The 97,586-nt window shown below is 63.6% G+C and carries 98 protein-coding genes, 2 tRNA genes and 1 pseudogene; 54 read left to right on the top strand and 47 right to left on the bottom strand.

Features of this window, described 5'->3' with window-relative positions; all coding sequences use genetic code 11:
• Positions 1–57 precede the first annotated feature (57 nt).
• Positions 58–1,122: an MBL fold metallo-hydrolase gene (locus tag KJQ96_RS29465; RefSeq protein ID WP_213289866.1), complete on the bottom strand. Its 1,065-nt coding sequence runs from the start codon at positions 1,120–1,122 to the stop codon at positions 58–60.
• Between the two features lie 505 nt (positions 1,123–1,627).
• On the opposite strand from KJQ96_RS29465, the gene ffh reads away from it, so the two are divergent.
• The 9 genes from ffh (at position 1,628) to KJQ96_RS41810 (ending at position 8,125) form a co-directional block, all read left to right on the top strand.
• The gene (gene ffh / locus KJQ96_RS29460; RefSeq protein ID WP_213289873.1) at positions 1,628–3,178 is read left to right on the top strand and encodes a signal recognition particle protein; all 1,551 of its coding nucleotides are present in this window, start codon (positions 1,628–1,630) and stop codon (positions 3,176–3,178) included.
• Between the two features lie 197 nt (positions 3,179–3,375).
• A complete protein-coding gene (gene rpsP / locus KJQ96_RS29455; protein ID WP_028348470.1) occupies positions 3,376–3,708 on the top strand; it encodes a 30S ribosomal protein S16 in 333 nt (110 codons plus the stop codon).
• 19 nt (positions 3,709–3,727) lie between these two features.
• Positions 3,728–4,252, top strand: coding sequence for a ribosome maturation factor RimM (gene rimM / locus KJQ96_RS29450; protein ID WP_213289865.1), 525 nt, complete (start codon positions 3,728–3,730; stop codon positions 4,250–4,252).
• Between the two features lie 10 nt (positions 4,253–4,262).
• The gene (gene trmD / locus KJQ96_RS29445; RefSeq protein WP_213289864.1) at positions 4,263–4,982 is read left to right on the top strand and encodes a tRNA (guanosine(37)-N1)-methyltransferase TrmD; all 720 of its coding nucleotides are present in this window, start codon (positions 4,263–4,265) and stop codon (positions 4,980–4,982) included.
• Positions 4,983–5,090: 108 nt separating this feature from the next.
• Complete coding sequence (gene rplS / locus KJQ96_RS29440; protein WP_028348467.1) at positions 5,091–5,471, top strand: 50S ribosomal protein L19; 381 nt, start codon at positions 5,091–5,093, stop codon at positions 5,469–5,471.
• A gap of 134 nt (positions 5,472–5,605) precedes the next feature.
• Complete coding sequence (locus KJQ96_RS41460) at positions 5,606–5,740, top strand: hypothetical protein (protein ID WP_256441681.1); 135 nt, start codon at positions 5,606–5,608, stop codon at positions 5,738–5,740.
• Positions 5,741–5,812: 72 nt separating this feature from the next.
• Complete coding sequence (leuC, locus tag KJQ96_RS29435; protein WP_213289863.1) at positions 5,813–7,219, top strand: 3-isopropylmalate dehydratase large subunit; 1,407 nt, start codon at positions 5,813–5,815, stop codon at positions 7,217–7,219.
• Between the two features lie 103 nt (positions 7,220–7,322).
• Positions 7,323–7,523 carry a hypothetical protein gene (locus KJQ96_RS29430; protein WP_213289862.1) on the top strand — a complete coding sequence of 67 codons (201 nt, stop codon included), beginning with the start codon at positions 7,323–7,325 and terminating at the stop codon, positions 7,521–7,523.
• Between the two features lie 236 nt (positions 7,524–7,759).
• The gene (locus KJQ96_RS41810; RefSeq protein WP_213289861.1) at positions 7,760–8,125 is read left to right on the top strand and encodes a hypothetical protein; all 366 of its coding nucleotides are present in this window, start codon (positions 7,760–7,762) and stop codon (positions 8,123–8,125) included.
• Positions 8,126–8,448: 323 nt separating this feature from the next.
• Here KJQ96_RS41810 and KJQ96_RS29420 read toward each other — a convergent pair whose 3' ends face one another.
• The 3 genes from KJQ96_RS29420 to KJQ96_RS29410 form a co-directional block, all read right to left on the bottom strand.
• On the bottom strand, positions 8,449–8,754 hold the full coding sequence (locus KJQ96_RS29420) for a hypothetical protein (RefSeq protein ID WP_213289860.1): 306 nt from the start codon (positions 8,752–8,754) through the stop codon (positions 8,449–8,451).
• A 132-nt stretch (positions 8,755–8,886) separates the two neighbouring features.
• Positions 8,887–9,156: a hypothetical protein gene (locus tag KJQ96_RS29415; RefSeq protein WP_083754616.1), complete on the bottom strand. Its 270-nt coding sequence runs from the start codon at positions 9,154–9,156 to the stop codon at positions 8,887–8,889.
• Positions 9,157–9,445: 289 nt separating this feature from the next.
• Complete coding sequence (locus KJQ96_RS29410) at positions 9,446–9,787, bottom strand: hypothetical protein (RefSeq protein WP_213289859.1); 342 nt, start codon at positions 9,785–9,787, stop codon at positions 9,446–9,448.
• Between the two features lie 108 nt (positions 9,788–9,895).
• Here KJQ96_RS29410 and KJQ96_RS29405 point away from each other — a divergent pair, with 108 nt between their 5' ends.
• The 3 genes from KJQ96_RS29405 to KJQ96_RS29395 all read left to right on the top strand — a co-directional run bounded on the left by KJQ96_RS29405 (position 9,896) and on the right by KJQ96_RS29395 (position 11,856).
• A complete protein-coding gene (locus tag KJQ96_RS29405) occupies positions 9,896–10,294 on the top strand; it encodes a metallopeptidase family protein (RefSeq protein ID WP_213289872.1) in 399 nt (132 codons plus the stop codon).
• A gap of 110 nt (positions 10,295–10,404) precedes the next feature.
• Positions 10,405–11,010, top strand: coding sequence for a 3-isopropylmalate dehydratase small subunit (gene leuD / locus KJQ96_RS29400; RefSeq protein WP_213289858.1), 606 nt, complete (start codon positions 10,405–10,407; stop codon positions 11,008–11,010).
• Positions 11,011–11,067: 57 nt separating this feature from the next.
• Positions 11,068–11,856, top strand: a complete 789-nt coding sequence (locus tag KJQ96_RS29395; RefSeq protein WP_213289857.1) for a capsular polysaccharide synthesis protein — start codon at positions 11,068–11,070, stop codon at positions 11,854–11,856.
• Positions 11,857–12,023: 167 nt separating this feature from the next.
• Here the strand turns inward: KJQ96_RS29395 and KJQ96_RS29390 are convergent, their stop codons facing one another.
• A complete protein-coding gene (locus KJQ96_RS29390; protein ID WP_213289856.1) occupies positions 12,024–12,902 on the bottom strand; it encodes a CoA ester lyase in 879 nt (292 codons plus the stop codon).
• A gap of 102 nt (positions 12,903–13,004) precedes the next feature.
• On the opposite strand from KJQ96_RS29390, the gene KJQ96_RS29385 reads away from it, so the two are divergent.
• Positions 13,005–13,649, top strand: a complete 645-nt coding sequence (locus tag KJQ96_RS29385; RefSeq protein ID WP_213289855.1) for a carbonic anhydrase — start codon at positions 13,005–13,007, stop codon at positions 13,647–13,649.
• 105 nt (positions 13,650–13,754) lie between these two features.
• On the opposite strand, the gene KJQ96_RS29380 is transcribed toward KJQ96_RS29385, so the two are convergent.
• Entirely contained in the window at positions 13,755–14,789 is a 1,035-nt protein-coding gene (locus KJQ96_RS29380; RefSeq protein WP_213289854.1) for an aspartate-semialdehyde dehydrogenase, read from the bottom strand.
• Between the two features lie 190 nt (positions 14,790–14,979).
• On the opposite strand from KJQ96_RS29380, the gene KJQ96_RS29375 reads away from it, so the two are divergent.
• Complete coding sequence (locus KJQ96_RS29375) at positions 14,980–15,711, top strand: hypothetical protein (RefSeq protein ID WP_309142480.1); 732 nt, start codon at positions 14,980–14,982, stop codon at positions 15,709–15,711.
• Between the two features lie 219 nt (positions 15,712–15,930).
• Entirely contained in the window at positions 15,931–16,311 is a 381-nt protein-coding gene (locus tag KJQ96_RS29370; RefSeq protein WP_213289852.1) for a hypothetical protein, read from the top strand.
• Between the two features lie 172 nt (positions 16,312–16,483).
• Here the strand turns inward: KJQ96_RS29370 and leuB are convergent, their stop codons facing one another.
• On the bottom strand, positions 16,484–17,596 hold the full coding sequence (gene leuB, locus KJQ96_RS29365) for a 3-isopropylmalate dehydrogenase (protein ID WP_213289851.1): 1,113 nt from the start codon (positions 17,594–17,596) through the stop codon (positions 16,484–16,486).
• A gap of 254 nt (positions 17,597–17,850) precedes the next feature.
• On the opposite strand from leuB, the gene KJQ96_RS29360 reads away from it, so the two are divergent.
• The 3 genes from KJQ96_RS29360 to KJQ96_RS29350 all read left to right on the top strand — a co-directional run bounded on the left by KJQ96_RS29360 (position 17,851) and on the right by KJQ96_RS29350 (position 22,420).
• Positions 17,851–19,047: a YbfB/YjiJ family MFS transporter gene (locus tag KJQ96_RS29360; protein ID WP_213289850.1), complete on the top strand. Its 1,197-nt coding sequence runs from the start codon at positions 17,851–17,853 to the stop codon at positions 19,045–19,047.
• 274 nt (positions 19,048–19,321) lie between these two features.
• Complete coding sequence (locus tag KJQ96_RS29355) at positions 19,322–20,491, top strand: trans-acting enoyl reductase family protein (RefSeq protein WP_213289849.1); 1,170 nt, start codon at positions 19,322–19,324, stop codon at positions 20,489–20,491.
• Positions 20,492–20,638: 147 nt separating this feature from the next.
• Positions 20,639–22,420 carry a Rieske (2Fe-2S) protein gene (locus KJQ96_RS29350; protein ID WP_249734665.1) on the top strand — a complete coding sequence of 594 codons (1,782 nt, stop codon included), beginning with the start codon at positions 20,639–20,641 and terminating at the stop codon, positions 22,418–22,420.
• A 34-nt stretch (positions 22,421–22,454) separates the two neighbouring features.
• Here KJQ96_RS29350 and KJQ96_RS29345 read toward each other — a convergent pair whose 3' ends face one another.
• The 4 genes from KJQ96_RS29345 to KJQ96_RS29330 form a co-directional block, all read right to left on the bottom strand.
• On the bottom strand, positions 22,455–23,240 hold the full coding sequence (locus KJQ96_RS29345) for a molybdopterin-dependent oxidoreductase (protein ID WP_213289848.1): 786 nt from the start codon (positions 23,238–23,240) through the stop codon (positions 22,455–22,457).
• A 17-nt stretch (positions 23,241–23,257) separates the two neighbouring features.
• Positions 23,258–23,887 carry a cytochrome b/b6 domain-containing protein gene (locus KJQ96_RS29340; protein ID WP_213289847.1) on the bottom strand — a complete coding sequence of 210 codons (630 nt, stop codon included), beginning with the start codon at positions 23,885–23,887 and terminating at the stop codon, positions 23,258–23,260.
• Positions 23,888–24,064: 177 nt separating this feature from the next.
• Positions 24,065–24,619: a fasciclin domain-containing protein gene (locus tag KJQ96_RS29335; protein ID WP_213289846.1), complete on the bottom strand. Its 555-nt coding sequence runs from the start codon at positions 24,617–24,619 to the stop codon at positions 24,065–24,067.
• Positions 24,620–24,953: 334 nt separating this feature from the next.
• The gene (locus KJQ96_RS29330) at positions 24,954–25,715 is read right to left on the bottom strand and encodes an SDR family oxidoreductase (RefSeq protein WP_213289845.1); all 762 of its coding nucleotides are present in this window, start codon (positions 25,713–25,715) and stop codon (positions 24,954–24,956) included.
• A gap of 88 nt (positions 25,716–25,803) precedes the next feature.
• Here KJQ96_RS29330 and KJQ96_RS29325 point away from each other — a divergent pair, with 88 nt between their 5' ends.
• The 12 genes from KJQ96_RS29325 to KJQ96_RS40505 all read left to right on the top strand — a co-directional run bounded on the left by KJQ96_RS29325 (position 25,804) and on the right by KJQ96_RS40505 (position 38,312).
• The gene (locus tag KJQ96_RS29325; protein WP_213289844.1) at positions 25,804–27,333 is read left to right on the top strand and encodes a malonyl-CoA synthase; all 1,530 of its coding nucleotides are present in this window, start codon (positions 25,804–25,806) and stop codon (positions 27,331–27,333) included.
• A gap of 25 nt (positions 27,334–27,358) precedes the next feature.
• A complete protein-coding gene (locus KJQ96_RS29320; RefSeq protein WP_213289843.1) occupies positions 27,359–27,865 on the top strand; it encodes a DUF3658 domain-containing protein in 507 nt (168 codons plus the stop codon).
• 40 nt (positions 27,866–27,905) lie between these two features.
• Positions 27,906–28,055: a hypothetical protein gene (locus tag KJQ96_RS29315; protein ID WP_213289842.1), complete on the top strand. Its 150-nt coding sequence runs from the start codon at positions 27,906–27,908 to the stop codon at positions 28,053–28,055.
• Positions 28,056–28,448: 393 nt separating this feature from the next.
• Positions 28,449–28,847, top strand: a complete 399-nt coding sequence (sdhC, locus tag KJQ96_RS29310; RefSeq protein ID WP_213289841.1) for a succinate dehydrogenase, cytochrome b556 subunit — start codon at positions 28,449–28,451, stop codon at positions 28,845–28,847.
• Positions 28,848–28,861: 14 nt separating this feature from the next.
• The gene (sdhD, locus tag KJQ96_RS29305; RefSeq protein ID WP_213289870.1) at positions 28,862–29,236 is read left to right on the top strand and encodes a succinate dehydrogenase, hydrophobic membrane anchor protein; all 375 of its coding nucleotides are present in this window, start codon (positions 28,862–28,864) and stop codon (positions 29,234–29,236) included.
• Positions 29,237–29,239: 3 nt separating this feature from the next.
• A complete protein-coding gene (gene sdhA / locus KJQ96_RS29300; protein WP_249734663.1) occupies positions 29,240–31,111 on the top strand; it encodes a succinate dehydrogenase flavoprotein subunit in 1,872 nt (623 codons plus the stop codon).
• Between the two features lie 24 nt (positions 31,112–31,135).
• Positions 31,136–31,921, top strand: a complete 786-nt coding sequence (locus KJQ96_RS29295; RefSeq protein WP_213289840.1) for a succinate dehydrogenase iron-sulfur subunit — start codon at positions 31,136–31,138, stop codon at positions 31,919–31,921.
• 152 nt (positions 31,922–32,073) lie between these two features.
• Positions 32,074–34,239 (top strand): hybrid sensor histidine kinase/response regulator, encoded by a 2,166-nt coding sequence (locus KJQ96_RS29290; protein WP_213289839.1) that lies wholly within the window; start codon positions 32,074–32,076, stop codon positions 34,237–34,239.
• Positions 34,240–34,544: 305 nt separating this feature from the next.
• Entirely contained in the window at positions 34,545–36,539 is a 1,995-nt protein-coding gene (locus KJQ96_RS29285; protein ID WP_213289838.1) for an ABC transporter ATP-binding protein/permease, read from the top strand.
• Positions 36,540–36,741: 202 nt separating this feature from the next.
• Complete coding sequence (locus tag KJQ96_RS29280; RefSeq protein ID WP_213289837.1) at positions 36,742–37,569, top strand: FkbM family methyltransferase; 828 nt, start codon at positions 36,742–36,744, stop codon at positions 37,567–37,569.
• Positions 37,570–37,611: 42 nt separating this feature from the next.
• The gene (locus KJQ96_RS29275) at positions 37,612–37,998 is read left to right on the top strand and encodes a VOC family protein (protein WP_213289836.1); all 387 of its coding nucleotides are present in this window, start codon (positions 37,612–37,614) and stop codon (positions 37,996–37,998) included.
• An 83-nt stretch (positions 37,999–38,081) separates the two neighbouring features.
• Positions 38,082–38,312, top strand: coding sequence for a hypothetical protein (locus KJQ96_RS40505; protein WP_082637337.1), 231 nt, complete (start codon positions 38,082–38,084; stop codon positions 38,310–38,312).
• 410 nt (positions 38,313–38,722) lie between these two features.
• On the opposite strand, the gene KJQ96_RS41805 is transcribed toward KJQ96_RS40505, so the two are convergent.
• On the bottom strand, positions 38,723–39,004 hold the full coding sequence (locus KJQ96_RS41805) for a hypothetical protein (protein WP_309142479.1): 282 nt from the start codon (positions 39,002–39,004) through the stop codon (positions 38,723–38,725).
• Positions 39,005–39,093: 89 nt separating this feature from the next.
• Here KJQ96_RS41805 and KJQ96_RS29270 point away from each other — a divergent pair, with 89 nt between their 5' ends.
• Positions 39,094–40,599: an OmpA family protein gene (locus tag KJQ96_RS29270; protein WP_309142478.1), complete on the top strand. Its 1,506-nt coding sequence runs from the start codon at positions 39,094–39,096 to the stop codon at positions 40,597–40,599.
• Between the two features lie 57 nt (positions 40,600–40,656).
• Here KJQ96_RS29270 and KJQ96_RS29265 read toward each other — a convergent pair whose 3' ends face one another.
• Positions 40,657–41,613 (bottom strand): homocysteine S-methyltransferase family protein, encoded by a 957-nt coding sequence (locus KJQ96_RS29265; protein ID WP_213289834.1) that lies wholly within the window; start codon positions 41,611–41,613, stop codon positions 40,657–40,659.
• A 202-nt stretch (positions 41,614–41,815) separates the two neighbouring features.
• On the opposite strand from KJQ96_RS29265, the gene KJQ96_RS29260 reads away from it, so the two are divergent.
• Positions 41,816–42,451, top strand: coding sequence for a TetR/AcrR family transcriptional regulator (locus tag KJQ96_RS29260; RefSeq protein WP_213289833.1), 636 nt, complete (start codon positions 41,816–41,818; stop codon positions 42,449–42,451).
• A gap of 40 nt (positions 42,452–42,491) precedes the next feature.
• Here the strand turns inward: KJQ96_RS29260 and KJQ96_RS29255 are convergent, their stop codons facing one another.
• From KJQ96_RS29255 to KJQ96_RS29225, 7 genes are all read right to left on the bottom strand, one after another.
• A complete protein-coding gene (locus KJQ96_RS29255) occupies positions 42,492–44,246 on the bottom strand; it encodes an alkaline phosphatase (protein ID WP_213289832.1) in 1,755 nt (584 codons plus the stop codon).
• Positions 44,247–44,511: 265 nt separating this feature from the next.
• Positions 44,512–45,849, bottom strand: a complete 1,338-nt coding sequence (gene argG, locus KJQ96_RS29250) for an argininosuccinate synthase (protein ID WP_213289831.1) — start codon at positions 45,847–45,849, stop codon at positions 44,512–44,514.
• A gap of 105 nt (positions 45,850–45,954) precedes the next feature.
• Positions 45,955–46,716 (bottom strand): phosphatase PAP2 family protein, encoded by a 762-nt coding sequence (locus KJQ96_RS29245; RefSeq protein ID WP_213289830.1) that lies wholly within the window; start codon positions 46,714–46,716, stop codon positions 45,955–45,957.
• Positions 46,717–46,795: 79 nt separating this feature from the next.
• The gene (locus KJQ96_RS29240) at positions 46,796–47,287 is read right to left on the bottom strand and encodes a hypothetical protein (RefSeq protein ID WP_213289829.1); all 492 of its coding nucleotides are present in this window, start codon (positions 47,285–47,287) and stop codon (positions 46,796–46,798) included.
• A gap of 29 nt (positions 47,288–47,316) precedes the next feature.
• A complete protein-coding gene (gene rlmN, locus KJQ96_RS29235) occupies positions 47,317–48,516 on the bottom strand; it encodes a 23S rRNA (adenine(2503)-C(2))-methyltransferase RlmN (RefSeq protein WP_213289828.1) in 1,200 nt (399 codons plus the stop codon).
• 168 nt (positions 48,517–48,684) lie between these two features.
• Positions 48,685–49,320 (bottom strand): invasion associated locus B family protein, encoded by a 636-nt coding sequence (locus KJQ96_RS29230; RefSeq protein ID WP_213289827.1) that lies wholly within the window; start codon positions 49,318–49,320, stop codon positions 48,685–48,687.
• Positions 49,321–49,485: 165 nt separating this feature from the next.
• A complete protein-coding gene (locus tag KJQ96_RS29225) occupies positions 49,486–50,325 on the bottom strand; it encodes an SDR family oxidoreductase (protein WP_213289826.1) in 840 nt (279 codons plus the stop codon).
• 112 nt (positions 50,326–50,437) lie between these two features.
• Here KJQ96_RS29225 and KJQ96_RS29220 point away from each other — a divergent pair, with 112 nt between their 5' ends.
• From KJQ96_RS29220 to KJQ96_RS29210, 3 genes are all read left to right on the top strand, one after another.
• Complete coding sequence (locus KJQ96_RS29220) at positions 50,438–51,412, top strand: NADPH:quinone oxidoreductase family protein (protein WP_213289825.1); 975 nt, start codon at positions 50,438–50,440, stop codon at positions 51,410–51,412.
• A 342-nt stretch (positions 51,413–51,754) separates the two neighbouring features.
• Positions 51,755–52,858: a hypothetical protein gene (locus KJQ96_RS29215; RefSeq protein ID WP_213289824.1), complete on the top strand. Its 1,104-nt coding sequence runs from the start codon at positions 51,755–51,757 to the stop codon at positions 52,856–52,858.
• A gap of 44 nt (positions 52,859–52,902) precedes the next feature.
• Positions 52,903–54,066: a TAXI family TRAP transporter solute-binding subunit gene (locus tag KJQ96_RS29210; protein WP_213289823.1), complete on the top strand. Its 1,164-nt coding sequence runs from the start codon at positions 52,903–52,905 to the stop codon at positions 54,064–54,066.
• 106 nt (positions 54,067–54,172) lie between these two features.
• Here KJQ96_RS29210 and KJQ96_RS29205 read toward each other — a convergent pair whose 3' ends face one another.
• Together KJQ96_RS29205 and KJQ96_RS29200 are read right to left on the bottom strand one after the other, a co-directional pair.
• Positions 54,173–54,559: a YkvA family protein gene (locus KJQ96_RS29205; RefSeq protein ID WP_213289822.1), complete on the bottom strand. Its 387-nt coding sequence runs from the start codon at positions 54,557–54,559 to the stop codon at positions 54,173–54,175.
• Positions 54,560–54,664: 105 nt separating this feature from the next.
• Positions 54,665–54,973, bottom strand: a complete 309-nt coding sequence (locus KJQ96_RS29200; protein WP_309142481.1) for a 4a-hydroxytetrahydrobiopterin dehydratase — start codon at positions 54,971–54,973, stop codon at positions 54,665–54,667.
• A 232-nt stretch (positions 54,974–55,205) separates the two neighbouring features.
• On the opposite strand from KJQ96_RS29200, the gene KJQ96_RS29195 reads away from it, so the two are divergent.
• Together KJQ96_RS29195 and KJQ96_RS29190 are read left to right on the top strand one after the other, a co-directional pair.
• The gene (locus tag KJQ96_RS29195) at positions 55,206–56,636 is read left to right on the top strand and encodes a TAXI family TRAP transporter solute-binding subunit (RefSeq protein WP_213289821.1); all 1,431 of its coding nucleotides are present in this window, start codon (positions 55,206–55,208) and stop codon (positions 56,634–56,636) included.
• Between the two features lie 95 nt (positions 56,637–56,731).
• Complete coding sequence (locus KJQ96_RS29190; RefSeq protein WP_213289820.1) at positions 56,732–58,306, top strand: alkaline phosphatase; 1,575 nt, start codon at positions 56,732–56,734, stop codon at positions 58,304–58,306.
• Between the two features lie 22 nt (positions 58,307–58,328).
• On the opposite strand, the gene KJQ96_RS29185 is transcribed toward KJQ96_RS29190, so the two are convergent.
• Positions 58,329–58,709 (bottom strand): response regulator, encoded by a 381-nt coding sequence (locus tag KJQ96_RS29185; RefSeq protein WP_213289819.1) that lies wholly within the window; start codon positions 58,707–58,709, stop codon positions 58,329–58,331.
• Positions 58,710–58,909: 200 nt separating this feature from the next.
• Here KJQ96_RS29185 and KJQ96_RS29180 point away from each other — a divergent pair, with 200 nt between their 5' ends.
• Together KJQ96_RS29180 and typA are read left to right on the top strand one after the other, a co-directional pair.
• Complete coding sequence (locus tag KJQ96_RS29180; protein WP_213289818.1) at positions 58,910–59,665, top strand: Crp/Fnr family transcriptional regulator; 756 nt, start codon at positions 58,910–58,912, stop codon at positions 59,663–59,665.
• Between the two features lie 240 nt (positions 59,666–59,905).
• Entirely contained in the window at positions 59,906–61,732 is a 1,827-nt protein-coding gene (typA, locus tag KJQ96_RS29175; protein ID WP_213289817.1) for a translational GTPase TypA, read from the top strand.
• A gap of 67 nt (positions 61,733–61,799) precedes the next feature.
• Here the strand turns inward: typA and KJQ96_RS29170 are convergent, their stop codons facing one another.
• Complete coding sequence (locus KJQ96_RS29170) at positions 61,800–63,698, bottom strand: hypothetical protein (protein WP_213289816.1); 1,899 nt, start codon at positions 63,696–63,698, stop codon at positions 61,800–61,802.
• A 239-nt stretch (positions 63,699–63,937) separates the two neighbouring features.
• On the opposite strand from KJQ96_RS29170, the gene KJQ96_RS29165 reads away from it, so the two are divergent.
• Positions 63,938–65,197 carry an NAD(P)/FAD-dependent oxidoreductase gene (locus KJQ96_RS29165; protein WP_213289815.1) on the top strand — a complete coding sequence of 420 codons (1,260 nt, stop codon included), beginning with the start codon at positions 63,938–63,940 and terminating at the stop codon, positions 65,195–65,197.
• Between the two features lie 53 nt (positions 65,198–65,250).
• Here the strand turns inward: KJQ96_RS29165 and KJQ96_RS29160 are convergent, their stop codons facing one another.
• From KJQ96_RS29160 to KJQ96_RS29140, 5 genes and pseudogenes are all read right to left on the bottom strand, one after another.
• Positions 65,251–65,658, bottom strand: coding sequence for a thiol-disulfide oxidoreductase DCC family protein (locus KJQ96_RS29160; RefSeq protein ID WP_213289814.1), 408 nt, complete (start codon positions 65,656–65,658; stop codon positions 65,251–65,253).
• A pseudogene (locus KJQ96_RS29155) lies at positions 65,655–66,053 on the bottom strand (DoxX-like family protein); the annotation flags it as partial. The gene KJQ96_RS29160 and the pseudogene KJQ96_RS29155, both read right to left, overlap by 4 nt.
• Positions 65,938–66,201: an NAD-dependent epimerase/dehydratase family protein gene (locus tag KJQ96_RS29150; RefSeq protein ID WP_249734671.1), complete on the bottom strand. Its 264-nt coding sequence runs from the start codon at positions 66,199–66,201 to the stop codon at positions 65,938–65,940. The pseudogene KJQ96_RS29155 and the gene KJQ96_RS29150, both read right to left, overlap by 116 nt.
• A 5-nt stretch (positions 66,202–66,206) precedes the next feature.
• Positions 66,207–66,407, bottom strand: coding sequence for a DUF2269 family protein (locus KJQ96_RS42160; protein WP_375293214.1), 201 nt, complete (start codon positions 66,405–66,407; stop codon positions 66,207–66,209).
• 22 nt (positions 66,408–66,429) lie between these two features.
• Positions 66,430–67,329: a S9 family peptidase gene (locus tag KJQ96_RS29140; RefSeq protein ID WP_213289813.1), complete on the bottom strand. Its 900-nt coding sequence runs from the start codon at positions 67,327–67,329 to the stop codon at positions 66,430–66,432.
• Positions 67,330–67,620: 291 nt separating this feature from the next.
• Here KJQ96_RS29140 and KJQ96_RS29135 point away from each other — a divergent pair, with 291 nt between their 5' ends.
• Together KJQ96_RS29135 and ppa are read left to right on the top strand one after the other, a co-directional pair.
• Complete coding sequence (locus KJQ96_RS29135; RefSeq protein ID WP_057842744.1) at positions 67,621–68,130, top strand: GNAT family N-acetyltransferase; 510 nt, start codon at positions 67,621–67,623, stop codon at positions 68,128–68,130.
• A 98-nt stretch (positions 68,131–68,228) separates the two neighbouring features.
• Positions 68,229–68,759, top strand: coding sequence for an inorganic diphosphatase (gene ppa, locus KJQ96_RS29130; protein WP_213289812.1), 531 nt, complete (start codon positions 68,229–68,231; stop codon positions 68,757–68,759).
• A gap of 255 nt (positions 68,760–69,014) precedes the next feature.
• Here ppa and folD read toward each other — a convergent pair whose 3' ends face one another.
• The 3 genes from folD to KJQ96_RS29115 all read right to left on the bottom strand — a co-directional run bounded on the left by folD (position 69,015) and on the right by KJQ96_RS29115 (position 70,621).
• Complete coding sequence (gene folD / locus KJQ96_RS29125) at positions 69,015–69,899, bottom strand: bifunctional methylenetetrahydrofolate dehydrogenase/methenyltetrahydrofolate cyclohydrolase FolD (protein ID WP_213289811.1); 885 nt, start codon at positions 69,897–69,899, stop codon at positions 69,015–69,017.
• 83 nt (positions 69,900–69,982) lie between these two features.
• A complete protein-coding gene (locus KJQ96_RS29120) occupies positions 69,983–70,300 on the bottom strand; it encodes a DUF167 domain-containing protein (protein ID WP_213289810.1) in 318 nt (105 codons plus the stop codon).
• A gap of 30 nt (positions 70,301–70,330) precedes the next feature.
• A complete protein-coding gene (locus tag KJQ96_RS29115) occupies positions 70,331–70,621 on the bottom strand; it encodes a YggT family protein (RefSeq protein WP_057842713.1) in 291 nt (96 codons plus the stop codon).
• 184 nt (positions 70,622–70,805) lie between these two features.
• Here KJQ96_RS29115 and KJQ96_RS29110 point away from each other — a divergent pair.
• A tRNA-Ala gene (locus KJQ96_RS29110) sits at positions 70,806–70,881 on the top strand.
• Between the two features lie 114 nt (positions 70,882–70,995).
• Here the strand turns inward: KJQ96_RS29110 and KJQ96_RS29105 are convergent.
• From KJQ96_RS29105 to KJQ96_RS29090, 4 genes are all read right to left on the bottom strand, one after another.
• On the bottom strand, positions 70,996–71,808 hold the full coding sequence (locus tag KJQ96_RS29105) for an enoyl-CoA hydratase (RefSeq protein ID WP_213289809.1): 813 nt from the start codon (positions 71,806–71,808) through the stop codon (positions 70,996–70,998).
• Between the two features lie 113 nt (positions 71,809–71,921).
• Positions 71,922–72,722 carry a glutamine amidotransferase gene (locus KJQ96_RS29100; protein WP_213289808.1) on the bottom strand — a complete coding sequence of 267 codons (801 nt, stop codon included), beginning with the start codon at positions 72,720–72,722 and terminating at the stop codon, positions 71,922–71,924.
• A 168-nt stretch (positions 72,723–72,890) separates the two neighbouring features.
• On the bottom strand, positions 72,891–73,670 hold the full coding sequence (locus KJQ96_RS29095; RefSeq protein ID WP_213289807.1) for an SDR family oxidoreductase: 780 nt from the start codon (positions 73,668–73,670) through the stop codon (positions 72,891–72,893).
• A gap of 226 nt (positions 73,671–73,896) precedes the next feature.
• Positions 73,897–74,400 carry a TerB family tellurite resistance protein gene (locus KJQ96_RS29090; protein ID WP_213289806.1) on the bottom strand — a complete coding sequence of 168 codons (504 nt, stop codon included), beginning with the start codon at positions 74,398–74,400 and terminating at the stop codon, positions 73,897–73,899.
• 380 nt (positions 74,401–74,780) lie between these two features.
• On the opposite strand from KJQ96_RS29090, the gene KJQ96_RS29085 reads away from it, so the two are divergent.
• The gene (locus KJQ96_RS29085; RefSeq protein ID WP_213289805.1) at positions 74,781–75,257 is read left to right on the top strand and encodes a hypothetical protein; all 477 of its coding nucleotides are present in this window, start codon (positions 74,781–74,783) and stop codon (positions 75,255–75,257) included.
• Between the two features lie 6 nt (positions 75,258–75,263).
• Here KJQ96_RS29085 and KJQ96_RS29080 read toward each other — a convergent pair whose 3' ends face one another.
• The 3 genes from KJQ96_RS29080 to KJQ96_RS29070 all read right to left on the bottom strand — a co-directional run bounded on the left by KJQ96_RS29080 (position 75,264) and on the right by KJQ96_RS29070 (position 79,691).
• Positions 75,264–76,673: an adenylate/guanylate cyclase domain-containing protein gene (locus KJQ96_RS29080; protein WP_213289804.1), complete on the bottom strand. Its 1,410-nt coding sequence runs from the start codon at positions 76,671–76,673 to the stop codon at positions 75,264–75,266.
• 103 nt (positions 76,674–76,776) lie between these two features.
• Positions 76,777–78,159: a cytochrome P450 gene (locus KJQ96_RS29075; RefSeq protein WP_213289803.1), complete on the bottom strand. Its 1,383-nt coding sequence runs from the start codon at positions 78,157–78,159 to the stop codon at positions 76,777–76,779.
• A gap of 164 nt (positions 78,160–78,323) precedes the next feature.
• Positions 78,324–79,691 carry a hydrolase gene (locus KJQ96_RS29070; protein WP_213289802.1) on the bottom strand — a complete coding sequence of 456 codons (1,368 nt, stop codon included), beginning with the start codon at positions 79,689–79,691 and terminating at the stop codon, positions 78,324–78,326.
• A gap of 149 nt (positions 79,692–79,840) precedes the next feature.
• Between KJQ96_RS29070 and KJQ96_RS29065 the strand changes: the two genes are divergently transcribed.
• The 6 genes from KJQ96_RS29065 to KJQ96_RS29040 all read left to right on the top strand — a co-directional run bounded on the left by KJQ96_RS29065 (position 79,841) and on the right by KJQ96_RS29040 (position 86,579).
• Positions 79,841–81,532: an MFS transporter gene (locus tag KJQ96_RS29065; protein ID WP_213289801.1), complete on the top strand. Its 1,692-nt coding sequence runs from the start codon at positions 79,841–79,843 to the stop codon at positions 81,530–81,532.
• A 244-nt stretch (positions 81,533–81,776) separates the two neighbouring features.
• Positions 81,777–82,898, top strand: a complete 1,122-nt coding sequence (locus KJQ96_RS29060) for a TRAP transporter substrate-binding protein (RefSeq protein WP_213289800.1) — start codon at positions 81,777–81,779, stop codon at positions 82,896–82,898.
• A 112-nt stretch (positions 82,899–83,010) separates the two neighbouring features.
• A complete protein-coding gene (locus KJQ96_RS29055; protein WP_213289799.1) occupies positions 83,011–83,616 on the top strand; it encodes a TRAP transporter small permease subunit in 606 nt (201 codons plus the stop codon).
• Entirely contained in the window at positions 83,613–84,962 is a 1,350-nt protein-coding gene (locus KJQ96_RS29050) for a TRAP transporter large permease subunit (protein ID WP_213289798.1), read from the top strand. Before KJQ96_RS29055 ends, KJQ96_RS29050 begins: the two co-directional genes overlap by 4 nt.
• A 31-nt stretch (positions 84,963–84,993) precedes the next feature.
• The gene (locus KJQ96_RS29045; protein WP_213289797.1) at positions 84,994–86,409 is read left to right on the top strand and encodes an amidase; all 1,416 of its coding nucleotides are present in this window, start codon (positions 84,994–84,996) and stop codon (positions 86,407–86,409) included.
• Positions 86,406–86,579, top strand: a complete 174-nt coding sequence (locus KJQ96_RS29040; RefSeq protein WP_213289796.1) for a hypothetical protein — start codon at positions 86,406–86,408, stop codon at positions 86,577–86,579. Before KJQ96_RS29045 ends, KJQ96_RS29040 begins: the two co-directional genes overlap by 4 nt.
• Before the next feature lie 20 nt (positions 86,580–86,599).
• Here the strand turns inward: KJQ96_RS29040 and KJQ96_RS29035 are convergent, their stop codons facing one another.
• Together KJQ96_RS29035 and KJQ96_RS29030 are read right to left on the bottom strand one after the other, a co-directional pair.
• Positions 86,600–86,827 (bottom strand): hypothetical protein, encoded by a 228-nt coding sequence (locus KJQ96_RS29035; RefSeq protein WP_213289795.1) that lies wholly within the window; start codon positions 86,825–86,827, stop codon positions 86,600–86,602.
• A 211-nt stretch (positions 86,828–87,038) separates the two neighbouring features.
• Positions 87,039–87,317, bottom strand: a complete 279-nt coding sequence (locus tag KJQ96_RS29030) for a hypothetical protein (RefSeq protein ID WP_213289794.1) — start codon at positions 87,315–87,317, stop codon at positions 87,039–87,041.
• Between the two features lie 209 nt (positions 87,318–87,526).
• Here KJQ96_RS29030 and KJQ96_RS29025 point away from each other — a divergent pair, with 209 nt between their 5' ends.
• The gene (locus KJQ96_RS29025) at positions 87,527–88,555 is read left to right on the top strand and encodes a polysaccharide deacetylase family protein (protein ID WP_213289793.1); all 1,029 of its coding nucleotides are present in this window, start codon (positions 87,527–87,529) and stop codon (positions 88,553–88,555) included.
• 75 nt (positions 88,556–88,630) lie between these two features.
• Here KJQ96_RS29025 and KJQ96_RS29020 read toward each other — a convergent pair whose 3' ends face one another.
• From KJQ96_RS29020 to KJQ96_RS28995, 6 genes are all read right to left on the bottom strand, one after another.
• Positions 88,631–89,035, bottom strand: a complete 405-nt coding sequence (locus tag KJQ96_RS29020; RefSeq protein ID WP_213289792.1) for a hypothetical protein — start codon at positions 89,033–89,035, stop codon at positions 88,631–88,633.
• A 115-nt stretch (positions 89,036–89,150) separates the two neighbouring features.
• Positions 89,151–90,677, bottom strand: coding sequence for a hypothetical protein (locus KJQ96_RS29015; RefSeq protein WP_213289791.1), 1,527 nt, complete (start codon positions 90,675–90,677; stop codon positions 89,151–89,153).
• A gap of 155 nt (positions 90,678–90,832) precedes the next feature.
• Positions 90,833–90,905 (bottom strand) — tRNA-Thr (locus KJQ96_RS29010).
• A gap of 95 nt (positions 90,906–91,000) precedes the next feature.
• Entirely contained in the window at positions 91,001–92,779 is a 1,779-nt protein-coding gene (locus KJQ96_RS29005; protein ID WP_213289790.1) for a heme biosynthesis protein HemY, read from the bottom strand.
• An 8-nt stretch (positions 92,780–92,787) separates the two neighbouring features.
• Positions 92,788–94,014, bottom strand: coding sequence for a hypothetical protein (locus tag KJQ96_RS29000; protein ID WP_213289789.1), 1,227 nt, complete (start codon positions 94,012–94,014; stop codon positions 92,788–92,790).
• A 110-nt stretch (positions 94,015–94,124) separates the two neighbouring features.
• A complete protein-coding gene (locus KJQ96_RS28995; protein WP_213289788.1) occupies positions 94,125–94,880 on the bottom strand; it encodes a uroporphyrinogen-III synthase in 756 nt (251 codons plus the stop codon).
• A gap of 144 nt (positions 94,881–95,024) precedes the next feature.
• Between KJQ96_RS28995 and tsaD the strand changes: the two genes are divergently transcribed.
• The 3 genes from tsaD to KJQ96_RS28980 are packed head-to-tail and all read left to right on the top strand — an operon-like array spanning position 95,025 to position 97,496.
• Positions 95,025–96,098: a tRNA (adenosine(37)-N6)-threonylcarbamoyltransferase complex transferase subunit TsaD gene (tsaD, locus tag KJQ96_RS28990; protein WP_213289867.1), complete on the top strand. Its 1,074-nt coding sequence runs from the start codon at positions 95,025–95,027 to the stop codon at positions 96,096–96,098.
• Between the two features lies 1 nt (position 96,099).
• Entirely contained in the window at positions 96,100–97,080 is a 981-nt protein-coding gene (locus KJQ96_RS28985; RefSeq protein WP_213289787.1) for an NAD(P)H-dependent glycerol-3-phosphate dehydrogenase, read from the top strand.
• A 2-nt stretch (positions 97,081–97,082) separates the two neighbouring features.
• Positions 97,083–97,496: an EVE domain-containing protein gene (locus KJQ96_RS28980; protein ID WP_213289786.1), complete on the top strand. Its 414-nt coding sequence runs from the start codon at positions 97,083–97,085 to the stop codon at positions 97,494–97,496.
• The last annotated feature ends 90 nt before the right edge of the window (positions 97,497–97,586 follow it).

Raw genomic sequence — 97,586 nt, 5'->3', positions numbered from 1 at the left:
AGTCAATCCGCCGCACCAGATCTGTGCATGCCCTAGTGCGTTCGCAGGGACGACGGGTTAGATCTCGTAAACCTGACCCGGCTTCAGCGCTGCGAACCGCTCCGGTGGAATCTTCGCTTCCTTCAGCGCGTCGGCCAATGCATTGACCGGCGCGTCGATCGCCTCATCGGTGAGCTGGAACGTGCCGTGATGATGCGCCAGCGCTTCCTTAGCGCCGCAATCGGCCAGCGCTTTCACCGCATCAGCCGGATTCATGTGCTGATCCTTCATGAACCAGCGCGGCTCATAGGCGCCGATCGGTAATATCGCCAGCCGCAGCGGGCCATGCTGCTCGGCCACGCGGCGGAAATGCGTCCCTTCGCCGTAGCCGGAATCGCAAACGATGTAGAGTTTGCCGGCCGGCGTCTCCAGCACAAAACTCGCCCACAGCGCCTTGTTGCGGTCGAACAGGCCGCGCGCCGACCAGTGCCGCGTCGGCACCAGCGTCACCGCGATGCCATTGCCGAGCTCCACGCGATCCTGCCAGTCGAACGCCTCGGCTTTGATCGACGCGTCCGCATCGCGCATGGTGATGTCGTTGCCGAGCGGCGTGATCACGCGCGGCGAAAACTTTTCTGCGAGTTTTGACAGCGTCGCGACGTCGAGATGGTCGTAATGGCCGTGTGAGACCAGCACCACGTCGATCTTGGGCAGCGCGTCGAATGCAATGCCGGGATCGTTGTGCCGGTGCGGCCCGGCCCACGAAACTGGCGAGGCCCGCGGCGACCACACGGGATCGACGAGGATGTTGAGATCCCGCGTCTGGATCAGCCAGGAGACATGGCCGACAAAGGATAGCCGCACCTTGTCGCCGGAAACGCGCGGCGGCGGCGTATCGCTCTGGGCATTCGGCACCCAATCCGGCCAGCTCGCGCGCTTGCGGTCGGTGCCGAACTGCCAGCGCAGCACCTCCGCCAGTGACTTTGGTGGCGCGCCGTCGGGATCGAAGAAGCGCATGCCGTCGAAATGATCGGAGACGGGACCCTCATAGGTTTTCATATTGCTGATCCAGACAGACGGCACGCCGACGGCCGCGGCGGCGCCGGCAAAGAATCCCAGAAGGCGGCGGCGGGTAATTGGCACGGGGCGGGTCAGTAAACGCGGGCGACGATGCACATGGGCGTTATATGGAGGGTGCAGGTTCAACTTGGAACTGCGGCAAAAAGGAAGCTGACGCATCGATCGGCCTCATGTCTAAAAAAGGAAGCTGCGTCAAAGCCTTATGCTACATCCCACGGGCGGTTTGGTCTAGTTTCTCCTTGACTTTCGCCCCTTCCGGGCGTTTAACCCCCCCACTTTCTCGGAAAGACGTTCTTTTCGACCCGCCGCCCGGCCCATGAGACCGGAGGCCAACGCCCGACAGCGCGATGCGCCCTCGGGCGCGAAAGTGTTTGGAATATCGTTTTGGCGTTTTGCGCCGGGACATATCTAGGTCGTCATACCCCGCGAAGGCGGGGTATCCAGTACGCCGCAGCTTCTCGGTCGAAACGAGCTGCTCTGGAATACTGGATCACCCGCCTTCGCGGGTGATGACAGTAGTGAAATGGATCGGCGCGGCGCCCGCAAGGGCAGCAACAGGACAACGGCATTGTTCGACAATCTGTCGGAAAAGCTTGGTGGGATACTCGATCGGCTGACGGGCCGCGGTTCGCTGTCGGAGGCCGACGTCGACGCCGCGATGCGCGAGGTGCGTCGCGCGCTGCTGGAAGCCGACGTTGCGCTTGAGGTGGTCCGAAGCTTCATCGACCGCGTCCGCGAGCAGGCGGTCGGCGCCACCGTCGTCAAGTCGGTCACGCCCGGCCAGATGGTGGTCAAGATCGTCCATGACGAGCTGGTCGCCACCCTTGGCGCTGATGGCCAGACCATCGATCTCAACGCGGTGCCGCCGGTCGCGATCATGATGGTCGGCCTGCAGGGCTCCGGCAAGACCACCACCACCGCAAAACTTGCCCGCCGCATGACCCAGCGCGACAAGCGCAAGGTGCTGATGGCCTCGCTCGACATCTACCGCCCGGCGGCGATGGAGCAACTGGCCGTGCTGGGGCGCGACCTCGACATTCCGACGCTGCCGATCGTGACGGGGCAAAAGCCGGCGCAAATTGCCAAACGCGCACTCGAAGCCGGCAAGCTCGGCGGCTTCGACGTGGTGCTGCTCGACACCGCCGGCCGCACCACGCTCGATGAAGAGATGATGAGCGAGGCGGCCGAGATCAAAGCCACGGCCAATCCGCACGAAGTGCTGCTGGTCGCGGACTCCCTGACCGGCCAGGACGCGGTCAACCTCGCGCGCGCCTTCGATCAGCGCGTCGGCCTCACCGGCATCGTGCTGACGCGCGTTGACGGCGACGGCCGCGGCGGCGCCGCGCTGTCGATGCGCGCGGTCACGGGAAAACCGATCAAGCTGATCGGCACCGGCGAAAAGACCGACGCGCTGGAAGATTTTCACCCCAGCCGCATCGCCGGCCGCATCCTCGGCATGGGCGACGTGGTGTCGCTGGTCGAACGCGCGGCGGCGAATATCGACGCCGAAAAGGCCGCGCGCACCGCCGAGCGGATGCGCAAGGGCCAGTTCGACCTCAACGACATGCGCGAGCAGTTGCTGCAGATGGCGAACATGGGCGGCATCAGCGGCTTGATGGGCATGATGCCGGGCATTGCCAAGATGAAGAACCAGATTGCGGCAGCCGGCATCGACGACAAGATTTTGAAGCGCCAGGTCGCGCTCATCGATTCGATGACGCGGGCTGAGCGCAAGAATCCGGACATTTTGAAAGCCAGCCGCAAGAAGCGTATCGCCGCCGGCGCCGGCCAGAATGTCGAGCAGGTCAACAAGCTCCTGAAGATGCACCGGAACATGGCCGACATGATGAAGGCGATGGGCTCGGGCAAGCGCGGCCCGCTCGCCGGCATCGCGCAGGCGATGGGTTTTGGCGGCGGCATGAAGCCGCCCTCGCCGGAGGAGATGAAGGCGCTGGCGGACAAGATGCAGGGCGGTGCCGGTCCAGGCGGCCTGCCGAATTTGCCGAAGGATCTTCCCACCGGCCTGCGCCAGGGATTGCCGAATCTGCCGGGACTTACCGGGCTGAGCGGCAAGCCGACGCTTCCGGGCCTCGGCGGCTTTCCGGGGAAGAAGAAATGATCTCTCGCCAACACGCGCCGTCATCGTCCGCGAAGGCGGACGATCCAGTACGCCGCGCTACCTCGGTTCAATCGCTAATGCCTACGATTACTGGATGCCCCGCCTTCGCGGGGCATGACGGGCGAGGCAAGCCCCCTCGCAATGACGGGATTCATATCGTTCACATCACTGAGTTTCGTATTTAACAGGAGAACTAAATGTCAGTCGTTATCCGCCTCGCTCGCGCAGGCACCAAAAAGCGTCCGGTCTATCACGTCGTCGTCGCCGATTCGCGCTTTCCCCGCGACGGCCGCTTCATCGAGCGTCTCGGCTATTTCAATCCGCTGCTGCCGAAGGACAATGAATCGCGGCTGAAGCTCGACATGGACAAGGTGAAGTCCTGGCTCGCCAAGGGCGCGCAGCCGTCGGATCGCGTGACGCGCTTCCTGGATGCGGCCGGTGTCGTCAAGCGCGCCGCCCGCAACAACCCGGAAAAGGCCGTGCCGCGCAAGGAGCGCAAGGCCCGCGCCGAAGCCGCCGCGAAGGCGTAAGGCTTAGCGGCGCGCGACGGTGAAAACGCCGATTTGCGTCGCCCGTATCGGCGCCGCGCATGGCGTGCGCGGCGCCGTGAAGCTGTGGACGTTCACCGAGGATCCGCTGGCCGTGAAACACTACGGCCCGCTGACGACCAAAGACGGCGCGCGCCAGTTCGAGGTGACGCATGTCCGCGAGGCCAAAGACCATCTGGTGGCGACGCTGAAGGGCATCGCCACCCGCGAGGACGCCGAGCGGCTCAACGGCCTCGAACTCTATGTCGCCCGCGACAAATTGCCTGAGACCGACGAGGGCGAATATTACCACGCCGACCTGATCGGACTTGCCGCCGTCAATGCCGCGGGCGAGCCGCTCGGCCGCGTCATCGCGATTCACAATTTCGGGGCCGGTGACATTATCGAGATCGCGCCTCCGCAAGGCGCCACTATGCTGCTGCCGTTCACCAACGCAGTCGTGCCGACGGTCGATCTGGCCAATGGCCGCGTGGTGATCGAACTGCCGCAGGAAATCGAAGGCGACGACGCCCCGACGCTTACGTGATGGGTTTTGTATGACCTGGCGCGCCACCGTTCTCACCCTCTTCCCCGAGATGTTTCCCGGGCCGCTCGGCGTCAGCCTCGCGGGCAAGGCGCTGGCGTCCGGCCTGTGGGAGCTGGAGGCGCGCGATATCCGGGCTTCAGCCACCGACAAGCATCGGAGCGTCGACGACACCCCGGCCGGCGGCGGCCCCGGCATGGTGCTGCGGGCCGACGTGCTGGCTGCGGCGATCGACGCCGCGGAGATCTCTCCCGATCGGCCGCGCCTTCTGATGAGCCCACGGGGTCGGCCATTGACCCAGTCCATGGTTGCCGAATTTGCCGCAGGATCCGGGCCCCTGATCGTCTGCGGCCGGTTCGAGGGGGTCGATCAGCGGGTGATCGAGGCGCGGAACCTCGAAGAGGTCTCGGTCGGTGACTACGTACTGTCAGGAGGCGAAATCGCCGCGATGGCCCTGATCGACGCCTGCGTACGGCTGTTGCCGGGGGTGATGGGCAAGCAGACCTCGGGAGTAGACGAAAGCTTTTCCGAGGGATTACTGGAATACCCCCAGTTTACGCGGCCGCAGGAGTTCGAGGGCCGCGGCATCCCCGAAATCCTCATCTCCGGCGATCATGCGAAGGTGGCGGCCTGGCGTAGGGCCGAAGCCGAGGCCCTGACCCGGACGCGGCGGCCGGATCTATGGGCGGCGAGGGGCGGCCAAAAAGGCACAAAAAGCACGACAGACGGGTGACAAGCGCGGCCCGATGCCTTATACGAGCGCCAAATCCGCACACGCGCAGGATAGATGGACGTTTGCGCAGCCCCCGGAAGGCTGGGCGCGCCGCCGATGGAGATTTCAATGAACCTCATTCAACAGCTCGAAAAAGAGCAATTCGAAAAACTGTCGGCGACCAAGTCGATCCCCGAATTCGGCCCCGGCGATACCGTGATCGTCAACGTCAAGGTGGTGGAAGGCGAGCGCACCCGTGTGCAGGCCTACGAAGGCGTCTGCATCGGCCGTTCCGGCGGCGGGCTCAACGAGAGCTTCACCGTCCGCAAGATTTCCTACGGCGAAGGCGTGGAGCGCGTGTTCCCGGTGATGTCGCCGATGATCGACTCGATCAAGGTGGTGCGCCGCGGCAAGGTACGCCGCGCCAAGCTGTATTACCTGCGCAGCCTGCGCGGCAAATCGGCCCGCATCGTCGAGAAGCAGGACCGCGCCGCCGCCGTCGGCGAGTAACTTTTCCCGAAAGGGATGTGACCAAAAGCGCGGGGTTTTGCCCCGCGCTTTTTTGTTGCCTGGTACCTATCTAGGCATCAGCCCTGCCAATCGATTGATTGTGACGCCCACGGGCCATGTGTTAGAAATTCAGAATGGTTCTAGATCGCACCAGCGCCGCCTTCGGCACCGCTCAGCTCGTCGTCATCGACGACCGCTCGCGGCTGCCTGGCCGCTTCTTCGGGCGGTTCACGACGTCGGCCACGTCCGAGCTTACGCGCGCAGCTTGACGCTGCGACGTCTGTTGCTTGCGCTTTTCGCGCTTAACCGCTCACGCAGAATTTCCTTTGGAGCTTACGCTCATGTCCAAACCGACCACGCTGTACGACAAGATCTGGAATGACCATCTGGTGCACGAAGCCGAAGACGGCACCTGTCTGCTCTATATCGACCGCCATCTGGTGCATGAAGTGACTTCGCCGCAGGCGTTCGAAGGCCTGCGCGCGACGGGGCGCAAGGTTCGCGCGCCGGAGAAGACGCTCGCCGTCGTCGACCACAACGTGCCGACGACCGATCGCACAAAGCCCAATCCCGACCCTGAGAGTGCTGAGCAGATCAAGGCGCTGGCGGAGAACGCGAAAGAATTCGGCATCGAATATTACAACGAGTTCGACAAGCGCCAGGGCATCGTGCACGTGATCGGCCCCGAGCAAGGCTTTACCCTGCCCGGCACCACCATCGTCTGCGGTGACAGCCACACCTCCACCCATGGCGCGTTCGGCGCGCTGGCGCACGGCATCGGCACCTCGGAGGTCGAACACGTGCTGGCGACGCAGACGCTGATCCAGAAGAAGGCGAAGAATATGCGCGCGGTGGTCGACGGCAAGTTGCCCGACGGCGTCACCGGCAAGGACATCATCCTCGCGATCATCGGCGAGATCGGTACCGCGGGCGGCACCGGCTACGTGCTGGAATATGCCGGCGATGCGATCCGTGCGCTGACGATGGAAGGCCGCATGACGGTCTGCAACATGTCGATCGAAGGCGGCGCCCGCGCCGGCCTGGTTGCGCCGGACGAAAAGGCGTTCGAGTTCCTCAACGGACGTCCAAAGTCGCCGAAGGGCGCCGATTGGGACGCAGCAATGCGCTATTGGGAAAAGCTACGTTCCGATGAGGGCGCGCATTTCGATCACGAGATCCGGCTGGACGCGGCAAAACTGCCGCCGATCGTGACCTGGGGCACCTCGCCCGAGGACGTGGTGTCGATCTCGGGCTTCGTGCCCGATCCCGACAAGATTGAGGACGAGGCCAAGCGGCTCTCAAAGCACCGTGCGTTGAAGTATATGGGCCTGACGGCGGGAACGAAGATCACCGACATCAAGCTCGATCGCGTCTTCATCGGCTCCTGCACCAACGGCCGCATCGAGGATCTGCGCGCCGCGGCAAAGATCGCCGAAGGCAAGACCGTCAACGCCAACGTCAATGCGATGATCGTGCCGGGTTCCGGCATCGTGAAGGAGCAGGCGGAAGCCGAAGGCCTCGACAAGATCTTCATCAAGGCCGGCTTCGAGTGGCGCGAGCCGGGCTGCTCGATGTGCCTTGCGATGAATCCCGACAAGCTGAGGCCGGAAGAGCGCTGCGCCTCGACCTCGAACCGCAATTTCGAAGGCCGCCAGGGCTTCAAGGGCCGCACCCACCTGGTGTCGCCGGCGATGGCTGCGGCTGCGGCGATCGCTGGGCATTTCGTTGACGTCAGAGAATGGCGATAACGCTTCCTTTGTCTAGATAGCGAGACGTTCCGGAAACGGCCCGTTAACAGGCAAGAGCGCACACTGATCCCTTGCGAAGCGCCTTTGCGAGGGACTTTTGGCCGTGACCGACAAGCCTGCATTTGTCGATATGATCAGCGAGGCGACGCGGCAGGTGCGGCGGCGCACGACGCCGCACATCGTCGACCTGCAGCCTGTCGCCACCAAGGAGGCCTCGCGCCTCAGTCACTGGCCGCCGGAGCACTGGCAGCAGTGGCGGATGGAGAAGCTCACTCCGTGGAAGATAAAGCCTTGGAAGGGCTAGGATTGGCATTGCGCTGATTGGGGTCCAATCCCCGCTCGAAAAACAGGCGCCGAACCGGGCGCCTGCTTCGTTTAAGCCTGATCTTACCAATACCGGTATGCATAATAGCGGTGGCGCCACCACGGACGACAGATCCGGCGCGGCCCGTAATAGGTCAAGATCACCCGGCAGCGGCGCGGATAATAGTAGGCCGGGTAGTAGGCCGGGTAGTAGGCCGGCGCGAGGTAGAAGCGGCTGTGGAAGTGACGCCGGTGGTGGAAGTGCCGATGGTGGAAGTGTGGGCGATGAAACGCGTGACGATGTACGAAGCGGTGTCCGCCGCCATGGAAGACGGGTGCCGGACGAAAGCCGCCACGGTGGATCGCCAACCCACCGCCTCTGAACCCGCCGCCGTGAAAGGCCGCGCCGCCACCGCGGAAGCCGCCGCCATGAAAGGCCGCTCCGCCGCCGCGGAAGCCACCGCCATGGAAACCGCCGCCGCCACCACCGCGAAAGCCGCCGCCGGCGAAACCGCCACCGCCGCCGCCGCGGAAGCCACCGCCGATCATCGGGCCGCGCTGTTGAACCTCGGTCGTCAGTCCGTCGGTTGCATATTTCGCTGACGGCGCCGTGCCGGGGGTCGCTAGCGAAAGCGCCTCGGCGCGCTGTTGTGATGCCGCTGCGAGCGCGAATACTGCCGCAGCCGTAACGCCCAGACGGCGGACTAGGCCGCGTCCAGGATCGGATGTTCTCATGGATTTATCCTCCCTAACCGGCGACGCGCGCTGCTCTGCGGCTGGCTCGCGTCGCGTCCTCTGCGATCGCTCCCAACATGACGTTAGAGACAGACACGTGAACGCGCCATGAATGCACCGACCTCAGCGATGAATGCGCAGGAAAGCGCGTTGAAGCGATTCTTGCGGCTGACAGAAGTTGTGCACGCTTACTACCAGAACGGCCCAAACCCGATGCCGAAGGTGAACGGCGCGGGCGCGTAGTAAGGATACGGCCGATAGTAGACAGGCCGCGCGTAATAGGGCCGGTAGTAATAAGGGCGATAATACGGACGGTAGTACGGACGATAATAGCCATAGTGACGATAGTAGCGCCGTTGCGCGCTCAAATCGGTGGCGCCGGATGTGCCGGCGCTTTGCGCCTTCGCCTGCGGCGCCGCGGCGGCCCCATCAATAGCCGCCGGCCCGGTGACCGCGAGCGCGCCGACGACAAGGGTTGCAGAGATCAAGCTCCTCATGATGGACTCCTCTTGCTGAAGCTGATGTCAGAGATTACGGGCGGCAATCTCGCCAGTTTCAAGGCGACCGCTGAAATCGAAACAGGCCCGCGATGAAGCGGGCCTGTGGGCATCTGCACCAAGCTGCCGCAATCACCAGCGGTGCCAGTGACGATGATGATGGTGGTGATGGCGATGATGGTGGTGGTGCCAGCGATGCCACCGATGATGATGGTGATGGTAGCCGCGATGGTAGCCGTGATGTCGCCAATGCACTTCCGTCGTCGCCAACCTGGCATCCTCCTGAACCGCCGCGGCGGCGCCGGGATTGCTGAGCGACAGCGCATTGGCACGCTCGGCCGGAGCGGCAAACGCCAGCAAGGCACCAACGGCGGCAAGCCCAAAAACCTTCACTACCTGCATATCCAGTCTCCTCGGGTCGTCGGATGCACGTCTGCGCCGAATGGCTTGCATCAACTAACGGCATCGCCGCGACACGTGCACAGACTGAAGCAAGCGACTTGAATGCGGTGTGAATGAGTGCGCCATGAACATGAAGAATGCGCCACGAACATGAACAGATGCTGCTTGCCGCGATCTCGCGCACAGTTTGCGCAGACCGCCGTCAGCAACATCAACAGCGTTTGTCCACAGAGCCCTACTCGGCGGCTGTCAGAAAAATGCTCGACAGAAAAATAGAGAGGGGACGAATCTAGCCCGGCTGCCACCAGCAGTTCATGCGCGGGGTGATCACCGTGCCGCTCGGCCGGTACTCCTGCACGTAATGTGCGGTGCAATCGCGCACGGCGTTCGGCCCAGGGTTGTAGCGCGGATAGACACTCGGAGCCCACGGCTCGCTGCGATAGATCGGCACGCGCCGCAGCGGGCGCCGGCGCTGGGCGGAAACATCCGTGACGATCGGCTGCGGCGCCTGCGCGGTTCGCAGCGCTGATGACGCCGTCTGCGCCTGCGCAGCCGCCACGTCAGGGAGCAAAAGCCCGGCCAAGGCAGCCAATAAGGCAGCCGATATGGCGACCGTCACAATCCGCTTCATTGAAGTCCACCCAAAACTGATCCCCCGGTACGGTCACCGATTGGCGCGTCAAAATCAACTCGCAAAACTAGTATGCGCCTGGGCATAACACACGCTAAATACGACGTGATGTGGACCGAAGCAAAAGCGCCCTCGCTCGCCGAAATGGAAGCCATGGCGCATGAGGTGTTCGACCGCCTGCCCAAGGGATTTCGTACCCTGTGCGAGGGCGTGATCATCCGCGTCGACGATTTTCCGACCGACGAGGTCCTGGACGAGATGCAGGCGCAGAGCGAGTTCGACCTGCTCGGCCTGTTCCAGGGCGTCGGCCTGCCGCAGCAGAGCAACCAGGACATCGCCCGCCTTCCCAACATGATTTGGCTCTACCGCCGCCCGATCCTCGACTACTGGGCCGAGCATGAGGAAACGCTGGGCCATATCGTCCGCCACGTCCTGATCCACGAAATCGGGCACCATTTCGGGTTATCGGACGCCGATATGGAGGCGATCGAGGCCGCCGCAGACTAGGCTGGTTCGCGCCAAAACAGGCGGCCTATGCGCAATTTGGCCTTTTGCCGGAGCCGTATTCGCGATAAATCACCGGCCCGTCCCACCTTTTCAACCGGGAAGTGCGATCGATGGAAAAGTTCACCACACTGGAGGGTGTCGCGGCGCCCTTGAAGATCATCAATGTCGACACCGACATGATCATTCCGAAGCAGTATCTGAAGACCATCAAGCGCACCGGCCTCGGCAAGGGCCTTTTCTCGGAACAGCGCTACAATGATGACGGCAGCGAAAACCCGGACTTCGTCCTCAACCAGCCGGCCTATCGCAACGCCAAAGTGCTGGTCGCCGGCGACAATTTCGGCTGCGGCTCGAGCCGCGAGCACGCGCCGTGGGCGCTGCTCGATTTCGGCATCCGCTGCGTGATCTCGACCTCATTCGGCGACATCTTCTACAACAACTGTTTCAAGAACGGCATTCTGCCGATCCGCGTCTCGCAGGACGACCTCGACAAACTGTTCGACGACGCCGAGCGCGGGGCGAATGCCACGCTGACCATCGATCTTCCCAACCAGGAGATCCGCGGCCCCGACGGCGGCAAGGTGAAGTTCGAGATCGATCCGTTCCGCAAGCACTGCCTGATGAACGGCCTCGACGACATCGGTCTCACCATGGAAAAGAAATCGTCGATCGACGATTACGAGGCCAAGCTTAAGAAAGAGCGCGCCTGGGCCTGATTGTGCTACGAGAGCCCCGGTGAAAATCGGGGCTCTTTTGTTAAGGAGGCGGCGTGGATGCGGCCTGACGTCGTCACCTTCTGGCACGGCCGCCTCGACGGGCTGCGACTGACCTGCCTCAGGTCGCAGGTTACCGCCGGCCACAAGGTCACCGTCTACAGTTTCGATCCACTGCCCGGCCTGCCCGACGGCGTCGGCAATGCTGAGGCCGAAGCGATCCTGCCGCATTCCTTTTCCGAGCGGCTGCGTCCGCCCGAGGCTGATGGAAGCTGGCGCGACTGGACCATTTTGCAGTTCAGCGATTTCTTCCGCATGCGGCTGATGGCAGAAAACGCGGGATTGTGGCTCGACGCCGACGTGCTGCTGCTCAAACCGATCGAGATCGATCCCGCAAAGCCTTACTTCGCGTGGGAGCGCCGGCGTCAGCTCGGCAACTCGGTGTTGTACCTGCCGGCAAACGATCCGATCGTACGGGCGTTCGAAGGCCTGATGGAGCAGGAGGATCTGACGCCGGACTGGCTGGCGCTGCGTCATCGCCTCACCTTCATGCTGCGCCAGTTACGTCGCCGATCGAGCCGTCTCTCCGACATCCGCGTCGCGATCTACGGCCCCGCCGCGCTCACCGCGCTAGCGCGCCGTGCCAACGAATTGCAGCACGCGCTGCCGAAGCAGTCGTTCTATGCGGTGCACGCCGAGCCAAAGCTGTTCTTCGAGCCTTCGGGTTTTTCAGGCCTGCTTGCCGACCCCGAAATCATCGGCCTGCACATCTCGCCCAAAGGCCGCGGCGGTGAAAAGCCGATCCCCGGCAGCCTCTATGCCTGGGCGGCGGAGAGGTTTGGCAGATAAGCGCCAGGCGCGCTCTTCCCTTCTCCCTTGTGGGAGAAGGTGGATCGCTGACGCGCAGCGGCAGCGAGACGGATGAGGGTCTGTCTCCGCGGAGGGAACCCCTCATCCGGCGCTTCGCGCCACCTTCTCCCACAAGGGGAGAAGGGAAGAAACGCCAAGCAAGGATTTCAATGCCCCATCGCCGCGATCGCATCCGCGATCGCAATCGTGCGCCGCGCCATATCGGCGTGCAGCCGTTCCACCATCCGCCCGTCGAGCTGGATTGCCCCCCGCGAGGCGTTTTCCGGCTTTTCGAAAGCCGCAATGATCTTGCGCGCCTGCTCGACCTCCTCGGCCGGCGGCGTGAAGATCGCGTTGCAGGCCTCGATGTGGCTCGGATGGATCAGCGTCTTGCCGTCGAAGCCGAGATCGCGGCCTTGCGCGCATTCGGTCGCAAAACCGTCGATATTGCTGATGTCGCTGTAGGGCCCGTCGAGAATTTCCAGCCCGTGCGCACGCGTCGCCAGGATGCAGTGCGTGATCATCGGAATCATCGTGGCGCGCCCCGGCTGCATGCGGATCCGCGTTTCCCGCGAAATGTCGTTCGGCCCGAACACGAATCCCGCAAGCCTGGTTTCGGAATCCCTCGATGCCGCGGCGAGCTTGTCGGCGTCCAGCACCGCGCGCGCGGTTTCGATCATGGCCCAGACCCGGATCGAGGTGGGCGCGTTGATGTCGCTGAGCCGATTGGCGATCGCGTTGAGATCGTCGACGGTGGAGATCTTGGGAACCAGAATGCCGTCGGGCCGCGCCTTGCCGGCCATGGTGACGTCCTCGACCCACCAGGGCGTATCGAGGCTGTTGACCCGGATCAGCACCTCGCGCTTGCCGAACCCGCCGGCCGCAATCGCTTTGGCGATCTGGTCGCGGGCCATTACCTTGGCGTCCGGGGCCACCGAATCCTCGAGGTCGAGGATGATTCCGTCGACCGGCAGGTTGCGCGCCTTTTCCAGCGCCCGCGCGTTAGATCCCGGCATGAACAACAGGCTGCGGCGCGGACGGATCATGGGCTGGTTTCCTTGGATGACCTCGAGACCTTCGCGATATCATCTCGTGCGTACGCCTGAAAGCCTTGTTCCCGTCATCGGCTTATGGTTAGGCATGGCACTATGACCTCATTCCCGCAACATCTGCTCGATGGCTATCGGGCTTTCACCTCGCAACGGCTGCCGACCGAACAGACGCGCTACCGGGAACTCTCCGAGCGCGGCCAGTCGCCCGCCGTGATGGTGATCGGCTGCTGCGATTCCCGCGTCTCGCCGGAAGTGATTTTCGACGCCGGCCCCGGCGAGCTGTTCGTGGTGCGCAACGTCGCCAACCTGGTGCCGGTCTATCAGCCCGACGGCGGCGCCCATGGCGTCTCCGCGGCGCTGGAATATGCGGTCAACGTGCTGCGCATCAAACACATCGTCGTGCTCGGCCATGCCCAGTGCGGCGGCATTCGCGCCTTCATAGACAAGATCGACCCGCTGTCGCCGGGCGATTTCATCGGTCGCTGGATGGCGATGTTCATCAAGCCGGGCGAGGTGGTCGAACAGCGCGAGCGCGAGACGATGCAGGAGTTTACGATCAGGATCGAGAAAGCCGCGATCTTCCGCTCACTGGAAAATCTGATGACGTTCCCGTTCGTGCGCGCCCGCGTCGAGCGCGGCGAGATGGAATTGCACGGCGCCTATTTCGGCGTCGCCGAGGGTTCGCTGTTCGTGCTCGATCAGAAGGCGAAGGAGTTTCGCAGCGTGAGAGGTGGCGAATAGTCGCGTAGGGTGGGCAAGGCGCAACGCGCCGTGCCCACCATCGGTCCTCGATCACGGAACTAAATGGTGGGCACGCTGCGCTTTGCCCACCCTACGAATTCTCCCTTAAGCCGCCTTCTTCTTCGCGGTGATCAGCTTGCGGTTGATCAGGGATTCGGCGATCTGCACCGCGTTCAGGGCGGCGCCCTTGCGCAGATTGTCGGAGACGCACCACAGTACGAGGCCGTTCTCCACCGTCGCATCCTCGCGGATGCGGCTGATATAGGTGGCGTCCTCGCCGGCCGCTTCGTAGGGCGTGACGTAGCCGCCGGGCTCGTGCTTGTCGATCACGAGGCAACCCGGCGCGTTGCGCAGGATGTTGCGCGCTTCATCGGCCGTGATCGGATTCTCGAATTCGATATTGACGGCCTCCGAATGGCCGACGAACACCGGCACCCGCACGCAGGTGGCGGAAAGCTTGATCTTGGGATCAAGAATCTTCTTGGTCTCCGCCATCATCTTCCATTCTTCCTTGGTGTAGCCGTCCTCCATGAACACGTCGATCTCGGGGATGACGTTGAAGGCGATACGCTTGGGGAATTTCTTGTTGATCAGCTCGTCATTGGTGTAGACGGCCTTGGTCTGCGAGAACAGTTCGTCCATCGCATCCTTGCCGGCGCCGGAGACCGATTGATAGGTCGCGACCACGACCCGCTTGATGGTGGCCTTGTCGTGCAGCGGCTTCAGCGCCACCACGAGCTGCGCGGTCGAGCAGTTTGGGTTGGCGATGATGTTCTTCTTGGCAAAGCCCGCGGCCGCATCGGCGTTCACTTCCGGCACGATCAGCGGCACGTCCGGGTCCATCCGCCAGGCCGACGAATTGTCGATCACGACCGCACCCGCGGCGCCGATCCTGGGCGACCATTCCTTCGACACCGAACCGCCTGCCGACATCAGGCAGATGTCGACGTCGGAGAAATCGTAGTGCTCGAGCGCTTTGACCTTCAGGGTGCGGTCGCCATAGGACACTTCGACGCCGACGCTGCGGCGCGAGGCCAGCACCACGACCTCGTCGGCGGGGAATTTGCGCTCGTCGAGAATGTTGAGCATTTCGCGCCCGACATTGCCGGTCGCACCGACGACAGCGACTTTGTAACCCATCGTTCACTCTCCGAGGAAAAATGCCGCCCCGCCGCGTCAAGCGGAAAGGGAGAAGGCAGCGCTTCTATGCGAGAAACGCCGATATGACAACGTTTGGCGGTTGGCGTTTGGGCGTTTGATGCATTCGTTTCCGGCCGATTCGGCCGATTCCCATCATAGGACGACAATTCACCCGGCGCTGGTAAGCTTCGTGGACGAGGTCTACGGCACGCTGGCACGGCTCTGCGCCTATCTGATGACGCTGGCGCTGATGGCCATTGGCGGTATCGCGCTATGGCAGCATTTGCCCGATATCACCGCGATGGAGGCGGCGCCGAAGGCTTGGAGCCAGGCCGGGGACATGGCTCCGGCGTTCGCCGTAAGCCAGTTCATTTTTCCAGGCAAGATAGAGACTTACGAGGTTTTTCGGCATCCCGAGGGGGGCCGCAAGGACGTGTTCCGCTGGAGCGGGCTCGGCGGCATGCCGGTCGCCGAACTCGAAATCTATCGTCCGGGCGAAGAGATCGATCAGGTCGGCTCGGCGGCCGGCTACCTTGCTGCAAGGATGGACCCGGCAGGGCCGCGCGAGCTGGAGGCCGCCGGGATCATCGACAGCAAGTTCGGCGCCGTGACGCTGTTTCGCCGGGTCGGCGGCACGGAGGCCGCCAGCGCATGCCTCCGATTCTTCAAACGCATCGATGAGCCGAAATTCCGTCTCTCGGGCTGGTCATGCCTGGGCGAGGATGTGCCGGCCCGCCGCGCCGCGATCGGCTGCATGCTGAGCCGCCTGATCCTGCTTTCGGCCGGCAACGACACGAAACTCACGGAATTGTTCGCCCGCCACGAAGTCAGGCGCAGCGATTGCGCGGCGTCAGGCGCCCCGGCGCTGTCTGCCGATTGGGTGATGGACGCCGATAACCCGCGGCTGCGCGGCACCCTCTAGAACCCGCATTGGTGGCGTCAAATTCCGCCGCCCCTCACGATTGTGGCAACAAGCGGCCAAGACACTTGTTTTCATGAAACTTTTTCGCTTCGCATCGCATTATTCCGGCTCGGTGTGGCGCAATTGACCTAGCGACGACGGTCTTGCCACGGCTACAATGCACGCAACCAGATTTGACGATCCGCCGGCCCGTCATGGGCGGACAATGACGAGGATGCAATGACCCGAAAATTCCCTGCTGCGAGCAAGCTCGCGATGTTGCTTGCCGCGGCCGCCCTCGTCGCTATTGGCACGACCTCGGCCGACGCCCAGTCCAGGCAGCAATACGACCGCGACGGCCGCCCCTATTACGGCCCGAACGGCCCCAACCGGTCGTACCAGCAGGGCCCGCGCACCCGCGTCTACGTCACCACGCGCTCCTGGCTCGATGCCGGCACCGAAGTGCTGCCGGGCGATCGCAAGTTCCAGGACTACGCCTTCCCGCCGGATCTGGGATATCCGTCGTTCGGCCGCGAAAACCTCAACCGGCCGATCGACCGCCAGCCGCTCAACCCGCCGTCGGACATGGGCGGCTATCCGCAGCGCTTCCCGCTGTATTGATCTAGATCGAATAACCACGCCGTCGCCCCCTGCGAACGCATTGCGAACGCAGGGGCCCATACGCCGCGGCTTCTCGATTCAGGCACGTTGGCCGACGGCTTTCGCTTCACGACCGAGGGCTGTGGTTATGGGTCCCTGCGTTCGCAGGGACGACACCGAATTTTTTGCGCGCTTACGCGTGCAGCTTCTGCAATTCCTTCAAAATCGCCTCGCCCATCTGCGTTGTTGAGGCTGCCGTCGTGCCCTCGGACTTGATATCCGCCGTACGCAATCCACTCGCCAGCACCGCTGCGATCGCCGCGTCGACCTTGTCGGCCAGCGCGCCCATATCGAAGGAATAGCGCAGCGCCATCCCGAACGACGAAATCATCGCGATCGGATTAGCGAGGCCCTTGCCGGCGATGTCGGGCGCCGAGCCGTGCACCGGCTCGAACAGCGAGCGGCGCTTTTTGGTCTTGGCGTCGACCTCGCCGAGCGAAGCCGAGGGCAGCATGCCGAGCGATCCCGTGAGCATCGCCGCGATATCGGACAGCATGTCGCCGAACAGATTGTCGGTCACGATGACGTCGAACTGTTTTGGCGCCTTCACCAGCATCATGCCGCCGGAATCGGCGAGCTGATGCTCCAGCGTCACGTCGTTATATTCGCGCGCATGGACGGCCGTCATGACCTCGTTCCAGAGCACGCCCGATTTCATGACGTTGCGCTTTTCCATCGACGTCACCTTGTTGCGGCGCTTGCGCGCCAAATCGAAGGCGACGCGGCCGATGCGCTCGATCTCATAGGTGTCGTAGACCTGGGTATCGATGGCGCGCTTCTGGCCGTTGCCGAGATCGGTGATGGTTTTCGGCTCGCCGAAATAGACGCCGCCGGTCAGTTCGCGCACGATCATGATGTCGAGGCCTTCGACCGCCTCGCGCTTCAGGCTGGAAGCATCGGCGAGCGCCGGGTAGCACACGGCGGGACGCAGATTGGCGAACAGGCCGAGATCCTTGCGCAGGCGCAACAAGCCCGCTTCGGGGCGCGCCTCGTAGGGCACGCTGTCCCACTTGGGACCACCGACCGCGCCGAAGATGATGGCATCGGCCGCCTTGGCTTTGTCCATGTCGCCTTCCGAGATCGACACCTTGTGCGCGTCATAGGCGGAGCCGCCGACCAACCCCTGCTCGGTCTCGAATGACGCGATGCCTGCCGCGTTCAGCCAGTCGATCAGGCGCTGCACCTCCCCCATCACTTCGGGGCCGATACCATCGCCAGGGAGAAGCAGCAGTTTATGGGTCGCCATGGAAGATCCTTGCTATGTTCGTCATTCCGGGACGGCGCGATGCGCCGGACCCGGAATCCCGAGATTGGATGCGACGCGATTCCCCGATGCGCAATTGCGCATCTGAGGTTCGCGGCTTTGCCGCGCCCCGGAATGACGGGGCCGGCGGGAGTGCTAGAGCGGCATTGCGCGATTGGCAAGACACCATTGCGGCCGCAGAGCCTGTGCATCCCCCTGCCGGCCTGCCACAATGCCGTTCCGCCGGAGCAAATTCCTTGCACGCCCCCGACCGTCCCGCGAGTTACGCGCATCCCGCACGGCTGATCCTCATTCTGTCGCTGGCGCCGACCGTCGGTCTCGGCATCGGCCGCTTTGCCTATGCGCTGGTGCTGCCTGACATGCGCGACACCCTGGCCTGGAGCTATTCCGCGGCCGGTTTCATGAACACCATCAACGCCGCCGGCTATCTCGCGGGCGCCCTGCTCGCCTCGCGCATGATCCGGCGTTTTGGACTGGCCGCTTCGGTTCGATGGGGCACGCTGGCCTGCGTGCTATCGCTGGCGCTCTGCGCCACCACAGGGAATTTCTACGTCCTGAGTTTTGCGCGGCTTCTGGCGGGCGTTGGCGCCGCGGCCGGATTCGTCGGCGGCGGCGCGCTGGCGGCGACCATTGCGCAGTCGCGCCCCGAGCGGGCGAATTTTCTGCTCAGCCTGTTCTATGCCGGCCCCGGGATCGGCATCCTGGCGTCGGGACTGGTGGCGCCGTTCGTGCTGCAGGGCTTTGGGCCGGGCTCGTGGTGGATGGTCTGGTGGGCGATGACCGTGCTGGCGGTCGTCATGACGATCCCGGTCCTGCTCGCACCGTTTCATGCCGGTGCAGCCCTGACCGAAACGACGGCGGCCAAATTCGCCGTCGCGCCGGTCGTGATCTATCTCGCCGGCTATTTTCTGTTTGGCGCCGGCTACATCGCCTACATGACCTTCATGATCGCCTATATCCGCGACGCGGGTGGTAGCGCCGCGGCGCAGAGCGCGTTCTGGAGCCTGATCGGTGTCAGCGCTTTCATCACGCCCTGGGTATGGCGCCGCGTACTGGCGCTCGACCGCGGCGGCCTCGCCACCACGATCATTCTCGGCGTCAACGCCATTGGCGCGGCGATGCCGATCTTCGGGCACTCGGTGTGGTTGCTCGCCACATCGGCGCTGGTATTCGGCGTCGCGTTCTTCGCCGTGGTCGGCTCCACCACCGCCTTCGTCCGCTTCAACTACCCGCCGCCGGCCTGGCCTACCGCGATTGCTGCGATGACGATTTCATTCGGCGTCGGCCAGACGCTGGGCCCGATCCTGGTCGGCGCGATCACGGATACGCTGGGCAGCCTGTCGTTCGCGCTGAATGTTTCCGCGGCGATGCTGGCGCTGGGCGCGGTGCTGTCGGCGTTTCAGAGGAAGGTAGTGCGGAAATCTCCGCCGTGATGCGTTCTCCATCCACGGGTCGTCCCTGCGAACGCAGGGATCCATAACCACAGGATTTCGTGGTTATACGAGGCTGTTTGCTCCAGCCTTTTCCAATATTCAGATCACGCGGTATGGGTCCCTGCGTTCGCAGGGACGACGGGAGTGTAGCAGTTTGCGGCATAAAGTGACGTCGCCTGATGGTAAGGTGTCTGCTCGGCAGCGGGAACTGTGGTACTCTCCACCAAACGCGATGGGGCGGTAGCTCTCCCGGGTCTCGAGGAGGACCAACGTCGTGAAGCGGGACTTCGACCTCGTCGTCTATGGTGCGACGGGTTACACCGGCCGTCTCATCGCCGAGTATCTGGCGACGTCCTATCGCGGCGACGATGCTCCGTCCTGGGCGATCGCGGGGCGCTCGACCGATAAGCTCCGGAAGGTGCGTGTCGACATCGGCGCACCGGACGATTTGCCGTTCGTCAAGGCGAATGCCGACGAGCCGGCCAGCCTGCGTTCGATGTGCGAGCGTGCGGCCGTGATCATCACAACTGTCGGACCCTATCAGCTCCACGGTCCCGGGCTGGTGGCGGCCTGCGCGGCCACGGGAACGGCCTATGTTGATCTCTGCGGCGAGCCGGTTTGGATGCGGCGCATGATCGACGCCTATCACGAAGAGGCGAAACGGACCGGCTCGCGCATCGTCTTCTCCTGCGGCTTCGATTCCATCCCGTTCGACCTCGGCGTGCTCACGGTGCAGGAGAAGGCGCGCGAGAAATTCGGACGTCCGGCGCGGCGGGTCAAAGCCCGCCTGCGCAGGGTGAAAGGCGGCATGTCTGGCGGCACCGCCGCGAGCGCCCAGGCGACATTGGCCGCCGCCGCGCGCGACCCGGCCCTGATCGGGCTGCTGACCGACCCCTTCGCGTTGACGCCGGGGTTCACCGGGCCGTCTCAGCCGTCGGGCCTCATCCCCGAATACGACCCGCACATGAACGCATGGCTCGTGCCGTTCCCCATGGCGCCGGTCAACACCAAGAACGTGCACCGCACGAATTTCCTGTTGGGTCATCTCTACGGCAGGGATTTCGTCTACGACGAGATGATGGTCGCGCCGGGATTGGGAGAAATCGCCAGCGTGACGACCGAGACGTTCGCCACGGCGTTTTCCTTGTTCAGGACCGGCGGTCTCAAACCCGGCGCGGGCCCCTCCCGGGAACAGCGCGAGAAGGGCTTCTACGACATCCTCTTCCTGGGCGAGCTGCCGGATGGCGGACGGGTCGAGACGGTCGTCAAGGGCGACCGCGATCCCGGCTACGGCTCGACCAGCAAGATGATCGCCGAGAGCGCTCTCTGCCTCGTGCGCGACGTGCAGGGCGAGGGCGGCATCTGGACGCCGGCCGCGCTGATGGGTCCGGCGTTGCGCAAGCGTCTGACGGAGCGCGCCGGCCTCACCTTCAGTGCGCGTTGAGGTAACGCTCAGAACTGCAGCGGCGCGATCCAGTGCGGTTACTTCGCGCAGCTCCAACACCACCGCACCCTCTCGCCTTTGCGCGAGAGGATGCCTATGTTGCGCAGTACCTGCAGCACCCCCGAAGCGACAATGGGAGGTATGCGCATGGACGCGCCGAGCAAGGAATTTGCGCTGGCGGGCAGCCTTGAGGAGCTGAAGCTCAAGGGGCGGCTCGTTGTGCACGGTGACCATCGTCCGATCCTCGTCATTTACGACCGCGGACGTGTCTTCGCGCTCGACAATCGGTGCCCGCACATGGGCTTCCCGCTCGAGCGCGGCAGCGTCGAAGACGGCATCTTGACCTGTCACTGGCACCACGCGCGCTTCGATCTCGAAAGCGGCTGCACCTTCGACCTGTGGGCGGACGACGTGCCGATCTGCCCGGTCGAGGTGCGCAATGGTGACGTCTGGGTGAAGACCACGTTCACGCATGCCGATCTCGCAGCGCACTGGCGTCAGCGGCTTGCGAACGGCCTCGCCCACGACCTTGGTCTGGTCATTGCCAAGGCCATACATGGTCAGCTCGCGGCGGGCGTACCGCAGACCGAAATCGTGCGGGAGGTGGCGCTGTTCGGGGCGCAAAATCGCGACGGCTGGGGCGTCGGTCTTACGATCCTTACGGCACTCGCCAATATCCTGCCTTCGCTGCCGGAGGATGAAGCCTATCTCGCTCTATTCCACGGCGCGCGCCGCGTGGCGGCGGACTGCGACGGCGAGGCGCCGCGGCGGGAACGCTCGCCGCTTGGAAGCCAGCCGGATCCGGCCGCGCTCAAACGTTGGCTACGGCGCTGGACAAACGTTCGCCATCGCGAGGCGGCCGAGCGCACCCTGCTCACGGCGATTGCTGCCGGCCTCTCCCCGGCTGAACTCGCTGATGTTCTGTTCACCGCCGAGACCGAGCGGGCGTTCGCCGACACCGGACACTCGCTCGACTTCATCAACAAGGCGTTCGAGTGCCTCGACCTGATAGGCTGGCAACACGCGGCGGCGCTGCTGCCGACTGTCGTCGGTCAGATGGTAGCGGCCCGTGGCGCTGAGGAGTCGACTGCGTGGCGACAGCCCGTCGACCTTGTTGCGTTGTGTGAGAAATCAACCAGCGAACTCGCGGGCCTGTTCGCTGCCGGACGCGGCTCGCGCGACTGGTCGGGCCACGCCGCACTTGCTCAAGAGCTGCTCGGTGACGATCCGGCCAGGATCGTTGACGCGCTCAAGGAGGCGATCCGCGCCGGTGCCGCTCCTGCCGACCTTGGCCAATCGCTCGCCTACGCGGCAGCGCTCAGGGTGGCCCGCTTCGGCAATGCCAACGAGCACGCCGACTGGGAGACGGCGCATCACGTGTTCACCTACGCCAACGCAGTCCACCAGATGCTGATGCGCATCGGGACTGCCCACATTGACACTCACGCCACGGCCGTGCGCGGCATATTGCACGGAGCGATGGCGCTCTACCTTGCGCGCTATCTCAATGTGCCGCCGGCGCGCATTCCGGGCGACGGTAGCGAGCAACTCGATGATCTGCCCGCGGATCCAGAGACGATCAGCGCCGCCTTGCTCGACGCCTTCGACCGGCAGAGACAGGTCGATCTCGCTGCAAGCCTGGTGGCACGGCATCTCACGCTCGGCCATTCGCCGCAGGCGCTGATCGCTACGCTCGCGCATGCGGTGCTGCGCGAAGATGCAGGCTTCCATGCATATCAGATGCTGGAGGCCGGAGTCCGGCAGTTCGGCACGTGGGGCGATACGAACGAGGGCCGGCACATCCTGATCGCGGTTGCCCGCTATCTGGCCGCCCATTCACCGACAGAACGTGCCTCACTGCAGACAGCCGACATCGCCCGCCGCTTAATGCGGGGTGGCGAGCTGCATCAAGAGGCTGGATCGTCCTGACGTCACGCGCTGAGGACGAAGCGACCAAGCGCGACTAACTTCCGCTAAACGAATTATATCCCTGGTCTTCCCAGAAGCCGCCCTTGTAGTCGTTGGTGACTTCCATCGAGAGCACGTACTTCGGATTCTTGAAGCCGAGCTTGGTCGGCACCCTGATCTTCATCGGGAAACCATAGGCGCGCGGCAGAATCTCGTCGCCGAATTTGAACGTCATCTGGGTCTGCGCATGCAGCGCGCTCGGCATGTCGAGCGGCGAATTGTAGCCGTCTTTGTCGGCGCACTGGAACCAGACATATTTCGCCCGCGTATCCGCGCCGACCAGTTTGAGGAAATCGCGCAACGGCGTGCCGGTCCAGCTTCCGATCGCGCTCCAGCCTTCGACGCAGATGTGACGCGTCACCTGCTTGACCTGCGGCAGTTGATAGAGCTCGTCCAGCGTCCAGGACTTCTTGTTCTCGACGAGACCGCGCACCTCGAGCTTCCACGTCTTGCCGTCGACTTCCGGCGCCTCGTCGAGGTCGTAATAGGCGTTGAACGGGAACGGCTTTGTAATTGCGCTTTCCGGGAACGTCGGCGCCATCGCATTGGGATTGAACATCAATGCCTGCACACCGTCATTGAATTTCGAGACCTGCTTCAGCATCTCCTCGGCCGAGAAGCTGTCCGTCACGTCGCAGCCGGTCAGAAGCGTCAGCGCGCCGAGGCTGGCGCCGCCCGAGATGAAGCGCCGCCGGGTGAGATCCGGCATGGACTTGACGGCGTCTCTGACGAGAAGCGTCTTGTCGACGCCGGGAATCAGAAGCTTGCGCATGCGGCCCATGATCGTTCTCCCTTGAACTAGCGGCCGATGATCATGGCGCGCAGGCTCTTCGGCACCAGGAGGGCGAGCGCAACATGAACCACCATGAAGGCGACAATCGCCGCCATGCAGAAGAAATGGACGTAACGGGCGCCCTCATAGCCGCCGAACAGCGCCGCCAGGTATTTCAATTGCACCGGCTTCCAGAGCGCCAGTCCCGACAACACGATGAGGATGCCGACGACGATGATGCCGGCGTAGAGCAGCTTCTGCACATAATTGTATCTGCTGAGGTCGTCGTGCGACAGCTTGCCGGTCAGCGCAGCTTTCGTATCTGAAATCACACCCTCCGGCGTGATCGGCAGCAGCTTCTTGCGGAAGCGGCCGGTAACAACGCCCATCACCAAGTAGATCAGGCCGTTGACCATCAACAGCCACATCGCGGCGAAATGCCAGAGCAGCCCTCCGGCGAGCCAGCCGCCCAGCGTGATCGAACGGGGGAACGTAAAGCCGAATAATGGCGAGGCGTTATAGATCTGCCATCCCGACATGATCATCAGGACCATCGCAAACGCGTTGGTCCAATGCATCGCCCGCACCCAAGCCGGCTGAATGACCTTTGCCTTGGTTGACGCGGCGTGCTCGTCGCTGACTGTTACGGCCGACATGGCTCATCCCCGCTTGCAATTCGTATCGAATATACGCCTGGAACCTGGTTTCGTTACTGCCATGATTCTATCAGAACGATGCATGGCGCGTATCGACCTTCACGAAAAAGCGAGCCGGGTTGCCCCGGCCCGCCAATCCGCACGCCCCTGTTGGGACAGTCAGCGGCGCGCGGGAGCTCAGGACGCCGGCATCAGCACGGTGTCGACCACATGGATCACGCCGTTCGACTGGTTGACGTTGGTGATCGTGACCGAAGAGGTTCCGCCCTTGGCGTCGACGATCCAGGTCTTGCCGTCCTGCCTCTTGACCGTCAGCTCTTCGCCCTCGGCCGTCTTGAGCTTCTTGCCATCTGTGAGGTCGGACGCGGCGAGCTTGCCGGGCACGACATGGTAGGTGAGGATCTTGGTCAGGGTCGCCTTGTTCTCAGGCTTCACCAGCGTCTCGACGGTGCCGGCCGGCAGCTTGCCGAAGGCGGTGTTGGTCGGCGCGAACACGGTGAACGGGCCCTTGCCTTCCAGCGTCGCGACCAGACCGGCCGCCTTCACGGCGGCGACCAGCGTGGTGTGGTCCTTCGAGTTGACGGCGTTCTGGATGATGTTCTTGGAGGGGAACATCGCCGCACCTCCGACCATCACGGTCTTTTCTTCTGCGCTAACTGGCGCGGTGATGGTGGCGGTGAGAGCCAGCGCGCTGAACACGGCGGCGGACAGAAGTGCAATACGTTTTGACATGGAATCTTCTCCCGAGGATTGCTGTGCCCGGCGGGTATCGCCGGTGATGAAAACAACGACGCTGGTCGATGGACCGGTTGATTTCGTCGTCGTTGGCCCGAGCTACGGGAGGTTTTTGGGCCGGTTTCGGCGAATAATTTATCGTGATGCTTGAAACTTTTGGGGGCGTGATCCGTGCGGTGACGGGGCGCTCTCCCGTCGCCCCTGCGAACGCAGGGGCCCATAACCACAGGCGTGAGCATTGCGAAAGCTGGGGCCACCGCTGGTGCGCAACACAAACATCAGTGGTTATGGGTCCCTGCGTTCGCAGGGACGACAATGGAGAGAGCTCGCTTCAATCCCGATTATGCGGCGTCTGGATGAAGCCGCGATTATGCGTCGGGCTGATCAGGATCTCGTTGACGCAGACCCGCGGCGGTAGGCTGGCGACGAAGGCGATGGTGCGACCGCAATCTTCCGGCTGCAGCATTTTGGCCTGCTCTTCCTCCGATGGCACCACCGGCCGCGATTTCAGGATCGGGGTCGCGACCTCGCCCGGCGACAGGCAGCAGGCGCGCAGGCCATTGACGCATTCGTCCATGTTGAAGGAATGGGTCAGCGCCAGCACCGCATGTTTTGTCGTGGTGTAGGCCGGGCCCGGCATCTTTGACACGTGACGGCCGGCCCAGGACGCGACGTTGATGATGCAGCCGTCCTTCTGTTTTCGCATCGCCGGCAGCACCGCGCGCATGCAGTAGAGCACGCCGTTGAGGTTGATATCGACGACCTTGCCCCAGCCCTCCAGTTCCATGTCGGCCCAGCTTCGCTTGGGCACGTTGATGCCGGCACTGTTGACCAAGAGGTCGATCCGGCCGTGTCGGCTGAGGATCTGGTCCGCCGCCTTGTCGACATCCGCCTTGCTGCTGACATCGAGCGCGATCGCCTCGGCTTTGCCGCCCTTTTGAGTGATATTGGCCACGACCTTGTCGAGGGCATCTTTCCGCCGCCCCGAGACCACCACCGTCCAGCCATCGGCTGCCAGCGCCTCGGCGCCGGCCTCGCCGATCCCGCTGCCACCGCCCGTCACCCAGGCCACGCGTTTCCCGCCATTTGTCATGCAAACTGTCTCCGTTGCTTTTTGAAGGGCGTTCTTGCTATTCCAGCCTGCGAAATTCGCAGGCCAGCGCCCTCTTGGGGAAGTTTGCATGAACACGACTGCCAACGCCAACCTGTTTTCCCGCCTGTTCGACACGCTCGACGATCCGAATCGGCTCGCGATCGAGATGCTCGATGGCACGCGCATCAGCTATGGCGAGCTGATCGCCCGCGCCGGCCAGACGGCGAATGTGCTGGTCTCGCGCGGCGTCAAGCTCGGCGACCGTGTCGCAGCCCAGACTGAGAAATCGGTGCCGGCGCTGGTGCTCTATCTCGCAACCGTACGCGCCGGCGCGGTCTATTTGCCGCTCAACACCGCCTATACGCTGAACGAGCTCGACTACTTCATCTCCGACGCCGAGCCCGCGCTGGTCGTCTGCGATCCGTCCAAGGCCGAGGACATCGGCACTATCGCGGCGAAGGTGAAGGCAAAGGTCGAAACGCTCGGGCCCGACGGCAAGGGGTCACTGACGGACGCCGCCGCCAAGGCCGATGCCGTCTTCGCGACGGTCGCCCGAGGCAATGACGATCTGGCTGCCATTCTCTACACCTCAGGCACCACCGGCCGCTCCAAGGGAGCGATGCTGACGCACGACAATCTGGCCTCGAACTCCTACAGCCTGGTCGACTATTGGCGCTTCACCGACAAGGACGTGCTGATCCACGCGCTGCCGATCTATCACACCCACGGCCTGTTCGTGGCGAGCAACGTGACCCTGTTCGCCCGCGCCTCAATGATCTTCCTGCCGAAATTCGACCCTGAAATGATCATCAAGCTGATGGCGCGCGCCACCGTGCTGATGGGCGTGCCGACCTTCTACACGCGGCTGTTGCAGAGCCCGGCGTTGTCGAAGGAATCGACCAGCCACATGCGGCTGTTCATTTCGGGCTCTGCGCCGCTGCTCGCCGACACCCATCGTGAATGGGCCGCGCGCACCGGCCACGCCGTGCTGGAACGCTACGGCATGACCGAGACCAACATGAACACCTCAAACCCCTACGATGGCGAGCGCGTCCCCGGTGCCGTCGGCCATCCCCTGCCCGGCGTTTCCGTGCGCGTCACCGATCCAGAGACCGGCAAGGAGCTCGCGCGCGACGAGATCGGCATGATCGAGGTGAAAGGGCCCAACGTGTTCAAGGGCTACTGGCGCATGCCCGAGAAGACAAAAGCCGAATTTCGCGACGACGGCTTCTTCATCACCGGCGATCTCGGCAAGATCGACGCCAAGGGATACGTGCACATCCTGGGCCGCGGCAAGGATCTGGTGATTTCAGGCGGCTTCAACGTCTACCCCAAGGAAATCGAGAGCGAGATCGACGCCATGCCGGGCGTGATCGAATCCGCCGTGATCGGCGTGCCGCATGCCGATTTCGGCGAAGGCGTCACCGCGGTGCTGGTCTGCAACAAGGGCGCAGACGTCACCGAGGCGGGCGTGCTGAAAGCGCTCGACGGACGACTTGCCAAATTCAAGATGCCGAAGCGCGTCTTCGTCGTTGACGAATTGCCGCGCAACGCCATGGGCAAGGTGCAGAAGAATATTTTGCGGGATACGTATAAGAGTATCTACACGAAGGGTTAGGCGCGCGGCCGCTCCGGGGGCAGAGATGGATGAAGACCAGGCGGCCGAGATCCTCGATTATTTGCTCACTGCGGCCCGCGAACTTGATGAAGCGAGGGCGGCTGCAAACATTCTCGCCGGCCACGACAAGGACGCCGCCTCCGTCAGGGATCTTGTCATCAAGCTCAACTCGGAGCTACTGCAAGAGATTTTTCAGCGCTTTCCCGATTTGCTTCCGTTTGACGAGTTTCCCGAAATCAACAGCTCGTTGCGTTGGGACCAGGTTCAGCTTCCACCCACTGCATCCGAGGAGCAGGTCGACCAAATCATCCTCTCGGTTATCGTACCTCGCTGGCGGAAGATGGCAGCCATCATCTGGTATGCCGTAAAACAAGGCCATGAACGCGGCCTCGGCGTTACCGACGAAATGTTCGCTGCCCGCATTCAGGTCTTGGTTGAAACTGGTCGCCTCGAACGTCAGGGCGATATCCGCAAATGGCGTCATAGCGAGGTGCGGCTGAAGGCTGAGGGATCCGCGACACGTCTCAACTAGGCCCATCAAGGTCGACAACAACCCGACGAAAAAGCCGTAAATGCGGATCAAAAATCCCTTCGGCGAAATCGTCACCGAGCTTCCAGCTTTCCCGCGCCGGCAAGGCTCGGCGCCGATGCCGAACACGCCGGCCAAGAATCCCGACAGCGCGTTGATAGGTCCGCATATCGGGTCGGCTCTGGCTGAATAGCCCTCGATGCGCTCACCGCCGGCCCCCAAGAATGCACCGGCGTCTTGTAGGGCAAGCAGAGGAGGCCAGGTCGCGGATCAGCCGTCGCCGCTGGCACCGCTGAAGATCAGAACATTTTTCGATTATCTCGTTGAGCCTAACGCCGAACCAATCCATTCGGGCGCACGTCGACCAAAAATGAGATCCTTAGTTCATTTCTTTGGCTGTTCCCACTCCTCCTGGTATACCAACCTGCTGAATCATTCTCATTTCGCAGCCCCGTAGCAGTGAACCGCTGTTCGATCCAAAACGATTTGGCCGTTGCGCGGACTGACTCGACTACGTAAATAGAATTCATCTACCGCGTTCCCCGGTGGGCCGGCCGCGGTCCCACACAACGTAAAAAGCCGCCGAATGACCGCCAGGATCGAACGACCGATATCGCCCCATTTGCAGACCTACCGCGTCACCCTGACGATGGCGCTTTCCGTCATCCACCGCGCCACCGGGATTGCGCTCTATTTCGGTACCCTGCTGCTGGCCTGGTGGCTGATCGCAGCCGCCTCCGGCCCCGGGGCGTATGCCAATGTCCAGGCGTTCACCGGCAGCATCATCGGCAAGCTGATCGTGTTCGGCTACACTTGGGCGCTGCTGCACCATCTGGTCAGCGGTATCCGCTACTTCTTCTGGGACCTCGGCTACGGCTTCAAGGCCAACGAGCGCGAGGCCCTCACCTGGGGCGCGCTGATCGCCGGCATTTCGCTGACCGTCCTGGTCTGGATCATCGCCTACACGGTCGGAGGCGGACGATGAGCCGCCCCTCCTCGATGCGCACGCCGCTCGGCCGCGTCCGCTATCTCGGTTCCTCGCATTCCGGCACCACCGATTTCTGGCGCCAGCGCCTCACGGCGGTGGCGATGACACTGCTGATCGTGCCGGTTATCGTGATCGTGCTGATGCTGATCGGCCGCAATCAGGCCGGCGCAGCACAAATCCTCGGCTCGCTTCCGATCGCCATCATCCTGGTCCTCTTCATCATCGCCAGCGCCTGGCACATGAAGATCGGCATGCAGATCATCATCGAGGACTATGTGCACAACGAGACGGTGAAGCTCGTAAGCGTAATGGCCAATAATTTCTTCTGTATCGCGGTCGCCTTGGCGTCGATCTACGCGATCGTCAAATTGTCATCGGGAGTGTAACCCATGGCTGCTCAAGGTTCGGCTGCTCAAGGTTCACCCGCCGAAGGTAACGGCAAGGCCACCAGGGCCAGTGGCCCGGCCAGCAACGGAAAAGCCTATCCGATCGAGGACCACACCTACGACGTCGTGGTCGTCGGCGCCGGCGGCGCCGGCCTGCGCGCCGTGGTCGGCTGCAGCGAGGCTGGCCTGCGTACCGCCTGTATTACAAAAGTGTTCCCGACACGCTCGCATACGGTCGCGGCCCAAGGCGGCATTTCGGCTTCGCTCGGCAACATGCATCAGGACGACTGGCGCTGGCACATGTACGACACCGTCAAGGGGTCGGACTGGCTCGGCGACCAGGACGCGATCGAATACATGGTGCGCAACGCACCGGAAGCCGTCTACGAGCTGGAGCATTGGGGCGTGCCGTTCTCGCGCACCGAGGACGGCAAGATCTACCAGCGGCCGTTCGGCGGCATGACGATGGACTACGGCAAGGGCCAGGCGCAGCGCACCTGCGCCGCCGCCGACCGCACCGGTCACGCCATGCTGCACACGATGTACGGCCAGGCGCTGCGCCATTCGGCCGAGTTCTATATCGAATTCTTCGCCATCGACCTGATCATGGACGACCAGGGCGTCTGCCGCGGCGTCATCGCGCTCAAGCTCGACGACGGCACGTTGCACCGCTTCCGCGCCCAGACCACGATTCTTGCCACCGGCGGCTACGGCCGCGCCTACGCCTCCTGCACCTCGGCGCATACCTGCACTGGCGACGGCGGCGGCATGGTGCTGCGCGCCGGCCTGCCGTTGCAGGACATGGAGTTTGTCCAGTTCCACCCGACCGGGATTTACGGCGCCGGCTGTCTCGTCACCGAGGGCGCGCGCGGCGAAGGCGGCTATCTCGTCAATTCCGAGGGCGAGCGCTTCATGGAGCGCTATGCGCCATCCGCCAAGGACCTCGCTTCACGCGACGTGGTCTCGCGCTCGATGACCATCGAGATCCGCGAAGGCCGCGGCGTCGGCAAGAAGAAAGACCACATCTACCTGCACCTCGACCATCTCGATCCGAAGGTGCTGCAGGAACGACTGCCCGGCATTTCCGAATCGGCGAAGATCTTCGCCAATGTCGACGTCACCCGTGAGCCGATTCCGATCGTGCCGACGGTGCACTACAACATGGGCGGCATTCCCACCAATTATCACGCCGAAGTCCTGACCAAGAAGGACGGCGACGACAATGCCGTGGTGCCGGGCCTGATGGCGATCGGCGAAGCGGCCTGCGTGTCCGTGCATGGCGCCAACCGACTCGGCTCCAACTCGCTGATCGACCTCGTCGTGTTCGGCCGCGCGGCAGCGCTGCGGCTCGCGGAAAAGCTGACACCCAACGGCAAGCAGCCCGAATTGCCGAAGGATTCCGCCGACATGGCGCTCGGACGGCTCGATCATTACCGCCATGCCTCGGGCGGCACGCCGACCGCGAAGCTGCGGGACAGCATGCAGCATGTGATGCAGAACAATTGCGCGGTGTTCCGCACTGGCGAAATCCTTCACGAAGGCCAGAATCTGATTCACAAGGTGCATGGCGGCATCGGCGACATCGCGACCACCGACCGCTCCCTGGTGTGGAATTCCGACCTGATCGAGACGCTCGAATTCGATAATCTGATCGTGCAGGCGGTGGTTACCATGGATTCGGCGGCGAACCGCACCGAAAGCCGCGGCGCCCACGCGCGCGAGGACTTTGCGGAACGCGACGACAAGAATTGGATGAAGCACACGCTGGCCTGGATCGATCCGAACGGCAAGACCGTGATCGATTACCGCCCGGTGCACGACTACACGATGACGAACGACGTCCAGTACATCCCGCCAAAGGCGCGGGTGTATTGATGACGACAGCGAAGGCTTGCAAGCATGGCTGAATTCACGCTTCCGAAAAATTCGAAGATCACCGGCGGCAAGGCCTGGCCGAAGCCGGCAGGCGCGACCGAGACGCGCGAGTTCCGGGTCTATCGCTGGAATCCGGACGACGGCAAGAACCCGAGCGTCGACACCTATCATGTCGACATCAACGATTGCGGGCCGATGGTGCTCGACGGCCTGATCTGGATCAAGAACAACATCGACCCGACGCTGACCTTCCGCCGCTCCTGCCGCGAAGGCGTCTGCGGCTCCTGTGCCATGAACATCGACGGCCAGAACACGCTGGCCTGCACCAAGTCGATGCACGACGTGGCCGCAGGTGGCGCGGTGAAGGTCAATCCGCTGCCGCATCAGCCGGTCGTGAAGGACCTGGTGCCCGACCTGACCAACTTCTACGCGCAGTATGCCTCGATCGAACCGTGGCTGAAGACCACGACGCCGACGCCGCAGAAGGAATGGAAGCAAAGCCACGAGGACCGTGAAAAGCTCGACGGCCTTTACGAATGCATCCTGTGCGCCTGCTGCTCGACTTCCTGCCCGAGCTACTGGTGGAACAGCGAACGCTTCCTCGGGCCCGCCGCGCTGCTGCAGGCGACGCGCTGGGTGAAGGATTCCCGCGATGAGGCCACCGGCGAACGGCTCGACAACCTCGAAGACCCGTTCCGGTTGTACCGTTGCCACACCATCATGAACTGCGCCAAGTCCTGCCCGAAGGGCCTGAACCCGTCGGAAGCCATCGCCGAGCTCAAGCTGAAGATGGTCGAGCGCCAGATCTAGGCGTGATGCCGTAGCCCGGATACCGCGAACGGCCGGATTTGAATCTATTATGATCAATCCGGCTTGGCCGCCGGAAGCGCGAGTTCCCTTCCCCGCTCCGCTTTATTCCTAGCACGACTTTGCGTTAAGCTCGCCACGAAGCCGGAGCGAGCGTGCAGACCGCGCAACCTAATTCGCTGAGACTGCTGCAATGGATGATGGTCGCCTCATTGGCGCTTCCGTTGGCGCTCTTTGTATTTGCATCTGCTGTCTCCTGGGTCTCGATCCGCGAAACGGCCGACCGTGAAATCGAGCGCACGCTGGACGTCGCGCACGAGCATGCGCTGAAAGTATTCGAGACCATCGACCGCAGCCTGTCGGAGATCGCCGAGATCATCCGCGACCTTCCCGACGCTGACATCGTTGCCCGCGAACAAGCGCTGCATTTGCGGCTGAAGCAGTTGGTCGCTTCGCTACCGCAGGTGAAGTCGGCCTGGATCTTCGACGCCAAGGGCCACGCGCTCGTCAACAGCCTCGTCGTCCCGGCGCCCGAGATCGATTTTTCCGACCGGGACTATTTCAAGGCCCACGTCGCCGGCGATATCGGAACCTATATTGGCGAGGCGCTCGCGCCGCGGCCACCCTATCAGGGCGCCGCATTCTTCGGCGTCGGCAGACGGCGCCCGAGCGAGGACGGCAGCTTCGCAGGTGTGATCCAGACCTCTGTGCTGCCGGAGTATTTCGAAAATTACTACGCGCGGATCGGCCGCGAGCCGGGCAGTTTCTTCGCGGTCGGTCGCGCGGACGGCACCGTGCTGGCTCGCTTTCCGGCCGCAGGCCGCGAGGTCCGTCTCGACCGCAGCGACCCGATCGGAAAGCCGATCGCGGCCGATTCCAAAGCCGATACCAAGGCCGATACCAAGTCCGGCCTCGTCACCGTGACCTCGTCGACCGACGGCATCGAACGGCGCCTCGGATATCAGCGGCTGACCCAATACCCGATCTATGTCAGCGCCGGCCTCGAGACGTCGGTGATCCGGGCACGCTGGCTGTCCACCATGAGCCAGCACCTGATTTTCGGCGCGCCGGCCACCGCGCTGTTGTTTGCCCTGCTAGGGCTGGCCTTGCGACGGACGCGACACCTTTATTTCGAGGCCGAGAAGCGCCGGGTGGCCGAGGAAGCGCTGAAGCACGGTCAGCGGCTGGAGGCGCTGGGCCAGTTGACCGGCGGCGTTGCGCACGACTTCAATAATCTGCTGACGGTGATCCTCGCTTCCGTGGACCTGTTGCGGCGGCCTGACCTGCCGGAAGCGCGGCGGCTGCGCTACATCGATGCGATCTCGGATACGGTGACCCGCGCCGCCAAGCTGACCGGTCAATTGCTCGCCTTCGCGCGGCGGCAGACGTTGAAGCCGGAGGTGTTCGACGTTGGGCGGACCGTGCAGATGCTGAGTGAAATGATCGGCACCCTGATCGGTACGCGCATCGAAATTGTCATCCTTGGGCCGGAAGAGCCGTGCTTCGTCAACGCCGACGCCGGCCAGTTCGAAACCGCCATCATCAACATGGCCGTGAACGCGCGGGACGCGATGGATGGCCGCGGGCGGCTGACGATTGCGGTCGGAATGGCAGCCAGCCTGCCCAACGCCGCCCCGCAGCCGCAACATCCATATGGTTATGTGGCCGTATCCGTCGCCGATACCGGCAGCGGCATTCCGCCGGACCAGTTCGAACGCATTTTCGAACCCTTCTTCACGACCAAGCAGGCCGGCCATGGCACCGGGCTCGGCCTGTCGCAGGTATTCGGCTTCGCCAAGCAATCCGGCGGCGAAGTGGCTGTGGCCAGCGAAGTGGGCAAGGGCAGCATTTTCACCCTGTATCTGCCGCGCACCGCCGGGAGCGTCAAATCGCGACAGATGCCGGCAGCGGATGCCGCGGCGATCGACGGAAGCGGGATCTCGGTGCTCCTGGTCGAGGACAATGCCGAGGTCGGACGCTTCGCCACCGATGCGCTGGCCGAACTCGGCTACGCCACCAGACTTGTCGGCAGCGCCGTGCATGCACTCGAAGAATTGGCGGCCGGCGCCGAGCATTTCGATGCCGTATTCACCGACGTCGTGATGCCCGGCATGACCGGTATTGAACTAGCCCAGGAAGTCCGCCGCCGCCATCCCGACCTGCCGGTGGTGCTGACCAGCGGCTACAGTCACGTGCTGTCGGAGCACGGCAGCTACGGTTTCGAGCTGCTGCAAAAGCCCTACTCGATCGAGCAGCTCTCCCGTGTGCTGCACCGGGTTGGCCGGCGAAAGGTAGAGCAAAGCGCGGAAACGCGGGCGTGATCTAAAGCAATGATGAAATTAGATTTGATCGCGACCAAGAAGAAGGTGCGCTCCCTCTCCCACTTGCGGGGGAGGGCTGGGGTGGGGGTGTCTCCGCGGGCGACACTGCCCGAGTGGAGGGAGCCCCCACCCGGCGCTTCGCGCCGACCCAAGAGCGAGCTTCGCTCGTCTCGACCCCGCAAGCGGGAGAGATGAAGCGCGTGTGCGGCCGTTGCAAGTGCAGACGATTAGCATCGGTGTTTCCAGGTCATTGCGAGCAGACAGAACCAGCGGGAACCATCTGATTTCCCTCGCGTTGTTGGGCCATGGCCGGATCCGACACAAAGTCAAAGCCAACCGCCAAAAAATCCTCGGCAAAGAAACTCCCTGAGTCCGAAGAAAAATCAGAGTTCGTCGACGTCACGGCGGAAGGCGGCGAACGTGTCGAACCGCCGCCGCCGGAGGTCGTCGAGCCCGATCCGGAATTGTCTCCGGAGGAGGCCGAGCAGGCCCGCAAAAATTATCTGCTGACGCGGTTCTGGATCAGCGCGCGCGGCTATTGGGGCAGTGGCGGCGACCGGCTGGCGTGGCTGCTGTCGATCGGGTTGTCGCTCCTGATCGTCGGCCATGTCGCCTTTCAATACGGCATCAATGTCTGGAATCGCGCGATCTTCGACGCCATCGAGAAGCGCGACTCCGCCACCGTGTATTATCTCGCCGCGGTGTTCTTCCCGCTCGCCATCGGCAGCGCGTTGCTCGGCGTGGCCCAGGTGTTTGCCCGCATGGGCATTCAACGGCGCTGGCGTGCCTGGCTCACGAATGCGGTGATCTCGCGCTGGCTAGCCAACGGCCGCTACTATCAACTCAACCTGGTCGGCGGCGATCATCAGAATCCCGAATACCGCATCGCGGAGGATTTGCGGATCGCGACCGATTCGCCGGTGGATTTCGTCGCCGGCGTCACATCAGCATTTCTGTCAGCCGCCACCTTCATCGTGGTGCTCTGGACCATCGGCGGCGCGCTCACGATCACGCTGGCCGGCACGACGGTCACAATCCCCGGCTTCCTCGTGATCGCCGCGATCATCTACGCTGCGATCGCTTCGGGCTCGATCACGGCGATCGGGCGAAGCTTCGTGCAGGTATCCGAAAACAAGAACCAGGCCGAGGCCGAATACCGCTACGTCCTGACCCGCGTGCGCGAGAACGGCGAGAGCATCGCGCTGCTCGGCGGCGAAGAGGAAGAGCGCGACGGCATCAACAAGACCTTTTCAAAAGTGCTGCAGCAATGGGCGCGGCTCGCCGGCCAGCACATGCGCACCACGCTGGTGTCGCAGGGATCGAGCCTCATCGCGCCGGTGGTTCCGATATTATTATGCGCGCCAAAATTTCTCGAGGGCAGCATGACGCTGGGCCAGGTGATGCAGGCGGCATCCGCCTTCACCATCGTGCAAACCGCGTTCGGCTGGCTGGTCGACAATTATCCCCGGCTGGCCGACTGGAACGCCTGCGCGCGCCGCATCGCTTCGCTGATGATGTCGCTCGATGGCCTGGAGCGCGCCGAGCAGGGCGACGGCATCGGCCGCATCCAGCGTGGGATGACGGAAGGCGGCGCCATGCTGAGCCTCAACGATCTCTCGGTGTCGCTCGACGATGGCACCGCCGTGGTCGACGAGACCGAAGTGGTGATCGAACCCGGCGAGCGACTGCTGGTGGCCGGCGAATCCGGCACGGGCAAGAGCACGCTGGTTCGCGCGCTGGCGGGGCTGTGGCCATGGGGCGGCGGCAGCGTCAATTTTCATCCCGATCGCCGGCTCTTCATGCTGCCGCAGAAATCCTACATCCCCACCGGCACGCTGCGCCGCGCGATTACCTATCCCGGCGCCGCCGAGGACTGGCTCACCGAACAGATCTGCGACGCCCTGCACAAGGTCGGCCTCGACCATCTCAAAGAGAAGATCGAGGAAGAGGGACCATGGGACCAGACGTTATCCGGCGGCGAAAAGCAGCGGCTGGCGTTTGCGCGGCTGTTGCTGCACAACCCCGACATCGTGGTGCTGGACGAGGCGACGTCGGCGCTCGACGAAAAGAGCCAGGACAAGATGATGGAGCTCGTCATCAAGGAATTGCCGAACGCCACCATCGTCAGCGTCGCCCATCGCGCCGAGTTGGAGGCGTTCCACAGCCGCAAGATCGTGCTGGAGCGACGCAAGGGCGGCGCCAAGTTGGTCAGTGACGTCGACCTGATTCCACGCAAGGGCAGACAACGCCTGCTCGGCCGTTTCCTGCGCCATCGGAAGGGGACAAAGAATGCGGCGTGAGACGACAAAAGATCCCCGTCGTCCCTGCGAACGCAGGGACCCATAACCACCAGCCTTGATTATGCGGCGAGTATCAACTCCGACCGCCCCAAATCGCGAAGCCGCGGCGTATCGGCCCCTGCTTTCGCAGGGGCGACGGATGTCGTTGGAGTCGCGTGCAAAACCGGCTATGCATGCGCCGCTTCTACCCGAGGACCACCGTTTGACGCCCGATAACGACCCTTCGCCCGCGCCGTTCGGCGCGTTCGCCCCGAATGCCGCACAGGCCGCCATCATCGCGCTGGCCCACCGCTCGCGGCTGAAACGCGGTGCGTTCCGGCCGATGCTGTCGCGGCTGGTGAACCTGTTGCGGACAGGGCCCGTCGACGTGCAATACCAAGGCGCTTCGTTCCGCTTCTATCATCAGGCGAGCGCCACCGAGCGCGGCGCGCTGTTCAATCCCGACTACAATCTCGAAGAACTGAATTTTCTCCGCACGCATGTGCCCGCCGGCGGTGTATTCGTCGATGTCGGCGCCAATGTCGGTACCTATGCGCTTGCGCTGGCGCGCCATGTCGGCGCCGGCGGCAAGGTGATCGCAATCGAACCGCACCCGGTCACTCATGCACGGCTCGCCTTCAACAACGCGGCCTCCGGCTACAGGCAGGTGCGGCTCGTCGCGGCCGCCGCCGGTCCCGCCGATGGCGAGTTGATGATCGAAACCGATGGCGACAATCTCGGCGCCAGCCACATCGTATCAAGCGAGGCCTCCGGCAAGGCGATCAAGGTGCCGTCGCTGCGGCTGCAGCGCATCCTCGAGGAGGCCGGTGTCTCGCGCGTCGACGCGCTCAAGATCGACGTCGAAGGATTTGAGGATCGCGTGCTAACCGGCTTCTTCGCCGAGGCGCCGCAAACGCTGTGGCCGCGCGCGATCGTGATCGAGCATCTGTCGAAGGACGAATGGCAGCAAGACTGCATCGCCGACATGCGCTCGCGGGGTTATCCCGAGACCGGCAAGACCCGCAGCAACACGCTGTTGGCGCGAGGCTGAATTTCCGTTGCAAACCCATCTCTCAAACCGCAGGAGAGCTTGATGATCGACCACATCGGATTTCCGGTTTCGGATTATGAGCGCTCGAAGGCCTTCTATCTGAAAGCCCTGGCGCCGCTCGACTACACCCTGGTGATGGAAGTCAAGCAGGACCGCCCCGGCGAGGAGCCCGCCGCAGGTGTCGGCGCCAATGGCAAGCCCGATTTCTGGATCGGCGGCGAGGGCGGAATGGACAAGCCGCTGCATGTCGCGATCGTGGCGAAGGACCGCGCCACGGTTGATGCCTTCTACGAGGCAGCTATGGCCGCGGGCGGGCGCGACAACGGTCCGCCCGGGATCCGCGCGATCTATCATCCGAACTATTACGGCGCGTTCGTGCTCGATCCGGACGGCCACAACATCGAGGCCGTCTGCCACGCGCCCGAGTAGCCCGGTTCCATTATTGGATCACGTGGGAACTTGGCGCCGCCGTCGCCGTTGTCGTTCCCGGAACTTGTAGTCCGGGAGACGTGATGCCGATCGAACCGCCGGAAGTACCGCCGGCGACACCAGGACAACCGACCGAGCCGCCGCGCGAGGAGCCACCGGGCCGTCCTCGTCCGGAGGTGCCGCCACCGGTACATGAACCGGGCCGGCCACCCCAGCCGCGGGAATTGCCGGGCGAAATGCCAGACGAGCTACCGGTGCGTGGGCCTAATGGCCCGCGAACGCCTAACCCAGCCACCGATCCGGAAACCGAATGAAACAAACTTTGAAAGCACCATCTGAACGCGCAATGAACGAGGGGCCATGCAACCCTTTGCTTTCATGAAATAAAAAGCTACGGGAGATTTGTAAGCCGCCACAATCCGGCCTAATGATTAGCTGCTGATCGACCAACTGATACCTCAATACGGCACTTCCGTTACTGCCAGGCCTTTTCTACTGCCAGGCCTTTTCCGGGGACCAAAGGACATCATGACAAACCTTCGCATCGCGCTGCTTGCCACAACTGCCCTGTCGGTAACGCAGCTAGCGAGCTCCGCATCGCATGCCCAGACCGCTCCGCTTGTCCTGGCGCAAGCCAAGGAAGAGGAAGGCAGACCCAAGGGGCAGCCGCCAAAGGGAGCGCCGGGCGCCCCGCCGCCGGCGGCCGCCCCCACTCGACCGGCGCCTACTCCGCCGCCTCCCGCCGCGGCGTCGCCTCCGCGCCCGACGCCTGCCCCACCGCCGCCGGCGGCTGCCCCACCGCCACGCCAGGCTCCGCCGCCCCCGCCACCGGCGGCTGCACCGCCACCACGTCCAACGCCGGCGCCACCCCCTCCGGCAGCCGCGCCGCCGCGTCCAACACCGCCTCCGCCGCCGCCTCCTGCGGCCGCGCCCGCGCGTCCCACTCCGACACCGCCACCTCCCGCGGCGGCGCCTGCGCGTCCGACCCCACCGCCGCCTCCGCCACCAGCGGCAGCTCCCACCGCGCCGAAGCAGCCGGCGGCGCCGACGCCCACGCCTACGCCGCCTTCCGCTCAGAAGGGGACGCCGTCTCCCGTGCCGCCACCCCCGGCAGCCGGTGCGAGACCTTCGCCGACGCCGGCTCCGGCCGCGTCGCCGCCGACGACTCCACCGCCCGGCGGAACCACAACCGCGCCGCCGGCGCGGCCCGGCGCGCCGCCCACGACGCCACCAGCCGCGGGCACCCCGACCCCGACGACGCCTCCGGCGGCGGGCGCTCCGACGACTGCGCCAGCGACACCGCAGGGACGCCCCGGCGCACCGCCGCCGGCCGCGGGTGCGCCAACGCCGGCGCCAACGCCACCGACGGGTCGTCCCGGCGCGCCGGCTCCCGGCGCCCCCGCTGCAACGGCGCCGGCCGCGACACCCGCGCCGACGGCGCCCCCGGCTGCTGGCACTCCGGCGGCTCCCGGCACCACGACCGCTCCCGCGGCGCCAACCGCCGTGCCCGGTGCCCCGGCCGCCACGCCGCCGGCAGGCCGGGTCCAGAACGCGCCGCCGACGGTCGCGCCGGCATTCCAGCGTGCGCCGCAGGTCACGGCACCACTGCCGGCGCCTCCTCCGACCCAGGAGGGGCTCAGGGCGATCGCCCCGGGCACTCGGGCTACAGGGCCGCAGCGCCTCGACGACTTCCGCGGCCAGCGTCGCGAAGTTCAGGAAGGCGGCCGCACGGTCATCACCGAACCGGGCCGGATCATCGTTCGCGATCCCGGCGGACAGGCCTATGTCCGTCACAACGAGGTCGAGCGCTTCCGCTACGGCGCGCGCGACATCCAGACCCAGACCGTCGGCGGCGAGACCCGCACTGTCGTCATCAGACCCGACGGCACCCAGGTGATCACGGTGATGGGCCGCGATGGCCAATTGCTGCGGCGTATCCGCCGCGACGAGCGCGGCCGCGAGATCATCATCATCGACAACAGCTACCGCGATCCGCGGGCGACCGGCGGCTTCTTCGTCGCGCTGCCGCCGCCGACGATACGCATCCCGTATAACCGCTACATCGTCGATGCCGAGGAGGCGGAGCCGGAGGTGATCTACGACACCTTGATGGCGCCGCCGGTGGAACGGATCGAACGGCGTTATTCACTGGACGAAATCCGTTACAGCCCGACCGTGCGCCAACGCATGCCGAGCATCGACGTCAACACCATCAACTTCGAAACCGGATCGTGGGAAATCCCGTCCGATCAGGCGGCGAAGCTGCAGGTGATCGCCGATGGCCTCAACCGCGCAATCCAGCAAAATCCGCGTGCGGTATTCCTGATCGAGGGCCACACCGACGCGGTCGGAAACGACGTCGACAATCTGTCGCTGTCGGACCGCCGTGCCGAATCCGCCGCCACCCTGCTGACGCAGCAGTTCAACGTGCCGGCGGAAAACCTGACGTCGCAGGGCTATGGCGAGCAGTATCTGAAGGAGCAGATCGACGGGCCGAGCCCGATCAACCGGCGCGTCACCATCCGCAATATCACGCCGCTGCTCAGCGGCGGGCAGGCGTCGCTGCCGCCGCCCCCGCCCGGCACCGCGCCGCCGCGCTGAGCCTGGCGGGCAATCAAGATGAAAATGGCCGGGAACAATCCCGGCCATTTTGTTGCATCACGCGCTGAGGGCCCGCGGTGGCACGCACGCCTCGCAAATGGCGGCGGCGTGCCGGTGATCGGTGCCGCAGCAGCCGCCAAGAATGCGCATCGTCGGAAACGCGTTCCTGAGCGCAACATAACGCCGCCCGAGATCGGCCGGGTCACCCGCATCAAGCGTTTCGGATTCGTCGAGTTCGGCATGGCTTTTTGTCGAGGCGTTGGCCCTGATGCCATGGATACGTTCGGTCCAGGCTTCACCCGCCTTCAACGCGTCTTCGAAATGAGTTGGGTGCGCGCAGTTGATCAGGAAGTATTCGGGCGCACCGTCGGTCTCGCGATCCACGGTCTCGATCGCCTCACGCAATGTTTCTCCTTTCACCAGGCGGCCATTGGTCTCCACCGTGAACGAGATCGCCACCGGAATCGCTTGCGACCGCGCTGCGCGCGCGATGCCGATCGCTTCATTGATGCTGTTAAGGGTATAGGCGGTGACCATGTCAGCGCCGCCTTCGACGAAGGCCGCAATCTGTGCCCGATGATAGGCCTCGGCTTCGTCGGCCTGCATGTTGCCTGCCTTGTAGCCGTCGCCGCGCGGGCCGATGGCGCCGCTGATGACGCAGGGTGCGTCTGGCCGCTCCCAGCCGGTGCGCAGCTCCTCGAGCAATGCAATCGAACGGACATTGATCCCAGCGAGCGCGGACACGTCATAACCGAGCTTGGTGCCCCAATCCGGATTGGCACGCCATGTCGGGCTGTCGAGCACGAAGCCAAGCCCATGGTCGCGCGCGACCGCGAGATAGGCGGCATAATACCGCTTCAGCTTTTCCCGCCCTTCGGCGCTATCCAGCAGCACAAAGGCGGCGAAGTGCGGCAGCTCCATGCCTTCGTGGAAGATCAGCGTGGTTTCCATGCCGCCATCGGTGAGGAAAACGCCACCGCGGCGCTGCGGCAGGGCGTGTCGGTATTTGGCCATTTCAACATCTCCGCGAATTAGAGGACCTCGATACGTCTCTCGCGCATCGCCCAGGTCCGGCGATGTTGGTGCCTCATAGTGTCGCGGCCGCCTAGGCGGCTTGTGGTGCGGATGAACCTTGAGCTGCAAAATGATACGAAATCAAATGGTTGCCGGCGGGGCGCAAAGCTCCTGCGGCTTTCGGCCGTGGAGAAACCGTACCATGAGTACAGTTTTGGAGACCCCGAAAGGCAAGGGCGAAGCCACCCGCGAGAGAATTCTCGAGATCGCGGAGGCGGCCGTGCTCGCCAAAGGCTTCGGCGCGACCTCGATCGAGGAAGTGATCGCCGAGGCGGGCCTCACCAAGAGCGGCTTCTTCTATCACTTCAAGGACAAGAACGCGCTCGCCCGCGAGATGGTCCGGCGATATGTCGCAACCAACGATCGCCTGTTCGACGAAATCTTCGGGCGCGGCCAACAGCTATCCGACGATCCGCTGCAGGCGTTCCTGATTTCACTGAAGCTGCTTGCGGAAACGATGGCGGATCTGCCGAACGGACATCCCGGCTGCCTGATCGCCAGCATCTGCTATCAGGAACGGCTGTTCGACCGTGAGATACGCGATCTCACCGCGCAATCCGTGCGGGACTGGAACGCGCGCTTCCGCACGATCCTCGACGGCATCGCGGCGGTCCATCCTCCGAGAGAGCCGGTCGACCTCGACGATGTCGCCGACATGCTGTCCTGCATCGTCGACGGCGCCATCATCATGTCCAAGACGCTGAACGATCCCGGCCGACTTGAACGGCAGGTCATGTTGTTTCGCAGTCTTGTGAAGCTGATGTTCGCGCCAAACTAGGCCGTCGCCCCGGCGAAGCCTTTCGCCGGGACGACCGTGACTAGCGTCCCGCCGCTGCAAGGCCGAGCGCGTCCGCCATCACGCGAAAGACTTCGGTATTATCCATCGAGCCTCGCACCCGTTCGCTGCCAGGCCCAGCCGCGGTCAGGATGACGTCCTCGCCGGAATGCACGCTCGCACCGACCATCGCCGGCAGGTTGCCCGGCCGCAGCACCGCGCCGGGAACGTCCTTGTATTTTTCATTGGCCTTGAAGGTTGCGGGATCGTCGCCCTTCACGGTCGGCTGGTTCGGATCGTCGAGCTTGGGACGAAAGGTCTCGTAGTGGTCGGGAAGGCTGGCGGAGAAGATGGCGAGCCGCCGGCTGACGTCGACGCGCGACGGATAGCCGTCCGCATCAGGCGCCGGATAGTTGGGGAAGCCGGCCTTGTCATAGACGCCGACGCGCTCGCGGAACGGCACGTTCGGCGTCGTGCTCATATCGTCATTAATGGTGCCGACCAAGCTGTTGGGATGGCTGTGGTCCGCCACGACCAGGATCAGGGTGTCGTCGCCGCGCTTGCTGGCCCAGTCGCGGGCAAGGCGCACGGCGTTGTCGAGCATGATGGTGTCATAGACCGCGCGCTCCATGTCGAGCAGATGGGCGTATTTGTCGATCATTCCGGATTCCACCATCAGGAAGAAGCCGGCTTCGTTTCTCGACAGCACGTTCAAGGCGGCCTGAACCTGCTCGGTCAGGTCCGGCTGCTCGGGAAACTTCTTCACGCCGCCACCCTTGAGAAATTTGCGGTCGAGCGCGCCGTCCATGTTTCCGGAGGCAAACAGGCCGAGCAACCGGCGCGTCTCGGGCTTTGCCGAGAGCGCGTTGAGCTCACCCGCGGTCATCGCCACGGGATAGCCGGCCTCGCGGAAACGCGCGATGTAATCGACATCGTCCTTGCGCTTTCCGGACGCAGCCTTTGGCAGGAAATTGGCGCTACCGCCGCCCAAGAGCACGTCGGGCTTGGCCGCAAAAAACTGCTCGACGATAGGATCATACTCGGCACGGCGACGGGTATGGGCCACCATCGCCGCCGGCGTTGCATCCTCGATTTCGGTATTGCTGACGATTCCGATGCTCAAATTGAGCCGGCGCTTGGCGAGGCTTGCGATAGTCTCGACCTTGGGATCGTCGAGCGGATCCCTGGTGCGGTCGGCATAGACGCCCATTGCATTGACGGCGCTCTTGTGGCCGGTTGCGTAAGCACTAGCCGAATTTGCGGAGTCGGTGATGATCGAATCGGAACCCGCGGTCGCCACCAGCGCCATATGCGGCATGTCGTCCATCGCAAGCTTGCCGAGGCTTTTCCCTTCAGCGATGCCCTTGGAAAGCAACCGCGCCCCGACGCGGTGGGATAGCGACATGCCGTCGCCGATGAACAGGATGACGTTCTTCGCCCTGCGCGGGCCGGTGTCGTAAACGGTCCATGCCACCTTGCGGCTGCGCGTGCCGTCTCCGGCTTCGACAACGACAGGGCCGGGCGCGGTCAGCGCGACGTCGCGGAGCATCAGCGCCGATTGGTCCTTGCCGTCCTCACGCTCGACGAAAGTTCCGGCGCGGCCGAAAGCAACGGCATAGTCCTGACCGTTGACCGTCACCTTCAGCTTGGCCGGATCGACTTTGTCGGGAAATTCGACCTTGAAGTCGAACTGCGCGCCGGCAAGGATTTCGGCGCGGTCGATGGGATAAATCGTCTGGGCATCGGCCGCAGATGCCGAAAGCAGGAGGCCGAGGACGATGGTGACAGTCTTGATCATGATCGAGCCTCCGGTCGGACACACGGTACGGGCAGTGTGTGCGGCTGTTCCGCGAGAATTCAGGCGGGCAAAATCTATCTGTCCCGGATGACGTATCCATAACGGACGCCTAACCCGCGTGGCACTCATGCCCCGGACGCGGCGCAGCACGCAGTATGCGCTGCTGAGCCGGGGCCCAAAAAGTGCGTATCGGTTATGTGGTCTTGGGTCCCGGCTCTGCGACGCACCGCTACGCGCTGCCTCGGGTCCGGCACACGAGAGTTTCTCAGCCCTTGTCGCTCTCGAGCTTGAAGATCTCCGAACCTTCGCTGCCCGCCAGCAGGCCTGTGTCCGAATAAAGCTTCAGCTTGGCGCGGGTATCGGCGATGTCGAGGTTGCGCATGGTGAGCTGGCCGATGCGGTCCGCCGGCGAGAACGCGGCGTCCTCGACCTTCTCCATGCTAAGCCGGTCCGGCTGATAGGTCAGGTTGGGACTCTCGGTGTTCAGGATCGAGTAGTCGTTGCCACGGCGCAGTTCCAGCGTCACCTCGCCGGTGACGGCGCGCGCCACCCAACGCTGGGCGGTTTCGCGCAGCATGAGGGCCTGGGAATCGAACCACCGTCCCTGGTACAGCAGTCGGCCGAGGCGCATGCCGCTGATCCGGTACTGCTCGATGGTGTCTTCGTTGTGGATGCCCGTGACCAGGCGTTCGTAGGCGATGTGCAGCAGCGCCATGCCGGGCGCTTCGTAGATGCCGCGGCTCTTCGCCTCGATGATCCGGTTCTCGATCTGGTCGCTCATGCCAAGGCCATGCCGGCCGCCGATGGCGTTGGCCTCGAGGAACAGGGTTACCGGATCGGTGAATGTCTGGCCGTTCAGCGCGACGGGCTGGCCCTCCTCAAAACGCACGGTGACCTGTTCGGCCTTGACGGCGCAGTCGTCGCGCCAGAACGGCACGCCCATGATCGGATTGACGATCTTGATGCCGCTGTCGAGACGTTCGAGATCCTTGGCCTCGTGAGTGGCGCCGAGGATATTGCTGTCGGTCGAGTACGCCTTTTCGGCGCTCATCTTGTAGGCGAATCCGTTGGCGGTCATGAACGCCGACATTTCCGCGCGCCCGCCCAGCTCGTCGATGAACTGCTGGTCGAGCCAGGGCTTGTAGATCTGCAAGTTCGGATTGGTCAGCAGGCCGTAGCGATAAAACCGCTCGATATCGTTGCCTTTGTAGGTGGAGCCGTCGCCCCAGATGTTGACGCCGTCCTCCTTCATGGCCGAGACCAGCATCGTGCCGGTCACCGCGCGACCGAGCGGCGTGGTGTTGAAATACGCGATGCCGCCGGTAGAGACGTGGAAGGCGCCCGATTGGATGGCGGCAACACCCTCGTGGACCAGTTGCGTGCGGCAATCCACCAGCCGGGCTTTTTCGCCGCCGAACTCCAGCGCTTTACGCGGAATCTCGTCGTAGTCGGTCTCGTCAGGCTGGCCGAGATTGGCGGTATAGGCAAAAACGCGCGCGCCCTTTTGCTTCATCCACAGCAGCGCCGCGCTGGTGTCGAGACCGCCCGAGAAAGCGATGCCGACTTTTTCCCCCTTGGGCAGGCTTTTCAGGATCGTACTCATCGAGCTTCCAATCGGTCGAAATAGCGGATGTCGTTTGAGGGCGGCGAATAACAAATTTCGCCGCCGTGGGCACGCGTTTAATGGCGCTTGGCGGCTGGGGACGGACTATCTTGCGTCGCGCCCGCGCCAGCGCTGCCACAGGCGGTAGCCGGGCCAGCCCCAGCGCGCCAGCGCGGCTTCGATTTGCGCATCGGTAAGCCTGGTCGACGGCCAGCGGTAGATCCAAGCATAGGCCAGCCAGATCACGAAAAAGCTGACGAGGCCGGCGGCTGCGACATCGGTGAAGAAATGCCCGCCGAACGCCATCCGTAGCGCGCTGGTCGCGATACCGAACAGAGTCGCCGCCGTATAGGCCAACGGCCGCCACGCCGGCGGTGTCAGCGCCGCGGGCGCGTAGGTCCAGAATGCGGTGGCGCCCTCGCCCGAGAAGAATGAGCAATTACGCCCGCAAGCCCCGCGCGGGTCCCACCACGGCACGAATTCCCAGGGGCCGTTGAACTCCGTCACCACCACCGGCCTTGGCCGTCCCCAATGGCTCTTGAAGGTCAGATTGGTCAGCACGATCGCGGAGAGCAGGATGGTGGCCAGCAGGAACACGGCCGCGCGTCCTGGAACCAGCATCGGCCGATCCGGCCGTAGCAGCTTCGCGACGATCGCAATCAGCGCCGGCAGCGCCAGCGCCCAGGCGATCCACATCGCGGCATCGCGCGCGAATGCGGCAAGCCCGTTCTGCTTTAATGGAAACGAGGTGCTCGCGGGATCGTAGAACAATGCCGCCAGCTTCAGGTCGAGTTCGGGAAAGATTCCAAACAGCAGTCCGACAACGAGCGACAAGCCCAACGCGATAATAAGTCCGGTACGGTTCATGGCGCGGGGTTTAGCCGAGCCGATGGGGGATGAAAAGGCACAAGCGCGCTTCCCTTCTCGCCTTGTTGTGGGAGAAGCATCAAGAGAATGGCCGTGACTGCGATGGCAGCGGCGGCAACGGCTTTATCGGGGGCGCCGGTTCGCGCCAGGCGCCGGCGGTGCGGCCTGCGATCAGCCAGTAGACGAGGCCGGCGACGATGCCGGCGCCGGTCATGATTTCGAGATGACGACGCACGATACCATCAAAAGTCAACGTCTCGGGGTCGAAGGGGACGAGGCCGAGATAGCAGGCCGCGCCAACAATCGCGCCGCCGACGGCGTAAGCGAGCACGCTGCGGATGTAGAACGCTTCGGTGATGAGCACGACCACCAGTGCCGGCAGCAGCGCAAAGCCGGACAGGAAGATGAAGCCGAAGCCGAGCACGACATCCAGCGCGCCCTGGTCGATCGGTCCGCCGCCGAGATCGCTGAATTCCGGATACAGCACCGCGCCGACCACGATCATTCCCGCCACGAAGCAGGCGGCGAGGAAGGCGAACAGGATGACGAAGAAGCGGCCGACTAGTGCCATGGTTCATGCACCGTCATTGCGAGGATCGCTCAATCCGTCATCGCCATGGCGCGGAGCGCCTGGCGCTCGCGCGCGGACAGTTTTTCGGTCTCCGACTTCAACTGGCCGCAGGCGGCGAGGATATCGCGGCCGCGCGGCGTGCGGACCGGCGAGGAGTAGCCGGCGTTGAAGATGTATTCGGAGAATTTTTCGATCTGCTCCCAATCCGAGCACTCGTAGCGCGAACCCGGCCATGGGTTGAACGGGATCAGGTTGATCTTGGCCGGAATGCCCTTGAGCAGCTTGACCAGCAGCTTGGCGTCGTCGAGGGAATCGTTGACGCCCTTGAGCATCACATATTCGAAGGTGATGCGCCGCGCGTTCGACGAGCCCGGGTAATCGCGGCAGGCCTGCAGCAGTTCGGCAATCGGATATTTTCGGTTCAGCGGCACCAGCTCGTTGCGCAATTCGTCGCGAACCGCGTGCAGCGAGATCGCGAGCATGACGCCGATCTCCTCGCCGGTGCGGATGATGTTGGGCACCACGCCCGAGGTCGACAGCGTGATGCGCCGGCGGGAAATGCCGATGCCTTCGTTGTCGGCTGTAATCAGCAGCGCGTCGCGCACCGCGTCGAAATTATAGAGCGGCTCGCCCATGCCCATCATGACGATATTGGTGACGAGGCGACTGCCGGTCGGTGTCTCGCGATCGGCCCAGTCGTTGAGACGGTCGCGCGCCACCATGATCTGGCCGACGATTTCGCCCGCGGTGAGGTTGCGCACCAGCCGTTGCGTGCCGGTGTGGCAGAACGAGCAATTCAGCGTGCAGCCGACCTGCGAGGAAACGCAGAGCGTGCCGCGATCGGTTTCGGGGATGTAGACGCACTCGACTTCATGCGCTTTCTGGAACGCGTCGCCGCTCGGCAGGCGCAACAGCCATTTGCGGGTGCCGTCGTTGGAAACCTGCTCGGCCACCACTTCGGGACGATCGACGGTAAAATGCTGCTCGAGTTGCGCGCGCATGTCCTTGGAGACGCTGGTCATCTCCGCAAAGGATTTGGCGCCGCGAAAGTACATCCAGTGCCAGAGCTGTTGCGTGCGCATCTTGCGCTGCGCAGGCGCAACGCCGATCTCGCCGAGCCGGTCGGCGATCTCGGCGCGCGACAGGCCGATCAGCGACGGCCTTGCCGGCGGCACATAGGCTTCGAGCGGAACCTTCTCCAGCGGTGCCACGGAAGATGAAAGCGTCATTAAGTCACACGAGATGGTTGGGGGCGGCGTAGGGTGGGCAAAGCGCAGCGTGCCCACCACAAACGTCAATGGTGGGCATGGCGCTTTGCGCCTTTGCCCACCCTACGAAGTCAATCAAATAGGCCTTCCCCGGCCCCTAAACAACGTCATTCTGGGCTTAAATGCCGTCTAGCGCTTGCAATCCTGCGCCAGCCGGTCGAGCGCCTGGGACAGCCCCTTGAGCGAGAAGACGTCCGTGGTCTCGGTGCCCTTGGCAGAGACGCCCTTGATGGTGACCTCGGTAGATTTGCGCATGGCGTTGACCATCTGCTCTTCCTCCGCGGCGTTCTTGATCCAGAGCCCATCGCCCTGGGTATACATCGCGTAGGACGCGCCGCCGACCTCAAGAGAGGATTCCGAGCCTGGCTTCAGCGCGTAGCCGATCATGATCGAGACCTCGTTGAAGACCTTTTCCGCCGGACGCGTCGAGACGAAGGCGTAGGCGGGATCGCGCGGACGATTCGGCGGATTGGTTTTCGACGACGACGGCTTCGCCAGCGCAAAGCAAACCTTCTTGCCGTTCGGCGCCGCCGTGTAGGCGCCCCAGGTGCCGTACTGACCGATCAAGGTAGGTTCCGCGCCGCCCGCGGCAGCAGCCGCTGCCGGTTCCGGCTTCTTTGCCGCGGGTGCAGGTGCTGGTGCAGGTGCCGCCTTGCCTGAATCCTTGGCGCCCTTCGAAGCAGGGCTCGGTGTTTGCGCGAGGGCTGTCGTCCCGCACAACGCCGCAATCGCAACCAGAAATGCCAGTATTCGCAACACGGACAACTGGTTCCCTCATTATTGTGACTGGAAGATGGCCCGCGGGCGCATCGCGCCGCCGGGGATGGATAGCCGGGAAATGCTTTTTTGGGAAGGCAGTTACGGTGTTACTCACCGCCGCGGCGAGGCTTCGTCCCTGATACCTTCGAATTCAGAGCACGGGTGTCGACTTCAGTCCCTGGAACGGCGCTCGCGCTGCTTCTGCCACTGTGCATCGGTCCATTGCAGCAGATCCTCGGCACCGGAACTGCGCAAATGCGCGCCGCCATCCTGCACCACCATCTCGCCATTGATGTAACCGGCCTGGTCGGAAATCAGAAAGCTCGCGAGATTCGCAAGTTCGCCATGCTCGCCGGCGCGGCCAAGCGGATTGCGTTGCGCCCAGCTTTCATCGCGGCCCTCGGGACGGAGCTGACCCGACGCGCCCGGAGTCGGAAACGCGCCGGGCGCGATCGCAACCGTACGCACGCCCTTCGGCCCCCATTCCACCGCAAGACTTTTGGTCATCGCGAGCACAGCGGACTTCGCCATCGCCGACGGTACCGTGAAAGCGCGGCCGGTGATCGTCGAGGTCGAGAGTATGCTCAGCACCACGCCCTCGTGCTTGCCGTCGATCCAGCGCCTGCCCGCGGCGAGGGTGCAGTACATCGTGCCATGCAGCGTCGGCGCCAGGATCGCATCCGCCGCGCGGAACGAAAGATGCTCGGTCTGCGCGATGAAGGTCGCGGCAGCATTGTTGACCAGCACGTCGATCGGCGCCTCCCGCCAGATCTGGTCCATCATTGCATCGACGGAGGCGCCGTCGCGAATATCGCATCGGATTGCGGTGACCTTGCCGCCGAGCTCCGCGCGCATCTGCACGGCAGTGGCCTCCAGCAATTCGAGCCGTCGGCCGCAGATGACGAGCTCTGCGCCAAGCTCGACGAAGCGGCGTCCCATCGCCGCTCCAAGGCCCGAGCCGCCACCGGTGACCAATATCCGTTTTCCGGCCAACAGGCTGTTTTCAAACATCGTTTGAATCCCCTTCACCCGCGCGAGACATGCGTCGGAATCGGATTGTAGCCCGGCTTCAAATCCGGCATGAAGCAGTCAGCCCATCGTCGGTCCGAAATCAGGTGTGTCCATGAAAGCCATTCTCTGCTCGCAATATTGCCAACCGGACGATCTCGTGCTGGCCGACGTGCCCGATCCGGTGGCCGAACCGGGACAGGCCGTGATCGCGATCAAGGCCGCGGCGCTGAATTTCTTCGACATCCTGATGATCCAGGGCAAGTACCAGATCAAGCCGCCGTTCCCGTTTTCGCCAGCTGCCGAAGTTGCCGGCGTGATCGAAAGCGTCGGCGCCGGCGTCACCGATCTGAAGGTCGGTGACCGCGTTGTGGCATCCTGCGGCCACAACGGCGCGCGCGAAAAGATCGCACTGCCGGCAAGCTCGATCGTGAAGATCCCCGACAATCTGGATTTTGACCGCGCCGCGGGGATCATCATCATCTACGGCACGGCACTGCACGCCCTGGAAGATCGTGCCAGCCCGAAACCCGGCGAGACGCTTGCCGTGCTGGGCGCTGCCGGCGGCACCGGCCTTGCAGCCTGCGAGCTCGGCAAGCTAATGGGCCTGAAGGTGATCGCCTGCGCGTCGTCGGACGAGAAGCTGGAATTTGCCAAGGCGCACGGCGCCGAGCTGACGCTGAACTACAGCAAGGAAGATTTAAAAGAGGGTTTGCGTCGGCTCACCGGGGGCAAGGGCGTCGACATCATCTTCGATCCGGTCGGCGGCACTTACGCCGAAGCCGCCTTGCGCTCGATCGCCTGGGAAGGCCGCTTCCTGGTGATCGGCTTTGCGGCGGGCGACATTCCGAAGATGCCGCTCAACCTCGCGCTGCTCAAGGGCTGCGATATCCGCGGCGTGTTCTGGGGTGCCTGGACCAGGGTCAATCCCGAGAAGAACCGCGCCAACCTGGAAAAGCTCGTGAAGTGGACGGCGGAAGGCAAGATTTCCTCGCATGTCGACCGCACCTTTCCGCTGGCAGAAACCGCCGAAGCGCTGAAGGTGCTTGCCGGCCGCAAAGCGATGGGCAAGGTGATCCTGCATCCCTGAGGTGCGGGATCATCGTTGAACTTAGTCGCCCACTCGGAAGAAGCGAGAGCGGTCTGTGCGATGCGCGGACCAGCGACGCACATTTTTTCGCATCTGCGGCATGAATTTCATCTCACCGATATAGTTTCTCGGTAACAATGCGTGTTTTCAAACGGCAGGATGCCGCTAGTTTGCCTCAATCATACCAAAATATCTCCTCATTCCCACCAGCCTCCGCCGTTTTTTGAGCCCATTCCGTGTGCGATTTTAACCATCAGTGAAGGGGCGCCTGTACGTCAATAAGAGCAAGAAGTAGGTGCAGGGGGACGCCCGTCGTTGCGTTCAGTAGTGGGGAGCATCATCATGGCGGAGAACATCAAGCCGGTTCAGGCGAGAGATCCGTTCGACAGATTCGACGAAGCCATCAGCGATCCTCGGTTGTACGAGGCCGATCAGCCTCGGTACGAGCAGCTTCGATACGAGCAACCCCGATACGAACAGCCTCAATACGAACAGCCCCGATATGAGCAGCCGCAATACGAACAGCCGCAATATGCGCAGTCTTTTGCGCCGTCGTTTGAGCGGACTGATGTGCTGCCGGAGGAGCTCCCGCCACACGAGCCGGTGCCGCTTTTCCTCTCCAACTACGAGGAGGAGTCGCATCAGCAGCTTTCCGAATATACGTTCGGCAGCGGAAGGTTCGGCAGCGGCGGCCTGAAGAAGGCGCGGGCCGGGCGCATTGTAACCGGCGTCGTGATCGTGTCGGCGATCGCGGCCGTTCTCGCGCTGTTTTCGATCGACTCGACCCGGGCCGTCATCTTCAACGCCTCGCTCGGCGGCGGTGGCGGCGGCATCGCGCCGCCAGCCGACCAGCTCGCCGCGGCGGTGCCGGAGCCCCAGCCGCCGCAGCAGCGCGTTGCCGCGCCGCCGCTGGCCGCCGAGCCATCCGGTGCGGAGATGGCAGCCGCTCGCCGCTCGCCGCCCACCGCGCTGGCATCCGCGTCGCCGACGCGCGACGAAATTGCCGCCGCCTATCAGAGCGCACTCAAGGGCAAGGTCGCGGTGCCTGAGCCGGTGGCGCGCGAAGCATCCAACGACGTCGTCGCTGCGATCAATCCGGCGGCCCCAGTTGCCGCGGCCGCACCGGCCGTACATGAGCCCGCGCGCGAGGCGGCTCCGGCACGTCGCATCGATCCGGAAGAACTTGCGGCGTTGCTGAAGCGAGCGAAAGGCCTGCTTGCGATCGGCGACATTACTTCCGCCCGACTATTGCTTGAGCGCGCGGCGGACGCGCAGGAGGCGGAGGCGGCATTGATGCTGGCCGGAACGTATGATCCGCAAGTGCTGGGCAGCCAGGACTTGCGCAGCGTCACGCCCGATCCGGCGGCGGCGCGGCTCTGGTACCAGAAGGCCGCCCAGCTCGGGTCGCCTGATGCGAAGCGGCGGCTCGGCCAGTTGCAGAACTAGGCAATTACTCAAGAAAATTACTCAAGACCAGCGCAGAGGAACCCATGCGGCACTTAATGGGAATGGCATTGCTTGCCATCACGGTGGCATGCAGCAATACGGCGGCCAAGGCCGCTGAGAAGGAATACGATCCGGCCAAGGTCAGCGAAAGTTTGAAGGCGATTTTCCAGTTCGGCTCGGTTTCCACCAAGCAGGCGCTGAACGCCAACACAGTCACACTGATCTCTGGAACGATCGGCGGCACCTACGTGCAGTTCGGCGCCGACCTCGCTTCCGTGCTCGACGACGGAAACAAGTTGCGCGTACTTCCGATCGTCGGGCGCGGTTCTGTACAAAGCGTGGCCGACATCCTGTTCCTGCAGGGTGTCGACCTCGGCATCGTGCGTGCCGACACGCTCGACTATCTCGAGAAGAAAGGCTTCGCCAAGGACATCAAGAAGCAGTTCACCTACGTGACGAAGCTCTACAATGAAGAGATGTACGTCCTCGCATCGAAGTCGGTGACCAACATCAGCCAGCTCAACGGCAAAAAGGTCAGCGTCGACCTTCCCAATGGCGGCACCTTCGTAACCGCCGCGATCGTGTTCGAACGGCTCGGCATCAAACCGAATTTCCTCTATCTCGAGCAGCGCATCGCGATGGAGAGAATGCGGGCTGGCGAGATCGACGCCGTGATTGCCGTCGGCGGCAAACCGTACAAATCCGTCGCCGCGTTCAAGGACGATCGTTTCCACCTGGTTCCGGTCGACTATTCGCGGCCGCTGCAGGGCGACTATTTGCCGGCCACCCTGACCTCGAAGGACTATCCCAACCTGATCGCCGAAGGCGCGAAGGTCGATACCATTGCCGTGCCCGCGGTGCTCGCGGCCTACAACTGGGCGCCCAACACGGAGCGCTACCGCAAGCTGGCTCAGTTCGTGGACGCCTTCTTCACGAAGTTTCCGACGTTCCAGAACCCGCCGTTCCACCCGAAGTGGAAGGAGGTCTCGCTGTCGGCGCCGCTCCCTGACTGGCAGCGCCTGCCGGTTGCCGAGCAATGGCTCAAGACCCACAATGTCGAGGCCGTGTCGCGCGCCAGGTTCGATGAATTCTTGAAGCAGAGCCCGACGACCGCGGCCAGCGTCAAGACCGACGCGGACAAGGAAGCGCTCTTCAAGCAGTTCCAGGCGTGGGAAGCGGAGCGAGGCGCCAGGGCGCAGACCCGCTAGGCGTCTTCCGGCGAAAGCCGGCGTCGATCCGGGACGGCCGCCGGTTCATCAAGGCCAGAAATCGAAAGCCCGTTCCGATTCAATCGAAACGGGCTTTTGGCATCCGCTATTCCATCGCTTCATCAGCGTCGATCCCGCGCTTCAGCGCAGCGCGGGCGGCATCGCGATGCTCCTGCGTGATGTGACTTGCGACCAAGCGGATGGCGGTGGCGAGCACAGCCGCATCGTCGGTGAATCCGAGCAGCGGCATCACGTCCGGCATGAAATCGAGCGGCAGGATGAAATAGGCGACGGCGCCGAGCAGCGCAGCCTGTACGTGACGCGGCGTCTCTTTGTCGAATGCACAATAGTACGCCGCGAGCAGATCCTCGGCGAAGGGAAGCTGTGCTACCACCCGCTTGAACTTGATCCAGAAGCGCCGGCGCACATTCTCGCGGTCCTGTGCCAGCCGGTCGGCCGGCTCAAAACCCGCGGTGTGATCGGACGATGCCATCGCGACGCTCCCCTTGCATCGGCGCGGCAGATCGCCGCGGCCAACATGTACGAATGAAGAATTGGGGATGTCCGCCCCACCATGCAAGATCGCGGCGAGGCGACCTCAGGCGACGCCCAATTGCCCGGCGATGGCGTTCATGGCCTTGGCCAGATCGATATCGCGCCTGGTGACGCCGCCGGCGTCATGGGTCGCCAGCACCACTTCCACCGTCTTGTAGACGTTCTTCCATTCCGGGTGGTGATCGTTCTTTTCGGCCACGAGGGCGGCGCGGGACATAAAACCGAACGCCTCGTTGAAGTCCTTGAACGTGAAGGTGCGGGCAATCGCCTCACGGCCGGCCGTTTCCGACCAGCCAGCTAGTTCCGCGAGCGCCGATTTCCGCGCTTCTGCCGATAGCCGTTCCGCCATGATCGCCTCCGCGCTTGAATCAGCCTGTCACCTGATACCCAAGCCTAAACACCCAAGCCTAACACCCAAGGCCGCGTCGGGGATCCCCCATGCCCAAAAATGGCATGCAAGGCGCGTCCAGCCCCGGATGCCGGTAACCATGACAGAGATGTAACAAAGGTTTCGCGGGAAATTTGCTAGAATGTCAATGAAGCGTGCCGGGTGCGTGAAATTCCACTCAAACCTCCGGGGATTGATGACCGACGGCCCCCATTCTGCGGAAACGCCGGCCGCCCCCTCGCCCCGCTCTGCGAAACGACGGCTGACATTCGTGACGCTGGCCGGCGTACTGGCCGTCGTCGGCGCGCTAGCGGCCGGCTATTACTTTGCGATGCGGCCGGTGACGCTGCGGATCGCGGTTGGCCCTGCCAACAGCGACGATCTCAAGGTGGTTCAGAATCTGGCGCAGGCCTTTAATAATCCCAGGAACAGCCAGGTCCGGCTGCGCCCGGTGCAAACTGACGGCGCGGTCGCGAGCGCCAATCTGCTCGGCGAAGGCAAAGCCGATCTCGCCATCATCCGTGGCGACCTCGAGGTGCCGAAGAACGCGCAGGCCGTGGCAACGCTGCGCAAGAACGTTGCGGTGTTATGGGTGCCGTCGGCCGGCAAGGCCAGGGCTGCCAAAGGCAGGAAGGCCGCGCCCGAGATCAAGAACATTACGCAACTCGCCGGCCGTCGCATCGGCGTGGTCGGCCGCACCCAGGCCAATGTCAATTTGCTCAAGGTGATCCTGCTGCAATACGGCGTCGATCCCGGCAAGGTCGAGATCGTTCAGTTTCCGGCCAACGAGGCCGCGGAAGCCATTCGCAGCCAGAAGGCGGATGCCTATCTCGCGGCCGGCCCGGTCAACAGCAAAATCACTTCGGACGCGATCGCGGCTTCGACGCGCGATGGCGGCACGCCGAAATTCCTGGCGATCGATTCGGCGGAAGCGATTGCGCAGAACCACCCCGCCTATGAGGCTTCCGAAATTCCCGCCGGGACCTTTGGCGGCGCGCCGGACAAGCCCGAGGCAGAGGTCAAGACCATCAGTTTCGCGCATCACATCGTGGCGCGCAGAGGCATTTCGGAATCGACCATCGCCGCCTTTACCCGCCAACTATTCGCTATCCGGCAAACCCTGAAGAACGAGTTTCCGCTCACCGCAAAGATCGAGACGCCCGACACCGACAAGGACGCCACGATTCCCGTGCATCCCGGCGCCGCCGCCTTTGTCGACGGCGAGGAAAAGACCTTTCTCGACCGCTACAGCGATTACATCTGGTGGACGTTGATGGCGATGTCGGCGATGGGCTCCGCCGGCGCGTGGTTTGCGGGCTACCTCAAGAAGGATGAGCGCAACGTCAACGGATCGCAGCGCGACCGGCTTCTCGACATGCTCAGCGCCGCCCGCCAGTGCGATTCGATGGACGAGCTCGACCAGATGCAGGCGGAAGCGGACGACATCTTGCGCCACACGCTGCTGTGCTACGAACACGGCACGATCGAGGAAGGCACGTTGACCGCTTTCAACATCGCGATCGAGCAATTCCACAACGCGGTCGCCGACCGCAAGTCGCTGTTGCTGAGCATGCCGCAAAATCTGCAACGCGCCAGCGCGCAGTTCCGCGCGGCCGGCAACGCCTGATCTGCCTGATCTGCCAGCCCGGTAATCGAGCCGTCATCAAATCTTTCTAGGTCTGACGGTGCTACACCGCACCCGCCAGATCCGAAGAGGGCCGCATGAGGTTCAGGATTTCCCGCAATCGCCTTCCTGGAATTTCGCGGCGTCGTTTCCTCGCCACCGCCGGAGCAGGTGCCATTGGCGTCATTGCAACGCCTTATCTCAGCCGCGCCGCGGACCGGCCCGTCGTAACCTCCGGCGTGCAGTCGGGCGATGTCGGTGCTGACGGCGGCGTGGTGTGGGCGCGCGCCGACCGACCCTCGCAAATGCTTGTCGAGGTCGCCACGAGCGAATCCTTTGCCAACGCACGGGCTTTGCCGCCGATCGCGGCGCTGCCCGAAAGCGACTTCACCGCAAAAATGCTGCTGGAGAACCTTCCTGCCGGGCAGGAGATCTTCTATCGCATCCGGTTTCGCGACCTCGCCCATACCGGCATCGAAAGCGAGCCGGTGGTCGGGCGGTTTCGCACCGCACCTGGCGACCGCCGCGCCGTCAGCTTCGTTTGGGGCGGCGATGTTGCCGGGCAGGGCTGGGGCATCAACCCGGATGACGGCGGCATGCTCACCTTCGCCACCATGCGCAAGCATCGCCCGGATTTCCTGCTGCACTCGGGCGACACCATCTATGCCGACGGCCCGATCAAGGGCGAGGTGACGCTTCCCGACGGCAAGATCTGGAAGAACGTGACGACGCCCGAGAAAGCAAAGGTCGCCGAAACGCTCGACGAATTCCGCGCCGCGCACAAGTACAACTTCATGGACGAGCATCTGCGCGCGTTCAATGCCGAGGTGCCGATCTTCGTGCAGTGGGACGACCACGAGGTCGTCAACAACTGGTCGTCGTCCAAGGAATTGCCCGCCGTCTACAGGGAACGCAACGTCGCCCTGCTCGCGGCCCGCTCAGCACGCGCCTTCCACGAGATGTATCCGATCCGCGCGAACATCACGGAGCCGGGACGGCTCTACCGCACGCTCCATTATGGCCCGCATCTCGACGTGTTCGTGCTGGACGAGCGCAGCTATCGCGGACCGAATGGCGCGAACCAGGAGACCGCTTACGGGCCGGAAAGCTTTTTTCTCGGGCCGGCGCAACTCGCGTGGCTGAAACGGGAACTGTTGAACTCGCGCGCCACCTGGAAGGTGATCGCATCCGACATGCCGCTCGGCATCATCGTCTATGATGATGCGCGCAACAGAAAAGGCTCGGAAGCCGTTGCACAAAACGACGGCCCGCCGCGCGGCCGCGAGCTGGAGATCGCCGATCTCCTGCGTTTCATCAAGACGTCGGGCGTGGTCAATACGGTGTGGCTGACCGCGGATGTGCACTACGCGGCCGCGCATTACTACAATCCCCACAAGGCGCAATTTCAAGAATTCGATCCGTTCTGGGAGTTCGTCGCTGGTCCCCTGCACGCCGGCAGCTTCGGCCCGAACGAGCTCGACAACACGTTCGGACCCGAGGTGAAGTTCATCAAGGCGCCGGGGCCCGGCAACCAGAACTTGCCGCCGTCCGCCGGAATGCAGTTTTTCGGCCATGTCAGGATCGACGGCGGCAGCGGACAGATGACGGTGACCTTGCGCGACCGCGCCGATGTTGCGCTGTGGTCGACCACACTCGATCCCAAGCCGGTGTAATTGCTGCGCCGGCCGCAACCGTTCAAGGCATGACGCGGCTGTTCTTCAGCAGCGCCTGAAGCGCTTCGGTCGAACAGGGTTTTGGCAGCCGCGGCTTCGCCGCAAATGCCGCCGGCAGCAGCGCGTCGGCGCCATAGCCGGTGACGAAGGCAAACGGGATCTTGAGCACCTCAAGCCGTTCGGCGACGGCAAAGCTCTTTTCGCGGATAAGACTGACGTCGAGCAGCGCAAATTCCGGCGGCCGATGGGCGATCAATTCGAGCGCCTTGGCCACGTTCGCGGCGATCCGCACCGTCTTCACGCCAAAACCCAGAATGGTGTCTTCAAAATCGAGTGCGATGATCGGATCGTCTTCAACGACCAGCACGTCGCAGGGCATGCCGTCACGGGGGGCGCAGTCCATGTTCTCGCCGGTTCCAAGGTTCAGATTTTGATCGGGATCCGGGCCGAAGCCCGGAGATTGGCAGTCGGCCTATGCCTCGCAAAAAGCGCATCCGCCTGTTCCGGAACTGAAACCACCACATCTTCGTTCGATCGTCTGTTCACTTGTGAACATATGAACGGAGCCAAACCAATTATATTGAGGGAAATAGGGGAGTCCCGATGCTCACGCGACGCGAAGTGACGGCCGCCGTTCGGCCGTTCAATAACCTGCTGCGTCGCTTGAATGACGCCGACTTCGGATTGATCGAACCACATCTCGTTCCGGTCGATACCCAACCGAATGACCTGCTCTACAACCCCGGCGATAACGTCGAGACCGTCCATTTTCCCTGCGGCCCCAGCCTCGTCTCTTACTTGGTCGCCAACGAGGATGGCCGCGACGTCGAAACCGTTCTGATCGGCCGCGAGGGGGCGGTGGGCGGAATCGTCAGCCAGGGCTATCTCCCAGCCTATACTCGCATCACGGTCAAATTCGCGGGGCCGTTCGTGCGGCTCCCGGTCGGCAAGCTCGATGCTGCGAAATCGAAGTCACGCACGCTGAGCAACATTTTCGCCCGCTATGCAGATTGCATGCTGGCGCAAATCTTCCAGTCCACCGCCTGCAATGCGATCCATTCGATCGAGCAGCGTACCGCGAAATGGATCATTTCGGCGATGGAGCGCACCGATGGCGATGACGTCGTGCCGCTGACTCATGAGCAACTGGCGACCCTGCTCGGCGTCGGCCGCTCCTACACCAGCCGGGTCATTCAAACTTTCAGGATGGAAGGCACGCTGGAGACCCGGCGCGGCTCGATCCTGGTCCGTAACCGGGAGACGCTGCGGAACCGATCCTGCCGCTGCAATGAGGCGGTGAAGGCCCATTTTGACGAGGTCTTGCGCGGGGTGTATCCCGACCCCGAAGAAGGCAATTGAGCCTGGCCATGCCCAAAATCGGCTAACCAAATGCCAAACGAACCATTGTTTTTTGGCGTTTTCTGAATATATTGCGCCGCAACGCGTAAGGTGTGCCCGGTCCTTTTGGCCGGGCTTCCTTTTTGGGGCAGGTTTGAGCCATGGCCCCGTTCGCATCCCAGGTTTGAGCGCGATCCGGAAAAGTGGGTCCCGGTTTTCCGGTGAGATCGCGCCTCCACATGCACGACCAGAAGAAGAGCCATGAACCTTCGTAACGTCGCCATCATCGCCCACGTCGACCACGGCAAGACCACCCTCGTCGACCGTCTGCTGCAGCAATCCGGCACCTATCGCGAGAACCAGAAGGTCACCGAGCGTGCGATGGACTCCAACGATCTGGAGCGCGAGCGCGGCATCACCATTCTGGCCAAGGCCGCCTCGGTGCAGTGGAAGGACACCCGCATCAACATCGTCGACACCCCCGGCCACGCCGATTTCGGCGGCGAGGTCGAGCGCATCCTGAACATGGTGGATGGCGCGCTGGTGCTGGTCGACGCCGCCGAAGGCCCGCTGCCGCAGACCAAGTTCGTGGTCTCCAAGGCGCTCAAGGTCGGTCTGAAGCCGATCGTCGTGATCAACAAGGTCGACCGTCCCGATGCGCGTCCGACCGAAGTCATCAACGAGGTATTCGACCTGTTCGCGGCGCTGGACGCCAGCGAGGAGCAGCTCGATTTCCCGATTCTTTACGGATCGGCCAAACAGGGCTGGATGGCCGACAGCCCGGACGGCTCGCAGGATGCCGGCATGCAGCCGTTGTTCGATCTGATCGTGCGCCACGTCGCGCCGCCGCGCGTCGAGCAGGGCCCGTTCCGGATGATCGGCACCATTCTGGAAGCCAACCCCTATCTCGGCCGCATCATCACCGGCCGCATCACCTCAGGCGCCATCAAGCCGAACCAGCAGGTGAAGGTGCTGGGCGCTGACGGCAAGACGATCGAACAAGGGCGTATCACAAAGATCCTCGCCTTCCGCGGCATCGAGCGCACCCCGCTCGATGAAGCCGAGGCCGGCGACATCGTCGCGATTGCGGGCCTGACCAAGGGCACCGTCGCCGACACCTTCTGCGATCCTTCCGTCGAGACGCCGCTGGTGGCGCAGCCGATCGATCCGCCGACGGTGTCGATGTCGTTCATCGTCAATAACTCGCCGCTCGCCGGCACCGAAGGCGACAAGGTGACTTCGCGCATGATCCGCGACCGCCTGTTGCGAGAGGCCGAAGGCAACGTCGCGCTGCGCGTGGTCGAGGCCGCCGACAAGGATTCCATGGAAGTATCGGGCCGCGGCGAATTGCAGCTCGCGATCCTGATCGAGACCATGCGCCGCGAGGGTTTTGAGCTTTCGGTGTCGCGTCCGCGCGTCGTGCTGCAGAAGGACGAAGCCACCGGCCAGTGGCAGGAGCCGATCGAGGAAGTCGTGATCGACGTCGACGAGGAGCATTCCGGCGTCGTCGTGCAGAAGATGAGCGAGCGCAAGGCCGAGATGATCGAGATGCGCCCCTCCGGCGGCAATCGCCTGCGGCTGGTGTTCTACGCGCCGACCCGCGGCCTGATCGGCTACCAGGGCGAACTGCTCACCGATACCCGCGGCACCGCGATCATGAACCGCCTGTTCCACGGCTATGCGCCCTACAAGGGCGACATCCAGGGCCGCCGCAACGGCGTGCTGATCTCCAACGACCAGGGCGAAGCGGTGGCTTACGCGATGTTCAAGCTGGAAGACCGCGGCCCGATGATGATCGAGCCCGGCTGGAAGGTCTATAAGGGCATGATCGTCGGCGAGCACACCCGTGACAACGATCTCGAGATCAACGTGCTCAAGGGCAAGCAGCTCACCAATATCCGCACAACGTCAAAGGACGAGGCGGTGCGCCTGACGCCTCCGATCAAGATGACCCTGGAAAAGGCGCTGGCCTATATCGAGGACGACGAGCTGGTCGAAGTGACGCCGAAGTCGATCCGCCTGCGCAAGAAGTTCCTCGATGCCAACGACCGCAAGCGCGCGGAAAAGGCCAAGGAAGCGGTGGCGTAAGGCCAGTCTCGTGCCCCGGACGCAGCGCGGCCCCATAGCGGTGCGCTGCTGAGCCGGGGCCCAAGCTCTACTCCCCCTCGTGCTTGGTCGGATCGTCACCGTCGTCAACCAGATCGATAGCGTCGTTTTTGTCGATCAGATCGACGGCCTTGCGCAGCGCAACGATGTGCGGGGCGCTGTAGGTGTCGGGCTTGCGTTCGACGTCCCAGTAGGCGGTATGGGTGAAGAAGTCGGCGCCGCCTGCCGCCTTGGTCGCTACTTCAAGATCGACGATGTGGTAGCCGAAAATCGGCGATAGCGCGCCGCCTATGGCGTCTCCCCAGAAAAGCTGAAACCGCGGGAAATAGATGTTGGTCCATCGGGTCAAGCCGAACAGGGCGCCGTTATGAATCCGCCTATTCCCCGTATTTGGGTCCCGGAACGTTAGCAAACCGTCTGCATCGAGCCGTTTTGGCGGGCAGGTCGGAAATTCTCTTTCTTCAACACGACGTTTGAAGTCTTTCTTGAGCCCGGCGTCGGCCGCTTTGGACGACGCATCGGCCTTGTCCTGGCCCGTCGCGGCGTCGGTCTTGTTCTTGTCCTCACACATCAGGAAGTAGGCGTGGGTCAGCGCGCTTCCCAACGTGACGTAATCCGTAACCAGCCAGCTCTTGGGCCGCTGTCCATTGGGCGATTGCACGGCCGCGGCGGCGGCGATGTTTGCGATCGCCGCTCGCGCCTTCGTCCGCAACGCCTTCTTGTCTGCGATAGACGCGGTCTTGTCGTCTGGCTGCCATGGCGCGCCGTCGATGTCGGCGAACTCCTGCCCAAGCTGATCGGCCGGCGGCAGCTCGCTGCAAATCCGGCTGAAATAGGCGCGCAGCATGTCGTAGGCGACCACGGTTCCGAGGCTGTGCGCGACCACGACGATCCGGTCGTATTGACCGCTGGTGTGAAGACGCTCGAGCGTGTCCACGGCATCCTTCCGGATCGCCCGGCGCACCGCGACATTTGCGGGCGAATTGCGGAAATAGCGTGCCGCATCGCCGAGATAGGGCTGCAGGAATGCGGCATTGACGACCAGATAGAGGCCAATCACGGCCGCGGCCGTGGCAACGGCCCACGGCGAGTTCAGCCCCCACACCCACCCCTTGATCACGGTCGAAATGAAGGCCGTCTCCGAATTCCAATACCGGTCGGCAGCGACAAACCAGCCGAACAGGAACAGCGAAATGAACAAAGCCCAGCAGAAGGCGCGCAGCCCCTGCAGCCCCATGACCAGCCCAGTTGCGATGAACGCGATCAGCGTAGGCAGCGCAATCAGCGTCACCAGTTCGGCGCCATCAGGAATTCCGGGACTGCCGGGGAAATGCCACGCGACCTCGAAGTAGCCGAAGGCCAGCAGGCCTCCGCCCGCCAATAGAACTGCAAACAAGATGATGAGCCGTAACGCCAGCCACCGGCACGCCACGGCAAAACCAACAAATATACTGGCGACGAGCAGCAGAAACGGCGCCACCAGCATAATCTGCGCGCTGTTTCCCGAAAACAGCAGGACGCCCCGCAGCACCAGCACTGCGAAAGAGAGATTCATCAGGCACAGGAAAATGGCCGCGGCCCACCAGAGTCCGTTCATGCCGAGCTTCATGATCGGACCCTTCCGGCAAAGCTCGTAGAGCCAGAGCAGCACTGCAACCGCCCTGGTTTCACTCATCAGATGAGCCCAATACAGTTCGTGGAAGTCGACGCTGCGATTATCTTTCGAGTCCGGCACACTGTTGGTCGTCATGACGGACAGATCGATATCTGCGCCATCCTTTTGCGGATGCGTCCATACCCGCTTGTCCTTGTCGGCCGGGTTGTTGCGATCGAGCCAGATGCCGCGTATCACCCCACGCATTGTCTCCAGGGCGCGCTGGCTGCCGATGCCGTGAACGACGAGAACGGCGGTTCGCTTGCGTCTCGTAGCCGGATCCAACGCAGCCATGGCTCAAATCCATATCTGAAATGAGACAAGTGAATATTTTATTCAACACAACTACAGAACGAGGCGCAAGAGAACTCGTCGTTTCCACAGCATTTCCACAGTGTCGCCTCAACTGCCCGCCGCGACCGACGTCCGCTTGCGGATCAATTTCGCGGACGCGCCCGGATTGCCGGCCCCGGCATCGCCCCTTGTCGACGGCCGGCTTCTAGCCTCTGCGCGAACGTGCTACAGCCTTGCGCATGACGTCCCTCCCCTCCTCAGTCGATGTCGCCATCATCGGCGCCGGCGCCGCCGGGCTTGGCGCGGCGAACGCACTGAAAAATTCCGGCCTCTCCGTCATCGTTCTGGAAGCGCGTGACCGGGTCGGCGGCCGCGCGCACACCATCATGGCCTCGTCTGACGTCACCTTCGACGTCGGCTGCGGCTGGCTGCATTCGGCAGATGAGAACTCTTTTGTCAAAATTGCCGAACGGCTCGGTTTCGAGATCAACAGGTCACTGCCGCCATGGCGCGAGCGCGCTCACGGCAAGGCGTTTCCGCAAGCAGAGCGCGACGACTTTATGCACGCGCTCAATGCGTTCTACGACCGCGCCGAAGTAGCAGCGGCGGAAGCCGCGAAGAGTGGCCGCGACTGCGCCGCAAGCCTTTATCTGGAGCCTGGCAATCGCTGGAACCCGATGATCGATGCGATCTCGACTTACGTCAACGGCTGCGAGCTCGACCAGGTCTCCATCCTCGACATGGACGCCTATGAGGATACCGACATCAACTGGCGCGTCCGCCGCGGCTATGGCGCGCTGATAGCGGCCTATGGCGCCACGTGTCCGCTTGCGCTCAACTGCGCGGTGACGCTGATCGATCATTCCACCAAGCGCGTCCGCATCGAGACGTCGCGCGGCACGCTGACGGCCGACAAGGTGATCATCACGGTGCCGACCAGCCTGATCGCCGATGAGACGATCCGCTTTCAGCCGCCGTTGCCGCAAAAGGTCGATGCCGCGCGCGGCCTGCCGCTCGGCCTCGCCGACAAGGTGACGCTGGCAGTGGATGAGCCCGAGGCGCTGCCCGTAGAGGGCAATCTGCGCGCCGCCACCATGCGTACCGAAATGGGCACCTATCACATCCGTCCATTCGGCCAACCCTGCATCGAAGGCTTTTTCGGCGGCCGCTTTGCGCAGTCGCTGGAGGACGCCGGCCCCGGCGCGCTGGCCGCAGCAAGCATCGACGAGATCGTCTCGATCCTCGGCAACGATTTTCGCCGCAAGCTGAAGCCGCTCGCGGAATCACGCTGGGCGCACGATTCTTTCGCCCGCGGCTCCTATTCACACGCGCTGCCGGGACATGCGGGAGATCGCGAGGTCCTCGCCGCGCCCGTCGATGGCCGGCTGTTCTTTGCAGGCGAAGCAACCTCGCCGGAGTTCTTCTCGACCGCGCATGGCGCAAGGGACAGCGGTGAGCGGGCGGCGAAGGAAGTGTTGGCTGCGACGACAAAGCGCTGATGTCTGCGCCGTCATTGCGCAGAGCCAACGGATCGCAATGACGGCGGAGCGACCTACTCCATCACCCTCGCCCGCATTTCCGCGTCCGGAACGAAGCACTCGTCATACTTCCCGAAAATCCGGTAGCGATTTTTCGCGACAAGACTGTACACCGCGTCGCGCAGCGGCTTCGGTACGGCAAACAGCGCGCGCGTCCAGCGCCAGCCCGGCAGCATGCCGAGTACTGTCAAAGCGGCGTCCGATTTGAGATACGCGACGCCTCCATGCACCACCGCATTGGTGTCGGGATCGTTCGGATCGATACCAAACGCTTGCGCCAGCCGTGTGCCATAGGGCGACTGGATCGCGGTGAAACGAAACCTCCGCTCGACGTCGCGTTTCGCGACGAAGCGGACCCAGCGCGAGCAGAAGACGCAGACGCCGTCATAGAGGATCACGTCATCATCGGGCCATCGACTCATCGGTTATCCAATGTCAGCAGCGCCACCAGCATCAGCACGACCGCGGGTCCCGTCTTCACCAGCGCGCCGAGCGGCTCGATCCAAAGGTCCGGCGTCAGGATTGCGGCGCCGACCATATAGCCGAGCGCGGCAATGATACCCGCCACCAGGCCAAATGCCGAGGTGCGGCGGAACGCGATCAGCACGCCGATGGTCATATCCATCAGGCTGGTACCCACCGTGATGGGCGCGACGAGCGCCGGCGGAAAGCCGTGGCTGCGCAGGATTCCGGCCGCCGCGTCATAGGAAATCACCAGCGCAATGAAGCCGGAGACGACCCAGAACAGCACGAGACTTGCGATCATCAGCGCCTTGATCGGGAACAGCCGGGCGAACCATTTGTCCTGGATGGTCGAGATCGAGCGCGCCGTTCTTCTGCGAAGCGGATAATCTTCGGGCGACGCCGACCACGCGAAATCCTCTCCCGCGCAGATCGTCGGTCACGAAGCGGCCGATCAGGCCGGAGGCGCCGAGCACGAGAATTTTTCGAATGTCGGCGTTCATGCTGCCTAGAACGGTTTGGCGATCATCGACCGAGCCAAACCCCGGAATCCCAAACAGAAACCAGCGGTGGAAAAGTGTGAAGTAGCGCGACGGCAACTCCCGGTTTTGCTCCGCCGCTTGCGCGCAAGATCGCGCATTTCAATCTGCATAAAGACGATCGGCACCCAGAACAGCCCCGTCACCGCATAGAGCCCGAGCGAGATCATCAGCCAGCGTTCGCTCCATGCGTCATCGCTTGACGGCCGGGGTACGGGACCGCGCCCTCAAGGCACGATCGAGTTCAGGTCCGGCAAGATTTACACCGCCGCCGGTTTCCACCAGCCAGTGGCCTTCACGGCCATGGGCCGGCAGCACGCAAAAATCGGCTTTGCCGCCGGCGGCACGAAACGCATCGGCTAGTTGACGCGAGAATGCGGGCGAGAAGTAGCTGTCATTGGCAGCCACCAGCCAGGTCACCCTCACGCGTGCGGCCTTGCCGAATTCGCCCGCGGCAGCCATAAACGTGTCCGGCGCGCAGACGCTGTTGGAAGAATCATCGGCATGCCCGCCGCGCCCCGGCGCGAACGCGATGATGGCCGCAACGTTCTTCGGATCTTCGCCGGCCAGCGCCAGTGCACCCCAGGCACCGGCCGAATGACCGATCACGACTATGCCCTCGGCGCGGATGAAGGGCTGCTTGCGTATGAAGCCGGTGGCGGCGGCGATGGCATCTGCCACAACGCGGCCAGACTTGGCGTAATCAGCCTCGTCGCAGCCGCCCTGATCCTCCAGGTATTTTCCGCCCGTCGCGCCGTGACCCGGACGTTCAGGAACCAGCACGGCAAAACCGCGCGCCACGAGCCATCCGGCGAGCGCGCGGTATTCGGGTTGCGGCATCTGCGCCCGCCGCAACACATTCTGGGTCGAGGCGTGCGCAATCACGGCAAGTGGAAACGGCCCCTTGCCAGGCGGCCTGAACAGCACCGCATGCGCGGCAGTTGCAGAATCGGGAGAAGGCACCAGCCATTGCTGCAGCCGGTGAGGCTCGCCTTCCGGGCCTTGCGCGCCAAGGCTGGACTGCGCGGCGGCGACCTTCACACCGAGCGCGGCAACGAGGACCAGCGCAGGAAGCATGTTCAGGGGATGCATGAATTGGCCTGGTGCAGCCGAGGGAGGGGCGTATTGCGAAATCACCAACAGAATACCGCCGGCGAATCAAATCCTGCGCATTTTTCCGTGAACAGAATTCACCGAGCAGTTTGGTTGGATGATTTTAATAACGATTTCGCCGCCTTTTGCCTCGGCGAAACACCTGATGAGACAGCCACCTTGTCCTCTTTCGGTACAGAAGAACACGAAACTGATGCAGAAAATCCACAGGTTAACCGATAATTAACGATGGACCTTGAAGCCGGCCCGCCGACTTGCTTTGATCAGGATATGAGCACAACCCTGATCGAGGTTCGACCGGCCAAGGCTGCGGATGCAGCCGCGGTGGCGTCTACCCATGATGAAGCCTGGCGCTCGGCCTATCAGGGCATCATTCCCGGCGCCGAGCTCGAAAAACTCATTAACCGTCGCGGCCCGCAATGGTGGGACAGCGCAATCCGCAAGGGCAGCCGCGTCAGCGTGCTGGTGTTCGGCGACAAGGTCGCGGGCTACGCCAATTACGGCCGCAACCGCGCCCGCAGCCTGCACTTCGAAGGCGAGATCTACGAGCTTTATCTGCGACCGGAATTCCAGGGCCTCGGCTTCGGCCGCCGCCTGTTCACCGCCGCGCGACGCGATCTGATGCAGAGCGGGCTGAAGAGCATGGTGATCTGGGCGCTGTCGGACAACGATCCGGCGACGGAATTCTACCGCGCGCTCGGCGGTCGCATGGTGGCCCGCTCCTCGGAGAAGTTCGGGGCCAAATCGCTCGATAAAGTCGCTTTCGCCTGGACCAACTGAAGCTATTTCAGGCTTTTCCCTGCTCGGCTGCGGGTCTAAAGGGACCGTGACGTGCGCCTGATTTCTGGCGCGCCCTTTAACGCCAAGCGGAGCCCCTTATGCGCATTGACGCCATCCCGATCGGAGTAAATCCGCCACACGACGTCAATGTCATCATCGAGGTGCCGGTTGGCGGCGAGCCGATCAAGTATGAGATGGACAAGGAAGCCGGCACGCTGGTGGTCGATCGCTTCCTCTATACGGCGATGCGCTATCCCGGCAATTACGGCTTCATCCCGCACACGCTGTCCGGCGACGGCGACCCCTGCGACGTACTGATTGCCAATACGCGCGCCATCGTGCCGGGCGCCGTGATGAGCGTGCGGCCGGTCGGCGTCTTGCTGATGGAAGACGAGGCCGGCGGCGACGAGAAGATCATCGCCGTGCCGTCCTCAAAACTCACCCAGCGCTACGACAAGGTCCGGAACTACAACGACCTGCCCGACATCACGCTGCAGCAGATCCAGCACTTCTTCGAGCACTACAAGGATCTCGAAAAAGGCAAGTGGGTGAAGGTGCTGCGCTGGTGCGGCGCCGAGGACGCCTATCGCCTGATCCTGGAAGGCATCGAGCGCGCCAAGAAGAAGTAGCGCCGCGCTTCGTGTCCGGGACGCGGTGCAGCGTGTAACGCTGCGCCGCAGAGCGGGACCCATTTACGCCTATGCGCTGCCTCATCGGGAACGCGGCGCGCTAAGCGGCTATTTCCGCCGTCATTGCGAGCCACCCGGTCGGCACAAAGCGCCGCCGGATGACAGACTCCGCGAAGCAATCCATAGCTCCGCAAGCGGAGGAATGGATTGCTTCGTCGCTTGCGCTCCTCGCAATGACGAGGAGAGAGCGTCGCGTCATACCGCTGGCTTGGGCAGCCCGTGAATCGCACAGGCCGCACGTAGCGTATTCACCAACAGGCACGCCACCGTCATCTGGCCGACGCCGCCCGGCACCGGCGTAATCGCACCGGCGACTTCGGCCACTTCCTTGAACGCGACATCGCCGACCAGCCGCGTCTTCCCCTCAGCGCTGGGCAACCGATTGATGCCGACGTCGATCACGGTGGCGCCCGGCTTGATCCAGTCGGCGCGCACCATCTCGGGCTTGCCGACCGCGGCATAGACCAGATCGGCGCGCGCGCAGAGTTGCGGCAGGTCCTTTGAGCGCGAATGCGCGATCGTCACCGTCGCATTTTCATTCAGCAGCAATTGCACCAGCGGGCGGCCAACCAGGTTGGAGCGGCCGATGACGATCGCGTTCATGCCTTCCAGCGAGGCATGCACGCTCTTGGTCAGGATGATGCAACCGAGCGGCGTACACGGCGACAGCGCAGCAAAGCCGCCGGCCAGCCGGCCGGCATTGTTGGGATGCAGCCCGTCGACATCCTTGGCGGGATCGATCGCGTTGATGATGGTTTCGGTGTGAAGCGATTTCGGCAGCGGCAATTGCACGAGAATGCCGTGCACGGCGGGATCGCGGTTGAGCTTTGCGATCAGCGCCAGGAGATCGGCCTGCGCGACGTCAGCGGGCAGTTTGTGCTCGAACGAGGCCATGCCGGCGGCCTGGGTCTGGGTGTGCTTGCTGCGGACATAGACCTCGCTGGCGGGGTCGTTGCCGACCAGCACCACCGCAAGGCCCGGAGTGACCCGATGCTCGCCTTTGACCCGCGCGACCTCTTCCGCGACACGGGCGCGAAGGTCCGCCGCAATGACCTTTCCGTCGATAATGCGTGCCGTCATCTCAATCCTTCGTCTTCGTTTTGACGCATGATCCTTTCGGAAAACCGGTTCCCACTTTGCGCTTCTGCGACCCCGGGTCCCGATCATGCTTTGGCGGCGGCTACCTTTCGCAGCGTTTCGCCGAGAATTTTGGGATCGCCATCAACGGCGACCTGCTTGATGCGCGAGGTCATGCCCGACAGGATCTTCACCCTCGCCTTCGGGACGCCGAGCACCTTTGCCAGCAGTTCCGTGACCGCACGGTTGGCCTCGCCGCCGTCGGCGATGGCGCGGACGCGAACCTTCACAACCGAGCGGCCGTTGGCTAGCGTTTCAATGCCATCGATGTCGTCGCGGCCGCCGCGTGGCGTCACCCGCAGCGCGACACTGATGCCGTCGGTGCAGTAGCGCCAGGGATCCATCGGGCATCCGTCAGCTATCAGTGCCCGCGGTCAGATGACGTTGGGATAGACGTAGTAGAGGATTACCCGCTGGATGAGCATGATGACCAGGATCAGGATGATCGGCGAGATGTCGAGCCCACCCAAATTGGGCATGAACCGGCGGATCGGCGCCAGCGCCGGCTCGGTAATTCGGTACAGGAATTCCGCCACCGCCGCGACGAACCCGTTGCGCGTGTTCACGACATTGAAGGCGATCAGCCAGGACAGGATGGCCGCGGCGATCAGAAGCCAGACGTATAGGTCAAGGACAATGATGACGATGTCGAGGATAGCGCGCATGGGAGGGGGAGCTCGCGAGGAGGGATAAACAGCTAGATATCGGTTCATCCTCTCGCAAACAAGGGAAGTTCCCGGCAAAATCACGCCAAAATCGGTACTTTCACCGTTCTTGACTTGGCCTTGGGCCGGACTGTAAATGGCGCCGATTGTCGGCTGCTTCGGACGATGTCGAGGCGGTCGCGACGGGGCCATAGCTCAGCTGGGAGAGCGCGTCGTTCGCAATGACGAGGTCGGCGGTTCGATCCCGCCTGGCTCCACCACGCTTCGCCCTTCGGGCTACGCGTGGCGCAGCCACGCAAGAGCCTGAAGGGCGAGGCGTGGTGCCCGGCGTAGCCCGCAGGGCGAGACGGGCCGGTAGACCCGACCCCTCCCCCTCACTTCCCCGTAAACCGCGGCGGTCGCTTCTCCACAAAGCTCGCTACCCCCTCCCGGAAATCGCTCCCCTTCAGCGCGATCTGCATTTCGCGGTTGGCATCGATGGTGGCTTCGGCGAGCGTCTGGAACGGCACATCATAGAGCTGACGCTTGATTACCGAAATCGCGCTGGGCGAGACGAAATCGGCGAGATCGCGCGCATAGGCATACGTCTGCTCGCGCAACTGGTCCGGCGGATAGATCCGGTTGACCAGCCCGATGCGCAACGCTTCCTCGCTTGAGACCCGCCGTGCCGACATCAGCAAATCCAGCGCATTGGGCTGGCCGACGATGCGCGGCAGCATCCAGCTAATGCCGTGCTCGGCGATCAGCCCGCGGCGCGCAAACGAGGTGGTGAAGACGGTATTGTCGGCGGCGAAGCGCAGATCGCAATAGAGCGCGTGGACCAGGCCGATGCCGGCGGTTGCGCCGTTGAGCATGCCGATCACGGGCTTTGGGATCGCCGGATAATAGGCGTAGCGCGTCTGCCAGTCCGCCCGGCGGTTCATGTCGAAGGGCGGGATGTGCTCGCCGCGCCTGATCTCGCTGGGGTCGATGGCCTGCAACGCCTCCATGTCCGCACCTGCGCAGAAGGCGCGGCCGGCGCCGGTGAGCACGATGACGCGGACATCGTCATCGGCGCTGGCCGCCTCCATTGCGTGGCGCACGTCGCGCTCCATGGTCGCGGTCCACGCGTTCATGCGGTCTGGACGATTGAGCGTGATGGTCGCGATCTTATCGCTCACCTCGTAGAGAATATGCTGATAGGTCACCGCGGGTCTCCCTGTCGTTCTTGTCATTGCCGTGCGGGCTCAGGGGCGCGACACTATCACATCGGAAGCTTTTGAAAGACGTTCGGACGCGCGGATGAAATTCCGCGTGGCGGCTATTCGGCCGCTTCCAGCAGAGCCGCGTGCGGCGCGCGCACGATCCAGCCTGCAATGAAATTCTTCAGCCACGCCCGCTCGACGACGTCGTGCACGGCGCGGCCTTCGAAGTGAAGGTGACGCGGCTGCGCGCCTGGCGAATCCATCCGCACGCATCCGCGCGTGGTCCAGCGATGCATCATGGCGTAGGTAACGTCGGGATGAAACTGAAAGCCGAACGCGTGGCCGTGCCGAAACGCCTGCACCGGAAAGTCGTCGCCTTCGGCAAGCAGTTCGGCGCCGTCGGGCAGTTGGAATCCTTCGCCGTGCCAATGGTAGACGCGCTCCGGCCAGTCCGAACAGAGCGCGTGCCCGGCAGCGGTTGGGCGGATCGGATAGTAACCGACCTCGACCCTGCCTTCATGATGCGGCGCGACCGGCGCGCCCAGTTGTTTGGCAAGCATCTGCGCGCCCAGGCAGATGCCGAGAAACGGCCGCCGCTCGCGCAAGGGAATTTCGATCCAGTCAATCTCGCGGCGGACATACTCGTCGGAGTCGTTGGCGCTCATCGGGCCGCCGAAGATGACCGCGCCGGCATGCTGGGCCAGCGTTTCAGGCAACGGGTCGCCGAACCGCGGACGCCTGATATCGAGGGGATAGCCGAGCGCGCGCAGCGCGTTGCCAACCCGGCCGGGCGTCGAGCTTTCCTGGTGGAGCACGATCAGAACCGGTGACACGGATGCGGGGTCAGGCGCAGCCAGCGCCCCTCTGCCCGGAAAGGGCACGATGTTGTCGCCATTCTTGCTCGACCGGAACGACATCGACGTTGCTCAGGGTGCCTCGAATCGAAACCATACCTAAGTGAGTGTTAATTTCGGGTGAGTTCACGCACACATGCAAAAATGTAAGCAAACCGCGGGCCAGATGCGGTCAGCGCGCCCGACCCGCGGTGCGAACGGGCAACAACGCCGGAAAATCCCTGGGTTTCTTCAGCGCTGGCGGAGCTGGAAGCGGCCGATCGCCCCGAGGACAAAGGAGCGCGGAGCCAGCCGGAGCAGGAACGGCACAATCTTGATGCCGAGGCCCGGCAACACTGCCCGTTTGTTCGCCATGAGGCCGCTGTAGGCCTGCTGCGCGACATCGGCCGACGACATGTTGAGCATCGACGAATCGTAGCCGGGTCTGAACCCAGCGCGTGCCTGAAATTCCGAAGGCACGGGCCCCGGACACAGCACCGTCACGCGCACGCCATGTGGCGCCAGTTCTGCGCGCATGGCTTCGGTGAACGACAGCACATAGGCCTTGGACGCGTAATAGACCGCCATTCCCGGCCCCGGCAGAAAACCGGCGATCGAGCCGACGTTGAGAAGGCCGCCGCGATTACGGATCAGGTGATCGGAAAATCGCAGTGACAGGTCGGTCAGCGCGCGGATGTTGACGGCGATTATCTCGAGCTGGTTGCACCGATCGCGCTGGACGGCTCTGCCAAACACGCCAAATCCGGCATTGTTGACGAGGTATTCAACCTCCACACCGGAGTCGGTCAAGGCCTCGGCAATCCTGTCGCCGCAGTCGGGTTGCGCAAGGTCGCAGGGGATGACGATCGGTGCTGTGCCGCCGGCCGCCTTGATTTCGGTCGCCAACGCTTCCAGGCGATCAGCGCGCCGCGCCACCAGCGCCACGCGGTGACCCTTCGATGCAAAAACGCGCGCCAGCTCGGTGCCTATGCCCGCCGATGCACCGGTAATCAGCGTCACACGCTCGGTCACGGTTGAATGCTCTTAAATCAAATCAGGGTTATGCTGCAGCACGGGAACGAGAGCATAGGCGCGCGGTGTGGCGCAAGCCATCCCCCAAATATGGCGCCGTGCCGGCCTGCGTGCTCCATGCGCTGAAGTCCCTATGTTTTCAGGCTTATCGCGCGCTGCCGCAGCCGGTTGCGGCGCACATCAAAGTTTCGTCATCTGCAATGATGCGTGGCTGCGCCGCTCATTGTCACATTGCGGCGTCTTCGGCCTTCGGCGCACCTGCGGACGAGACCGGCTGCCGCTCGGCCACCCGATGCTTGAGGTCGATCCGGTCGCGTGAGGAAATGCCGAGCAGGTCAGCCGCGCGCCAGACGACGTTATCCTCGAACTCGCTGACCTGACCATCCGCGTATACCAGTTCCCACATCATCTCGATGATGCGAAGCCGTCCCTCCTCGTTCACCGAACGCATGATGACGCTGGTGAAACGATAGAGATCGACCGCATCGCCTTCGGCCCGCGTCGCCGACGCGATCAAATGATCCGCCGTCCCGGGATCGAGCTTGAAGCGGCTTTCGATCAAACTGTGCAATTTGCGCTTCTCGATCACGCTCGGCTCGCCGTCGAGCGAGACGACATGGACCAGTAGTGCAGTCGCCGCGAGAAGATACCCGGTATCGTCGAACGCGAAATCCGGATCCGCGTTGGGGGCAACGATGTCGGCAATGAATTGGCGCAGTCCGTCGAGCATTAATCTACCTGCAAATTCGAAGAAGCTGTTGAGCGGATATGGGTCGAAGATCTGGCCTTCGCAATCCGCGCGATGGGTGGCTGGCAAGGCACGCAGATTAAATCGGCGTCACGTTTGGTGTGACGAAAACATCTGCGCGAAATCTGGGCAGTGCCCGATGCCGCCGCGGCGAACGGCACATCTTCGTTTTCTGCTGGCTCGGCCCGAGTTCAAAGCATGTAACCTTGCCGCTTCGTTAAGACACGTCCTATCGGCCAATGGCCGACTGCGCGATTCGCCGCAGGCAGTCGGTCGATATCCAATTGCAAATCATTCGCATTTGCACTAAGGGAAAGAACTCATTGTTTCAGCAAGCTATTTTCAAGAAAGGGGAAACGAGCATGGCCTCCTTGCGCTTCGCACTTGGTGCTGCCGTCGTGTTGGGAATCGCATCCGGAGCAGCGCTTGCGGCAGGTGACCTGTCGCGACAGACGCCGATCGAGGTGACGGTCGATCTCGGCTCGCCCGGCAAACACGAATTCGCGCCGAAGCAACTCAAGTTCGAAACCGGCAAGCTCTACAAGCTGATCCTGCGCAATTCGAGCAACGATCCGCACTACTTCACCTCGCACGCGTTCTCGCAGATGGTGTTCACGCGCAAGGCGCAGGTGACGCAGCAGCAGAACGGCAAGACCGTTACCCTCGCCGAATTCAAGGGCGCGATCCGCGAGATCGAGGTCTATCCGGGACAATCCGCCGAATGGTGGCTGGTGCCGATCGCGGCCGGCCGCGTCAACGACCTGCGCTGCGACATCAAGACCAGCGACGGCAAGACCCACGCCGAACTCGGCATGACCGGCGAGATCGTGATCGAGTAGCGCTGTCTAAGGTATCTCGTACACCATAACCTTGTCGGCGATGCCGCGCAGCGCCGCTTCCTTCTGGATCGGCCGGATCGCCTGCTTCGCCAGGATCGTGGCGACTGCGGGCGATTCGATCACAGGTCCGGTGATGTGAATTTCCTGCGAGGTCGACAGGTGCTGCACCCGTGAGGCGATGTTGACGGTCTGGCCGAAATAGTCCTGCCGCTCGTTCAGCATGACCGCCAGGCACGGGCCTTCGTGGATGCCGATCTTGATGATCAGGTCCTCCCGGCCGCGCTCGGCATTCAGGACTGCCATTGCCGCCCGCATGCGCAGGCCCGCGACGATCGCATGTTCCGGCCTGATGAAGGTCGCCATCACGGCATCGCCGATCGTCTTCACGACCGCGCCCTTCTCCGAGGCGATGATTTCAAGCAGCGCGTGGAAATGCGCCCGCACCAGGTCGAAGGCGGCGAGATCGCCGACCCGCTCATAGAGCGCGGTGGATCCCTTGAGGTCCGTGAACAGGAAGGTCAGCGAGGTGATCTTGAGGCGCTGATCGACGTTGAGGTTATCCGCCTTGAAGACGTCGCGAAAAGTCTGGTTGGACAGCATCCGCTTGGCTGTCAGGATCGGCTTGCGTTTGCCGAGCAGCTCATGGAGCGTGTCGTTGGCGACCCAGACCGCGGGCAGCACCCGGTGGTCGGTCTGGTTTTCGAGCGACAGCCGTAGCGGTCCCGGGCGCATCACCGTCGAGCCCGTAGGCGCGTGCAGCTTGTTGAAGACGATCGAAAACTGTTGCCGCTCGCGGGTCGGTTCGCCCTGGACATCAAAGAAATGCGCCGAATGCGTCACCGGCTCGAACACGATCACGAACTGATTGGGCAGCTGCAGCGACAGCTCCGCTTTTTCGCCCGCCGGCAACTCGATGGCTTCGAGCGAGACTTCATCGATGAGCCGCTTGATCGATTCCTCGCTCAGGTCCATCCCCGAGCTCCAGAACATCTGGCGGTTATATTCCCAGATCGGCAGCGTGTTGGGATCGTGTGCCGCAATGCGCCTGACGCGCGGGCTGACCGTGAAAGCGACATCGACGCGATCGTCGACCGATGCCTCGTAACCTTGGGCGCATAGCGCGCAATTGTAGTCGTCGTGGCGCAGCGATTTCAGGGTGTTGTGCGCGCCGAGCACGCCACCGCAGCCGGGGCACAGCACATTCCAGGTGAGATCGAACAGTCCGAGCCGCGCCGAATGCAGGAAAGCCGAGATGACCTTTTCCTCGTCGAGCCCGTAACGCGCAGCGAAATCCAACAGGTTGATGCGGTTGAGCTCGCGGTCTTCGCCCTTGGCGATCAATTGCGTGATGGCGTCGACCACCGCGGGATCGGCGGTCTGCTTCAAGACTGCGAACTGGGCCTGGGTATCGCTCATGGTGATAACCTAGATGACGCTCCCGAGGAGGCTGTGCAAGGTGTGCTTCGTTCTCTGACGCATTTTCTTCGCACCGTCCGGCAATCGGCCGATCAAAAAAAGACTACCGAGGCGTGATGGCAAACATCGGCGAATGGTCGGGCTGTGTCGTCACCACGCCGACCGGCATCACCGGATCCTTGTCGACCAGCGTGACGCGAAACGCGCCGATCATCTTCGCCAGCGCCAGCGTCGCCTCGACCAGCGCGAAATGGGCGCCGATGCAAACGCGAACGCCGACGCCGAACGGCAGATAGGCGAAGCGGTCGGGCGGCGTTCCCGTCATGAAGCGGGACGGGATAAACGCGCTCGGATCGCGCCACAGTTTTTCGTGCCGGTGCAACAGCCACGGCGCGATCAGGATGATGTCCTTCTTCTTGACCGGCAGGCCCGCGATCGTATCCGGCCCGATCGCCGCGCGTGCGATCAGGAACGCCGGCGGATAGAGCCGCATGGTCTCGTCGATCACTGCGCGGGTGAATTTCAACCGCTCGATATCGAACGCGCCGTTGACGGGCGCGGTCTGTACTTCGCTCGCCACCCGCTCCTGCGTGGCAGGATCGAGCGCCAGGAGATAGAGCGCCCAGAACAGTGCGGTCGCTGTTGTCTCATGGCCGGCGAGAATCATGGTCGCGACTTGATCGCCGAGTTGTTCGTCGGAGAAGGCTTCGCCGGTTTCCGGATCGCGCGCGTCGCCCATCAGGTCGAACAGATCGCGCGCCGGCCCGCCCGCGGTTTTGCCGGCGGCGCGGCGCTCGGCTATCAGCATGCCGACGAAGGCGGTCCAGCGCTTGCGGAAGCGACCGCGCGCAATGTCCTGCGGGCTTGGCCAGCTCAACGGCAGCAGCAGATCCAGAAAATGCGGGCGCGCCAGCCGCTCGCCATATTCCATCACGAAATCGCGCAAGGCGGCGCCATGGCGATCCATCCCGAACGAGAACATGGTGCGGCCGGCGATCTCGAGCGCCATCCGCTGCATCGCCTCGCGCAGGTCGACGTGTCCATTGCTGGCTCTCAGCTTGGCGACCGTCTGGTCGGTCGCCGCCAGCATGTGCGGAATGAGCGGCATCACCGCGCGCGGCGTGAACGCCGGCGCCAACGTGCGGCGCTGATGCTTCCACGCGCGCCCTTCCGCAATCAAAAGGCCCTCGCCGAGGATCGGACGGAGCACCCGGATGCCGGCCGGCGTGCGCGTATAATTTTCGTAATTGTCGACCAGCACATGCTTGATCGCATCCGGCGCGTTGAGAATGAAGCTGTTGCGTCCAAGAAAGCGGCCCTGGATGATATCTTCCTCATAGGCGCGCTGCCCCCAGCTGCCGATCGGGCTAATGCGGATCGCCCTCAGCCGCCCGAATATTGTCATGTCGTCGGGCGCCCGCGGCGGGCTCGGAGGCACCAGCGGTGCGCGCGCAACCGTCATGTCGTAGGCTTCCGCTATGCTCATCGGCGCCACCCTCGTAGCCCGGATGATATCCGGGACCAACGCCCCCCGCATATCGCGGAGCCTGTCATCGGTCGCGCATCCCCGCGACCGTTGGCTCATGCGGGCTACGGCTCCAACTATGTATTCGATCCGGGCGCCACAAAGGCGCTCCTGTCAGGAAACAGCTAATAAGTCAGTTCGGCAACCGCAATCCGATTTTCGGAGCCCGGCCAGGCCCGCGCCACAATCCGCTCCGTATTGAATATGGTCACCACGGGCCTGCCGACCTCCTGTGCCGGAAGCCGCAAGGTCGTGATCGAATCGGTCGGCACGCCGGATTTCACGTCGCTTGGTTCCTTGCCGTCGATCAGCACCACGTCCCGCGGCAGGCCGAAATAGCCCCGCGGGCGCGACATCAGGACCACGGCGCCCGCGCCGGCATCGGCCGGCCCAAGCGGGCGCGCGGAACGCAGATGCACGATCTCGGAGGAGCGCGGAAACGGCGAGCGGTAGAAATGGGTGGTCGGCGAACCCGCTGACGTCAGCACGATTTCGAGAAACCAAGTAGCCTCGACCTGCGCCGGGCCCCAGCGGCCGTCGGCGCCGGTTTGCGAAGCATGGACCGGACCGCCGATCCGTTCGCCGGTCTCGGGAGAGACACGATAGATTTCGACCGTCGCGCCGGAGACCGGACGGTTGGTGACGACGCCGCCCGGCGTACCCGTCACGAGCCCGCTCAGTCTGACTTCCGCTTCCGGCGCGATCTCGATTCGGGACGGCTCGACGCCAGCGATGAATTTATAGATCTCGCGAAACGCGCGCGGATGAAAGGCGACCTCGCGATGATCGAGCGCGCCGAGCACCAGATTGGTCGCGCCCTTCAGCGCAGGACCATCTGATGTCACGCCGGTCGGCGTGCCCGGCTTGCCGACGAAGCGTCCGTCGGGTTGCGCATATTTGTCGTTGCCGTCGCTGCGCAAAGTGAGAAACGCCGTGCCCGGCGTCGCCTCGCTATCGCCCTCGTTCAAGCCGCGCAAAAAAGGGCCGCGGCCGTTAAACTCGTTATTGATACCGTCATCCCAATCATAGATTCCGTGATTGGGAACGCCGCACAGTACGGCGTGGCTCACGTCAGCTCCGCCGCCATTTCTGATGTAATTGCGGATCGAATAGCCGCCGCGCGAATTACCGACGAGGGCGATGCGCGCCGCGCCGGTGCGACGCTGCAATTCCTTGACGGCCTCGCCGAGCTCGCGGCGCTGGTCTTCGGTCGAGGAACGGTTCGATTGCTGCACCTTGTCATCGGTGCGCGCCAGAGGATCGGTAAAATTGATCGCCATCATTCGCTCGCGTGGCACGCCATTCGATTCCATTCGCCACAGCGTCGTGATCCAGAGTGCCGCATGGTCGCCATTGCCATGCACGAACAGGATCGGCGGAACGGCCGCCGGTGCGGTCTGCGCCCGCGCCTGCGGTCCGAGGAGCGGAAGACCGCCCGCCAGCAAAGGCAACACTCCGGCACCCCTGAGGATCAACCGCCGCGACAGCCGCATTCTGAAACCTTCCGTTGCTTTTCAATACCTTAGCTGTGCGATAGCACCGCCGATAGTACTGCTTCGACTGGACAGGCCGGGGCTTTCGCGGGCATCACTTTACATCCGAAGGGAATCAAGCCGGTGACAGAACGCCAACGGAACCGATCATGACCGACCAGCCGAAACGCTCGCGTCTTGCGACTGACGGGATCGCAGCGCCGTTGCGGCACGCAGTGTTCCGGCGCATCTGGCTCGCCAGCCTCGTTTCCAACCTGGGGATTTTGATCCAGGGCGTCGGCGCGGCCTGGGCGATGACGCAGATGACTTCTTCAGCCGACAAGGTCGCGCTGGTGCAGACTGCGCTGATGCTGCCGATCATGCTGATCTCGATGCCCGCCGGCGCCATCGCCGATATGCACGACCGCCGCATCGTCGCGCTGGTCTCGCTCGGCATCGCGTTTGTCGGCGCAACCGCGCTCACCGTGCTGGCGTGGCTCGGCCTCGTTACGCCGAATATCCTCCTGGCGCTGTGCTTCGTCGTCGGCAGCGGCATGGCACTGTTCGGGCCGGCCTGGCAGGCCTCGGTGACCGAGCAGGTGCCGGCGGAGACGCTGCCGGCGGCGGTCGCACTCAACGGCATCAGCTACAACATTGCGCGCAGCTTCGGTCCGGCGATCGGCGGCATCGTGGTCGCCACATCAGGCGCCGTGACCGCGTTTGCCGTCAATGCGGTGCTGTATCTGCCGCTGATGGTGGTGATGTTTCTGTGGAATCGCGCCAACGAGCCGTCGCGCCTGCCGCGCGAACGGCTCAACCGCGCGATGGTCTCCGGCGTGCGCTACATCACCAATTCGCCGTCGATCAAGATCGTGCTGACGCGCACGCTGGTCACCGGCATCATTGGCGGTTCGGTCTCGGCGCTGATGCCGCTGGTCGCCCGCGATCTCCTGCATGGCGGCGCGCAAACCTACGGCATTATGCTCGGGGCCTTCGGCATGGGCGCGGTGTTCGGCGCACTGAATATCGGCGAGGTGCGGCGGCGCATGAGCGGCGAGGCCGCGGTACGCGCCTGCGCGATATCGATGGCCGGTGCGATCGCGGCGGTCGCCCTGAGCACCAACGCGGTCCTGACGGCGATTGCGCTCGTGCTCGCTGGTGCGGTGTGGATGCTGGCGGTCGCCCTGTTCAATATCGGCGTGCAGCTTTCAGCGCCGCGCTGGGTTGCGGGCCGCTCGCTGGCGGCTTTCCAGGCGTCGATCGCCGGCGGCATTGCGGTCGGAAGCTGGGGCTGGGGATACCTCACCGACCTCGCCGGCGTGGAGATCGCGCTATTGGTCTCGGCTGGCCTGATGCTGATCTCGCCCCTGCTCGGCATCTGGCTGCGCATGCCGCCGGTGGGCGCGCGCAACGAGGATGCCACCGAACTGCTTGCCGATCCCGAGGTGCGGCTGTCGCTCACGGGGCGCAGCGGACCGCTGGTGGTCGAGATCGAATATCGCGTCGCGCAGGACAACGCGCGCGCGTTTCACAATGTGATGCAGGAAGTGCAGCTCAGCCGGCAGCGTAACGGCGCCTATGGCTGGTCGATCGCGCGCGACATCGGCGACCCCGAATTATGGACCGAGCGCTACCATTGCCCGACCTGGCTCGACTATCTGCGCCAGCGTAACCGTGCGACGCAGTCGGAGCGCGCCCTGCACCAGCGCGCGATCGACTTTCACCTCGGGCCGGAGCCGATCCGTGTCCGCCGCATGCTGGAGCGGCCGTTCGGCTCGGTCCGCTGGAAGGAAGATACCCCTGACCGCGCCGCCAACGAGGTCTTGCCGGTGGTCGCGACTGCAGCCGGCAGCAGCACCTGATCCATCGATAAGGACGACGCGCCACCAATTTCCTGCGACTAAAGTGCAAGACGCCGGTGCGCCGCCGAACGCGAACAGGTCCTGCTTCGCGCCTGCGAGATAGCAACGTTACCCTGCCAATTGAGCGATTCATAAGGAGCCCGCGCACTTCCCGCTTGCCAAAATGCCGCGCAAGCCTTTGACTTGTCGCTGAGACAAACAAGCCTGCGGCGACAGCGGGCGACATCTCAACCGGGAGGAACTCATGAGCAAGCGTAGCGATACAAAAACGACGCGGCGCCGTTTCCTGACGGCCGCGGCCGCCGGCGGTGCGGCGATTGCGATGCCACAAGTCAGCCGGGCGCAGACGGCGACCCTGAGGATGCAGGGCTCGTGGGGCAAGGCCGACGTCTTTAATGAGATGGCCGAAGACTATGTGAAGCGCGTCAACGAGATGGCGGGCGGCCGGTTGCGCATCGACTATCTGGTGGGCGGCTCAGTCGTGCACCCGTTCCAGGTATTCGACGGCGTGCATGGCGGCCAGATCGACGCGGCCCATACGGTGACAGTCTACTGGTACGGCAAGCACAAGGCAGCATCGCTGTTCGGCACCGGGCCGGTGTTCGGCTTCAATGCCAACGAGGGCCTCGGCTGGATTCACAACGGCGGTGGCAAGGAGCTGTTCGAAGAACTCCAGACCCAGATCATGAAGGTCAACATCAAGAGCTTCTTTGCGATGCCGATGCCGACCCAGCCGCTCGGCTGGTTCAAGAAGCCGATCAATAGCGACGCCGACCTGAAGGGACTCAAGTACCGCACCGTGGGTCTCGCCGCCGACTTGTTCCAGGTGATGGGCGCCTCTGTCGCGCAGCTTCCGGGCGGTGAAATCGTGCCGGCCATGGAGCGCGGCGTGATCGACGGATTCGAGTTCAACAATCCGACATCGGACAGGCGCTTCGGCGCGCAGGACGTCGCCAAGAACTACATGTTGGGCAGCCACCATCAGGCGACGGAATACTTCGAGATCATGTTCAACCGCACGAAGTATAATGCGCTGCCGGCCGAGCATAAGGCGATCCTGCAGTACGCTGCAGAGGCGGTTTCCTCCGCCAATGAATGGAAGGGGATGGACTATTACTCCAAGGATCTCCAGGAACTGATCAACAAGGACAAGGTCAACGTTCAGCGGACGCCGAAGTCCGTGTTCGATGCGCAGATCAAGGCATGGGATGGCTTGATCGCCCAGCTCGGGTCGGATCCATTCATGAAGAAGGTGATGGACTCGCAGAAGGCATGGGTGCGCCGCGTGGTTTACTACAACATGACCAACGCAACGGATTACCGTGGCGCCTTCGAGCATCACTTCCCGGGCGTGCTCAAGGTCTGACGAGTTCGCAGCGCTGATCGGCGGTACGAATAATGGGCGGCGCGGTTGACGCGCCGCTCAGCCAGCAACTGGGGGACATCCGGATGTGCGATTTACCGCGAGTTCAACTCGCATGAGAAAGTTTCTGTTTTTCATCGATGAACTCAGCACCTGGGTCGGCAAGGCGTTCGCCTGGCTGATCCTCGTCCTCACGCTCGGTGTCAGCTACGAGGTGTTCATGCGCTACGTGTTGCGTGCGCCGACCACCTGGGCATTCGACATCAGCTACATTACCTATGGCGCGATGTTCCTGATGGCCGGGGCGTATACGCTCTCGCGCAACGGCCATGTGCGCGCCGACGTAGTCTACCGGCTGTGGTCGCCGCGCACCCAGGCGACGATGGACCTCGTTCTCTACATTCTGTTCTTCCTGCCGGCGATTGCGGCCTTGATGTATTCGGGCTGGAATTATGCCGACATGTCGGTGCGCTTCCGCGAAGTCAGCATCTTCAGTCCAGCTGGCGTGCCGGTGTTTCCGCTCAAGGCGTTGATCCCGATCACGGGCCTGCTTCTGCTCCTGCAAGGCTTCGCTGAAATCATCCGCTGCGTGCTGTGCATCCGCACCGGCCAATGGCCACAACGCCTGCACGACGTCGAGGAAACCGAGAGCCTGATCATCCGCGAGCATCAGCAGCACCAGGCCGCGGTGGAGCCGAGTGAGAAGGGAGCCGGCGCATGACCGACCCTCAACTCGGCATGCTGATGCTGGGGCTTTTCATCTTCATCATCATGCTCGGCTTCCCGATCGCCTTCACGCTGATGGCGATGGGTGTCTCGTTCGGCTACTATGCCTACTACACTCCCGGTCAGGAGTTCTTCCAGAACCGCATCTTCACGCTGCTGGTGCAGAAGACGTTCGAGGTCACATCCAGCGACGTGCTGGTCGCGGTGCCGCTGTTCCTCTTCATGGGCTACCTGATCGAGCGCGCCAACATTCTCGACCGCCTGTTCTACTCCCTGCAACTGTCGATGAAGAACGTGCCCGGCGCGCTCGCGGTGGCCACGCTCATCACTTGCGCGATGTTCGCGACCGCCACCGGCATCGTCGGCGCCGTTGTCACGCTGATGGGGCTGCTGGCTTTGCCCGCCATGCTGCGGGCCGGCTACGACACCAAGCTGTCGGCAGGCGTGGTCTGCGCCGGCGGCTGCCTCGGCATCCTGATTCCACCGAGCATTCTCCTGATCGTCTATGCGGCCACCGCCGGAGTTTCGGCGGTCAAGCTTTATGCGGCGGCGTTCTTTCCAGGATTCCTGCTGGCCGGGCTCTACGTCCTCTATGCGATCGCGCGCGCGATCATCAATCCCGCGCTCGCACCGAAGCTGCCGCCCGAGCAGACCAATGTGCCGATCTCCACGGTAATCTGGGCTCTCGCCACGTCATTCCTGCCGCTGGCGCTGCTCATCGTTGCGGTGCTTGGCGCGATCCTGTTTGGCTTGGCGACGCCGTCCGAGGCGGCCGCGGTAGGTGCCCTCATGAGCATCGTTCTGGCGGCCGCCTATCGTTCGCTCAATTACACCATGATGAAGGAATCGGTATATCTGACGGTGCGTGCCACTGCGATGGTCTGCTATTTGTTCATCGGGTCGTGGACGTTTTCCGCGGTGTTTGCGGTCCTTGGCGGACAAACCGTGGTCGAGCAGTTCTTCGCCTCGATGAATCTGTCGCCGATCCAGTTTCTGCTATTGACCCAGATCATCATCTTCCTGCTCGGCTGGCCGCTCGAGTGGACCGAGATCATCATCATCTTCGTGCCGATCTTCCTGCCGCTGCTTCCCAACTACGGCATCGATCCGATCTTCTTTGGCATCCTGGTTGCACTCAACACGCAAACAGCTTTCAATACGCCACCCGTCGCGATGGCCGCCTTCTATCTGAAGGGCGTGGCGCCGCCGCAGGTGAAGCTCACCGACATCTTCTCCGGTGCGCTTCCCTTTGTCGGTCTGGTCTTCTTGACCATGGCGCTGGTCTACATCTTCCCGGCGATTGCGTTGTGGTTGCCCAGCTATCTCTATGGATCGCGGTGAGCCGGCCCGGTAAAGCGCTGAAAGGATGCGCATGAGTCTCAATGCGCTCGGGCTTGCGGAAGCGGCGGCCGGCATCCGCGACGGCCAGCTCAGCTCAGTGGAGCTTGTCGCCGACTGCTTGAAACGCGTCGACGAAGCCGATCGCGACATCGAGGCGTGGGCATTCCTCGATCCCGACTATGCGATGCGGCAGGCCGAGGCTGCCGACGACCGCCGCAAGCAGGGCAAGGCCACAGGCCCGCTGCATGGCGTGCCGCTGGGCATCAAGGATATCTTCGATACCGGCGACATGCCGACGGAGTTCGGATCCAGCCTGTGGGCCGGACGCACGCCGCGCCGCGATGCGGCGGCGGTGGCGCGCCTGCGGGCGGCAGGGGCCGTGATCCTCGGCAAGACGGTGACGACCGAGTATGCCTATTTCAATCCCGGCAAGACCCGAAATCCGCACAACCCGGCTCACACGCCGGGTGGGTCGTCGTCGGGCTCCGCCGCGGCGGTTGCCGCGCTGATGGTGCCGGGCGCCATCGGCTCGCAGACCAACGGGTCCGTGATCCGCCCTGCCGCCTTCTGCGGGGTGGTTGGCTTCAAGCCGACACACGGTCTCATTCCACGGAGCGGCGCGCTATTGCTATCGCGGGCACTCGATCATGTCGGCGTGTTTGCGCGCTCGGTCGACGATGCAGCACTGCTGGCACAGACCCTTGCAGGTTTCGACGCGGAAGATCCGGATACGCGCCCCCTTGCCTCTCCGCCCTTTGTCGAAGTGGCGGCAAGTGAGCCGCCATTGCCGCCGCGGTTCGCCTTCGTGCGCTCGCCCGCGTGGAAGCATGTCGAGCAGGTGACGACGGAGGCGTTTGCCGAACTGGTGGAAGCGCTCGGCGAGCAAGTTTCGGAAGTCGAGATCGGCCCGAGTTTTGACCGCGCCGTCGACATGCACCGCACCGTCATGGAAGTGGAGATGGCGCACAACCTGCATCGCGATTTCGAGCAGGGCGGCGAGTCCCTGAGCCAGATGCTACGCGCTCTGATCGAGCGCGGCCGCCAGGTTGCGGCCGTCGACTACACGCGCGCCCTGGCCGGCAGCGCGCCGCTCAACGCGGCGCTCGACGGCGTGTTTGACGAATACGACGCGATTCTGACCCCGTCTGCACCGGGCCCGGCGCCGAGTGGTCTCGACAGTACCGGCAACCCCGTGTTCTGCTCGACGTGGACTTATCTCGGCACGCCGGCGGTGACGCTGCCGCTGCTGCAATCGGAAACCGGCCTGCCCATTGGCGTTCAATTGGTCGGGCGCCGCGGCAACGATGCTCGGCTCCTGCGAACGGCCAACTGGCTAATCAAAACTCTCGGAAAAGGCGGCCGCGGCAGAGCCGCGCCTGCCAAGGCGAGTGCCAAGACCGGTAACAAGACCAATACGCGTCGCGCGAAAACAAGGAGCGACAGATGACGAATTTCATCACCGGACTGATCGGCGTTGCCGGCGTCTGCGCGTTTCTCGGCATCATGCTCTGGTGGATCAAGGCGGTGCCGCTGATCATCATCTGCGTGCTGGTGATGGCGCTGCTGACCTACGATTTCTACCAATCGCTCCGCGCCAACGGAAACGGAGCGGGATAAGCCGCGGCCGCCGGGGCTGTCTACTGCCCGTGCCTCGCGAGCGTCTGCTGGCAGCCCTTGCTGATCTTGGCACGGTTCTGCTTCAGACAGGCGAGCACGATCTGGTCGCCATCCTGCATATGCGCCCGGCAGTACCGCGAGACGTCGCGCGAGCAGGCATCATGCCCCTTCTGCCGGTCCTGTTGGGACTGGGCCGAGGCGGCTGACGCGATCAAAACCAGGGGAATGACGAAAAGGATCTTGGTCATTTGCTGTGCCCTTACACCGGTAGAACGCAATCAGCGCGTTCTATAGCGGTTTCCAGCGACGTGGATACCGGTTTGCGTCAAGAAAACGCCTCAAAACGAGAATCGGGCGCTGAAATCAGGGCAGCAACGCAATTGTGAAGAGGGAAAGTGCGCTTGGTGGAACGCCTGCGTCGCATCGCCGCAAGCGTTCCCGGGAGCCGGAGTCGGCCGGCTATTGCGCGGCGAGCTTGCCCTTCTTCGCCGCGAGATCGCGATCCATCACGGTGCGGCAGCCTGCGCTCAGGTCAGCGCGATGCTTGATCATGCAAGCGGTGATCTTTGGAATATTCGGGATTTCCGAGCTGCAGAGCCGGAATGCGTCGCCGGTGCACATCTGCTGCTGCTCAGAGGTGAAGGCGAAGCTCGCGGTCGACGAAGCGGCGGCGAACGAGGCGGTCAGGGCCAGCACTAGGCTGACCTTGCGAACGGCACTGAAGAACACTGCGGTCATTGTCGGCTCCTGTTGGCTCGGCAGGCGAGCCCCGTTGTTGATGGCGGGAGCATGCGCCCGGAAACGCGGGTGGACTGTGACTGACCTCACTCGCGCATAAAGCCCTCATCTCCTTCACGTAACCGGCGCTTGTTCGCGAGACGTTAAGATATTGTTGGCATTAATGGCCCGTTGCGTGTGTGTACCCCGAATATGTGGAAAGAGTAGCGATGCGTAATGCGTTGGGCCTGATGCTGGCCAGTGTAGTGACGGCGCTGGTGATCACCGGCGTTTGGTACTGGACCTCCTCGCCGCGGACCGACGCGGCTCCACCCCAAACCGTTGCCGCCCGTGCGGCCGAGCCGGCGCCCGCCGCAGCCAGGCCCGCACTGAGGGACGACGTCGAGATCACGGCCTCGCTCTCGAAGCCGGCCCCTGCCCCCGCGCCCATTCCCGCAGCCCTGCCGTTGCGGTCGGCCTGCGCCAATCCCGACGCACTCGGCGTCAGCCGCACCGTCGTGATCGACACCACCGGCGGCCCCGGCTTCGGCTTCCTGCAATACAAGCAGTTCGACTTCCTGACCGACAAAGAGGTCGTGCTGACCTTCGACGACGGCCCGTGGCCGACCACGCCCGCCGTGCTCAAGGCGCTATCGGATGAATGCACCAAGGCCTTGTTCTTCCCGGTCGGCAAGCACACGACTTATCATCCCGAAATTCTCAAGCAGGTCGCCGCTGCCGGCCACACCATCGGCTCGCACACCTGGTCGCATGCTCATCTCGACAGCAAGAAACTGACCGAAGCGCAGGTCAAGGAAGAGATCGAGAAGGGCTTTAGCGCGGTGAAGATGGCGCTGGGGACCGCGCCCGCGCCGTTCTTCCGCTTCCCGGGGCTTGCGCACACGCAGCCGGCGCTGGGCTATCTCGCCTCGCGCAATATCTCGATGTTTTCGGTTGATGTCGATTCCAACGACTTCAAATCGTCGGGTCCCGACCAGGTCATCCAGAACGTCATGACCAAGCTCGACAAGCAGGGCAAGGGCGTCATCCTGATGCACGATCTGCAGAAGAGCACGGCGCAAGCTTTGCCGACATTGCTGCGCCGTCTGAAAGCCGGCGGTTACAAGGTCGTGCAGATGAAGGCCAAGGAGCAGCTCGAAACCCTGCCCGAATATGACGCGATGCTGGTGAAGGACCAGAAGATGCCGGCAGTTGCCAGCCGCCCGATCAGCAGCGTGGTACAGACGGTTTCGCAGTAAGCCGATAGGCTCAAGCGTCACGCAAAACGCGCCCCTCGGAATAATCCCGAGGGGCGCGTTTTGCTTTGGCAATGTTTACCAGTAGATCCCGTGGCGATGCAGCTCGCGGACGATGCGCGCTTCGATCCAGTGATGCCTGCGGCGCGGCTTCACGTTTCTCGACATGAACGCCGTTCTCCGGGCAACGGGCCTTGCGCGCTCGGCTCTCGACCGCTCCGCGGCAGGCTGTTGAACCTTTGCCGCCAGCTTGGGCGCTTCAGCCTTCGGTGTTTCAGCCTTCGCAGTCTCAGCTTTGGGCTCGATCGCCGGGCGCTCGACATATTTCGGCGATTCCGGCGGCTGCGGGACTTCAGCGGTTTTCGGTGCATCGACGGCCTTCGCGGACGCCCGCTCGATGCCGCCCAGCGACAAGCTCCGATCCCCAGCCAGGGCAGCAGTGGATGCCAAAACGAATCCTGCGATCAGAATGAATTTGCGCATAATGAAATCTCCCCGTTTGCTTGAGGGAGACTACGGCGAGCAGGCGGTTTCTTACGTGAGATAGGTCACGCACACCGATCTACCGCCGGATCGCGGCCCTCCGGGCGAGCGCTAGCTAAGACCGGGCCTGATCGGAGCGCCGCAGAATCTCTATTCCGTTGATTTCCTTTACGAGAACGTAGGGCTTCAGCAGCACGGAGAGCTCTGGATCGGCAGCGGCCCAACTACCCCAGTCGCTATTCTGGTTGTCGATCACAAGAACGTCGGGCGGTTGTTTCCTGAAATCCTCGATCAGGCCGGCACGCTCGCGCGCCACGTAGCCCGCGAGGCGGTCCGCCGTCGCCTGATCGATGGTCCCGTCCCGGAGCGCCTGACGAACGACTTCCCGTACCCAAAGCGCCTGCTGACGCGAGACCCATGTTCCCCCAAGCTCGCGCACCGCCGGATGACCGATGTCGTTCGCCGCACTCAGCATCAGCATCTTCGGCCGCGGCCCCATCAGCGTGACCTCCTCCTGGACGACCCGCGCATCGATGCTCACGGCGAACCGGAGGCATCCGTTTGCGAAGATAAGCGCGACGAGCAGCATTGCGCCGGCGCGAAGCCGGCGCGATGTTGTCTGCCCATCGCTGCCGGCCGCGACCGCCCAACCTGCGGCCAGCAATCCGAGCGCGACCATCGGATAGGCGTGATACCCCCATCCCTTGGCCTGCATGAAGAACGAGACCGCAAAGCCGAGCGATCCGGCCATCGTCACCAGCGCCGCCGTGTCCACTTTCTGCCGCCGGCTTAGCAATGTCAGCGTGACCATGATCGCCAGCACCCACAGCATTGTTGCTGTCGTCGGCAGAATGACGAGTAGCGGCAAGTTCGCCAGCAGATAGACGTCGCGCACCAGCGGATAGATCAGCGTAAAATACTCCGGATAGAATGCGACAATGCCGAGCGCATGGATCACGACCAGGGCTCCGGCGCTCCAGTTCTCCGGCGCGAACAGCACCCGCCAGTCTCGCGCTTGCGCGGCTGCGGTCAGAATGCAAAAGCCGACCGCGAAGACGAAGTACGGCTTGAAGTTCATGGTTGTCCCGGCGCACAGGCCGGCGATCAGGATCGCCGACGGCGCAACCCGCTCGCCATTGGCGCGCAGGATATAGACCGCAAGCGCCGGCAGCAGCGCCACCAGCGCCAGGTGTTCGCGCTGGCCGAAATCATACATCGGCAAAACGGTCAGCAGCGCGGTCGCCCATATGGCAGCCGCGCCACCGGCACGCTCGCGCAACGAGGAGAAACGCAAGGCCCGCCATGTCAGCGCCAGCGATGACGCGATCAATAGAAAGATCAGCCCGTTGGTCACGACCTCAGGCCGCATGTGAATCGCGCGTGCAACGACGACGCCGAGCATATAGACCGATCCCCCCATCGGCGGATTGGTCTCGAGGATGTCGACATACAAGCGCTGGCCGTCGAGCATGCGCTCGCTGATGGTCAGCCACCAGCTAACATCGACGTTGAAGGGCAGAACCCCTCGCAGCATGATCGCCACCATGAAGACGGCGACGACGGCATGCAGGGGAGTCGCGGTCCAGAATCCCTGGCGGGCGGCCTTGTCCCCGGGGGGACTCAGGCCGACATCGATCGACATGCAAAAATCCTGCGGTCGAGGAGGTTCAGGCAAGCTAGAAGGGGCAAGTTAACAAGAGATTGCAGGCATGCGAGCGCGCTCGCGTTGGTCGCGCAAGCTGATCGCCGGCGCCGAACGAGGAAATGCGAAGCTGGAAAGAAGTTTGAAAAGCGCGGTGCCGCAAACAGGACTCGAACCTGTGACCCCGTCATTACGAATGACGTGCTCTACCAACTGAGCTATTGCGGCGGACCGAAGCGGCGTCCGGGCGTTAGCCGCGAACGCCCGCACCTGATATCGGGCAGCGCCCCGATTGGCAAGAAAAACGCTAGGCCCCCGAAACGCTAGCTGTTGCCCCAGCGTGACAAAAATCCCCGCCAGCCGCCGGCCTGGGCCTTGGGCGGAGCGAGTTGTTCCGCGAATTCGTCCGCCGGGCCGTCCTCGTCGATGCCGGGGTCGTCCGGGGCTCGAATGAGGGCGATTACGGCGGGAATCGGGGCTGGAACCGTCTTTGGAATATCCTGCCGCGAACGGAACAACGGGGCCGGCTGGCTTGGTGCCGGTTCGGCCGGCTTCGGCGGGGCTGGCTCCGGTGTCGGAAGAATGGTGGCCGCTTCGGGGCGGGGGGCCTCGGCGGAAGGCACTTCGACGGTAGCCGCCGGTGGCGGCACATTGTCCTGCGCGGCCGGTGCCGCAGGCGGTTCGGGCGTGACGGGAGCAGTGGGCTCGGCAGGCTGCTCGTCCACGGCTTCAGGCGGCGCAATCACCACGGCACGGCGCGGCGTCGCCAGCATGGCTTCCTCGAACGGGGAGGATTCGATCGTGCTCGCCTTGTCGGACGGCAGGGCTGCGACCGGCGTCTGCCACTGGAAGGCATCGAGCCGTCCGGTGACGGGGGAGACCGGCCGCCAGCGGTCGCTGACATAGCCATCTGCGGTCCAGGCCGGATCGTGCAGCGCGCGCACCGCACGCAAGGTCCACGCGCGCGCCCGTCCCGAATCGCCATGCTCGGTGCGCTCGATCTCGGCCATCAATAACGCGACCCGCTGCGTCGGCTGAGCGATGAAGGGCGCCAGCGCCTCGCGTGCCTTGGTGAACTCAGACGCGTCGATCGCGGCGCGCGCAATCGCCAGCGCGCCCTCGATATGGCCGGGCGTCTTCTCTGCCAGCGTCTCGACCCGCACCAGCCGTTGGCGCGCGGAATCCCCGAGCTTCACATGGGCATAGGCATCGGCCAGATCCGGATGCGGCTGCGCCAGCCACGCCGTCTCGACAAGCCGCATCGAGCGCCGCACCTGGTGCGCTTCGCTCTCGAACTTGCTCGCCAGCACCGCGGCGGGTACCAGCGTCGGCGCCAGCTTGACCGCTTCCATCACGCTCTCGCGCGCCAAGTCGCGATCGACCTTTTCGAGTTCGAGCGCGCGTGCGGTGAGCAGCACGCCGCGCTGCCGGCGATAGGTCGCCTTATCGATCAGCCCGGCCGATTGATTGTTGTCGAGAATTTTTAGCGCACCGGCCCAGTCGCCCTTGGCGCAGCAGAAGCCGAGCACGGCGTGCGTTGCCCATGACGACGACGGCGACAGCTTCAGCGCTTCCTCGGCGAGCATGACAGCGGCGACCGGATCGTCGGCGCGCTGCGCCTCGATGAACAGGCCGCGCAGGCCCAATAGCCGCGTGTCTTCACGCTCGGCCATGGCGCGGAAGGCGCGCTGCGCACCCTCGCGGTCGCCGTCGAGCTGCGCCGATTGCGCATGCAGCAGCAGGGCCAGCGGATCATGCGCCGCATGCTTTCGCGCAGTGTCCGCGTGGATGCGGGCAGCCGTGGAATCGCCATGACCGATCGCGAGCAGGCCTTGCGTGATCGCATGCCGGCCGCGGGCCTGACGACGTTCGCGCTGGTTGCGGCGGATCCGTTGCGGCGTGCGCCACAGGCCGCGCAGGATCGCCCACAGCATCATCGCCGCAACGATGACGATGCCGAGCGCCAGCACGAACACCGGCAGCGTGGTCTGCGCGCGATAGCCGCCCCACGACAGCACGACATCGCCGGTCTGCTCGGCAATCCAGGCCGCGCCCGCTGCACCGAGCGCGATCAACAGCAGAAACAGAATGATCCGGACCATTGAATTCCTTATTGCGCCGGTTTGGCGAGCACGGCCATGGCCTCAGTCGCAAATTGACGGGATGCGGCCAGCGCGGCGTCGCGCGCATCGGCCGACTCAAGCCATGATTGCGCCGCGGCACGATCGGCCGGCTCCAGCGTCTTCAATTCCCGCCGCGCCTCGTTGAAATCGTTGCGCAGCGCAGCCGCCGTGATCCGCGCCACCACGGCGCCGCGGTCCGTGCCGACGGTATCGGTGCGTTCGATCTTGACCAGTTTGGCAGCGCCCGCCTGCAAACGGTCGACGATGCCGGTGCCGGTGGTGGCGGCGCTCTGTTGGGCCGGCAACATCTTTGGCACCAGCGCCAACAGTTCCGTGCTCAGCTTGCCGGCGTTCGGCACGCCCTTCTCCGCAAATTGATCGAGCGCCTTCAGCGCTTCGGGATTTGGTGCCAGCGCCTTGGCCGCGGCGAGCGCCGTCGGATAGGGATCGCCGATCCGGACCAGGACATCGAGCAGCGCTGCCGATACCACGCGGCGCAGCGGCATATCATCGGCAGGTTTGGCGTCGGCCGTCGTGCCGGCAAGCTTGCTGCCTTGTTGGGCGATCTCGGCGCTCTGCGCCCGCATCTGGCTCTCGACCTTGGCGATGCGTTCGGCGAAAGCGGCGAGATCAGGCGATGCGGTGCCGTCGCCACGCGGCGCCGATTTCACCTCGTTGATGGCAGATGCCAGCTTCTCGCCCTGCGCGCGCGCCGTGGCGAGTTCCCCGCGCAGCGTCGCGACCGACTTTTCAAGTGCGTCAGTGCGCGCGGCCACGGCGGGATCGGCCACGGGTTTGCTCAACTTGGATTCGAGGCCGGCGATCTGCGCGGTCAAACCGTCGATGGCGGCGGCGTTGAGCTGCGCGGTCTGCGATACGGAGGCCGGCTGAATCGCGGGCCAGCCCAGCATCCAGCCGACGCCGATCACCAGCGCCGCCGCGACCGCGCCGGAAACCGGCGCAATGACCCAGGGCGACACGGGCCGGGACGGCGGCTCCGCAACCCGTGACTCCTCAACTGGAGCCTCCTCAACCGGCGCTGGGGCGACCTCGGGCGCGGGTGCGGGTTCAGCGTCGGGCTCGGACGGCGCCTCGCCAGAACTCTTGGTCTCGCTCGATACTTCGGAGGCATCGAGATCGATGGTCGGCGGCTCACGCTTCGGCCGACCCGATTCGGGCAACGATCCAGTGTCTTCGGGCCTGTTATCGACCATCACGCGGTTCCCTTAAGGTGGTTAGATGCCGGAACTTAGCAGAATCGAGACGTCTTAGAGCATGATCCGGCCGTGGCGGCACCGGTTTTCCGATAAGACCATGCTCAGACTTAAAGATTAGGAGCCGATCGGGCCTGCAACGCCCGGTCCAGCGCCTCGAACAGGGCGTTTTCATCCGGTGAAACCGCCGTCGTGACCTGGGTCGCGCCGGCGTCCCGCAACACCGCGGCGACGCCTGCCGAAATGCAGCACTGCGGCAGCGCCAATGCCGAGATCTCGACGCCGCCGAAGCGCGCCGCCTCCAGAAACGCACGCGCGCTGCGCCGCGAGTAATGCAGCACGGCCTCGACCTCATGCGCCACGAAAGCGTCACATATTTCCCGCGGCAGGCTGGGCATGGGCACCATCCGGTAGGTGGTATGCGTCACCACCGTAAAGCCCTGTTCGCCGAGTTCGCCGGCAAGGTCGCGCGAGAGATCGGCGCCGGCAAGGTACAGGATCGGGCTCGTCTTCTTCAGTTGCTTCGATTTCGCGTTCGCCAGCACCAGATCGCGCAACGCGCCGGCGTCGCCCTTGGAGGCGATCACGTCGCCAAACCCCACATCGCGGGCCGCCGCCGCGGTATTTTCTCCGACCGCGAACAAAGGCAGTTTGAGAAGCCGGCTGTCGGCAAGATGGGGCGCGATGGCGCGCAGCGCCTTGGCGCTGGTGACGATGACGGCGCCATAGGTCGCGTCCGCATCGTCCTGGAACAGCACCGGCTCGAACCGCAGCATCGGCGCGCGCAGCACGTCGAACCCTCGCGCGTGGAGGGCCTTCGCCGTCATCTCATCATCCGGACTTGGTCGCGTCACGAGAACGGCCATATTTCAGATCTCCGCCAAACCGGTTTCGGGCACGCGCAGGCGATTGCACGTTGTGACCTCGTAATGCTACCCGGTTACGGAAGCGTTGTTTTTGGCGATAGCGCAAGGGCGAAACAAGGGTTCAAATTGGACAACGACAAGCCGATGCTGGTGCTGGGTATCGAGACCACCTGCGATGAAACCGCAGCCGCCGTGGTCGAGCGCCAGCGCGACGGAAGCGGAAAGATTCTATCCAATATCGTGCGCTCGCAGACCTCAGAACACGCCCGTTTCGGCGGCGTGGTGCCGGAGATCGCGGCGCGCGCCCATGTCGACCTGCTCGACGGGATCGTCGGCCAGGCCATGAAGGACGCCAATGTCGGCTTCGCGCAATTGTCGGCGGTCGCGGCCGCAGCAGGTCCCGGCCTGATCGGCGGCGTGATTGTCGGACTCACCACCGCGAAAGCGATCGCGATGGTTCATGACACGCCGCTGATCGCGGTCAATCATCTCGAAGCGCACGCGCTGACGCCGCGGCTCACTTGCGCGCTCGCCTTTCCCTATTGCCTGTTTCTCGCCTCCGGCGGTCACACCCAGATCGTCGCCGTGGTCGGCGTCGGCAAATATGTCCGGCTCGGCACCACCGTCGACGACGCGATGGGGGAAGCCTTCGATAAGGTCGCAAAGATGTTGTCGCTGCCCTATCCGGGCGGCCCTGAGGTCGAGCGCGCGGCGCGAAGCGGCGACGCCAAACGTTTCGCCTTCCCGCGGCCGATGCTCGGCCGGCCGGATGCGAATTTCTCGCTGTCGGGATTGAAGACGGCGGTTCGCAATGAGGCCAACCGCTTGGCGCCGCTGGAGCCCCAGGACGTCAGCGACCTCTGCGCCAGTTTTCAGGCCGCGGTGCTGGAATCGACCGCAGATCGGCTGAGCGTCGGCTTGAGACTGTTTCATGAGCAATTCGGCCCGCCCCGCGCGCTGGTCGCCGCCGGTGGCGTCGCCGCCAATCATGCCATTCGCGGGGCGCTGCAGGATGTCGCCTCGAGGGCGCAGACCACGCTGATCATCCCGCCGCCTGCGCTCTGCACCGATAACGGCGCCATGATCGCCTGGGCCGGCGCGGAGCGGATGGCGCTGGGATTGACCGATACGATGGATGCGCCGCCGCGCGCGCGCTGGCTGTTAGATGCCAACGCCACCGCGCCGGCCGGCTTCGCCAACACCCGCGCAGGATTCTGACATGACGTCCTTCAATTCCGTCGCGGTGATCGGCGGTGGCGCCTATGGCACCGCGCTCGCCTGCGCCGCGGTGCGCGCCGGCCGCAAGGTCGTGCTCTATGCGCGAAGCGCCGAAAGCGCCGCGCGGATGCAGACGACGCGGAACAATCCAAAACTACCCGACGTGAGCCTCGACGGCAGTATCAGCGTTACGGCCGACATCGCTGCCGCGGCGCGCGCGGACGTCGTCCTGCTTGCGACGCCTGCGCAAAGTTTGCGCGAAGCCGCGGCGACACTGGCGCCTCACCTCAAGCCAAAGATGCCCGTCGTCGCCTGTGCCAAGGGCATCGAGCGCGGCACCCACCGGTTCATGACCGAGATCATTGCCGAGACCATACCGGCTGCAATCCCGGCGATCCTGTCGGGACCGAACTTCGCCGACGACGTCGCGCGAGGCCTTCCGACCGCCGTGACGCTGGCGGCAAGGGACGAAAGGCTGGCGAGCCGTCTGGTGCAGGCGCTGGGCTCATCAACTTTCCGGCCCTATCACACCACGGACGTTCGCGGCGTCGAGATCGGCGGCTCGGCCAAGAATGTGCTGGCGATCGCAGCCGGGATCGTCGTCGGCCGTCAGCTCGGCGCCTCGGCGCTGGCCGCACTGACCACGCGCGGCTTCAGCGAACTCGCGCGCCTCGGCCGCGCTTGCGGCGCGCGCAGCGAAACGCTGGCGGGCCTATCGGGTCTCGGCGATCTGATCCTGAGTTGCTCCAGTCCGCAGTCTCGCAATTTGGCGTTCGGCATTGCGCTTGGGCGCGGCGAGCCGCCGAACCGCGACAAACTCGCCGAAGGCGAATTCACCGCACCGGTCTTGATCGAACTGGCGGCTTCGCAGAACGTCGATATGCCGGTATCAAATGCGGTCGCGGCGATCCTCGGCGGCAAAGTGACGATCGACGCGGCGATCGAAGGCCTGCTGACGCGGCCGTTCAAGGCGGAGGAATGACGATGGCGTACTGGCTGGTGAAATCTGAACCGTCGGCCTGGTCATGGGACCAGCAGGTCGCAAAGGGAACAAAAGGCGAAGCCTGGACTGGCGTGCGCAATTTCACCGCGCGCCAGAATCTGGTGAACATGAAGAAGGGCGACAAAGCCTTCTTCTATCATTCAAACGAGGGCAAGGAGATCGTCGGCATCGCGGAAGTCATCAAGGAAGCCTATCCCGATCCGACCGACAAGACCGGCAAGTTCGTCTGCGTCGACATCAAGGCCGACAAGCCGTTGAAGACACCGGTGACGATGGCCGCGATCAAGGCTGACAAGAAGCTCGCCGACATGGCGCTGGTGAAATATTCGCGGCTGTCGGTGCAGCCGGTCACGGCGGAAGAGTGGAAGCTGGTCTGCAAGATGGGCGGGATGTAAGGCGTCACATCGCGCAGATCTGTAGGGTGGGCAAAGCGCAGCGTGCCCACCATTCAGTATCCCGATGTCGATAGATGGTGGGCACGCTGC

Origin of the sequence: Bradyrhizobium sp. sGM-13 (assembly GCF_018398875.1) — a bacterium.
Classification (GTDB): Bacteria; Pseudomonadota; Alphaproteobacteria; order Rhizobiales; family Xanthobacteraceae; genus Bradyrhizobium.
This window is presented reverse-complemented; position numbering and strand designations above follow the sequence as displayed.

Excerpts from the sequence above, each read along its gene's own strand:
- rpsP (WP_028348470.1), top strand. The coding sequence starts at position 3,376 with ATGTCAGTCGTTATCCGCCTCGCTCGCGCAGGCACCAAAAAGCGTCCG.
- trmD (WP_213289864.1), top strand. The coding sequence starts at position 4,263 with ATGACCTGGCGCGCCACCGTTCTCACCCTCTTCCCCGAGATGTTTCCC.
- rplS (WP_028348467.1), top strand. The coding sequence starts at position 5,091 with ATGAACCTCATTCAACAGCTCGAAAAAGAGCAATTCGAAAAACTGTCG.
- KJQ96_RS41460 (WP_256441681.1), top strand. The coding sequence starts at position 5,606 with ATGGTTCTAGATCGCACCAGCGCCGCCTTCGGCACCGCTCAGCTCGTC.
- leuC (WP_213289863.1), top strand. The coding sequence starts at position 5,813 with ATGTCCAAACCGACCACGCTGTACGACAAGATCTGGAATGACCATCTG.
- KJQ96_RS29420 (WP_213289860.1), bottom strand. The coding sequence starts at position 8,754 with ATGAGGAGCTTGATCTCTGCAACCCTTGTCGTCGGCGCGCTCGCGGTC.
- KJQ96_RS29415 (WP_083754616.1), bottom strand. The coding sequence starts at position 9,156 with ATGCAGGTAGTGAAGGTTTTTGGGCTTGCCGCCGTTGGTGCCTTGCTG.
- KJQ96_RS29410 (WP_213289859.1), bottom strand. The coding sequence starts at position 9,787 with ATGAAGCGGATTGTGACGGTCGCCATATCGGCTGCCTTATTGGCTGCC.
- KJQ96_RS29405 (WP_213289872.1), top strand. The coding sequence starts at position 9,896 with ATGTGGACCGAAGCAAAAGCGCCCTCGCTCGCCGAAATGGAAGCCATG.
- leuD (WP_213289858.1), top strand. The coding sequence starts at position 10,405 with ATGGAAAAGTTCACCACACTGGAGGGTGTCGCGGCGCCCTTGAAGATC.
- KJQ96_RS29395 (WP_213289857.1), top strand. The coding sequence starts at position 11,068 with ATGCGGCCTGACGTCGTCACCTTCTGGCACGGCCGCCTCGACGGGCTG.
- KJQ96_RS29390 (WP_213289856.1), bottom strand. The coding sequence starts at position 12,902 with ATGATCCGTCCGCGCCGCAGCCTGTTGTTCATGCCGGGATCTAACGCG.
- KJQ96_RS29385 (WP_213289855.1), top strand. The coding sequence starts at position 13,005 with ATGACCTCATTCCCGCAACATCTGCTCGATGGCTATCGGGCTTTCACC.
- KJQ96_RS29380 (WP_213289854.1), bottom strand. The coding sequence starts at position 14,789 with ATGGGTTACAAAGTCGCTGTCGTCGGTGCGACCGGCAATGTCGGGCGC.
- KJQ96_RS29370 (WP_213289852.1), top strand. The coding sequence starts at position 15,931 with ATGACCCGAAAATTCCCTGCTGCGAGCAAGCTCGCGATGTTGCTTGCC.
- leuB (WP_213289851.1), bottom strand. The coding sequence starts at position 17,596 with ATGGCGACCCATAAACTGCTGCTTCTCCCTGGCGATGGTATCGGCCCC.
- KJQ96_RS29350 (WP_249734665.1), top strand. The coding sequence starts at position 20,639 with ATGGACGCGCCGAGCAAGGAATTTGCGCTGGCGGGCAGCCTTGAGGAG.
- KJQ96_RS29345 (WP_213289848.1), bottom strand. The coding sequence starts at position 23,240 with ATGGGCCGCATGCGCAAGCTTCTGATTCCCGGCGTCGACAAGACGCTT.
- KJQ96_RS29340 (WP_213289847.1), bottom strand. The coding sequence starts at position 23,887 with ATGTCGGCCGTAACAGTCAGCGACGAGCACGCCGCGTCAACCAAGGCA.
- KJQ96_RS29335 (WP_213289846.1), bottom strand. The coding sequence starts at position 24,619 with ATGTCAAAACGTATTGCACTTCTGTCCGCCGCCGTGTTCAGCGCGCTG.
- KJQ96_RS29330 (WP_213289845.1), bottom strand. The coding sequence starts at position 25,715 with ATGACAAATGGCGGGAAACGCGTGGCCTGGGTGACGGGCGGTGGCAGC.
- KJQ96_RS29325 (WP_213289844.1), top strand. The coding sequence starts at position 25,804 with ATGAACACGACTGCCAACGCCAACCTGTTTTCCCGCCTGTTCGACACG.
- KJQ96_RS29320 (WP_213289843.1), top strand. The coding sequence starts at position 27,359 with ATGGATGAAGACCAGGCGGCCGAGATCCTCGATTATTTGCTCACTGCG.
- KJQ96_RS29315 (WP_213289842.1), top strand. The coding sequence starts at position 27,906 with ATGCGGATCAAAAATCCCTTCGGCGAAATCGTCACCGAGCTTCCAGCT.
- sdhC (WP_213289841.1), top strand. The coding sequence starts at position 28,449 with ATGACCGCCAGGATCGAACGACCGATATCGCCCCATTTGCAGACCTAC.
- sdhD (WP_213289870.1), top strand. The coding sequence starts at position 28,862 with ATGCGCACGCCGCTCGGCCGCGTCCGCTATCTCGGTTCCTCGCATTCC.
- sdhA (WP_249734663.1), top strand. The coding sequence starts at position 29,240 with ATGGCTGCTCAAGGTTCGGCTGCTCAAGGTTCACCCGCCGAAGGTAAC.
- KJQ96_RS29295 (WP_213289840.1), top strand. The coding sequence starts at position 31,136 with ATGGCTGAATTCACGCTTCCGAAAAATTCGAAGATCACCGGCGGCAAG.
- KJQ96_RS29285 (WP_213289838.1), top strand. The coding sequence starts at position 34,545 with ATGGCCGGATCCGACACAAAGTCAAAGCCAACCGCCAAAAAATCCTCG.
- KJQ96_RS29275 (WP_213289836.1), top strand. The coding sequence starts at position 37,612 with ATGATCGACCACATCGGATTTCCGGTTTCGGATTATGAGCGCTCGAAG.
- KJQ96_RS40505 (WP_082637337.1), top strand. The coding sequence starts at position 38,082 with ATGCCGATCGAACCGCCGGAAGTACCGCCGGCGACACCAGGACAACCG.
- KJQ96_RS29265 (WP_213289834.1), bottom strand. The coding sequence starts at position 41,613 with ATGGCCAAATACCGACACGCCCTGCCGCAGCGCCGCGGTGGCGTTTTC.
- KJQ96_RS29260 (WP_213289833.1), top strand. The coding sequence starts at position 41,816 with ATGAGTACAGTTTTGGAGACCCCGAAAGGCAAGGGCGAAGCCACCCGC.
- KJQ96_RS29255 (WP_213289832.1), bottom strand. The coding sequence starts at position 44,246 with ATGATCAAGACTGTCACCATCGTCCTCGGCCTCCTGCTTTCGGCATCT.
- argG (WP_213289831.1), bottom strand. The coding sequence starts at position 45,849 with ATGAGTACGATCCTGAAAAGCCTGCCCAAGGGGGAAAAAGTCGGCATC.
- KJQ96_RS29245 (WP_213289830.1), bottom strand. The coding sequence starts at position 46,716 with ATGAACCGTACCGGACTTATTATCGCGTTGGGCTTGTCGCTCGTTGTC.
- KJQ96_RS29240 (WP_213289829.1), bottom strand. The coding sequence starts at position 47,287 with ATGGCACTAGTCGGCCGCTTCTTCGTCATCCTGTTCGCCTTCCTCGCC.
- rlmN (WP_213289828.1), bottom strand. The coding sequence starts at position 48,516 with ATGACGCTTTCATCTTCCGTGGCACCGCTGGAGAAGGTTCCGCTCGAA.
- KJQ96_RS29225 (WP_213289826.1), bottom strand. The coding sequence starts at position 50,325 with ATGTTTGAAAACAGCCTGTTGGCCGGAAAACGGATATTGGTCACCGGT.
- KJQ96_RS29220 (WP_213289825.1), top strand. The coding sequence starts at position 50,438 with ATGAAAGCCATTCTCTGCTCGCAATATTGCCAACCGGACGATCTCGTG.
- KJQ96_RS29215 (WP_213289824.1), top strand. The coding sequence starts at position 51,755 with ATGGCGGAGAACATCAAGCCGGTTCAGGCGAGAGATCCGTTCGACAGA.
- KJQ96_RS29210 (WP_213289823.1), top strand. The coding sequence starts at position 52,903 with ATGCGGCACTTAATGGGAATGGCATTGCTTGCCATCACGGTGGCATGC.
- KJQ96_RS29205 (WP_213289822.1), bottom strand. The coding sequence starts at position 54,559 with ATGGCATCGTCCGATCACACCGCGGGTTTTGAGCCGGCCGACCGGCTG.
- KJQ96_RS29195 (WP_213289821.1), top strand. The coding sequence starts at position 55,206 with ATGACCGACGGCCCCCATTCTGCGGAAACGCCGGCCGCCCCCTCGCCC.
- KJQ96_RS29190 (WP_213289820.1), top strand. The coding sequence starts at position 56,732 with ATGAGGTTCAGGATTTCCCGCAATCGCCTTCCTGGAATTTCGCGGCGT.
- KJQ96_RS29185 (WP_213289819.1), bottom strand. The coding sequence starts at position 58,709 with ATGGACTGCGCCCCCCGTGACGGCATGCCCTGCGACGTGCTGGTCGTT.
- KJQ96_RS29180 (WP_213289818.1), top strand. The coding sequence starts at position 58,910 with ATGCTCACGCGACGCGAAGTGACGGCCGCCGTTCGGCCGTTCAATAAC.
- typA (WP_213289817.1), top strand. The coding sequence starts at position 59,906 with ATGAACCTTCGTAACGTCGCCATCATCGCCCACGTCGACCACGGCAAG.
- KJQ96_RS29170 (WP_213289816.1), bottom strand. The coding sequence starts at position 63,698 with ATGGCTGCGTTGGATCCGGCTACGAGACGCAAGCGAACCGCCGTTCTC.
- KJQ96_RS29165 (WP_213289815.1), top strand. The coding sequence starts at position 63,938 with ATGACGTCCCTCCCCTCCTCAGTCGATGTCGCCATCATCGGCGCCGGC.
- KJQ96_RS29160 (WP_213289814.1), bottom strand. The coding sequence starts at position 65,658 with ATGAGTCGATGGCCCGATGATGACGTGATCCTCTATGACGGCGTCTGC.
- KJQ96_RS29150 (WP_249734671.1), bottom strand. The coding sequence starts at position 66,201 with ATGAACGCCGACATTCGAAAAATTCTCGTGCTCGGCGCCTCCGGCCTG.
- KJQ96_RS42160 (WP_375293214.1), bottom strand. The coding sequence starts at position 66,407 with ATGATCTCGCTCGGGCTCTATGCGGTGACGGGGCTGTTCTGGGTGCCG.
- KJQ96_RS29140 (WP_213289813.1), bottom strand. The coding sequence starts at position 67,329 with ATGCATCCCCTGAACATGCTTCCTGCGCTGGTCCTCGTTGCCGCGCTC.
- KJQ96_RS29135 (WP_057842744.1), top strand. The coding sequence starts at position 67,621 with ATGAGCACAACCCTGATCGAGGTTCGACCGGCCAAGGCTGCGGATGCA.
- ppa (WP_213289812.1), top strand. The coding sequence starts at position 68,229 with ATGCGCATTGACGCCATCCCGATCGGAGTAAATCCGCCACACGACGTC.
- folD (WP_213289811.1), bottom strand. The coding sequence starts at position 69,899 with ATGACGGCACGCATTATCGACGGAAAGGTCATTGCGGCGGACCTTCGC.
- KJQ96_RS29120 (WP_213289810.1), bottom strand. The coding sequence starts at position 70,300 with ATGGATCCCTGGCGCTACTGCACCGACGGCATCAGTGTCGCGCTGCGG.
- KJQ96_RS29115 (WP_057842713.1), bottom strand. The coding sequence starts at position 70,621 with ATGCGCGCTATCCTCGACATCGTCATCATTGTCCTTGACCTATACGTC.
- KJQ96_RS29100 (WP_213289808.1), bottom strand. The coding sequence starts at position 72,722 with ATGTCGTTCCGGTCGAGCAAGAATGGCGACAACATCGTGCCCTTTCCG.
- KJQ96_RS29090 (WP_213289806.1), bottom strand. The coding sequence starts at position 74,400 with ATGCTCGACGGACTGCGCCAATTCATTGCCGACATCGTTGCCCCCAAC.
- KJQ96_RS29085 (WP_213289805.1), top strand. The coding sequence starts at position 74,781 with ATGGCCTCCTTGCGCTTCGCACTTGGTGCTGCCGTCGTGTTGGGAATC.
- KJQ96_RS29080 (WP_213289804.1), bottom strand. The coding sequence starts at position 76,673 with ATGAGCGATACCCAGGCCCAGTTCGCAGTCTTGAAGCAGACCGCCGAT.
- KJQ96_RS29075 (WP_213289803.1), bottom strand. The coding sequence starts at position 78,159 with ATGAGCATAGCGGAAGCCTACGACATGACGGTTGCGCGCGCACCGCTG.
- KJQ96_RS29070 (WP_213289802.1), bottom strand. The coding sequence starts at position 79,691 with ATGCGGCTGTCGCGGCGGTTGATCCTCAGGGGTGCCGGAGTGTTGCCT.
- KJQ96_RS29065 (WP_213289801.1), top strand. The coding sequence starts at position 79,841 with ATGACCGACCAGCCGAAACGCTCGCGTCTTGCGACTGACGGGATCGCA.
- KJQ96_RS29060 (WP_213289800.1), top strand. The coding sequence starts at position 81,777 with ATGAGCAAGCGTAGCGATACAAAAACGACGCGGCGCCGTTTCCTGACG.
- KJQ96_RS29055 (WP_213289799.1), top strand. The coding sequence starts at position 83,011 with ATGAGAAAGTTTCTGTTTTTCATCGATGAACTCAGCACCTGGGTCGGC.
- KJQ96_RS29050 (WP_213289798.1), top strand. The coding sequence starts at position 83,613 with ATGACCGACCCTCAACTCGGCATGCTGATGCTGGGGCTTTTCATCTTC.
- KJQ96_RS29045 (WP_213289797.1), top strand. The coding sequence starts at position 84,994 with ATGAGTCTCAATGCGCTCGGGCTTGCGGAAGCGGCGGCCGGCATCCGC.
- KJQ96_RS29040 (WP_213289796.1), top strand. The coding sequence starts at position 86,406 with ATGACGAATTTCATCACCGGACTGATCGGCGTTGCCGGCGTCTGCGCG.
- KJQ96_RS29035 (WP_213289795.1), bottom strand. The coding sequence starts at position 86,827 with ATGACCAAGATCCTTTTCGTCATTCCCCTGGTTTTGATCGCGTCAGCC.
- KJQ96_RS29030 (WP_213289794.1), bottom strand. The coding sequence starts at position 87,317 with ATGACCGCAGTGTTCTTCAGTGCCGTTCGCAAGGTCAGCCTAGTGCTG.
- KJQ96_RS29025 (WP_213289793.1), top strand. The coding sequence starts at position 87,527 with ATGCGTAATGCGTTGGGCCTGATGCTGGCCAGTGTAGTGACGGCGCTG.
- KJQ96_RS29020 (WP_213289792.1), bottom strand. The coding sequence starts at position 89,035 with ATGCGCAAATTCATTCTGATCGCAGGATTCGTTTTGGCATCCACTGCT.
- KJQ96_RS29015 (WP_213289791.1), bottom strand. The coding sequence starts at position 90,677 with ATGTCGATCGATGTCGGCCTGAGTCCCCCCGGGGACAAGGCCGCCCGC.
- KJQ96_RS29005 (WP_213289790.1), bottom strand. The coding sequence starts at position 92,779 with ATGGTCCGGATCATTCTGTTTCTGCTGTTGATCGCGCTCGGTGCAGCG.
- KJQ96_RS29000 (WP_213289789.1), bottom strand. The coding sequence starts at position 94,014 with ATGGTCGATAACAGGCCCGAAGACACTGGATCGTTGCCCGAATCGGGT.
- KJQ96_RS28995 (WP_213289788.1), bottom strand. The coding sequence starts at position 94,880 with ATGGCCGTTCTCGTGACGCGACCAAGTCCGGATGATGAGATGACGGCG.
- tsaD (WP_213289867.1), top strand. The coding sequence starts at position 95,025 with ATGCTGGTGCTGGGTATCGAGACCACCTGCGATGAAACCGCAGCCGCC.
- KJQ96_RS28985 (WP_213289787.1), top strand. The coding sequence starts at position 96,100 with ATGACGTCCTTCAATTCCGTCGCGGTGATCGGCGGTGGCGCCTATGGC.
- KJQ96_RS28980 (WP_213289786.1), top strand. The coding sequence starts at position 97,083 with ATGGCGTACTGGCTGGTGAAATCTGAACCGTCGGCCTGGTCATGGGAC.